Here is a 115343-nt window from a genome sequence, read left to right as displayed (position 1 = left end):
AATAATTTTGCTGTGCCCGGTTTCTTGCCTTGCCAGCGGGGCTACCTCTTCCAATAAATACTTGTCGTACCAGATGTGATTTTTAACCCTGTCGGCAGGATGAATACTTTTGTTGTACCAACTTAACTTGTCGACGCCATCGGGGCAATAGATCTTAATTTTTCCTTCATTGATAAATCCCTCAACAGAATCTATCAGTTTGAAGTCCTTGGTTTCAAAATATCGACCCATGCTTGTCGGGAACAGTAGGATAGGGATGCCACCGTGACCAAAGATGAGCATGTCGATTTCGCCACTTAAATTCTGGCTGTACCATTTCTTATGTTCTTCTTTAACCATAATAAAAATTGAATGATTTAAGGTATAAATTAAAATCTACAAAAAGAATTGTTTAAGCAGCAAAATGAAGCAAATTAAAGACGTATTGTAAAAATTAACCCATGATAATTAATAGTTTATGGAGATTTGTACCTTTGCACCCTAATTCTGAGGCGATAGCCATGTGATAGGGGATTTTTATTATGATGTACACCACAATTTTATCGGTAAAAGTTAATACCAGCAACTTTAAAATACCCTCGGCCTATTTAAAGCATGAGGTAGAAATAGATATTTATACACCTCAAGGTATTTTAGGAAATGAAAAAATAGAGCTTCTTTTATTAAATGATGGGCAGGATGTGGCCAAAATGGATTTTAGCCGGATTTTGGAAGAAGCGCATCATGGCAAAAGAAACCACAGGTTAATTGTTGTGGCCATTAAAGCATCAGAAGACCGACTAATGGAATATGGTGTTGCGGGTGTGCCCGACTTTAAAGGACGCGGAGCGAAAGCCGATTTGTACAGCGATTTCGTGATCAAAGAGCTTTTGCCTTTTGTTAAAAAGAAAATTGCGATGCCGATAACCGGTAAAGTAGGTTTTGCGGGATTTTCTTTGGGCGGTTTGTCTGCTTTTGATATTGCCTGGAATAATCCTTCCGCTTTTGATGTCATTGGTGTTTTTTCTGGAGCATTTTGGTGGAGAAAAAAAGACCTGACAGAAGGGTATACTGATGCAGATCGCATTATACATGCAAAGCTGGAAAATACCTCAACCAGGCCCGATATGAAATTCTGGTTAATGACCGGGACAGAAGATGAGAAGGCTGATCGGAATAAAAATATGATCATCGATTCTATAGATGATACAATTGATGTTGTTAAAATACTCCTAAATAAAGGCTATAAACGACCAGATAATATTTTTTATTACGAAAAAGTTGGTGGCAAACACGATGTTCCAACCTGGGAAAGTGTGATGCCAGCCTTTTTAGATTGGGCATTTGAGGTTTAGCTTATATCTTACCCAAAAGCACATTCATTTTTAGGCTTAATTTCTTTGCGCCAATTTCGTTAAGATGGTCGGCATCGTAAAAATCCTGCGGATGGAATGAGCTATCCTGTAAAAGGTTAAAATACTTGACTGTGCTATGTAAAGTATTCAGTTTCTTGATGGTAGAAAGTGTAGTATTCAACTGGTTTTTGCTTAAATGCGATACATAAGATTTGTAGGCCGGACTGGTAAACAATATAATCTTAATGTGTTTGTGCTCTGCAAAGGCGATAATTTCATCCAATAAATGTAGGTTAGTTAAATATTGCAGATTATCTTTCGCAGTATGCCTTGCAGCGGCAGTAGCACCACTTTTGACTAAATCTTTGTGGTTAATAGCCTTGTAGTTCGATCCCCAGCCCAGGTTACTACAACTAATATCATTTTTGCCTCTAACATAATGGTTTAAAAGCCGGCTTAAATTGATGTCGAGTTTATTGCTTAGCATTTCTGTGCTGTTGAAAATTTTATGATCGGTATTGATATCGTAGTAAATGCGATAATTTTTTGCCCGCCATGCTTCAGGGCTGTTCTCAAGTCGGCCGTAAAACGAAAAGTAATCAACAGGAATAACGATATATTTTAGATGGGTCCATTGGTTACTATATTTTTTTAAAATCTCCAGATCATAATCAAAGGACTGTGAAATGTAACTCGCATTAAAGCTCGATTTAATGTACTTCGGGTTAATACCATAATACACATGAGAGCTTCCGAGAAACAAAATACTTACCTCTTTGGCGTGGTGATCGAGGTAACTTTTTTTATACCCGTAATCGTTTGGAATCCTCCTGATCAAAACCTCGAAAAGAACAGCCAAAAGCATAACTGGCAATATAAAAATGGCGATGTATTTAATGAATTTTTTCATAGTTAAAATTGAAAGTAAATGAATTGCTGTTCCGCCCCTGCGAAAAAGAATATTACTAGAACAAGTCCGTAATAAATGCCCCATCTTACTGGTTTTGGCCACAATAGGGCAAATTTGGCAATGGCATATTGCTCCATCCTGCCATTCCATTCGATTAAAATAAACAAGGTAAGTAATAGAAATAGTTTAACCGGCAGTATTTGGGGAATGCTGAAAAACGATTCGGAACCAATGGTTGATATGATATTGAACGCATGCTGTACCGAATTTGCCCTAAAGAATATCCAGGCGAAAACCGTTAAACCGAAGGTTAAAATCATCGCAGCAAATTCTTTTAAGCTTGGAAATATTCTTCCTTCCGCAACAGTATCCAGGTTCGATCGGTTAGTGTTAAAAACAATCGACGGCATAATGTATAGCGCATTTAACAATCCCCAGATAATGAATGTCCAGTTGGCACCATGCCAAAAACCGCTTACTAAAAAGATGATAAACGTGTTCCGTACTTTTACCCAGGTGCCACCTTTGCTTCCACCCAAAGGAATATAAAGATAATCTCTGAACCACGTAGATAGGGAAATATGCCACCTGCGCCAGAATTCGGCAATATCTCTCGAAAAATAGGGGAAGGAAAAGTTTCTTAACAGCTCTATTCCAAATAAACGTGCTGTACCTAAAGCGATATCAGAATAGCCAGAGAAATCGCCATAAATCTGAAAGGCAAAAAGAATGGCACCAAGCAATAAAGTGCTTCCTGAGTATTCACCAGAATGGTTAAAAATCATGTTTGCATAATTGGCACATTGATCGGCAATGACAATCTTTTTAAACAAACCCCATAAAATCTGTCGTAACCCGTCAATAGCTTTACTATAATCAAAAGACCTCGCCTTCTTGATCTGTGGAAGCAAATGTGTTGCCCGTTCTATCGGCCCGGCAACCAACAATGGGAAAAAACTCACAAATAAAGAATAATCGATAAAGTTTTTTTCTGCCGGTATCCGGTTCTTATAAATATCGATTACGTATGACAGGCCGTGAAAAGTATAAAATGAAATACCAACGGGTAAAATGACTTTTAATGTCCATGGGTTTACCTGAAGGCCAAAAATTGCGATGGCATCGGCAAAAGAATCGGCGAAGAAATTATAGTATTTAAATATGCCTAAAAAACTGAGGTTAATGGAAATGCTCAGCCAGAACCAAAATTTTTTAGCTTCTTTAGTGTTGCTCGCCGTCATTTTTAAACCAGTGAAATAATCCAATAACGTGGAAAAAATGAGCAGGAACATAAACCGCCAATCCCAACAGGCATAAAAGAAATAGCTTGCACCCAGCAATAATATATTTTGAGCTCTTAAACGTTCTTTCCCCAGAACCCAATACAGTATAAAAACTATGGGCAGAAAAGCAGCAAAGCTAAAAGAGTTGAACAGCATAGCGTTAAGGTTAATACTTCATTTAAGAATAAAATTAACGCTTTGTACTGTCTGATTAATGCGGCGAGTAAGTTTGTACGCAGAATTGCTTAAAGTTGTAAAATGCCTGTATAGTTATTTCACGGTATTTTTATTGTCGATATTTTAAAAAAATACCGGTGTCGAAAATGGTCCACAAACAACTTCTTTGCCCGCAAGCCTTTAGTGCTGCATTTGCCCAGGTATTGCAGGTTTTAAAAATGCTGTAACTTCCCTTTGCTTCGTAAAAGGCATCACCAATATCATAATGGATGTTCGATTTAACCTTGATCAAATGTCCGGCTTCATCTTTTTTGAAGCTATTTAAAACATAATCGATCAGTTGGCGGTATTGCGCTTTGCTGATGATGATTTTCTTGCAGCTCGCATCTTCCAGTATGTTTTTGTAATAGGTGGTATGCATGGCAGATGTGCTTAAACCCGAAATGGCCCTTAACCCGTTACTGAGTTTAAGGTCCGAGAATTCTGGCGTTTCGAGGTAGAATTTTTTATCTCCCCAGCCGAAAGCCAGGAATTGATAAGTGCTATCGGCTTCAAGTGTATTTTTGTAGCTGATTTCTTTGGTCCAATTCATTTCTGTGTTAACGGCTGGAACAATGATATCGGTGTGCAGGCCATTCGTCATAATGTATATGGTAACTTCTTTAGCGTTTGATGGATTGACATTTACGGTAATGCGTGAGCAACAAAAGGCGATTAGAAAATAAAGCCCAATCAATGCGATAAAAGCAATGCTGCACCTGCCTGCACATTTTAAAAATCTTTTGTTCATTTCGATCGGGTTATTTATTCTTAATACAGCATTTGAGTTTTTGGTAACCCATTAGGCTCCAGATATCGATTTTATTGATGGCGATATCGAAAAACATGATTTTTTGTGGCTATAACTTATCTCTACTTTCACTATATGATAAAAGGACTGTTTGAAACACATATTTATGTTGAAGATTTAGCAAGATCAATTGATTTTTACAGTAATACCTTGGGCTTAACACAATGCTATTATGAAGAGAAACGTAAAATTGCCTTTTTCTGGATCGGCAAGCCAAAAGAAGCCATGCTCGGTATCTGGGAAAAGCCAAAAAATGAGATTGATATCAGACATTTTGCCTTTCGTTGCGATGTAGATGATGTACTGAATAAATCGGTTAACTTTCTCGAATCTAAAAACCTAAAGCCCTATAATTTTCTAAACGATGGAAATCACAAACCAATGGTTTTCGCCTGGATGCCCGCTTTGGCTATTTACTTTAATGATCCAGACGGACATGCATTGGAGTTTATTGCTATTTTGGAAGGAGAGGCTAAGCCAGAACTGGGTGTGATTTCTTATGAGGATTGGTTAAGCATATAAATTTTATCCTGCTAGTTTTGTTACGGCTTCAGCTGTCGAACCTAAAAAGTTAATGTGTTTGCCCTTATTGCTTTCGTAAATAAAATCTTTAATGCTTTTGCTTTGATATGGGCTAAAATCGCCAATAATTGCAAGGCTTACCCGGTAATTTGAAAACTTTTGAAGGATTTCTCCAGCTATTCCGTTTTTCAGGTCGAAGAAAGCAGGTGTAATGTTCTGTTCGTGTACAATAATTTTATCAAAACCCTGGTAGTATAAGTTTCCCAATAAGTCTAGCCCGTCTTCTGCGTTATTAATAACGATTTCTTCCGAAAGAACTTCGGCAATATTGGTGTCGTTTATGGTATGTGATTCAATTTTCATCTGTTCAATTAAATAGGAGGATAAAGGTAATGATATTCATTTCCTTGCTGCTAATATAAAAAATTATGCTTTTAACAGGAGATCTGGTTTAAACCTGTTCGTCATGTTTTAGAATTTATAGCGATATTAGCATTTAAAGCCAATTAATCTCCTGAATAATGCAAGAAATCGACATTGTTGCTTATGCTTTCTCCCAGTTTGCTAAAATGGATGCTGAAGCGTTCGAGCCTTCAAAACCGCACTGGAAAATAAAACGATATAAAAAAGGCGATTTCTATAATCAACACAGAACGGTCTGTAAATTTTTAGGATTTATCATTGATGGGGTATTCCGCTCTTATGTTGTTGATGAGAAAAGCGGTGAAGAGAAAAATGTCTTTCTTTATTCAGGCAACCAGTTTGTAGTTACCTTTAAAAGTTTTATTAATCAGCAACCATGCGATTACCACACGCAGGCTATGACCAATGCCACGGTGGTTTATATCCATATTGATGATTTGTTGCAGCTGTATCTGCAATCACATCAATGGGAAACCTTTGGCCGTCTTTTGGCACAAGAGGCATTTAACATTGCTATGGATAGGGCCGAGAGTTTTGTTTTTAAAACACCCGAACAGCGTTATCTCGATCTGATCAAATACCATCCACAAATTTTTAATAATATTCCACTTTATCATATTTCTTCCTATTTGGGCATTCAGGGGCCATCATTAAGCCGGATAAGAAAAAGACTTACAGGTAAATAACGATTTTAACTTAGGTTAAAATTATTGATGTTTTTAAGCTGGAGATTTGAGGTGTCAAATTAAAACTAAAAACAACATGAAAACTTTAAAATCAAAAACAATCGTACTGGTACATGGCCTATTTGTAAACAACAAAAGCTGGACAGCATGGAAAACTTTCTTTGAAGCCAAAGGTTACACCGTTTATACACCTGCAAATCCCTCACACGAAGGTGATCCAACAACTTTAAGAACCAACATTGATCCAGATTTAACCAAGGTGAATTTTGTAGATGTGGTTAATAACCTGATAAAATTTATCGATACTTTACCCGAAAAACCGATTCTGATCGGACACTCATTGGGCGGCCTGACTGTTCAAAAATTAATGGATCTTGGTAAAGGCGAAGCAGGGGTGATGATTGATGGTGCGCCTCCAATGGGTGTTATTCCATACGAATGGAGCTTTTGGAAATCTAATTTTACAGTTGTTAATCCGTTTAAAGGCAACTCCGTTTTTATGCCAACCAAATCGTGGTTCCATTACACCTTCGGTAATACTTTGCCCAGAGCCGAATCGGATAAAGTATTTGATGAATTTGTGGTGCCAGAAAGTAGAGCAATTGCCTGGGGAACGTTAAAAAGTTATGCAAAGATTGATTTTAAAAAAGCACATCAACCCTTATTGTTTATTGCCGGAGAAAAAGACCATATCATGCCTGCTACTTTGAATAAAAGAAATTTTAAAGCGTATAAAAATACCGAAAGTGTAACCGATTTTAAAATGTTTAATGGTAGGGGGCATTTCATCGCTGGTGAAAAAAATTGGGAAGAAGTAGCAACTTATATCTACAACTGGATCAAAAACTAAGTTTAGTTTAAGCTTGTCTAAGATTTTCTAACAATCCAACTGAAAGGTGAGTGCATAATAAAGGTGAAAAATATTGCACCCGCTTTTCTGATTATAAATGAGATAATTACAACATTATCATCGTATTAAATAGTAAGAGATATAGTAGAAAATCCATTTCAAAACACTATCTTTGCGCCAAATTTGAGGCGCATTTTATGCAAAAGATTAGAAATATAGCTATTATAGCACACGTTGACCACGGCAAAACTACTTTGGTTGATAAGATTTTACATTCTTGTTCTATTTTTCGTGACAACGAACAAACAGGAGATTTGATATTGGATAACAACGATTTAGAGCGCGAGCGTGGTATCACGATTGTATCTAAAAACGTATCGGTTCAGTACAAAGACGTAAAAATTAACATTATTGACACTCCTGGTCACGCGGATTTCGGCGGTGAGGTAGAGCGTGTTCTGAAAATGGCAGATGGTGTACTTTTACTTTGCGATGCTTTTGAAGGTGCAATGCCTCAAACGCGTTTCGTAACGCAAAAAGCTTTAGCCCTTGGTTTAAAACCGATTGTGGTAGTAAACAAAGTGGATAAAGAAAACTGTCGCCCGGAAGAGGTTTATGAGCAGATTTTCGAATTGTTCTTTAACCTTGAAGCAACTGAAGATCAATTGGATTTCCCTGTAATTTACGGTTCATCTAAACAAGGATGGATGAGTACGGATTGGAAAGTACCAACTACCGATATTTTCGCTTTGTTAGATGCGGTTGTGGCAAACATTCCACCTGCACCAATTAACGACGGTACTTTACAGATGCAGATCACATCGTTAGATTATTCATCTTTCGTAGGTCGTATCGCAATCGGTCGTGTACACCGTGGTACAATTAAAGAAAACCAACCAGTTACTTTAATCAAACGCGATGGTAAAATTGTAAAATCAAGAGTAAAAGAACTTTATACTTTCGAAGGTTTAGGTAAAATCCGTACTACAGAAGTAAGTTCAGGTGATATTTGTGCAGTTGTAGGTATTGATGGCTTTGATATTGGCGATACAATCGCTGATTTTGAAGCACCAGAACAATTACCGGTTATCAGCATTGATGAGCCAACAATGAACATGTTGTTTACCATTAACAACTCTCCATTTTTTGGTAAAGAAGGTAAATTAGTAACCTCTCAGCGTATTAAAGAACGTTTGTACAAAGAGATGGAGAAAAACTTAGCTTTGAAAGTTGTTGAAACAGCTTCTCCAGATGCGTGGTTAGTTTATGGCCGTGGTATTCTCCATTTATCTGTGTTAATCGAAACGATGCGTCGCGAAGGTTATGAGATTCAGGTAGGTCAGCCCCAGGTTATCATTAAAGAAATTGATGGTAAAAAACATGAGCCGATTGAAACTTTAATCGTTGATGTTCCAGGCGAAGTTTCTGGTAAAGTAATCGAATTGGTAACTCAACGTAAAGGCGAGTTGTTAATTATGGAGCCAAAAGGCGATTTACAACACTTGGAATTCGAAATCCCGGCACGTGGTATCATTGGTTTACGTAACAACGTTTTAACTGCTACAGCAGGAGAGGCGATTATGGCGCACCGTTTCAAAGCTTATGAGCCTTGGAAAGGTACAATCCCTGGTCGTTTAAACGGTGTATTGGTTTCAATGGAAAAAGGACAAACTACTGCTTATTCAATCGATAAGTTACAAGATAGAGGCCGTTTCTTCATCGATCCGGGAACTGATGTTTACGAAGGTCAGATTATGGGTGAGCACATCCGTGATAACGATTTAGTAGTAAACGTGGTAAAAGGTAAAGCATTAACCAACATGCGTGCTTCTGGTACTGATGATAATACCCGTATTGCACCGGCAATTAAATTCTCTTTAGAAGAAGCTATGGAATATATCCAGGCTGATGAGTATATCGAGGTTACACCGCAAAGCATGCGTTTACGTAAAATCTTCTTAACAGAACAAGAACGTAAAGTTAAAGGAAAGCAATTCGCTTAAACCCCTAAATCCCCTAAGGAGGGCTTAAAAATATAGATTACTAAAGCCTCGATGTAAATCGGGGCTTTTTTGCGTATAAAATGGTTTATCTGAGTTGACAACTTTAATAATAAATGGACCAGGAAGTTGTCAACTCTAGTAATCAGATTTCTTAAATCGTGATAAAAATAATTATTAAAGCAGTTTCAGAGCATTTTTAATGCTAGTCCTTCTTCCGCTAAATCCCCGATGAAGAATCGGGGGATACCGCTGCAATAAGGTTTAGAACCGTTAGGGCTGTGCTCATCGGTTGGGTTAGCAATACGTCTAATTCACCAGAGTTGCGATTTTAGTGTCAAGTGGAGCGCAAATCAGTAAGTCGTTGCTGGTTAGTTAAATGTTAATCAGATGCGCGATTTTTTGTCAGCATTTATTCATAAAACCTTTGGGAATAAAAAACTAACAATTGGATGGCAATTAATTTTGCATTCAGCTTTAATTTTGTGTTTTTGCAAGCAAACTAATCATCCCACATCATGATTAATAAAGGGTTATCCAAAATGGGTATATTTTTATTAAATATGCTCTCACTGTTGCCGCTATTTATTTTATACAGATTGGCGGATGCTTTTTATGTGTTAATATTTTATGTTTTTGGTTACCGCCGTAAAGTGGTTAAAGAAAATCTGGGTAATGCATTTCCCGAGAAAAATACTGCTGAAATCAATGCCATAGAAAAACGTTTTTATAAATTTTTCTCCTCACTTTTTATCGAAGTAATTAAAATGAAAAGCATTTCCAAAAAGGAATTAAACAAAAGGGTAAAATTTAAAAATACCGACCTGGTAGAAGCTTATCTTAAGAATAATGAAAGTGTGCTTTTCTGCTCATCACATTATGGTAATTATGAATGGGTGTGTATGGCTATTGGTTTAAACTTTTCGGGCGAACATTTTCCAATTTATAAACCGTTGAGCAACGAAGCTTTTGATGATTGGTTTTTGACCATGAGAAGCAAATTTGGTAACCAGATGGTGTCGATGCGTCAAACTTTAAGAGCTATTCAATCGAGCAAAAATAAACCGACAATGTTTACTTTTGGAAGCGATCAGGCACCTTCAAAGGATGAGTCGAATTACTGGACTACCTTTTTAAATCAGGAATCTTCCATCCAGTTAGGGATTGAGAAAATTGCCAGAAAAACAAACCGTCCTGTTTTTTATCTGAAAATTAATTATTTAAAAAGAGGCTATTACGAAGTAGATTGTGTACCGATCTGTTTAAACCCAGCAGAAACTGCTGAGTTCGAAATCACCGAAATGCATACTCACTTTTTGGAAGATATGATTAACGAAGTACCAGCTTACTGGTTGTGGAGCCACCGCAGATGGAAATATAAACCTGAGCAAAAGGTTTCAGAAATCATCAAAAAAGATCAGAACATAATGGATGCCATAGCTTAGGCCGATCCATTTGTCTAAATATGAAATCTAACATTTTCGTGGCATAATTTTTTAAGGTGCTTTTTAAATTAGCACTTTAAAACTTCTGGTATGATTAAAAAGGGGATTTCCCATTTGGGAGTATTTTTTTTAGGCGTATTATCTCTGCTTCCATTATCTGTTTTATACATTTTGGCCGATGGAACTTATTTACTACTGTATTTTGTTTTCGGCTACCGACGTAAGGTTGTTCGGGAAAATTTATTAAATGCGCTTCCTGATAAAACATTAGAAGAGATTTTGGTTATCGAAAAACGCTTTTACCGGTACCTCGCTTCGCTGGTCTTCGAGATTATTAAAATGAGCAATATCTCAAAAAAAGAAATCAAAAGGCGTTTCGTATTTAAAAACAAAGCGCAGGTTCAGGAATATTTAGATCGTGGAGAAAGTGTGTTGATCTGTGCGGCGCACTATGGTAACTGGGAGTGGGGTACTTTGGGTATCGGGCTTAACTTTTCTGCAGATCATTATCCAATTTATAAACCCTTAACCAATCCGATTTTCGATACCTGGTTTAAAAAAGTACGTAGCAAATTCGGTAATAAATTAATTGCTATGCGGCAAACTATGCGAGCTTTGCAGGCAAGTAAGGGTAAACCGAGCATATTTAGTTTTGGCAATGACCAGGCACCCTCAAAAGACGAGTCGCATTATTGGACTAGCTTTATGCATCAGCCCAGCTCTGTTCAGTTAGGGATTGAAAAAATTGCAAAACTTACCAATCAACCTATCTTTTATTTCAAAGTCAATGTGCTTAAACGTGGTTTTTACACGGTAGATTGTGTGCCCCTTTGTTTAAATCCAGCCGGTACCGCTAAGTTCGAAATTACTGAAATGCACACCCGGTTTTTGGAAGAAATTATCAGGGCGAAGCCCGAGTATTGGTTGTGGAGCCATAAAAGGTGGAAATATAAACCTAAACATCAACTTCTTTTTACTGCAAATGAATTGCTAAAGCAGGCATAATTTCCTAAATATTTTATATTTGCTGATATAACGCCTATCCATGAAAACTTTCAAAAAAATACTACTGTTCCTGATCTATGCATTTTTTTTATCGCTGTTCGCACTGTTTCTCTGGAAGCCTTATCTGTTAAATGTATTAAAGTATAGAACACCTGGTGCTGAAACATATAAAATTTTCCCGCAGGAAATTTCGCATAAAAGTGATTCTGCCTTTCATTTTATCCGATCGGCCAGGCAGCGGAACGATTTAGATACACTTCATGTTCTGGATGGAAATAATCAATCTGTTCCATTGAAAGCATATTTAAAAAATGGAGCGGTCAACGCTTTTATCGTGATCAGGAATGACAGTATTTTATACGAAAAGTATGATAAGGGTTATCGTGATAGCACCTTAACCACGATATTTTCTGGTGCCAAAAGCATGATTTCTATTATGATCGGGCAAGTATTAAATGATCATAGCATTAAAAGTTTAAACGAAAAAGTAACCGAATACATTCCCGAGTTAAAATCGAATCCTGCTTTTGAAGAGATTACATTAAAAAATCTTTTAGATATGAAATCAGGCCTGGAGTTTCAGGATGCTGTAGGTGGAATTGTTAAAGCATTTTTTTCTGATGAAGCTAAGTATTATTATACCGAAGATATGAAAGCCCAATTGATGAAGGTTAAACTGGTGAATAAACCCGGTACGGTTTGGAAGTACAAAAGCATCGATCCGATTGTGTTGGGCTGGGTTTTGCAAAAGGCAACTGGTAAATCGGTAGCAGAATATTTTGAAGCGAATGTGTGGAAACAGATCGGTACGCAATATAATGCCACCTGGGGACTAGATCAGGTGAACGGTTTAACAAACACTGCAAGTCGCTTTCAGGTTACGGCTATTGATTTTGCTAAAATTGGGCGTCTATATTTAAATAAAGGTAGTTATCATGGGAAACAGGTGGTTCCCGAGAATTGGGTAAATCAATCCATCAATATTGGTTCAGAACAGCCTGCATCGGCAAAAGGCTGGCAAAAATCAGCCCATCATTACCTTTGGTGGATTCCACAGGAAGGTGATAATGGCGATTATGCTGCAGAAGGTATGCTCGGCCAAAGGCTGTACATAGATCCGGAAACGAATACCATTATTGTTCAGTTTTCCGATCACGGCGCAGGGAATTATCCCTATAGAAAAATCAGCAGGTATCTGAGTGGGTTGCCATTCAGTTATCCGAAGTCTTAACCGCAAAGTTCGCAGAGGAAAAGGAGCGCAAAGAACGCTAAGGGTTTTTTGCCATGCTTTCTTCGCGTAAAACTTAGCGGCCTTTGCAGTTAAATTTTTAAAATAGTACATTGCCTCTGCATGGAAAATCACGATGTAAGAATTTCGAAAAAGAAGCCGATTTTTCCGGTAACGCCTGCTTTGCAGAAATATTTACGTACTTACCAACGGGAAGCGAAATTGCCCATCGGTTATAACGATTTAATGCAGTTTAACGAAGCTTTTCCTTTAATGGATAAGTTTGGGAAGGATTCGCTCTGGGAGGGGCCGATTTATGCACAGGATTTAATTGAAACTTTGCATGATGGTTTAAAGGAAATTTACGCGAACTTAAAAGCGTCTGGCAATTTGCGAATCGTTGAACACAAGTACATCGATAAAATTGAATATTGCACTTTTGGAAATACACATCCCTTCCGTATCCGCATTGTAAACCGTTTAAATGATGTTTACGATTATTTTTATATAAAAAAAGCTGATGCTTCGCGTATCTATGGCTTGGAAATGGAAGAAATCCTTTCGCCTAATCAGGTAAATTATCTTGTTGATGGCGATACTTTGGTAGAAGAGCATATTGCGGGGATTCCGGGCGATGTTTTTACAAAAGGACAATTATATACACCTGAGTTTAATCCGACCAGGATAGCCAAAGAATTTGTAAAGTTTAACGAACGTTGTTTGATTATGCTTTTAGGTGATATGCGGGCTTATAATTTTGTGGTACAGATTACACCCGATTTTGATGATATTCAGTTTCGTATCCGTGCGATAGATTTCGACCAACAGTTTTACGAAGGAAATTTAAAGGTTTATCTGCCACAATTTTTTAAAGAGAATTTACCTTATGTGAAAATGAGCATGGAGCAGCTGACGGAGAAAACCGTATTGCAGTACCAACAGGAAGAACGTTCGTCTATTGTGCACCGTGTAAGGAGCGAACGGCACCGTTTAACCGATCTCCGTGATGTTTCTAATAAAGAAGAATTAACCACACCTGAGAACATCGCGCTGCTAAAACAGAGTATGAGCGATTATTTTAAGGATACAAATTATCTGCGCTGTAAAACCATGACCGATATTATTGAATTGAATATCAAAAATATTATTAGGCAGGTTAAGCTATAAGTAGTGGTGTCAGATATAAGTGATGTCAGATGTTACCATCTGACACGAAAAGCAATCAAAAGAAATCTATCCGTCAGATGGTAACATCTGACGGCACCAAATAAATAAAAACGGCTGACAATTTGCCAACCGTTTTTGAGTGAATCTAGAAAGAGCGTCCAAAGTTTTTAGGCGTGCTGCCCTTCGTGAACACCTTCGGCAAATTCCTCTACAATTTTATCGTTAAAAGCAGGTAAATCTTCTGGTGTACGGCTCGTAACCAAACCTTGGTCTACAACCACTTCCTCGTCTGACCAAAGTGCGCCTGCATTGATCAAATCCTGTGAAATGTTTTTTACTGAAGTCATTTTCCTGCCTTGCACTACATCTGCATTAATTAAGGTTTGAGGTCCGTGACAGATTGCCGCAACTGGTTTCCCATCGGTAAAGAAAGATTTTACAAAGGCTATCGCATCTTCATTAACACGAAGCTGATCAGGATTGATAACACCACCAGGTAAAAGCAAACCGTTATAATCTTCGGCATTTGCTTCCGAAATGATTTTGTCAACATCAACTTCTATCGACCAATGATCATGGTCCCAGGCTTTTATTTTTCCGCTTTTTGAGGAGATAATGTGAACGGTTGCGCCCTCTTCTTTTAACCTTTTAACTGGTTCGGTTAATTCTACTTCTTCAAATCCGCTTTCTGAAAGTACAGCAATAGTGCGGTTACTTAATTGTCCCATAATCTTTAAATTTTTAATAGGTAATGTATTAAAGACAGTTCGGGGAAATTATTGTTTTTAGAAATTTGAGATTAGGCAATGCACTATGACTTAGTTCACTCGTCATGCCGAACTTGTTTTATTAGAGGTTTATTATGTTTTTAATGGCCTAATAGCTACAACGTGGTCAGCATCTTTTAAGGTATCATACTGTCTAGTTAGATAGATTCTGAAACGAGTTCAGAATGACGCCCGAAAGAAAGTATCTAGTCGTTCGTTCTACGGTACTTAACAAAATACAAGGCTAAATTACTTGCAATAATAATATGATTAAAGATATTCGGTACTAAACCATAATATTTGGTAAAGATTTTAAACCGCTCTTTTAAGCTCTCGAGGTGTTTTTTCTTACTCATGCCACCAACCAGATATTTGGCCACATAACGATGAACATTAACAATATTTGAGGCCTTTTTTGCCGCTTTGATGATCCAATCAATATCGGAACTGTATTTATAAGTTAAATCGTAAGGTGTAATAATGCTGCGGCGAATGTAAATGGCCTGGTGGCTGATATTCATGCCATATTTAAAGCTGGTCCAATCGAACTCTTCCGGAGCCTCATGCCTTCTACGACCTAAATTTTCCCAGTTATCATTGTACATTTCCGTTTCCCCGTAATAAATATCGGCACCTGGGGCAGAGGCAAAAATATCTTCTACTGTTTGTTCATCATAAATCTCATCGCCTGAGTTCATAAATAAAACATAATCGCCCGTTGCCAACGCTAAACCTTTGTTCATGGCATCATAAATGCCCTTGTCGGGTTCTGATACAATTTTTGTAATCTGATCTTTATAATGCTCAACAACCTGCAAAGTACCATCAGTTGATGCGCCGTCTATTACAATATATTCGATTTTTTTATAGGTCTGTTTAAGGATAGATTGAATAGTACGTTCGATATCGCGAACATTATTGTATACAATGGTGATGACAGTGAGCTTTGGCATGTTAGTCCATTAATTTTTTAAAGGTTTCTGCATCGGGGATCAAACCTTTAAATGCTTTTGGTAATATTGCACTGGTTTTGTAGGTAGAAACACCCATCGCTTTATTAAAATCGCGGAACGAAAACTCTACAATCTTGTTTTTCTTTTCTTTGCAAAGTATTATGCCTATTGAGGGTTGCTCATGTGGTTGCTTAACGTATTCATCCAATGCCGATAAATAGAAGTTCATTTTGCCTAAATATTCGGGTTTGAATTTCCCGGTTTTTAGTTCAAAAACAACCAAACATTGTAAACGGCGATTAAAAAATAAAAGATCTAAAAAATATTCTTCGTCTTCAACAATCAATTTATACTGGTTGCTGATAAATGCAAAATCGGTTCCTAACGACATTAAGAATTTTTTGATATTCTGTACAATTCCGCTTTCTAAAATACGTTCGTCCTGCTCATCAGCATCTTCTATGTTAATGAAATCCAATAGGTATTCATCTTTGAAAGATTGGAGTGCTTTGTTCCTTATTTCCTCGTTAGAAATCGTTTTTAAAAAATTGTTGGGTAAATTGCCAGAATTTCTAAATGATTTGTTTCTGAGTTGGTGTTTTAGCGTGGCTAAACTCCAGAATTCGGTTGCTGTTTTTTGGATGTAAAATATCCTTTCCTCTACAGATTTGGTATTTTGTAAAATCTCAATATGGTGGGTGAAACTTACATTTGTGAAACTTTTATCTAATTGGACCGTTAGCGATGGGCTAAATTTAATGTCTTGTAAGTCAATCTCTTGTAATTGGACCGTCAGTGACGGACTAATTAAGAAATGCTCTTCCCATGACTCGAAAAATAAGCGCATGCGCTTCATATTAGTAGCCGAAAATCCTCTTAGTCCGGGTAGCTCATTTTGTAAATCATTGGATAAATTTTCCAAAACCTTTGCACCCCATTTTTCTTTCTTAGTCTTTTCTGAAATAAATTTACCTACCGTAAAATATAGTAGCAAAAGTTCTTTATTCACTAAAGTAGCAGCCTTATAGCGACTTAACAAAATAGCCGATTTTAATGCCTTAATACTTTCAGGATAATTTATGATGCTTTCCATTTAACAGTTTCAGTCGGTATAAATTTAATAAAGATTGACCAAATTTTTGTTTGTTGGAAAGAAAATAAGATTTTGCAAACCGAATTGTAAATAGAACTGTAAAATTTCTTAGGAGATTAAGTTTATTTCGGTTGCAGATCAATCAGTGTTTCGTAAAGATGGATATGCTCCGCAGCGATTACTTCTTCCGAAAAATCTGTTAAAATACTTAACCGGGCGGCTTTTTGGATTTCTTCTTTATTTGGACGGTGGTAAAGCCACTCTATACCGTTTGCCAGATCTTCTGCATTCTGATACTCGGCCAGGTAACCGTTCTGCATATGTTTCACCATATCCGGAATCCCTCCCGTGGTAAAGGCAATAACGGGTGTGGCACACGATAAACTCTCCATCACTGTATTTGGCAGGTTGTCCTCTAATGAAGGTGTAATAAAAGCATCAGCAGCAGAATAACATTTTGCTAAATGTTCGTCTTTATTAATAGTACCTAAAAAAGTGGTTTTGAAAGGGAATTCGGGCATTTCTGCATTTTCCTTATTACCGAAAATAACCAATTCAATACTTTCTTTTTGTATACCGGCCCTGCGCGAAAGGATTTCTAAAGCTTCGATTAAATAGGGCGTTCCTTTGTGTTTGTCGTTTTTTGAAGGCATAAATCCGCTCATCAACACAAATTTATCAGGATTGATCTTTAAGATTTTTTTCGCTTCCGATTTAACATAAGGTTTAAAAATTTTTGTTTCAATCGTATTAGGGATAACTGTAGCTTTCCTGGTGCCCAACAAACTGCTGAACTTTACTGATGCAGCCATCCATTTGCTAGGTGCCACAATATGGAAATTCAATTCTGTATAAGCTTTTTGTTTACGCACCCAGGTTTTATGGGAAATATCATTTTTGCCGCTTATTTTTAAAATCGGGCAATTACCACATTGTTGATGAAAGTTTTCGCAACCATACCGTACATGGCAGCCACCTGTAAAAGCGTTGCTATCATGAAAAGTCCATACAATTGGCTTTTCCAGCTCATCAAGCTGGGCTAAGAATTTAGGATTTAGGAAGCCATGGTTTACCCAATGTAAATGGATAATATCGGCATTTTTAACATCTGGGTGATTAATCACCGAACGACCGAGCCATTGCAAACTGAAAGGGGTTTTTACCGACTTACTCAACCATTTGGCAAAATATCTTTCAGATAGGATATTGTAAATGGCTTTCGCTTTTTGAAAAGGAGATTTGCTAAAGGTATTTATCTTCGGGTTTTGACCAAATTTATAATAAACCAATACTTTCGAATCGATTCCACTCGCCTTTAAGGCATCACTTAAGCGCAAACAGGCACGTCCTGCTCCGCCATTTCCATCGTAGGTATTTAGGTGTACTACTTTCAAATCAATCAAAAATACATTTTATTGTTTACGAATATAAAATCTGTTATGTAATTTCATCCTAATATTTTTTATTGCTTTTTAATTGTAGGATGGACCTTTGATGTTTAAAATAATCATATTTGAATTTATTGATTATTTTAAACAAGCCGGGTCAAGGCATCCAAAGCCAAACAAAATAAATCATGATCAAATCCCTGTTAAAATCGCTTGCGGCAATCGCATTTTTGTTGCCCATTCATTCATCGGCGCAAGGTCAAACCTACTTTGCGGCATACCCTGCTTTAACGCCCGATGCGCAGACAATAGTATTCAGTTATGATGGTGATATTTGGAAAGTACCGGTAAAAGGAGGTGTGGCTTCGAGGGTTACAGCCATGCTGGGCGAAGAGATTAATCCGAAAATATCTCCTGATGGAAAATGGATGGCTTTTTCATCGAACCAGTTTGGTAATTATGATGTGTACGTTATGCCTTTAACAGGTGGAGATATTAAACAATTAACTTTTAATGATGCTGCCGATGAAGTAGATAACTGGAGCTGGGATTCGAAAACAATTTATTTCACCTCAGGGCGGTACAATTCTTTTTCAAGCTATAAAGTAAGTGTAAACGGTGGTACGGCTGTTCGTTTATTCGATAATTATTTCAATACCACACACCACATTGCCGAATCGCCAAGTGGTGAACTGTTTTTTAACGATACCTGGGAGAGTTACCGGTTTGCAAACCGCAAACACTACAAAGGAGCCTACAATCCAGATATCCAATCGTACAACCCAAAATCTAAAAGCTATAAACGTTATACCGATTATATCGGAAAAGATTTCTGGACCAGTGTTGATCAAAAAGGGAATGTCTTTTTTGTATCAGATGAAGGCAATGAGGAATACAATCTGTACACTTTTATTGGTGACAAGAAAACAAGCCTGACTAATTTTGATACTTCCATTAAACGTCCCTTTGTTTCGGCCAATGGAACTACGGTTGTTTTTGAAAAAGACTATCAGTTATATACCTACGATGTAGCTTCGAAGAAAACCGAAAAAATCAATATCAGTACTTCACGTAACCAGGTGCTAAGTAAAGAGCAAGAGTACGATGTGCGGGGAAATATCTCAGCATTCGATGTTTCTACCGATGGCAAAAAGATGGCTTTTATTTCTCGCGGTGAAGTATTTGTAAGCGATGCAGACGGAAAATTTATCCGTAAGATTACCAACAGTGGTGAGCGTGCTTTAGAGTGCAAATGGCTGGCCGATAACAAAACGGTTTTGTTCAGCCAAACGGCAAACGGCTATCAGAACTGGTTTACCATTACCGGTGATGGAAAAGGATCGGTAAAACAGCTTACAAAGGATAAAGCAAATGTACGCGATATCACTTTAAACAAAACCAAAACTATGGCCGTGTACCTAAGTGGTAGAAACGAGCTCAAGCTGATGGATCTTAAAACTTTTGATGCTAAAACGTTGGTAACCGACGAGTTTTGGGCCCTACAAAGTGCAGCGCCAAGTTTTTCACCAAATGATGAGTATGTGCTTTTTACGGTGTACCGGAATTTCGAGCAGGATATTATGGTACACAACATTAAAGGCAATAAAACCATTAATTTAACCAATACAGGTGTTACCGAAACAGGGCCTGCGTGGTCGCCCGATGGCAAATATATTTTCTTTACCAGTGCCCGTACCAAGCCGTCTTACCCAACGGGAATGCAGAATGCGCACATTTACCGTATGGCATTGAATAATTATGATGAACCTTACCGTTCTGATAAGTTTGATGACCTGTTTAAAGAAACCAAACCTGCCCCAACTGAAGTTAGACCAGCAGTACCTGATAAGAAAAATGATAAAAAAGCAAAAACAGATACAACTAAAAAGAAGACTGAGGTAAAACCTACGCCAAAACCAGCAAATGTAATTACCATTAATACGCAGGATATTTTAGATCGCATAGAACTGGTTGGCCCCGCATTTGGCGGCCAATTTGGAACGGATGCTTTTGCCAAAGGCGACAAAACCTATGTGTTTTACACGTCTAACCATGAGGGAGGCGCATCAGGTCTTTACCGTACTACTATTGAGCCTTTTGAAGCCAATAAAACTGAAAAAGTTGCCGATGGGGGCGATTACTCGATTGTATCGACTGGTGATAAATTTTTCGTTTTATCAAGAGGAGCGATCAACAAATATACCTTGGAAGGGAACAAGCTTGACCGCGTAGACCATGGTTATAAATTTACCAGAAATCTGAATGCCGAATTTAACCAGATGTTTTACGAAACCTGGGTAGGTTTAGATGAGAATTTTTATGATGAAAAATTTCATGGTGTAGACTGGGATAAAATGAGGACACGTTACGCAGCTTATCTGCCCTATGTGAACAACCGTAGTGACCTGCGGATTTTATTGAACGATATGTTGGGCGAACTGAATTCTTCGCACATGGGCTTTAACAGCGCAGGGGCAGAGGAACGTAAAAACCTTACTTACATTACCAACGAAACAGGAATCATCTTCGATAATGAAAACCCTTTAAAAGTTGAACGTATTGTTGCTAAAAGTAATGCAGCCCGCACCGGAACCAATATTTTGTCAGGAGATATTTTAACAGAAGTGAACGGCGTTAAGGTGGATGAAAAAATAGACCGCGATTATTATTTTAGTAAACCATCACTGGATAGAGAAATTACTTTGACCTTTAAGCGTAACGGAAAAGATGTTTTTGTAAACATACATCCGGAAAGCTCGGGTACTTTGCGCGGAAACCTTTACGATGAATGGATCGCTCAAAACCATAAAAATGTTGATAAATGGAGCAACAACAGGATTGCTTATTCTTACATGAAAAACATGGGTGGTGGAGAATTGGAAACTTTCTTGTTGGATATGGTTGCACAAGAAGAAAATAAGGAAGCCATTATCCTCGATCTGCGCTACAATACCGGAGGGAACGTACATGATGATGTGCTAAAATTCCTTTCTCAGCGCCCTTATTTGCAATGGAAATACCGTGGCGGCAAAATGGCTCCTCAAAGTAATTTTGGTCCGGCAGCGAAGCCAATTGTATTGCTAATTAACGAGCAATCTTTAAGTGATGCAGAAATGACAGCTGCAGGGTTTAAACAATTAAAATTGGGTAAAATTATCGGTACAGAAACCTACCGTTGGATTATTTTTACTTCTGCTAAAGGTTTGGTTGATGGTTCTTCTTACCGTTTACCATCGTGGGGCTGTTATACCATGGATGGCAAAAACATCGAAAAGGAGGGCGTTAAACCTGATATTTTTGTAAAAAATACTTTCACAGACCGCCTGGCAGATAAAGATCCTCAACTTGAAAAAGCAGTGGCTGAGATTTTAAAAGACCTTAAATAGGGTTAATCGGTTAAGTGTTTAAATCGGTTAATTGAGGCGTATAGTCGTTATTGCGAGGTAAGAAGCAATCTTAATGTGGTAGAAGTGTCCACCCATAGTTGTAGGATTGCTTCGTTCCTCGCAATGACGATCATCATTATAAATCCGTCAGAATCAACCTGACATTTTTATAAATAACTTCTCGATTTTTTCCGTTTCTTTGGGGTTGGAATTATTTAAAACATGGCAAATTTATTAACCGACAGGACTTTTTGGGTAAATTATTGGGAAAGTAAAAAAGGACTAGCGGTTCAGTTACCTTCAAATTATTTATTTCATCAGCAACTGGCTGATGTTATTCAGAAAGATAACGTTAAAACCGCTATCGAGTTGGGTGGTTTTCCGGGTTATTATGCCGTATTCCTGAAAAAATATTTCAAACTTGATGTTACACTTTTAGATTATTTTGTCCATCCACCGGTTGTAAACGAGCTTTTAGAAAAGAACGGATTAACCGAAAAGGATATTCATATCATTGAAACCGATCTTTTTAATTTCACGCCAGAAAAACAGTACGATCTGGTATTAAGCTGCGGCTTAATTGAACATTTTAACGATACTGCTGATATTATTAACCGCCATATCGCTTTTGTAAAACCAGGTGGCACTTTGTTTATCACGCTGCCAAATTTTAAGGCGGTTAACGGCTGGTTTCAAAAGAATTTTGATAGAGAAAACTACGATAAACACAATATTGATAGTATGGATCCAGCGTTGTTGAAATCTATCTGCGAACAGGCTGGACTTAAAGAAGTAAAATCGGGTTATTTTGGCCGTTTTAGTGTGTGGCTAGAAAATGAAGGTCAGAAATCGGCAGGCGTTCGCCTATTTAAGAAAGTAGTTTGGTTAACAGGAAAAGTATTTACAAAGATTATTCCATTCGAAAGCAAAAATCTATCACCTTATATTATCTTAGTAGCGAAAAAAATATAACGCGCTATGTCAATCAGTTGGGGGTACTCGCCTAAAATTGAAAAATTTATTCCTTTGGCCGATTTTCCGGCAGATAAATATTTAATTGTTGCTAAGCAGGCCATCGAAAATCTCGGCTGGAGCCTTAGTCATGTGTCTGAAAGCGGATTAATTGCTTATACACCAATATCTTTCCAGTCATATAGCGAAGAAATATCAATCCGTATCCATGGGAATTTCGCAGTGGTAAAGAGTGAGTGCGTAGGAATTCAAATGTTATTTAATGATTATGGCAAGAATGACTTAAACCTCGAAAAATTTTTTCATGAATTTGAATATGTAGAGTTCCACCTGAAAGATGTTTGGGAAGAAAGTTTGTCTAAATTCCACCAATTTATAGCAACGCAGGATGATCATTATTTTGAAAAAGCCCCTTTGGCAACAAAAAATAAGATCAAAAATGTACTGTTCCTGTTCTTCCCCCAAAAGGGTTATACCGCAACGCCGACCGTTGTCCTGATCAATGTTTTTTATTATGTAGCAATTTTCCTTTTTTCGGCCGTGTTAATGATCAATCTATCATTAAAAACCGGGAGTGCTTCTCATGATGATTATATTGAGGAAATAAGAAAGATTTCATTAAATTTTGGGGTTAATCAGCGTAATCTTGTACTGGGCGGCGAATACTGGCGTTTAATTACCTATCAGTTTATTCACGGATCTAAATCCCATCTGTTTTTTAACATGTATGCGCTGGTTTATCTGGGTTTAATGATCGAAAATAAACTAGGCTGGAAAAAATACCTCTTTATTTATTTAATGAGTGGGGTTTGTGGTGGTCTGGTGAGTCTGATCTTTCATCAAGAGGGGGTGATGATGGGTGCTTCAAGGGCTATAATGGGCTTATATGGAGCTTTTATTGCCTTATTAACTACTAAAACTTTTGAACGTAAAGCAACTAAAGCATTATTAGTGAGTACATTGATTGTCTCATTACTGGTACTCGTAAATGGTGCATTTGGTAAAAGGGTAGATAATGCGGCGCATATCGGCGGTTTTGTTTCAGGTTTTATTTTTGCCTATTTGCTTAATTATAAACGGGATGAAAGTTTCGAAATTAAAAGCTGGGCAAGATATGCCGTTTCGGTACTTTTATTTCTGATGTTTTTTAGCGGAGTGCTTCACTTTAGTCCAAAGTACGGAACTGAAGAGTTTCGCAAATTAAGAAATACTTTTAACGGTAATATGGGCTCGCTTAACAGCATTATGAATTTAAAAATCTCTTTGCCCAAAGATGTTAAGCTAGCTTCTATCAAAGAAGATGGTATCATACCGATGGAAAGGAATCTTGTTGTAATTAAACAAATGCAGGCCTTAAATTTAAAGCCTGAAGATGCTAAAGAACGAGAGGAAAAAATAAAACTGAGTAAAGCATCCCATCGTGCCGTAATGCTGATGTACAGAGATATTAAGGCCGATAGCACTTATCGTTATAGCAAACAGACTTCTAATGCATTGGCACAAGTTTTCGAAATCCTTTACAAACCAGATTAATTTAAACTGCTTTTTTGTACAGCCCAATTTCACTTAAAGTAATACAAACAGGCGATTTGGTAATGTTGATTTTTACTTTATTTGTTGTAACAAGACGCTCCAATTTAATCAGACGTTTCGCGCCAATGCTGGTGCCGTCGTAAACTTTTTTCCAGGCATTGTTTTCAAATACCTCGACGGTGTAGCCCTCTATTCGCTGACCCAGGGGAATATACTCTTGTAGGCTAATGATATCAAAGGTTTTAGCTGTTTTTAAATCTAGTTCTAAACTTGCCTGATGAATATCATCATGCGTGGCCCAATAGCTTTCCCTTTTACCATCAAGTAGGGTAGTAACATCATACTTTTTGCCTCTGCTATTGCTCGCTTTAATTTGGGCATTTTTGGCCAGGTTATTCTCGAAAGTATGTTTAACCATGTCGCCAAAAGTTTTTAGTGTAGCAACATCATCGTCGTGAAGTTGCCCACGGGTATCCGGTGCTAAACCCAGATCTAAACCTGCACCACGGCCAACACTTTTTAAATATAAATCGAACAGTGTTTCTGGGGTTTTAGGCTTTTCGTTAGCATGGTAAAACCATCCTTTTCTTAAAGGAACATCGCATTCTGCTGGCATCCAGAATTTACCGTTTCGTATTCCTTCAGGGCTTTGCGGATAATTTGCTTGCCCAGGAACGGCTTCATTTTTTCCATCAGGTGCCATCGGTGTAAAAGTAGCCCAGGAGGTTGGCGCTGCGTGACCATCTTCATTGCCTACCCAGCGGATATCCAAACCGATATCGCTAAAAATATTGGCCATGGGCTGCATTTTACGGGTAATGGCCCAGGTATTTTTCCAATCGTAATAGGTAGTGTTATCTATAGAGCGTTTTTCTTTTGCACCACCATAATAGCCATCACCACCGTTAGCACCATCGTGCCAGCTCATAAAAAGTTCGCCAAAATTGCTGTAAAGTTCTTTTAACTGTGCCTGGTAGATGGCCAGATATTTATCAGTACCATAAAGCGCATTGTTCCTGTCCCATGGTGAACAGTATACCCCAAACTTTAAACCGTTTTTACGTACGGCCTGCTCCACCTCTTTAACTAAATTTCCTTTGCCCGCTCTAAATGGGCTTTTGCTGATGTTGTAATCGGTCGTTTTGGTTGGCCATAAAGCAAAGCCATCATGATGTTTTGCAACTAAGATGATGCCTTTTAATCCACCGGCCTTAGCTGCTTTAATAATTTGATCGGCGTTGAAATCCGTTGGGTTAAATGTTTTTGGGTCGGCATCGCCAAAGCCCCATTCTTTGTTTTCGAATGTAGTTGGTGTAAAATGGATTAGGCCGTAAACTTCAATATCATGCCAGGCCAGTTGCCTTTTTGATGGTAGTGCACCGTAAGGTTTAGGCGGTGTTTGGGCGTAAATTGCTGTTGTTAAGAATAGAAAAAGAATTAATATGGGTTTCATCATCATTATAGCTTAGATATGCCTAAAGTACAAAAAATTACCTGCTGAAGGAAAAGAGTTAATCAATATTTAACCTCTTGAAAATGTAAACATGAAATTATTTTTACATCTTGATCGTTACATGGATTCACCAAACATTTAATTTCAGTTTACGTTAATTAATTATGAGCGCTTTTATCCAGAATCCTCCCGATGGAGGTACAATATATACCGAAACGGATCTTGATCAGTTTTTTCCTGAACCATTTAATACAATAACAAGTTGCTTTTTTTTGGCTATTGCAGTGTATTGGACAGTAAAAATTTGGGGAAATTTTAAACAGCATAGCTTTCTAACCATTGCCCTGGTTTTACTTTATATAGGCGGAATTGGAGGCACCACTTATCACGGGTTAAGGCGTTGGCCGATTTTTATTATGATGGACTGGATGCCTATTATGTTTTTATGCCTCTCGGCCGGGGTTTACTTTCTTTCCAAGTTAACCAAGTGGTATTTTGCTGTTTTAATTGTAGCTATTTATGCTTTCTTTCAGTTTTACGTGCGACGGCTCTTTAGCAATGGCGATTTTCAGATCTTTATCAACATTAATTATGCTTTTATGGCTGCACTGGTTTTATTTCCAGTATTTGGGTACCTGATTAAAACAGAGTGGAAAAACGGTAAATGGGTTGGTTTTTCCTTAATTGCTTTCATATTTGCGCTAACTTTCCGTATTGCCGATAAATGGGATGTATTTACAATTGGTACTCACTTTTTATGGCATACTTTCGGCGCTGTGGCTTCTTTCTGTATGCTGAATTATATTTATTTGGTTAATTTTAATAGGATAAAAAAATAGCCAAAATGAGAAAACTAATGTTTTTTTTGTTCGTTAGCAGTTGTTTTTTTAAATTTTCTAATGCCCAGCAAACTCAGTCTTACGATCGCCGAAATCAAATGAAAATCCCAAAAATGGATACATTACTAGTAGGTAAAATGATGTTTGAAATGGTGAATGAGCTTAAATTAAGTGATATTCAAAAGCCATTTGTCGCGGCAGAAGTGACTAAATATCTCGTGGCAAGAAACACGCTAATCCCTTTTAAAAGAGAAGTGGAAGAATGGAAAAGTAGATCCAATAATAATCTTTTTGACTTTTCACAGAAGTTAGAGAAAATATTAGATGAGGATCAAATAGATTGCTTTTGGGCGATGAAACCATTGTATAAAAACGATAATATATGGTGGAATATATTCGTGATTTATTAATATCAACGATAAAATCTCTACAAAATAAAAGCTGAGCTTGCTGATGACGAATCAACAAGCTCAGTTTATGATTTAAAATTTTGAATGTGCTTTGTTGTAATCTAATTTCTTTTGGCTACCAATTGCGTATTCAATGCCGCCCCATAAATGGTTCTGAAATTTATCATCAGCCCAGCCTTCTTTAGTATGCCCCATGCAGGTATAGAAAGCCCTTCCGCCATCAAAATTGTGGTACCAGCTAAAAGGATGGAAATCTCCATTTTTACCGCCAGTATACGATTTCTCGTCTAAGGTAATCAGCACTTTAATATCTGGATTGATATTCTTAAAGTTATATAGCTCATCTTTTCTCATCCAAACTGAATCGGTAAAGAATTTGGTTGAAGGGTGTTTTTTGTCTTTAATGATAAATTTAGCTTCCTGTACGGCTGGGTGACTGATGAAATAAGCGCCCGCCAATTTACCGTACCAAGGCCAATCGTATTCAGTATCGGTTGCAGCGTGGATGCCTACATAGCCTCCACCTGCCTGGATATATCTTTCGAAGGCTACCTGTTGTTTATTGTCTAAAACATCACCTGTTGTATTTAGAAAAATAACAGCAGCATATTTTTTAAGGTTATCTTCTGTGAAAAGGTCAGCATTTTCGGTGGTATCTACATCAAAATGATGCACAGTGCCTAACTTCTGGATCACTTCTTTTCCGGTTTCGATAGAATTGTGCCTAAAGCCTTTTGTTTTTGAAAAAACTAAAACTTTTGCCGATTTCTTTGCTACGGTATAGCTTTGAAATAAAATTACTGTTGCAACTAATAAACACAGGGACAGGTACTTTTTCATTTTTGTTGACTTGGTTAGTGATGGATAATAAGCTTTAAATTTAAGAAAGTTGTTTGATAATTTCCATACATCTTTCTTCAACCTGTTTGCAAACAGGGCTAAACAGAGCATTATCCCAATATGGGTCTGTAACTTCGTCGTTATCAAGAAAAAGTTTAACCTTTTTTCGCTCCTCATCGGTTTGGGCAAGGTTTCGAACATCGGCTAAATTGTTCCTGTCCATTACCAAAATCAGATCATATCTGGCAAACATGGAGTGGTTAAATTGTTGTGCCCGCTGTTTACTAATATCGTAGCCCAATGCTCTGGCTGCAGAAATACTTCTGTGGTCGGGTGTTTTACCAATATGCCAATTGCCCGTTCCTGCCGAAGCAATTTCCCAGTTTAAGTTATGTTTATCTGCCAGATGGCGCATAATGCCTTCGGCCAGTGGCGAACGGCAGATGTTACCGAGGCAGACCATTAAAATTTTCAATACTATTTGGATTTATATACAAAAACAAAGGTATAAATAATTCCTCCTTCTCCGGGGTTTGAAGTGCTTTGTGTTAATCTATCTCCCTTTAATGTCATTGGTGATTTTGGAGCATAAGATAAAAAAATCTGATCACCATCTCTTCTCCAGGTTTTAATACTTGTATCAGATTTCATATCACAAAGCGCTCCGGTGGAACCTGAAATATAAGTTCCATCTTTAGAAAAAGAGATCATGGAAGTACTTGCACAACTGCTTGGTCCCATCAGCTCCATATAGTTGGTGCTCGTTTTTTGGCCAATGGTCATTGCTGGGCTAACCGTGACCGATTCTATGCGCCAGTCTTTTTTTGTTAATGTTTTGTCGAGATCTTTTTTGCAGCCGAAGGCTAAACAAACAGTTAAAATAAGTATTAATTTTTTCACGGTTTATAATTGGTTTTGGTTTATATCTAATTAAACGCATTTTATAGTTGATATGCTACACAAGCAAAAAAATACCCCAAGCTTGGTAGCATTGGGGTATCTGATATTTTATCAGAAAGGCTTATCCGTAAATATCATTCAACATTTTCGCTAAACGCACACCGCCTTTTAGTAACTGGTTGTTGAGGGTTTCAACCCAATCAAAATTGTAGCGATAGCTTAATTTAGCATCTGGTTTGGTGGTATCGTAAATTTTGTTGCAAATGGTATACGATTCATAAACGCAATCTTTTAAGCTTGTGTTCTGCCAGTTGTAAAGTTGAACAGCCGAAGGATGATTAATTGCTTTCGAATATTCTGTATAACTCAACTGCTGATATTCGATAAGCTGTTCATCCCAAACCCTGTGGATGTTCGATTTTTCATTGAACCATAATACCGAAATGCGGTTGCCACCCAAATCCTCTTTACGGGCAACATGCATAGGTTGACATAAATCGCCCGCCAGGTGTACCAACATGCGTAAAGCCAATTTCTTTTCGGCTGCCGTGCTGCTTGTTTTCTTTAACACAGCAATTAAATCAGGTATTTTATTGTAAAGGTTAGGCGATTTTTCAGTGTCTAAAAAGTTGTAAACGCCATCTTTATTCAGTCCCGCCGGAAGATTAACAAAATGCCAGTTATACATGTAATTGTAGGTAGAATCTGATTTGATAAAATCGCCCCAGTTGGCACTCATGGCCAAAGTTTCGTAACCTAAAATACTCTGAATAGCCTTGCGTGTTTTAGCTTTTAAATAACTATCGGCAATTTCGCCAACTACACGATGGCCAATGGTGCCCCATGCATCTGCCTGAATAGGTAAATACACTAACAAGCCAAGAGTTAAGGCAATGGCTAATTTCTTTTTAATTGATGTTAAAATCATTTTATAATTCTTTTTGAATGCAGGTAATTTTTTCTTTGAGGATTAATTTGATTTCGCGTTGGTCGCTTAAACTTTCTAACAATAATGTATCTGCAGATTTCTTTTTGATCAGGAAGTTCTTGTCGTATCGGCCAATTCGGTAACATCCCGATATTTTTTGTTTATAGTTTGCGTGTGTAAAGGTGGCGCCAACAAATAGGGTGTCGCCTTTAACTACGTAAACACCTTTGGCATATTCTTTCCAAATGCCATTGTTGTAGCAAGAATCTTCGTAAAAATTTACTTTGCCATGGGTAACCAGATCGATATAAACAGAATCGCAGGTAAATTTGAAATGGTGCTGTGTGTAGTTGCTCAGTTTATTGCTAAAAGCGACGGAATCTTCATTCCAAACCCCCTGCATAAAATCTTCACCTTTGCCCTGTATATTGGGCCGCGGACTACAAGCTACATGTAAGATAGATAATGTAAAAAGGATGATGTAGAAACTCTTTAAACCTGGGTGCAGCTTGTTCATTGTATTGTTAATTGTGCTTTTAGGAAACTGATCTTAAATGACCTTATTCTTTTTAACGGTGTTGTAAACCAGGCTTAAAGGGCCTGCTGCGAAACAAAGACTGGCTATAAATTAATGACGTCTATTAAGGTTGACTAATGTAGGGAGTAATGAATTCATTTTGCCCATGTTTTAATTAACCGTATTGATTAGATCTATAATTATTGCAGTTAGCAAAGAGGTTGTAGCAAAAAATACTTTCACTCGGATTTGTCACGTTGAGCCTGTCGAAACGCTTTGCTATAAATTTATAGCAGGTCCTTCGACAAGCTCAGGATGACAAATTTTATATTTTATAACATCTGTGAAAATTAATTATTTCAAACTGCCAACCATGTCTTCTGGGCGTACCCACTCATCAAACTGTTCGTTGGTTAACAAGCCCAATTCTACAGCAGCAGCTTTTAACGTTTTATTTTCTTTATGTGCCTTCTTTGCAATTTTAGCTGCGTTTTCGTAGCCCACATGCGGATTCAAAGCCGTAACCAACATTAAAGAATTTTGTAAATGTTTCTCAATTTCTGGCAAGTTAGCGGTGATTCCTTCAGCACATTTATCGGTGAAAGAAACACAGGCATCGCCAATTAAGCGGGCCGACTGTAATACATTAGCCGCAATAAGCGGTTTAAACACATTAAGCTCGAAATGACCGCTCATCCCGCCCACTGAAACGGCAACATCGTTACCGATTACCTGTGCACAAACCATAGTTAAAGCCTCCGGTTGCGTAGGGTTAACTTTACCTGGCATAATTGAAGATCCCGGTTCATTATCAGGAATTACAATTTCGCCAATGCCACAACGCGGGCCAGAGCTTAACATTCTTACATCGTTTGCTACTTTCATTAAAGCAACCGCAGTACGTTTTAAAGCACCAGAAAGCTCTACCATTGCATCATGCGCTGCTAAAGCCTCAAATTTATTTGGAGCCGTAACAAAAGGTAAACCTGTTAAATCGGCAATTTTTTTAGCCACTAAAAAATCATATCCTTTTGGTGTATTTAAGCCAGTACCAACGGCGGTACCACCTAAAGCCAGCTCGGCAACCATAACCAAAGCATTTTTAATTGCCCTGATGCTGTTATCGATCTGTTGTACATAACCTGAAAATTCCTGCCCTAAGGTAAGTGGAGTAGCATCCATAAAGTGGGTACGCCCGGTTTTAACAATTGTACTGAATTCTGCTACTTTTTTGGCTAAAGTATTTCTTAATTTTTCTAAACCTGGAATGGTGTTTTCTACCGTAAGTTTATAGGCTGCAATGTGCATTGCAGTTGGATAAGTATCGTTTGATGATTGTGATTTATTTACATCATCGTTAGGGTGAAGTACTTTTTTATCGTCAGCTAATGAACCGCCATTAATTACATGAGCACGGTTTGCAATCACCTCATTGCCATTCATGTTACTTTGAGTACCCGAACCCGTTTGCCAGATTACCAATGGGAATTGATCATCCAACTGTCCGGCAATAATTTCATCACAAGCTTTAGCAATCAAATTAGCTTTTTCTGCAGATAATACACCCAGTTCGGTATTGGCAAGCGCAGCGGCTTTTTTCAGGTATCCAAAAGCGTGGATAATTTCTTTTGGCATCGAACCTTCTGGCCCGATTTTGAAGTTATTGCGTGAGCGTTCGGTTTGTGCACCCCAGTATTTGTCGGCAGGTACCTGCACCTCGCCCATGGTATCGTGTTCTATTCTGAAACTCATTATATTTTTGATTTTTGTTGTCGCAAATTTAGGTTTTTTGCCTTTTAAAGCGTTGTATTTATGTAAGATATTTGGTGGATAACAAAGAATTTCGTTAAAAGTCCTTATTCTTTTTGCCTGTACGTAAACTTTTATGCGGCAAGGCCGCTTCTACCAATGAAATCATATTCATACCTTTACCGCAAATATGCAGGGATTAGTTATTAAATCTACAGGGAGTTGGTATAGTGTTTTGGCCGATAATGGTGAACGCTATGATTGCCGGATTGTAGGGAAATTCAGGATTAAAGGACTTAAAACCACTAACCCGATTGCGGTTGGCGATAGGGTGAAATTTGATCTGGAACGGGATAGCAACCAGGGTTTGATACACGAAATGCTGCCACGTAAAAACTACATCATCCGCAAATCGATCAACCTAAGTAAGCAGGCGCAGATATTGGCTGCAAATTTGGATATGGCCATGTTGGTGGTTACGCTGGCTTCGCCCCGTACATCTTTAGGTTTCATAGATCGTTTTCTGGTTACCGCCGAGGCTTACGATGTACCTGCGGTTTTGGTGTTTAATAAACTCGATCTATTTAGTAAAGAGGGTTTAGAAATTCTTCAGGAGTTTAAAGATATATATGAAAATATCGGTTATGCCTGCTACGAAGTTTCGGCTTTAAAAGGCATTAACATTCCTATTATTCAGGAATTGATTACCGATAAAATTACGCTGATATCCGGTCACTCTGGCGTAGGAAAATCGAGTTTGATTAATGCATTATTGCCTGATCGCGATTTAAGAACAGGAGAAGTATCAGACTGGAGCGATAAAGGGCAGCATACCACTACGTTTGCCGAGATGTTCGAACTGCCGCAGGGTGGTTTTATTGTCGATTCTCCCGGAATTAGAGAATTAGGTGTGATCGATATCGAAAAAGAAGAACTTGGACATTTTTTTAGAGAAATCTTTAAAACCTCGCACAATTGTCGTTTTAACAACTGCAGGCATATTAACGAACCTGGCTGTGCTGTTTTAGCCGCGGTAAACGAGGGCGAAATTGCAGTTTCGAGGTATGAAAGTTACCTGAGCATTTACCACGGAAACGATACTCGTCATTAATTGAGTCGGAAGTCCGAAGTATGATGTTTGATAAAATACTTCTTGATTGAACTAACGAATTAGATTGAAAACCTTTACAAAAAATAAGTAATGAAATTTAAACTGGGAGATTTTGTGCGTTTTGTTGATGAAAAACGTGAAGGTTATGTAACTAAAATTATCGATAGCCAAACTTTGGGTGTTACCGATGAAGATGGTTTTGAGATACCTGTTGTGGTGAGTAATTTAACTTCTGTGCATGGTCATGGTGTAGTAGCCGAAGAGTTGGATGCTCCAAAACCCATCCAGGTAAATGTCCCCAGCATTAACAAAATCGAAAACGGTATTTATATAGCTGTTGCAACCGATGATAAGGCCGGTAATGTGGTACATTTCCACTTGCAGAACCATTCTCCAAATATTTTATTGGTAAGCTTAACTACCGAGCATAAAGAGAGGTATGCAGGTGCTTTTCATGGGATAATAGAATCTTACGGCTCTACTTTAGTTTATTCTGCTTCCTTGGCTGATCTTGACCTCTGGCCAGAATTTAATTTTCAGGTTTTAGTATTTAGCAAAGTTGATGTGAAACCTATCGATCCTTTGGTAATCCGTAAGAAATTTAGGGCAAAAGATTTTAGCACCGAACAAAAGGAATTACCTCAATTGAGAAATAAAGGCTGGTTAACCCGTTTGGATGATCTGGTTCCGCTAACCATCGATCCACAGAAATTAAAAGAAAGTTTTTTCAAATCAACTGAAGAGAAAAAAACAGTTGCAGCTCCTCAAAAAGAAATCGATCTGCATATTGAAAAACTGAGAGATGATCATCATTTTCTGGAAGCGGATGAAATGTTGCAGATTCAGATCAATCATTTTCAAACAGCAATGGATGCTGCAGTTGTGCATCATTTTGATAAGATCGTTTTTATCCATGGTTCTGGTAATGGCACTTTGCGAGATAAAATCCATAAACTGATCAGTAAAAACCCACACGTAAAAACATACATGGATGCCAGAAAAGAAAAATTTGGCTATGGTGCTACAGAAGTGGTTTTTAAATAAAATGTCATCCTAAGCCTATCGAAGGATAATCAGGTAATTTATCTTATTTAATCATTTGGGCGTTCCCTCTTCCATGATGAAAATCAGGAAGAGGTCGAGCTTTTCAGGGCTCCGCTTCGCTGCGGTATCGATGAAGACCTGTGAAACAAGCAAGCATACCGTAATTAAATAAAAACAGATGCTTAATCGGTACTGAACCCTTACAATCCCTAACGCAAAACCCAGCATCAATAAAATATTATTGGTGTAAGATATTACTATCTTACCAAATCGATTTTTACTGTGATCTTTTAAGATGTACGAAACGAAGAAAACTTTTCATTCCATCCGTCATTCTGAACTTGTTTCAGAATCTATTAGTAAATTAAGATTCTTCACTGCGTTCAGAATGACAAAAGAACTAAAACCCAAACTCCAAAACCACCACAATAGCATTATTGCTCAACGCTTCCAGCTCTACCTGTTCAATATCCCAGAGCGCTAAACCATCTCTTGCATGCATCAAGCAGCCTTCAATTTCGAAAGCCCATCAATAATAAAAGCATAGAACTGATGGTTTGGACTTTGCATTTTATAAATTGCATCTTCGCGACCAGCAAAAATACCTGCACTTAGCTTAAAAGGTAATTTGGGGCTGGAAATAATTTCGAGCAGCTGGTTCTGGTTTTTCTCAAAATCGAAACCGAAAAGCATTTCGCTTGCCCGCATCAAAAATATATCGGTTTTAATGCCAAACTGGATGTAATTAATCACATCGTTTTGATAAGGATTGCTGATTTCCAATACTTCGCCTTTACCCATATTCAACACCTGTACTTGCCCGGTTTCTAAAGTAAATTCTTTTCCATTGGCAACAATATCAATTCCGCCAATAATGGGCATAAATATCTGTAGCGAATCTTCTTTGCATAGAAAAAACGTAACCTTTTCGCCAGCAACCGATTCATCATTGCATAAAAATAAGTTACCAATGGCTTCTTTGTGCTCACTGTAATATTTCTCGAAATTAAAGGTGCTGTATCTTCTTAGTGCCGAAGTTTCTGTTAACCCCCGCTCATCGGCTAAAAATATTTTTCCAGGTGTGGATTCCATTGTTAATCAGTTTTTTTTCTCGACATGGCATAAAATTAAAAAAGACGCTAAGAAATCCTAACGTCTTTATGAAAATAAAACAATTATAAGGACTATACTATGCTTTTACATTTGATTTAAATGCACGTTCGAGCCCTGTTAAAAACAAAAAAAACGCTGAGAAATTGAGGTACGCTTTTTGCGATGATGTAATTTCTTTTTATAAAAGATTAAAACTAGCTTTGCCCCTATAATGAAACACCTGGTTACCATATCGCTTGTATTTTTTAGCTTAACACATTTGGCAAAAGCCGAACGCGTTGAAGGGCTAAGGATATTAAACGAATATTGTAATGAGCATAACATCAGTGTTAATTCAACGGGTAAAGAGTCGGTTCAACTTAATGAGGACCGTAATCCATACTTGTTATCGTATACCAAGCTAGCTTTAATCGGAACCCAAGCCCCGTTAAAAGTTGCAAAATATGTAAGCGTAAATCAGGTCATTGCTGATTTAACAATCAGAAAAAAACCGAAGAATAACAGCCCCTAGCTTTCTTTTCTATAAGATTTTTTGAGAGGTTTTTCGCCTCACTCATACCAACAACTGCCAAACTGACTTAAGAAAGACAATGGCTTGGTTGTTGTGGCCCACCAGTTTTTAATAGTAAATACGATTTAAAATATTATAATGTTAGGATTTTTAGCGAAGGTTTTCGGAAGTAAATCAGAAAGAGATATAAAGGCTATTCAGCCATTGGTTGTTAAAATTAACGAACACTACAGTAAACTGTCTGCGCTTAGCAACGATGAGTTACGTGGTAAAACCATAGAATTTAAAGAAAAAATTTCGGCCTTTTTAACCGAAATTGATGAGAAAATTTCAGCACTAAAAGCTGATGCAGAGAGCGAAGATTTAGATCTTCACCAAAAAACAGCCATTTATGATCAGGTTGATGCCTTAGGTAAAGAGCGCGATACAGAATTGGAGAAAGTACTTTTGGAAATCCTTCCCGAAGCTTTTGCTGTAATTAAAGAAACTTCTCGTCGTTTAAGCGAAAATGATTATTTAGAGGTTACCGCAACCCAGTTCGATAGAGATTACGCCGCAAGAAAAAACAATGTTAAAATTGTTGGCGATAAAGCACAATGGGCCAATAAATGGGATGCTGCAGGAACTGAAGTTGCCTGGAACATGGTACATTACGATGTACAGTTAATTGGTGGTATTGTATTGCACAGCGGTAAAATTGCTGAAATGGCTACTGGTGAGGGTAAAACCCTGGTAAGTACATTACCAGCTTATTTAAATGCATTAGCTGGTCAAGGTGTACACATTGTAACGGTGAATGATTACTTAGCCCGTCGTGATAGTGAGTGGAATGGCCCGTTATTCGAATTCCATGGTTTAAGTGTAGATTGTATTGATAAACATGAGCCTAACTCTGAAGAAAGAAGAAAAGCTTATGCTGCAGATATTACCTACGGAACCAATAACGAGTTCGGTTTTGATTACCTGCGTGACAATATGTCGCAAACACCTGATCAATTGGTGCAGCGCAAGCAGCATTTTGCAATGGTAGATGAGGTCGATTCAGTTTTGATTGATGATGCCCGTACCCCTTTGATTATTTCAGGTCCGATTCCACGTGGCGATGAACATGAGTTTTATGAATTAAAGCCACGCATCGAACGTTTGGTTAATGCACAAAAAGCTTATGTAACGCAAGCATTAAACGAAGCAAAGAAATTAATCAACGCAGGCAACAGCGGAACTGAAGAGGGGGAAGGTGGTTTAGCCTTATTACGTGCATACCGTGGTTTGCCAAAAAACAAAGCTTTAATTAAGTTTTTAAGTGAAAGCGGTGTTCGTGGTTTGTTGTTGAAAACCGAAAACCATTATATGGCAGATCAATCTAAGAATATGCCTAAGGTAGATTCTGAATTGTATTTCTATATAGATGAGAAAAATAACCAGGTTGAATTAACGGAAAAAGGTATCGAACTGATTACCCAATCAGGTGAAGATCCGAATTTCTTCGTATTGCCTGATGTAGGTACTGCAGTGGCAGATTTAGAGAAATCTGATCTTCCTTTAGAAGAAAAAGTAGTTCAAAAAGATGCCTTAATGCGCGATTATTCTGTTAAAGCAGAACGTATCCACTCGGTTAACCAGTTGTTAAAAGCTTATACCTTATTTGAGATTGATGTAGAATATATCATCGATGAAGGAAAGATTAAAATTGTTGATGAGCAAACAGGCCGTATTATGGATGGCCGTCGTTACTCTGATGGTTTACACCAGGCAATTGAGGCTAAAGAGAATGTAAAAGTTGAGGATGCTACCCAAACATATGCAACCGTAACCTTGCAAAATTATTTCCGTATGTACCATAAACTTTGTGGTATGACGGGTACAGCGACAACAGAAGCTGGTGAGTTTTGGTCGATCTATAAATTAGACGTAGTAGAAATTCCAACTAACAGAAATATTTCTAGAAAAGATGAACAGGATTACGTTTACCGTACTGTTCGCGAGAAATACAACGCCGTTGCTTCAGAAATTCAATTTCTTGTTTTTCCATATTCTCATTACGAAACAGAATACGAAACGGATAAAGAAGGTAACATAAAGCAAAAAGACGGCAAACCAGTAGTTAAATACGATCAAACAGGCAGAGCTGTACCTAAATTGGATGCTAAAGGTGCGTTAATTCCTGCGGTTAACCCTGAAACAGGGCAACTAGAGCCAAAAGCTGGTCGCCCGGTATTGGTGGGTACAACATCGGTAGAGATTTCTGAGTTGTTAAGCCGTATGCTTAAACTCCGCGGAATTAAACACAATGTATTAAATGCAAAAATGCACCAGAAAGAGGCCGATATTGTTGCCGAAGCTGGTCAGGCCGGAACCGTAACCATTGCAACCAACATGGCTGGTCGTGGTACCGATATTAAATTGGGTGCAGGTGTTAAAGAAGCTGGTGGTTTAGCCATTGTAGGTACCGAGCGTCACGAGTCTCGTCGTGTAGATAGACAGTTACGTGGCCGTGCAGGCCGTCAGGGTGATCCGGGCTCATCTCAGTTCTTCGTTTCATTAGAAGATAACTTAATGCGTTTATTTGGTTCAGAGCGTATTTCTGGTATCATGGTACGTATGGGTATCGAAGATGGTGAAGTGATCCAACACTCGATGATTACCAAATCTATCGAACGTGCACAGAAAAAAGTAGAAGAAAATAACTTTGGTATCCGTAAACGTTTATTGGAGTACGATGATGTGATGAACTCGCAACGTACCGTAATTTATGCTAAACGTAAAAATGCTTTATTTGGCGAGCGTTTAGATGTAGATATGAACAATATGGTTTTCGATGTTGCTGAAGATATCGTAAGCGAATATAAACAAGAAGGAAATTACGATGGTTTTAAACTGGAAGTAATCAAAAACTTCTCTTTAGATACGGCCATTACAGAAAAAGAATTTACTTCAACTAACATCCCTCAGTTAACTGAGCGGTTATTCGACGAAGCTGAGGCATTTTACGCACGTAAATCAGAAGCCATTATCCAACAATCATTACCAGTTTTAACCCAGGTTTATCAGGAACGTGGCGAGCACATCGAACAGATTGTGGTTCCGTTTACTGATGGTATCCGTGGTATTCAGGTAGCAGTTGATTTGAAGAAAGCAATCGACAACAAAGGAAAAGAAGTAGTTCGTTCATTCGAAAAAACTATTGTTTTAGCTTTGATCGATGATAGCTGGAAAGAGCATTTACGCGAAATGGACGATTTAAAACAATCTGTACAAAACGCAGTTTACGAACAGAAAGATCCATTGGTGATTTATAAAATGGAAGCTTTCAACCTGTTTAAAAACATGCTTAACGCGGTAAATAAAGAAGTAGTAAGTTTCTTATATAAAGGCGGTATCCCGGTTCAGCAAGAGCCAGATCAGGTTAGAGAAGCACCAGCCCCGGTAAAACAACCGAAGTTGCAAACTACTAAACAAGAATTTGGCAGAGAAGAACCAGGTATCGAGTTTGGCGATACGCGTGAACCCGTTCCACAACAGCCAATCCGTAAGGAAGCAACCGTTGGCAGAAACGAACCTTGCCCATGCGGTAGCGGTAAAAAATTCAAAAATTGCCACGGCGCTAATTTATAATTAGTATATATAATAGCTTATTGAGCCCCGACATTTTTTGTTGGGGCTTTTTTTATAACTAAATTTTTAATTCTCAAAGAAACACCTATATTTAGTGACGGTCAATTTGAAATTGGTAGGCAATTTCTTAATGATCAAAACTTAAAAATGGAGTCCAGAAACCATAAAAAACGGGGCGGAACTGAAAAGCCATAAGAGTAAGAACACAACACACACACAAATGAAAAAAGTTATTAACATTGCCGCTGTTTCAGCGACATTGCTGCTATCGAGCTGCGCCACTATTTTTACGGGAACCACCCAAACTGTTCAAATCAATTCAGATCCACCTGCCGCTACTATCGAAGTAGATGGTGTTAAAACAGGCGTTACACCAATGGCTGTGCCGCTAAAAAAGGGATTTACCGGACAAACCATCAGTTTAAAACTTGATGGTTATGAAACCAAAACATTTCAGCCCCAATCTACATTTAATGCCGTATCTGTGGTAAATTTCTTGTTTATTCCAGGATTTATTGTTGATGCTGCTACAGGAGCGATGATGAAATATGATCCAAAAGTTTATGAATTTACACTTGAAGCTAAGAAGTCGAATTAATTAATCGCTTAATTTTTTTTTCTTAAAGCCGGATTTCGAAAGGAATCTGGCTTTTTTATTAGTGCGATTATCGCGATCAATCGTCATTTCCGCAGTGGAGAAATCTTACACGATTAATCATTTTAAAAGATTTTGCTTCGCAGAGCCTTCGGGTTCTCGACTTCACTGCGTTTCGCTCGAAATGACGAACCGAAAAAACTACTCAAATAATAACTATTTGTTTAACCCATAAAGAATGCCGATTTTTGCAACGATTTCGGCATTCTTGTTGTTAAGAAGAAATGAGATGATATTTTATTCATCTGCTCACTAAATGCCAAGGTCTTTTACACATGAAAACAATATTAACTTTTATAGGCTGTTTGTTCCTTTTTACCACTGCTTTTGCACAAAAAGGAGAGGTTACGGTTATAAAAGATCCCTTAATTGATAGTTTAATTGCCAAACGGTTACAAGTTTATAAGACTTCTGGAGAGGTGAAACCGGGCAAACCCATTGTTTCGGCTTATGGTTACCGCGTACAGATTTTCTATGGGTCAGACCGGCGTGAGGTTTTTAGCGAACAGGCCAGGTTTAAAGGACTTTATCCTAAATATAATACCTACCTCGTTTATAAAGAACCTAACTATTATGTTCGAGTGGGCGATTTTAGAACACGTTTGGAAGCGCAACGCCTTATAAATGAACTCAGACCAAACTTCCCTACACTGTTTATTTTTAGGGAGAAAATTAATGCACCAAGTTTAGATACCACAACAAGTAATGATCAAAAATAAAATCCAAGAACTAGCTGCCAACATTTTTAACGATGTAGTAGGCTATCGTCAACATATCCATGCCAATCCTGAATTATCTTTCAAAGAATTCGAAACCTCATTGTTCATCAAGGATAAATTAAAAAAATGGGGAATTGAATATACCGATTGTGCCAATACAGGTGTGGTAGGTTTAATTAAGGGCAACCAGCCATCTGATAAAGTAATTGCCTTACGTGCCGATATGGATGCTTTACCTATTCACGAAGCAAACGACAAACCTTACCGTTCTAAAAACCATGGTGTAATGCATGCCTGCGGACACGATGTTCACACTTCTTCACTTTTAGGAACAGCTCATATCCTAAACCAAATGAAAGATGAATTCGGTGGAACCATCAAATTGATCTTCCAGCCCGCAGAGGAGTTATTACCAGGTGGAGCGAGTATCATGATTAAAGAAGGTGTGTTGGAAAATCCAAAACCTGATTATATTGTTGGTCAACATGTAATGCCGTTAATTGATGCTGGTAAAGTAGGTTTCCGTTCAGGTATTTACATGGCCTCAACCGATGAATTGTACGTTACTGTAACTGGGAAAGGTGGTCATGGCGCGCAGCCTCACCAAAATATTGATCCGGTTTTAATTGCATCGCATATCATTATTGCTTTGCAACAGATTGTTAGTCGCAATGCCGATCCGCGTACGCCTTCGGTTTTATCTTTTGGTAAGGTAAATGCCAATGGCGCAACCAACATTATTCCAAATGAAGTGAAAATCGAGGGCACATTTAGGACCCTGGATGAAAACTGGAGAGATGAAGCACATAAACGCATGAAAAAAATGGCTGAAGGAATTGCCGAAAGTATGGGGGGAAGCTGCGATTTTGATATTCACAGAGGTTATCCATTTTTAATTAACGAAGAAAAACTAACCGCAAATGCAAAGACCTTTGCCGAAGAATTTTTGGGGAAAGACAATGTGGTTGATTTAGATATCTGGATGGCTGCCGAAGATTTTTCTTTCTACTCGCAGGTAACAGATGCATGTTTTTATCGTTTAGGTACTGGGAACGCCGTAAAAGACACACAATATTCAGTACATACCCCTCGATTTGATATTGATGAAGACGCCTTAAAAATATCAACAGGATTAATGGCTTATATTGCTTTAAAACAATTAGGAAATTAATGATAAGGTGGAGGATGTAAGATGAACGGAATTAATCTTTCTCCCGTTTTACATCTTTTATGATACATTATCCATTTTACCGTTTACATCTACCTTCCATGAAAAAAGTATTTTTGTTTTTATTGTTAACGTCGCTCTTTTACACAGGTTTTGCTCAGGAAATCAACCGTTTTAATCCTGATACAATTAAAACCATTACCCTCGATTCTACAGTAAATATCAAAGCCGAAAAGTTGAATGTAGAGACATTTATCAGAAAGGTAATGTACGATACTTCCTTTTATCAGTCGTTTAGGGATATGAAACGTTATTCTTTCATTGCCGAAAACAGGATTTACAGTTACGATAAAAAGAACAAGGTTGATGGGAAAATTTACCGTAAAATAAGACATAACAATAGCGGGCCTTATAAAATGGAGTATCTGGTAAAACAGGATACCGGCAAAATTTATAAGAAAAACGGCAAATACCAACTTTATACAGTAGAGATGTTCGATTACATTTTTATGAATGCCTACAACACCGATTTTGTACCCAATGCACCCAAACCTGACGGAAAGGGCGGAACAAACGAAAGTTATAAAGACAAGCTCAAAACATTGATCTTTAATCCTGGCCGGCCGGTAAAAGTTCCTTTTATTGGCAGTAAAACTGAAATTTTTTCGGCCAATATGCGCCAGTATTATGATTATGGTTTCACAAGCGGCACTTATCTCGATTCTATTCCTGTGTATCGTTTTAAGGTTTCAGTTAAGCCTGATTTAAGCAGCTGGACAAAAGATGGCATCATGATTAAGGAGCTGGTTACCATTTTTGATAAACGAAATTTCAATATTCTGGGGCGTTATGTAGACATGAAATACAGCAACATGCTTTTCGATTTTGATGTGCAGATGAATATAGAAATGGGCTATTTCGGAGAGGATAAATTACCAACCAAAATTACCTATCAAGGTAACTGGGATTATCCTTTCAAAAAGGAAGAACGGGCTAGTTTTTTAATCGTACACAAAGATTATAAACTCGAAAAGGGCAAATAAGGATTTGACTATCGCATAAAAAGATTTATTATCTTTAAACGATTATTTAAACCGATAAATATGCAATCCCTTTCGCCGTTAAAATTTAAAATATCATTAGCTTTATCACTGTTTTTGAGCCTTCATGTGCATGCACAGGTGCTCACTTCAAAACAGATCGATAGTGTTGTAGAAAAAACACTTACCACCTTTAATGTTCCTGGAATTGCAGTTTCTGTAATCAAAGACGGTAAAATTATCCACTTAAAAGGTTATGGCGTAAGCTCCATTAAAACCAATAAAAAGGTTGATGAGAATACCCTTTTTGGTGTGGCATCAAACACAAAAGCTTTCACCGCTGCCGCTTTGGGTATGCTGGTTGATGAAAAGAAAATTACCTGGGATACAAAAGTGACCGACGTAATTCCGGAGTTTAAAATGTACGATGCCTATGTAACTAGCGAATTTACCATCCGCGATCTGCTTACACACCGTAGTGGTTTGGGTTTAGGCGCTGGCGATTTAATGATCTGGCCAGATTCGTCAATAGTAAATAAAAAACAACTGATCCATAACCTCCGCTATTTAAAACCAGTTTCTTCTTTCCGTACAAAATATGATTACGACAACCTGATGTATATTGTTGCAGGCGATGTGGTAGCAAGGGTTTCTGGAATTACATATGAAGATTTTATTGAGAGCAGGATTATTAAACCATTAGGCATGACTAAAACGGCAGCTTCATGGTACCGCTTAAAAGACAAATCGAATGTAATTGATGGCCATGCCCCTTACGAAGGTAAACTGCTTCCTGTAGGACTAAGTTTTGGAGAGATCGCAAATGCGGCTGGTGGGATTTATTCGAACGTTACCGATATGAGCAAATGGGTAATGGCGATGATCAATGGAGGGAAATACGGTGAGGCATTGGACAAGAAATTATTCAGCCCTGCTGTAGCAAGAGAACTTTGGACCCCACAGACCATTATTGCAGGTGGCAATCCAGCCGCTTTTAGCAGCTATGGCTTAGGTTGGTTTTTGAGTAATGTAAATGGCAATTTTCAGGCAACACATACAGGCGGTCTGTCAGGGATTGTAACACAGGTAACGATTATTCCAGAGATGAAATTGGGCATTATTGTATTAACCAATCAGCAATCTGGTGCTGCTTTTAATTCAATCACCAATTCGATTAAAGATGGTTATCTTGGGATTAAAGGACAGGACAGGATTAAAACCTATAACGATAACAGGCTCAGAAACGAAAAACAGGCTGATGAAATGGTAAGCAAAGTTTGGAACGATATTGCAGCTCAACAAAAACTATCGGCCACAAAGCCAGATGCTAAAAATTATTATGGCACTTTCCACGATGCCTGGTTCGGCGATGTAAACATCAGTGAGGTGAATGGCAAGATGCATTTTCAAGCTAAAAATGCTCTAAAATTGAAAGGTGATATGACTTACTACAAAGGAAATACCTTTATTGTAAAATGGTATGATAGAAGCTTAGATGCTGATGCTTTTGTTAATTTTAGTTTAGATAACAATGCTTTGGCCGATGGTTTTAAAATGGAAGCGATTTCGCCGCTAACCGATTTTAGTTTCGATTTCCAGGACCTGGATTTTAAAAAGGCCGATAAAAAATAACCTAACCAATTATACACAATGAAAACACTATTAAAAACAAGTATTTTACTAAGCTTTTGCTTAATTGCATTAACATCAATGACATTTAAACCAAAAAGGATTATCTTCTTTGGCGATTCGATTACCCAACAGGGTGTTTCAAAAAACGGATATGTAACCCTGATCAAAAAATCGCTCGATTCTACTAAATACGATATAATTGGGGCCGGAATAGGAGGTAACAAAGTTTACGATTTATACCTGCGTTTAGAAGATGATGTGCTGAACAAGAAACCCGATTTAGTGGTCATTTACGTAGGTATTAATGATGTTTGGCATAAACAATCTTCTCATACCGGAACCGATTATGATAAATATTTAAAGTTTTATCAGGCACTGATTAATAAAATTCAAGGTGTGGGTAGCAAAGTGGTATTGGTTACTCCATCAGTTGTTGGTGAGAAAAAGGATGGCACCAATGAGTTAGATGCCGATTTAAATAAATATGCTGAAGGGATTAGAACATTAGCTGCAAAAAACAATCTCCCTATATGCGATTTAAGGAAAATTTTTGCAGAATACGAGGCGAAAAATAATCCAGAAGATAAAGAAAAAGGTATTTTAACCGTTGATAGAGTACATTTAAATGAAACAGGTAATAAATTGGTTGCCGATCAGTTATTGCCTTTGGTAAAATAGTAAGTTTTTAAACCGCAGAGCGCGCAAAGTATTCCGCAAAGAACACAAAGAAATTTTCTCTGTGTTCTTTGTGTTTTTTCTCTGTTATCTTTGTGGTTAAATAAGAAGAGGAAAGAGCTGTGCGTATATGATAAACCGCGAAACGATAGATAAGATAATGGATACCGCCCGAATTGAGGAGGTAGTTGGGGATTTTGTGCACTTAAAAAAACGCGGAACCAGTTTAATTGGTAATTGCCCATTCCACGGCGAAAAAACGCCTTCCTTTCACGTATCGGTAACTAAAGGCATTTATAAATGTTTTGGTTGCGGTAAAGGAGGCGATTCGGTGCGCTTCATTATGGATCATGAAAAATATTCATATCCGGAGGCACTTAAATTTTTAGCCAATAAATACAATATAGAAGTTGAGGAAGCTGAACTAAGCCCTCAGGATGCCGAAGCACAAAGTGCCAAAGAAAGCCTTTACGTAGTTTCGCAGTACGCTGCTGCATTTTTTGTAAAACAGCTTTGGGAAACAGATGAAGGAAAGGGAATAGGCCTGAGCTATTTTAAAGAACGTGGCTTTAGGGAAGACATCCTTAAAAAATTCGAGGTGGGTTATTCTCCCGATGTATGGGATGCAATGACGCAAAGCGCAATCAACTCCGGACATAAATTGGAGTTTTTAGAAGCCACCGGATTATCGATCAAAAATGATAACGGCAAAATTTACGATCGCTTCCGCGGTCGGGTAATGTTTCCAATTCATAACTTTACCGGAAGGATTATTGGTTTTGGTGGTAGAACGCTAAAAACGGATAAAAACGTTCCGAAATATGTAAACTCACCTGAAAGCGAAATTTATCACAAGTCGAATGTGCTTTATGGTTTATTCCACGCCAAAAAAGCCATCCGCGATTTAGATAACTGTTACCTGGCCGAGGGTTATGCCGATGTACTTTCGGTACATCAGGCTGGTATAGAAAATGTAGTCGCCTCATCGGGTACTTCGTTAACTGTAGAACAGATTAAACTGATCGGAAGATTTACCCAAAACATTACCATTTTATTTGATGGCGATGCTGCAGGTATTAAAGCTTCGCTCCGTGGCTTGGATATGATTTTGGAAGAAGGACTGAACGTGAAAATCGTTTCCTTCCCCGATGGTCACGATCCTGATTCTTATATGCACCATGTTGGTGCGGGCGCTTTTAAAACCTATCTTGAGGAGAACAGAAAAGATTTTATTTTATACAAGGCGAATGTGCTGCTTAAAGATGCAGGAAATGATCCAATCAAAAGAGCAGGCATTATCCGCGATATTGTAGAAAGTATTGCCAAAATCCCTGACCCGATTAAAGCATCTGTTTTTATCCGTGAGTGTAGCAGTTTACTTGAAATTGATGAGCATATCTTGCTGAGTGAGTTAAATAAAATGCGCTCGGCTAAGCTTAAGAAAAGTTTCGATAGTAACCAACGGGCAAATCCTTCATCAAGTCCAAAACCATATTCATCAGGTGCACCAGAACCACTTGGCCCTCCCGATGATTTATGGGATGACAGTGTAGGCCCAATGGGTCATGAAGCACCCATAGAAGAAAATGAGCATCAGGAAAAGGAAATTGTACGCTTATTACTGGCTTTCGGGCATGAATTTGTAAACTGGGATAAAATTGATGATATGTACATTGGCTCATTCATCATGCAGAATCTGAGCGATGTAGAATTTGATGATCCACTCTGCAAAAGAATTATCGATTATTATAAATCAGAAATCGATAACGGCCGATTACCTACATCGAACCACTTTGTTAAACATGAGGATAGAGATATTGCCGATTTGGCCATTACACTTTCCACCTCAGAATATGCTTTAAGTGAGAACTGGTTAAATAAACATCTTATCTATGTTAAAGATGAAACGATGAATTTAAAAGCGACTATTTTAGGGGGTATTTTTCACCTTAAAAAGCGTAAAGTCGAAAAAATATTGATGAACCTGTTAAAAGAAATTAAAGAGGAGAAGAACGAGGATAACCAAATGATTTTAATGCAACGTTATGGCGTAATTAAAGGGGTTGAACGAGAAATCTCTAAATTCCTGGGCTCTGTTATTGTTAAGTAAAATACAAATGACAGGAGTTCTGTAGAGATTTCGTCATCTCGACTGCGTTGTACTCCGCTCGAAATGAAGGCTTTTCAATCATGACGATCGTCCTAGATAAAGAAGCTATAAAATTCATTCAAAACTCACTCATTCAATAATTGTTAGGAATGGCATTACACAACGAATTAGGTAAAGAAGGAGAAAGTATTGCCAAACGGTATCTGGAAGATAGCGGATACGAGATTTTAGATGAAAACTGGACGTATGGTAAAGCAGAGGTAGATCTAATCGTTTATAAAAACGGGATCATTTTTTGTAGAAGTTAAATCCCGGAGTTCGGTCGCTTTCGGCGAACCTGAAGAATTTGTACACCAAGCGAAGCAAATTCAGATGGAATTGGCCACTAATGCCTATATTGAATTAATGAACCATCAAAATGATATCCGTTTTGATATTATTGCAATTACATTTACAAAAAACAAAAATTATAATTTAAATCACATTGAAGATGCGTTTTGGCCTGAAGATTAACCCCATTAAAAGTTTCATGTTTATCGGAATTACACTTGCATTTGTAAGTTCATGTAAAGACGATTCTACCACAACCTACCGTAGCTTTATTTCACCAATGACTGGTCTTAATGTGCCGTCAGGGAATGAATTTGAGGTTAAAGTACAGTTTGGCGCAGAACAAAAAGTAGACTCCGTAGTTTACTTGATCGATACCGTTAAAATGATCTCAAAAGCCGATACTTCGGCCATCAAACTTAAAACTGAAGGTTTGAAATTGGGTAACCACTTGGTAACAGCCAAAATATTTGGTGCTGGAAAATCTGAAGATTTAACCTCGAACATTAATGTTTTAGCAGCTCAGGTACCAATGGAATATACCTATAAAGTGATTAAAACCTTGCCTCACGATACCTCTTCTTATGTAGAGGGCTTAGAATATCATGATGGCTTTTTCTACGAAAGTGCTGGCGATTATGGTCATTCCAGTTTGCGTAAAGTGGAACCATCTACGGGCAAAATCCTTCAGAAAGCAGATTTAGATAAACAATATTTCGGAGAAGGCATAACCGTAATCGGAAACAAAATTATTCAGCTAACTTACCGCGAAAAAGTTGGCTTCGTATATGATAAAGCTACCTTTAAAAAACTATCTGAATTTTCGTACACTATTGGCAGAGAAGGATGGGGCCTGGCTTTTGATGGCGAGAAAGTATTGAATACCGATGGTTCGAACACCATCTTTTTCTTAAATAAAGATACTTATCAAAAAATTGGTTCGATTGATGTTTTTGATAACAAAGGCGCAATCCAAAACCTGAATGAACTTGAAATTATTGATGGTAAAATTTATGCAAATGTTTACACTACAAATGAAATCCTCATCATCAATCCGGCAACGGGTGCCGTTGAAAGCAAGATCGATTTATCTGGTTTGTTGCCTGCAGATTATTTTAAAACTGAAGATGAAAAAGCCAATAATGTATTGAACGGTATTGCTTACGACAAGGCAAGCAAAAGGCTTTTTGTAGCCGGTAAAAAGTGGCCACATATTTTTCAGATTGAGTTGATTAAGAAATAAGTAGGGTCGGACTTATAACAGATTGTGAAAGAGTAATCGTCATCTCGACTGAAGCGTAGCGAAACGGAGAGATCTATTATTATAGATTTCTCGACTGCGTTGCACTCCTCCGCTCGAAATGACGATTTATCGAGTCAGATTTTCTACTCTTAATCCTGTTTCTTGGGTTCGTCTAAATAACCGTTAAAAATAATGGGTTGTTTATTCATGCTGCTTGCCGTTAATGAGGCATAGCCACTGGTGGAGATATTGATGGTAAACCGATAGTTTTCTCTTTTTACATCCTTTGTATTAATCTGGATGGTGTACGATCCTTTTTTATTCTTCGATTCTGTGTAGGTAAAATCTTTAGAGGTAAATTTAATACCACCTTGAGTAGGATCCATCGGAGCAGAGAACGATCTGCCATAATAAGGTAAGTAAGCAACAATACTGTCTTTAGTAACCTTAACATCGTATTGCGAACCCGTCAGGTTTATAGAGCCACCACCCTGACTGCCTGGCATCATCGCTAATACTCTGTTAATATCATTATTCGACATCGGCAGGGCGGTATTGGCAACAAAAGTATAATTTTTATCCGCTACAATTTTCAGTGTAGTTTCCTTATTGGTTTGGGCAAATAATTGAACCCCAATCAAAAGAAAGGCAAGGCTCAATATTAAATTTAAACGTTTCATAATGTGTGTTTTAAATGTGTAATAATTTAAAGATGCACAGATTTGAAAGATTCCATAATAGTGCCAAAAAATGGACGGTGGCGCAAATTTAACGATTTTAGTTTTTATATAGTGGATTTACCTTTTCCGAATAACTCGATTTGTATAACGGATTACTTTTCTCAGTTGCAGAAGCTCCCATTGCTGTGAATTTATAGGTGCCTGCAGAAAGGTTGTTGAGTTCAATTTCTCCGTTTTCGTTAGTAATTAAAGTGATTAAATTGCCTCCAGGATTTTTACCACCTTTAACTATTATACCGCCAATAGGTGAGCCCGCTACCCTCGATTTCGGGTTAGTGGAAGGTACAGAAATGATAAATTTATAATTCCCTGCACTAGCATTGTTAAATTCTATTTCGCCATTTTTATTAGTTAGCAGGCTAATTGAATTGCCTCCCGGATTTTTACCTCCTTTAACCACAATACCACCTATAGGTTGTCCGGCCACAAAACTTACTTCGCCACTGGTCATGTCTAGTTTACCTTTGATAGATTTCATGATGCAAGGGAAATGTGATTCAGGATAGTTTAGCTTACAATAATCACAGTAATGCCCCTCGGGAGCCTGAGTTCGTAACTGTTGCGTGTTTGTTTCTTTGGTTTCTATTGATGTTACAGTTCTTTTAACTTGAGCCAGAACAGTAAATGAAATCGATAGCAGAAATACCGCTATAGCAGCTCCTTTTTTCATAAAATTTGATTAGAACAACAAAATTAATCAAAAAATATGGCTCTTGCTAGTTTTTAAGCTGGTGGCTGGTTATTTGACTATTTCTTTTTAGATGCTTTCGCAAAAGGGTTGAAAGCTAAAGCAAGGTTAACCCAGAAATCCAGTTCATCATTCCGGCCTAAAACATCTTCTGATACCGAAACGTAGCCCTTCATTGGTCTACCGCCCATAACCATCTGCTGCCAACCATCTTTATCGGATAAATTTTCTAAAGTATTGGGGTCAAGCCTCACCATCATGCTGTTCTTCGAAACACCAATACACATTTTGCCGTTCACCATAAAAATAAGCCCGCTGAACATCTCTTTTTCCTCTACATCTTGTATATGCATTAAACGTTCGGCCACGCGAAGGGCTAGGGTTTCGTTGTATTTCATGAGCTTAGATCAGTCACGTTATATTATCCTTAAAATTAATGTTTATAAGATGTTGAACAAAATAATTTTCTTACTATCCCTATTTCAGTAAATTTGCAGCATGTTGTTAAACTGTTATCAGGAAGAATTATTAGAGGCCGGATGTGATGAAGCTGGGAGAGGTTGCCTCGCTGGTCCTGTTTTTGCCGCGGCGGTAATATTGCCTAAAGGTTTTGTGTTAGAAGGATTAAATGATTCTAAGCAGTTATCACATGAGCAAAGGGCCTCTCTGAGACCCATAATAGAACAGGAAGCCCTAGCCTGGGCCGTGGCTTCTTGCGATCATGAAGAGATAGACCGGATCAATATTTTAAATGCTTCTTTTTTGGCCATGCACAGGGCGATTGAAAAATTACATACCCAACCACAATACCTGGTAATTGATGGTAACCGTTTCAAAACCTATCCGCAAATTCCACACAGCTGCATTGTAAAGGGCGATGGTAAATATCTAAATATCGCCGCCGCTTCTATATTGGCGAAAACCCACCGCGATGAATACATGACCAATTTACATGTCGATTTTCCGCATTACAATTGGCAGCAGAATAAGGGATACCCAACTATTGCACACCGCAAGGCTGTAATCGAAATCGGGCTATCACCTTTTCACCGTAAAACTTTCAATGTGAGCTATCCTCAGTTAGAACTGTTTTCAAAAAACGCCTAAAATTTCGTATTTTCACAACATTGTGAAAATTCTGTTGATTACTAAGCGGGTTCCCTTTCCGCCAAATAGTGGTTATCCTATCGTGGTTTATAATACCATAAAAGGTTTGCTGCAACTTGGTGCAGATATTACTTTGTTTAGCCTCAACCCTACAAAAGGAAGGATTGATATCGAAGATATTTATGATCCTATTTTTGAACAAATTAAATACCATACCTACGATTTAGACACCGATGTAAATGTTTGGTCGGCATTTTTTAATATTTTCACTAACGAATCTTACAACGTTTCCCGTTATTATAGCGAAGATGCTGCGCGGCAGTTAGAAAATATCTTACGAGAAAATGTGTTCGATATTATTCAATTTGAGGGGCTTTTTGTTGTTCCTTATCTGGATGTGGTTAAGGCAAACAGTAATGCCAAGCTCATCTATCGGGCACACAATATCGAATTTACCCTTTGGGAACGTCTTTCTCATTCAGAAAAGTTTCTCATTCGGCGTAAATATTTAGCTTTTTTAGCCCAGCGACTTAAAGCCTATGAAACCGATCAGATTAACCGTTTTCACCATATTTTTGCCATTAGTGAGCCCGACCGCCAAAGCATATTAATGTTTGGTTGCGAAATTCCAATGTCGGTTTTTCCGGTTGCCATCGATTTAGAAAAATATAAGGTAGATAAAACCAAGACCAGCTTTCCTACACTTTTTCATTTAGGTGCGATGGATTGGCGACCAAATCAGGAAGGACTAGAATGGTTTTTGGATGATATCTGGCCCGATATTGAAAAACTAAATAAAGACCTTCGTTTTTATATCGCAGGGAAAAATATGCAGAAACATTTCTTCGAATATGACTCAGAAAATTTGATTGTGGAGGGTGAGGTTTTTGATGCCGTAGAGTTTATGAATTCTAAAGCGATTATGATTGTTCCCTTAATTTCAGGCACTGGAATGCGGGTAAAAATTATTGAAGGTATGGCCATGAAAAAATGCATAATAGCCACCACTACTGCTGCAGAGGGAATTAATTGTAGACATGGCCATGATATTTTAATTGCCGATTCTGCAGATGAATTTTACCGGTCGATTTTACAATGTATCATTAATCCTAAACGTTGGGTAGAAATAGGAGAGAACGCCCGCAAAACAGTCGAAAACGACCATGGCGTTCATTTAATCTCTAGTAAAATGCTAAAGATTTACGAAGAATTGGTAAGTGCATAACTATATAGGAGTTGACAATTTTTCTATGCACTTAGAGAGAAAAGTTGTCAACTCTGGAAATCTCTTTAATAGATTTTCAAACAAGTTCAGCATGACGGATGAATAGAAAAATCATCTAAAATCTCCTTAAAATTAACACCAAAATTTTGTCTTTTTCTTAGTACTTTTGCACCCCAAGAAGAATAGTGAATAAAGCCGTCATAATTCACAGAATATCAGCTATACTGGCTTCATTATCATAAAAAATAAAATTTACGGATGAAAAACACCGCATTAACAGAAAAACACATCGCTTTAGGCGCTAAAATGGTTCCATTTGCAGGTTACAATATGCCTGTCACTTACGAAGGTATTAATGCCGAACACGCAACTGTTCGTAACGGAGTAGGTGTTTTTGATGTAAGCCACATGGGCGAATTTATTCTTAAAGGTGAAAATGCGTTAGATCTTATTCAACGTGTAACCAGTAACGATGCGTCTAAATTATATGATGGAAAAGTTCAGTACTCTTGTTTGCCAAACCAAGATGGTGGTATTGTAGATGACCTTTTGGTTTACAAAATAGACGATAAAACTTACATGTTAGTGGTTAACGCATCAAACATTGAAAAAGATTGGAACTGGATTCAACAATTCAATTCGAAAGATGTAGAGATGCACAATATTTCGGATAAAACCTCTCTTTTAGCCATTCAAGGGCCAAAAGCAGCAGATGCGTTACAAACATTAACTGATGTTGATTTGGCATCAATGGAATATTACACTTTCGTTAAGGGTACCTTTGCTGGTGTTGATAATGTAGTTATTTCAGCAACAGGTTATACCGGCGCTGGTGGTTTCGAGATTTATTTCGAAAACCAATATGCTGATCAAATTTGGGATGCTATTTTTAAAGCAGGTGCGCCGTACAACATTCAGCCAATTGGTTTAGGTGCCCGGGATACTTTACGTTTAGAAATGGGTTTCTGTTTATACGGAAATGATATCGATGATACTACATCGCCTATTGAGGCAGGTTTAGGTTGGATTACTAAATTTTCTAAATCTTTTACCAATTCGGAGGCGTTATTGGCACAAAAAGAAGCTGGTATTCAAAAGAAATTGGTTGGTTTCGAAATGATCGATCGTGGTATTCCGCGCCATGATTATGAAATTGCTGATGCCGAAGGAAATATTATCGGTAAAGTGACTTCTGGTACCCAGGCACCTTCTTTGCAAAAAGCAATAGGCATGGGCTACATTGCAAAAGATTTTACTAAAGAAGGAACTGAAGTTTTTATTTTAATCCGCAATACGCCAATTAAAGCTAAAGTGGTTAAGTTTCCTTTTTATAAATAAGATTTATAGCTAAGGCAACAATGTTTTTGAAGTGATGGAACTGGAAGGAAATAAATATAGCGAGCTGCTTTACCACATTGGGTCAACTTTACAAACGGCGAAGCAGAATGCAATAAAAGCAATTAATGTTGAACTGATTATTGCCAATTGGAAAATTGGAAGATATATTGTTGATTTTGAACAACACGGCAAACAGAGGGCCGAATATGGTAAGGAATTGCTTGTAACGCTTTCTGCAGATTTGAAGTTAAAATTTGGCAAAGGATTTAGCCGGTCAAGTTTGCAGCTTATGCGTTCGTTTTATATAAATTATCCCAAATTTCAGCCCTTAGCAGACGAAGATTTAATTCGCCAGACAGTGTCTGGCGAATTCTCAAAACGCCAAACACTGTCTGGCGTTTTTCTTAGTTGGAGCCATTACGCAGAACTCTTAACCATTTCTGATCAACTTGCCAGAAGTTTTTATGAAGCACAGGCTATAAAAGAAAATTGGAGTTTTAGAGAAATGAAACGCCAAATTGATTCAGCTCTATTTCAAAGACTAGCGCTAAGCAAAGATAAAGAAGGCGTACTAACTTTAGCTGAAAAAGGCCAAGTAATCAATAGCTCTGATGATCTAATCAGAGATCCTTATGTTTTTGAATTTTTAAACATCCCTACTGGCAGTATCATTAAAGAATCGGGACTAGAGAAAAAACTTATTGATAATCTCCAGAAATTTCTATTGGAGCTTGGTAAGGGCTTTTCATTTGTCGCGAGGCAGTTTAAAATAACTGTCGATAATGAGCATATGTTTGTAGATATCGTATTTTATCACCGTATACTCAGGTGTTTTGTATTGATTGATTTAAAAACAAAAAAGGTAAAACATCAGGATATCGGCCAAATGAATTTTTATCTAAACTATTTCAAAGAGGAAGAAAATGCTGAAGGCGATAATGATCCGATAGGAATTATCATCGCTGCTGATAAAAATGAATTTTTGGTTAAATATGCAACCGGTGGGCTATCCAATAAAATCTTCGTATCTAAGTATCAACTTTATTTGCCTGATCAAAAACTCTTAGAAGAAAAGGTAAAAGAAATTATAAGTGAATAAAATATCGAATATGTCAAAAAAAATAGAAGTTTGTTTAACACCAGCCTTGATTGATTTATATGATATCGAACAAAGTATTGTGGTGGTTATCGATATTTTAAGAGCCACATCATCTATTACTTACGGGATAGATAATGGTGCAGAAGCGATTATTCCAGTAGCTCAGGTAGAAGATTGTTTAAACTATCGCGATAGCGGATTTTTATTGGCAGCAGAACGAAATGGAGAAGTGGTAGCAGGATATGATTTCGGCAACTCGCCATTCTCTTATACCCATGAAAAAGTAAACGGAAAAACAGTCGTTTTAACAACTACCAATGGAACTAAGGCCTTGCATTTGGCACAGAAAAGGGCCTATCAGGTTGTAATTGGGGCTTTCCTGAACTTGGATTCACTTTGCGATTATTTGAAAAGTCAGGACAAAAATGTGCTTTTGCTTTGTGCCGGTTGGAAAGATCAGTTCAATTTAGAGGATACCCTTTTTGCTGGTGCTGTGGTAAATAATCTCCGTCAAAATTTCGAACATTTTGATGATTCTAGTGTGGCTGCAGAAGATTTGTATGCTTTAGCTAAAGCAGATCTAAGGAAATACCTTCATAAATCATCGCATAGCCATCGTTTGGCTCAGTTGAATATAGAAGAAGATGTTGTTTTCTGTTTGCAGTTAAATCTTTGCAAAACAATCCCCGTATTGGAAGGCGAACGTTTGGTGGCCTTAAAGAATTAAAAACTGAAATTTAGCCCCAGCAATACCGCATTTTTTCTGAAACTTGCTCCATTAAATTGAGTTTCCTCTGTTGGTTTATTATTAAAATAAGCTTTATCTACCCCAGAGTAAGTGTTGATGTTATTGATCTTATAGTCAACTTCTACCCGTAAACTTTTGTTCAATGGTACAGCCAGATTGATATCGCCACTTAACGAAAAGGAATTTGCCTTATGTGTAAAGCTTACAGGTTTTGCAAAATCAGGAATTAAATTCCAGTTGGCTTTTGCCGAATAAGTATAAAAACCACCTAAAACTGTAGCACCTATACTGAATTTCTGCATTTTAAGAACAATTTCTGCTCCAAAATCGAATCCTTTATATCTTGTTACATACGTAGAGTTTAAGCCTTTGCTGTCAGGGTTATTTGCACTTTCTAACAAATGAAAATTTTGCTGATTATATGAAAGTCCAACAATTGGATTAATGTTAAAATTACCAAATTTTAGCAGTTGGTAACTAAGCTGTAAATTGGCATCATATAAGTGCCCTTCATTTGCATTAAGCAGATCGAAATAAAAAGCACTTTGTCGGTTATCATCTGCATAATCGGTATCCTCTACTTCTCCCTTGGTTATGTTGCTGTATTGGTTAGTGGCTTTAACACTAAACCGATCGGTAATATTGTATTTGATGTCTAGACCAAAACTAGGCCCTTTAAGATTTTTCCAGATCAGTTCTGATAATATATTCGGACTGGTTCCTGCAGCGTTACCTGCAATAGACCAATCAAATTTAGATTGCTGGAGACCAACATAAGGTTTTATGTTCCATTTGTGGGGACTATCTTGTGCTGATGCGACTTTACAGAATAGAATAAAGATTGAGCAAGCTAAAAATGGTTTGGCAAAGGAAATCCGCAGAGCGATCAACATATCTATTTTTTATCTTTTATAGCAGTAAAATACACATAGTGGCCAATTATACCACCATGTGTAATTATTTATTTTCTAAAATGGATATACTGATGCAATAAATGTTTTATCAGTAGGTGATAATACGGTATTCCATCCCACTTCGTAATCACCAATGGTTAATTCGTTTGGAACCGAATAGTGCATGATTGAATATTTATCATAAGCGCTATAATTCGTCTGGGTAGTACTGTATTTCGCGAATAAATTATTGTCAACATCTGCTTGGGTCCAGTAATTTGGGGCAGCTGCATAATAAGCATAAACAGCTGGTTTATCCCAAGGAATAGCAACCAATGGGTGTTGGTGTTCGTGGATCATACCTAAAGCGTGACCAAATTCATGTATTACCACACGGCTATATTCTGAATTAGAGGTGCTTGAAGTTAACCAACCGAAGTTCATGGTAGCGCCGGTGCTTGGAGTTGATTTTCCAAGGTAAGACCAAGATCCATCTCCGCTTACAAAACTTACCCTGATTCTAGCAGTATTATCGTTGGTTACAAAATTGAATTTGATGTTAGCGTAATTTTCCCATTCTCTGGCATATTGGATCACTTTTGCTCTAATTGCTGCCGTACTTCCGTTTAAACTTACTTTAATTGTGGTTCCTGGAGTCCATTTTACAGACTTTATAACAGCACCTCTTGGAGTAGTGCCATCTAAAGATCTTTCGGTACAGATCTTGATGTCTCCAAGCGGATTAACAGCAGTTGTTTCTGGTTTTTCTAAATCAGCAGTTTCTGTAGGTCTTTCTTTTTTACAGGCGTATAATACTGTAGTTAGCGCAAGGGCCGTTAATAGGGTTTTATTTAATTTTAAGAATTTCATGTTTTAGGTTTTTTTAGGTAAAAATTAATGATCTGTATTTTTGACTTGGAAATCAAGTTAAAAGATCGTAAAAACAGGAATTCTTCTTCTTTGAAAAAGAATAATCAGGTTGAAAAACATAGATAGACATTTAGGTTTAATTTCCTCTGCATTTGCAAAGTATAATCCTAAAGTAAAATAATATTATATCAACACCAAGAGAAATGTAATATTTTTATTGCATAAGTGTATTTTTAACACTTATTTGTTTGGTAAATATAAACTATTTTGTTGTAGTTTAAATATTACATTTGGTGAAAAGTAGATTAACGGAGCAAATTGTTATTTTGTAATTAATTCAGAAATTGTTGGACTATTTTTAATCGTAATCAAGGCTTCTTCATGCGCCAGCCAATAAATATCTTCTGCACGTTTCATATCGAATGTACTAATGGCCCCTAAACCTTTTGGTTCGATTAATACATTACAGAATTTTGCTTTTCTTTCCATATCATGGTTAATAGACATTATGCCGGCACGTCCCATTAAATTGGTAATACCGGTAATTTTATCAACAGGTTTAAGGTGGTTACAAGACGAACCTATAATGAAATCGCAGTCATCCATTAAAGGTTCAACCGGGAAATTGTTTAAAATGCCGCCATCCACATACATCTGGCCATCAATCATAATGGGTTTAAAAATGCCAGGTATGCAGCTAGAAGCATGAATAGCCCTTATAAGCGGTCCTTTTGTAAAATAAACTAATCGGCCTTCGCTAAAGTTTACAGCAGCAATGGTTAAAGGTATTTTTAGCTTCTCAATTGAATCTTCCGGAAAATATTCCTTTAAAATTAAAGCGGTATTTTCAATATTGATTAAGCCTAACGACCCGACTGCCGGGCGTACAAAGCGCCAGAGTTTCGTTTTAAGAAAAATATTCAAACCTTCTTCCGGATCTATACCAGCGGCAAAAAAAGCACCAGCAATAGCTCCCGCACTTGTTCCGCTAATGTGACTAAAAGTAATGCCCAAATTGCTAAAGGCTTTTAAAACGCCTAAATGTGCTATTCCCCTGATACCTCCGCCTGATAATACAATGCCAACTTTCATAGGTTTATTTTAGGATCATTATTAAAGATTGTTTGTTAATTTTTTTTGCCTGCGAACTGTAAAATGATAACTAGAAACTGATAAACTATCTCTGTTGTTTCGGTTTGTACTTCGATTGATTTAAAATTTTCTGTGCATCGTTATCTATCATTAATTGTTGTAAAGTAACATCGGGGTGTTCTTTCATATATTTTCTTACAATTTGCCAACCCATCCATACACCCAATTTTGGTGCCGAATCTCTATTTTCACCTAAACCTGGCGTAAAAGGTCCTTCAGATAAAAACACCTGGATTTTTTGATAGTCGGTTTCATACAGGTAATTGTTCTCCAAAAAATATGCCCAAATATCGCTTTCGAAATTTTGTGCCCAGTCTAACTGCTCTTTAGTATATCCAATTTTGGTAGAATCGCTTAAATTTTCTGGTAAAACCTGATCTAAAAAGTATAAAATCTTTCCCTGGAAGATCATTTTAGACAACAGGGTTCTATTGTCATCAGGCTCTGCAAAGAGTTCTTCGTGGGCGTATGTTTCGGCTACACGGGGCACAATATATTCAGGTGTAAACCTTCTCGATAGGTATAAAGGCACACTTTGCACAATAGCCCTATAAAATTTGCTGTTTTTGCCCAAAAACATATCTAAGCCAATACCCAAATAGTTATCTCCTACGGGCATTTGGTAAGCAAAACCTGAAGCAAAAGAAATAAATTTTGGAATCTTCGCTTTCGGATAGTAGTATTTAATGTATTTAAAAGTTTCGGTCAATCCTTCTTCCTGCATTTTTAAGTTTGGAAAAACACTATCAACTTCTTCGCTTAAATCGGTATAAGCCTGGTCGCGGTACAAATTGGCTAACGATTCGGTATTGGAGTATTTGCTGTCTAAAATCCGGTGGATAAAATCGTCATAAAACACACCATATTTTGAACTAAGCTGTTTATCTACCTCAATAATATTTTTGTTTTTCCCGGCAAATAGCTCGTTATCAAATCTTTCGATTTTAATGTTTACCTGTATATTACTTACATCGGGCCTGTTGCTTTGCCTGCAGGAAATAAATGTGACGGCAAAAAGAAAAATTAGATAAATTTGCCAGTGTTTTACGTTATACATCATGTACAACAAATATATATAAACACCCTATAGCATGAAAAGAATATCGGCCATTTTAATTTTATCTCTTTTAAGTTTTGGCGCATGGGCGCAAAATTCTCCTTTAACCAATTACGGTTTTAGGTTAGGTTTAACCGCTACTCCAACTTTTGGTTGGATTAAGCCTGAACAGGGAAAAACAGATGGAATAGCTTTGGGCTTTTCTTATGGATTAATCGGTGATTTTAATTTTGCCCCGAATTATAGTTTTTCTACTGCGCTAACCATCACTTCTATAAACGGTAAAAGTACAGAGGCGAATGTTCTGCCTTATTATAGCGCCAGTGGTAGCACTGCACCGAAAGCTTACGATTTAAAATATAAGTTGCAATACGTAGACTTGCCTTTAACCATTAAACTAAAAACAGTTAAGGCTGATGGAAAACGTTGGTATGGTCAGTTTGGATTGTCTAATTCAATCAACATCAGTGCTAAACAAGATGCTGTAACAGGTGGAGCGGTTGTAGGCGATAATTTAAATGTATCTGATAACATTAAGCTTTATCGTGCTGGATTAATCATCGGTGGTGGTGGCGAATTTGATATTTCGGGCAATACCAGTATCGTAGCGGGTTTAACTTTTAATAACGGTTTCACTAACATTGTAACGGATAAAGCCAGAGATGTTAGAAATCATTATTTGGCACTTAATTTCGGCGTATTCTTTTAACCGCATAATCGTCTTGATACTCAATTCATAATACTTGATACTACAACTATGAAAATAGCGCTGGCACAACTCAATTACCATATCGGGAACTTTGAGGCAAACACGAAAAAAATAACCGAAAATATTCAATTGGCGAAAGATAAAGGTGCAGATTTGGTTGTTTTTGCCGAACTGGCTATCTGTGGCTATCCACCAAGAGATTTTTTGGAGTTTGATGAGTTTATCGTATTGTGTGAAACTGCCGCTCAGGAAATAGCCAAACATTGTACAGACATTGCTTGTATCATCGGTCTACCGATCAAAAATGAAATATTACAGGGAAAAGATCTGTTTAACGCTGCCTATTTTATCGAAGAAGGGAAAGTTAAAGCCGTGGTTAAAAAAGCACTTTTACCTACCTATGATGTGTTTGATGAATACCGTTATTTCGAACCTGCCACACAATTTAACTGTATCGATTTTAAGGGAAAAAAAATTGCCTTAACCATTTGCGAAGATTTGTGGAATATCAACGATAATCCATTGTATGTGTCAAACCCCATGGATGAGCTGATTAAAGAGCAGCCAGATGTGATGATTAACATTGCAGCATCTCCTTTCTCCTATACCCATGATGACGAACGCATCAAAGTATTGGCCGATAACGCAAAAAAGTATAACCTGCCTGTATTTTATGTAAACCAGGTTGGTGCACAGACTGAGATTATTTTTGATGGTGGTTCTTTGGTTTTCGATGCTGATGGAGCCATGAAAGCAGAGATGAAGTATTTTGAAGAGGATCTTCAGGTTTTTGACCTGGAGGAGGTTGAAAATGTGCGTAATAAATATCCCCAATCGGAAAGATTGACCGATATTGAGCAGATTCACGACGCATTGATTTTAGGCATAAAAGATTATTTTAAAAAATCTGGTTTCAGTAAAGCCGTCTTGGGCTTATCAGGTGGGATCGACTCCGCTGTGGTTTGTGCCTTGGCTTGTAGTGCTTTAGGTTCAGAGAATGTAATGGCCGTTTTAATGCCTTCTAAATTCTCTTCCGACCATTCTGTTCAAGATGCTTTAGATTTGGTTAACAATATTGGTTGCATGCACGAAATTGTGCCAATTAAGGAAGTAGCAGAAGCTTTTGATCATATCTTAGCTCCGGCTTTTAAGGGTTTACCTTTTAACCTTGCAGAGGAAAATATCCAGGCCCGCATCCGTGGGATTATTAATATGGCCATGAGTAATAAATTTGGCTATATTTTATTAAATACATCAAACAAAAGCGAGTGTGCTGTTGGTTATGGTACTTTATACGGTGATATGTGCGGTGCTATTGGGGTAATAGGTGATGTGTATAAAATGCAGGTTTTTGAGCTGGCAAGGTACATTAACAAAGAAAGGGAAATTATTCCGATCAATACTATTGTTAAACCACCATCTGCAGAGTTGAGACCCGATCAAAAAGATTCGGATTCATTGCCTGAATATGAAATACTTGATAAAATATTATATCAGCACATCGAAAAGAAACAGGGTTCGAAAGCCATTATTGCTCAAGGTTTTGATGAGGCATTGGTGCTGCGGATTCTGAAAATGGTTAATGTCGCAGAATTTAAACGCTATCAAACACCACCTATTTTAAGGGTATCGCCAAAAGCATTTGGTATGGGCCGAAGAATGCCGATTGTAGGGAAATATATGGCTTAGTTGTTTTAAGGCTGGAAGACTTGAAGGTTGATCGATTAACTGTTTAAACTGAAAATTTGTAGATCGATCGTCATCCCGACTGGAGCGTAGCGAAATGGAGAGATCTTTAAAAATTTCTCGACTACGTTGCACTCCGCTCGAAATGACGATCTTTCTATTATAATCTGAATGGCACGTACCAAGCACCTGCAAGCTACTAAACAGATATTTCGTGCCCCAGCATGACAAAAATGCTTTATGCTAAAGTAGCATCCACAGTAATCGTTGTGTTTAATAATTTAGAGATCGGGCAGTTTTTTTCTGCATCAGCTACCAATTCATCAAACTTTTCCTGTGTTAAATTAGGTACAGAAGCGGTTAGCGTTAAGTGTGATTCTACAATTTCACCTTTTGATGGATCCAGGTTAATTTCGCATTTAGTTTCCAATTTATCGGCTGTAAATCCTGCTTCAGTTAAGTTAGCTGATAATTTCATTGTAAAACAGCCTGCGTGCGCAGCAGCAATTAATTCCTCCGGATTTGTGCCAACGCCTTCTGCAAAGCGAGAATTAAAAGAATATTGAGTATTATTTAAAGTGGTACTTTGTGTAGTGATGTTACCATTACCTTCTTTAATAGAACCTTGCCATACGGCTGTTGCATTTCTTTTCATGATTGGATTTTATTTTTAGATTGTTTAACACCTAAAGATAAAAATATGTTTGTTTAATGGCGGTAATTCTTTGTTAAGAAATCATCGTGGTAAAATCATTTTCTAAATCCTATTTGAGTAAGCTTTCAAAAAAAAGAAGCTGCTTCAAAAGAAACAGCTCACCTTTTATTACGATCTTTTTAGGTTATTTATCTGATTTTTAATTATAAAGGGTACAATACCGCGGTAGCCTGCTTATCCTTTGCTGACAAAACAGTCGCGCCACTTCCACATTGTCCGCCATTCATTAGCGATTGTGCATCGGTTCCTCCAAACCCAGGTACATTAATAGTTGTAGATTGATTGGTATGCCTAAATGAAATGGTATGCCCAAATTCATGTGTTATGGTTCTTGTACGTTGTGCGAAAGAATTGTTTTGAATCAGATTGCGGTTAATCCAAATGGTATTGCCCGCTTTACCGTTGGAGGTTGATAAATAAGCCTGTCCGCATGTAGAACTTCCAATTGTATTATCTACTTTAATTAGGATATCATAAACCGTACCTGTTGTAATCACAAATTTGAGTTTAGAATTAGGCACCGTATTCCATTGGTTGATTGCAGAATTGATTTCGCTGATCATCCCGTTTATAGAAGGATCGATTTTAACGCGGATATTGCTGCTGTTGGTTACAATATAGCCATTGTAATATTGTTCTGTGATTGGTTTTCCATTATCGGCAGGAACCTCCATATTTTTAGCAAATACGATATCGCCATCAACAACATAATTATCTCCACTTTCTACAATCTGTGCATCTGAAAATCCAAGATTTTTGATGTAAGCAAGAACTTTTTGATTTTGAGTGGTTTCGTTTTCCAGATCAGCTGGTATCTCATTTTTCTTTGAACATGAGATCACGACTACTGATAGCAATGCAATCAGTGCAGTTTTTTTAAATAGGTTTTTCATAGTTTAGGTTTTTGGTTTAGATCGTAATATGCTGTAATTGAGTATTACATCAATAAATATAACACAAAAAATACAAATATGTAATTTTAATACATGGTATATTGTATTTTTAATTAGTGTATTGTAATCTTGTCTTTGGCCCTAATCTATTTGTTGTTTTAGCGTATTACTTCTGAAAGAATGGAAAAGCAATATAACTACCCCTATCATAATCGAAATATCAGCGAAATTGAAAACACCTGTTTGGAAGAGGTAAAAATCCATATGCATAAAATCGGTAACCGATCCATGTACAATCCGATCATATAGGTTGCCAATACCGCCGCCTATCAGAAAACACAAGGCAATTTGCATACTGATTGGTAAATTACGTTTGGCAAACAGGAAATACAACCCATAGCCCAAAAAAAGTAATGGTAAGCCAGTTAAAATAATGAGCCTAAAAATATAGGGCATATTATCGCCAAGACTTAAAAATGCACCGCTATTTTCTACTTTGGTTAAGGTAAAACGGTCTTTTATGATGCTGATATGTTCATAATCGCTAATCTCGGTACGCACAATTTTTTTAGAAATCTGATCGCAGCCAAAATTCAATGTGAGCAGTAATAATAGAACAGACCACCTAAGGTTTTTAAACTGTTGCATGTTTTTATAATTAGAAGTTTACAGATATGTTAATTCCATCTCTGGAATCATTAATTCCTTACTTATCTCCGGTATTAGTTTTTTAAGATATGCTTCTTTTTCCTTATCGGCATTTATGAAATACCAGTTTTTACCGGAGTTGTAAGATATGCAAAGGAGATAATTTATAGCTTTAGCTTTTTTATCTTTAATTTTTACTTCAGAAATCTGCGGTAGTATACATTGAACTATCTGTGGTGACCTAAGTATTTGTTGAGGAGTTCCGGTATTAATATTGATATAAGATACACCTTTATCTGCAACGAAGTTCAAGGCCTTTCTAAGGACTGCTTTTGCAGAGTCAATCCCGCCCATAAGCACAATAACTTTTGGATGTGTATATTTAAATAAAGTTTGATAGTCATTATTTTTATAGGCGACTAACATCTCATTTGATTGTTTATTTAAACTATCTAAATAAAATTGAGCTTTAACTTGAAATCCACTAAATAAGAACAGAAAACAAACGAGTATTTTTATTTCTTTACCCATTTTCTATAAGGAATAATCAAGGCTAAGATAACGGCAAAAACACTCAATGTTTTTGCTATAATATCACCGCTTTTTACATAAAAGGTAATCTCGTCGTTTAGGTTAATGTTGGCCTTTATTGCTGTCCTTGTCCACCATTTGGTGCTTTGCGTGATGTCGCCACGTTGATTAATGAAACAAGATATACCCGTATTTGCAGAACGGGCAACATCACGGTGGGTTTCAATCGCTCTCAGTTTAGCGTACATCATGTGCTGGTCTTTACCAGAGGTATTTCCCCACCAGCCATCATTCGTAATAATAGCAATAAATTGAGCACCGTCTTTAACCTGTTCTCCGATCCAATCCCCCCATAAACTTTCGTAACAAACCACTGGAGCAGCGCCAATGCCACTTTGTGCATAAAGTACACTTGGTTTTTCCTGCCAACCCCAACCACCAACTGTTCCACCCAATTGTGCAAAAACACCATCTAAAAATGAAAATACTTTTGGGAAAGGCATTTTCTCTACCCCTGGTACCAGCTTAGATTTATGGTAAAATTGAACATTGGCAGAATTTTCTACCTGCATGGCTGTATTGAAATTGTCGAAATAAAGGCTTTGCTGATTGTCAAATTTAGCTGTTATCGTTTTTTTGTCAGGATAGATTTTAATACTTTCTATCCCTGTAATTAATGTTCCATTTTTGTACTTCGCCAAAAAGCTTTGTAGGTTGATGAAATCAGGATTGTTCCGGATTCTATCCTCATCTGCATAATTTGGAATGGCGGTTTCTGGCCAGATAAAATATTCTGTATTGGTTTGCCCAACAGAGTCTGATAGATGTGTCAATATCCTGATCTGTTCGGCTGATGGAATATTTTCTAGTTTCTGGTATGGATCGATATTGGGCTGAACCACCACAACATTACTCGGTGTACCTTTCTGTTCTGCCGTAAAGTATTTGGCTAATGAAATGCCGATGGGAATAATTACCACCAAAGCCCAGATTCCTGCAGTTCTAAACCTTAAATAACCTGTTTGTGATTTAAATTTCTTGTAGGCTTCAAAAGCTAGGATATTGCTCACTAAAACCCACAGCGAACCTCCGTAAACACCAGTATAATCATACCATTGCGCCAGCTGATGCATTCCTGCTAAACCATTACCCAGAGTCATCCAAGGGAATGCTAAATCCCAGGTTTGCTGCAAATATTCTAAAGCGATATAAAAGGCAATTAATCCAAGGTACGCGATTTTTTTATTTACGTATTTGCCCAATCGATAGTATAACCAGAAAGCAAAAGTCATTAAAAGTGCACCTAATCCATAAGGGATTAAAGAGACGGGGAGCGCCACCGCTGGGCCGTTGTAAGCACTTATAGCATTGTACACCCAATAAATTGATGCCGTATTCCAAACTAAAAAAGTTAAACCTGCAGTCAAGAAGATTCTTTTTCCCTGCTTTTTTTCCGCATAGCCTGAAATAGAATTGAGTGCAATGAATAAAGGTACCAGGCCGATCAACAACAAAGGTGTGGTAAAAGGGATTGGTGGCCAGGCTAGCCAGAGTAAAAATGCACTTAAGAGGGCGAGGAGGTAAGTTTGTTTAGATTTCATATAAGATTACTTGTCATTCTGACGCAGGAAGAATCTCTATGCGACAGAAAACTGACCTTGTTTTTGTTAACATAAGTGCAGTACGGTTGTGTTAAAGATGCTTCGTGCCTCAGCATGACAGGGGTTTACTTACAAACTATCTAAAATATTTGCTTTTTTAGCTTCGTATTCTTCCTGAGTAATCAGGTGTTTATCATACAAAGTTTTAAGCTTGCGTAATTTTAATGTAGTTTCGTCTTCTGGCTCTTCTACAACTTCAGCGATCTGAATAACGGGTTGTACTGGCTCAGGAGCTGGTTCGTAAGCAGGGATTTCGGCAAGAGGCTGAGCATTTAAATTGATGGGAGAGGCCGTTGCACGGTTTTCTTCCAGTTTTTGCTGACGGAGCATTTCCTTATACTCATCCAGTTGCTGGTTTGCAGCCTGATGCAATTTACGCGCCTGTACTTTCGGAATAAATTCGGTTACGATGTTTTCGCCATGTTGTGGTACACAGATAAATTTAGAACCAAAAAATTCTTCCTTAAACGAAACCTCTTTAATGCTTTTCCAGGAAATATCTTTAAAGTTCATGGTTAAGCCTAAATTACCTGGCTCGCAATAAAAAATACGCTTGTTCGAAATCGCGATGCTATCCGGCAACAAGTTTACCGCTGGTTTTTTCTGTACGGCTAAATATAAAAGTTCTTCGCCTGCTGTTAAAAGGTCGTTTAATTTTCCAATAACTTTTTCAACCGCTTTTGGGTCTTGCTCGTCACTCAGAAATCTATCTATACTAATCATAATATTTTTAAATTGTTGCGTTGGGTACGTTTTTGATGCTACTCTTCAGCATCTTCATATTTGTTTTTGCTTTTAATGTTGGGTTTCCCCGCTATGCAAATTACAAATTCTCCTTTTAAAGTATTGTTTTCAAAATGTGATTTTATTTCCACTAAAGTTCCACGAACCGTTTCTTCGAACATCTTGGTTAGTTCTCTACTTACCGATGCCTGCCTATCGGCACCCAGATACTGTGCAAATTCCTCTAAAGTTTTTAATAAACGGTGTGGACTTTCATAAAGTATAATGGTGCGGTCTTCTTCCGCCAATTTTTTGAACTTTGTTTGTCTGCCTTTTTTAACCGGTAAAAAACCTTCGAAACAGAATGCATCAGCAGGTAAGCCTGAGTTAACCAAAGCAGGCACAAAAGCCGTTGCGCCAGGCAGGCACTCTACTGCAATATCGTTTTTAATGGCTTCGCGTACCAGGAAAAAACCAGGATCGGAAATGGCAGGTGTTCCCGCATCAGAAATTAAGGCAATTTTTTGCCCTTCATTTAAAAACTTGATGATTTCGGAAGTGGCCTTATGCTCATTATGCTGGTGGTGTGAAAAAACCCTTTTATCGATGCCAAAGTGTTTAAGCATCGGGGCACTGGTACGGGTATCTTCCGCGAGGATTAAATCACATTCTTTTAATATACGGATCGCCCTAAAGGTCATATCCTCCAAATTGCCTATGGGCGTTGGTACGAGAAATAGTTTGCCATCCATATTTCGGTTTGCAGTTTACAGTTAACGGTTTACAGTTTTTTCCAAACTCCTTACCCCAAACTCCAAACTCTTGCTATCTTTGCTTAAAAAATTAAATAATGCTGCAAGTTAACTATATCCGCGAAAATAGAGAGAAAGTTTTAGAACGTTTAAGTATCCGTAATTTTAAACAGCCAGAACTGGTAGATGAAATCATTAAAATTGATGAGGACCGCCGTTCTACACAAACTTCCTTGGATAGTATTTCTGCTGAGGCGAATGCAGCTGCCAAACAAATTGGCGATTTAATGCGTACTGGCAAAAAAGAAGAAGCCGAGGAGATTAAAGCACAAACGGCTTCTCATAAGGAAAATATCAAAAACCTGAGCGATAAATTAAATGAGCTGGAAGCAGCTCAACACAATTTAATTGTTCAGTTGCCAAATCTACCTTACCATTTGGTAAAGCAAGGATCTACGGCAGAAGAAAACGAGGTTGTTCTAACGCATGGCGAGCCTGCTAAATTACCTAACAAGGCTTTGCCGCACTGGGAATTGGCTGCGAAATATGATATTATCGATTTCGAACTGGGTGTAAAAATTACCGGTGCTGGTTTTCCGGTATATAAAGGAAAAGGCGCAAAGTTACAACGTGCCTTGATTAATTTCTTTTTAGATCATGCTACTGAAGCAGGTTATAAAGAAATGCAGGTACCTCATTTGGTTAATTCGGCCTCGGGTTTTGGCACCGGACAGTTACCCGATAAAGAAGGACAGATGTATCATTCAACTGTTGATGATTTATATTTAATTCCAACAGCCGAAGTTCCGGTAACCAATTTATACCGTGATGTAATTGTTAAGGAAGAAGATCTTCCGATTAAAAATACCGCTTATACGCCTTGCTTCCGTAGAGAAGCAGGTTCTTACGGAGCGCACGTACGTGGTTTAAACCGTTTACACCAGTTTGATAAGGTTGAAGTAGTGCAGATTACCCATCCTGATAAATCTTACGAAACCTTAGAAGATATGAGCCAATACGTTCAATCTTTATTGAAGGAGCTGGGATTACATTACCGCGTATTGCGTTTATGCGGTGGCGATATGGGCTTTACTTCTGCCATGACTTATGACATGGAGGTGTGGAGTGCTGCGCAAGAGCGTTGGTTAGAAGTTTCTTCTGTTTCAAATTTTGAAACGTATCAGAGTAACCGTTTGAAATTACGCTTTAAAGGAAAAGAAGGTAAGGCACAACTGGCTCACTCATTAAACGGAAGCGCATTGGCATTACCACGTATTGTGGCATCTATTTTGGAAAACTACCAAACTGAAGACGGAATTAAAATTCCGGAGGCTTTAGTGAAGTATACCGGTTTTGATATTATTGATTAAACCTCACCCTATTATAGTAACTGTTAAAAGGGTGAGGGCATAAAAAAAGCTTTGCAGCAATGCAAAGCTTTTTGTTTTTTATATAGATAGATGTAATGCTGTATTGATTATAAAATCAAGATCAACAATAAAATGATGATAATGATTGCACCAACTGAAAGGTAAACACCTCCAGAAACTGCGCGGGCCTGACCTTTTAATTCTCTTAACTCGCTACGTAAAGCTTTACGTTCTGCTCTTGTTAAGTTCGATTTGTCCATGTCTCTGATCTCTTCAACACGGGTTTTAATTCTTTCCAGTTTTACTGCTTGTTCTGCAGTTAATTCTGTTGGGTGTTTCGCAGGTTTATCAGCTGCCTGAGCTGAATTAAAACTAATGCCTAGAGAGAAAACCAAGGCTAACGTGTAGATGAATTTTTTCATAATATCTAATTTTTTAGTGTTCGACCTCTACGTAACAAAAAACCTACCAAAATGTTCTGGTAGGTTTTAAAATGCATTGATTTAACTGTTAAAAATCTTATTTGATCTCGAAAATGGCATTTACTGTGAAATTCAGTTTAATTTTTTTGAAATCGATTTCTGGAGCGCCAGCGGCATCAGCCATTTCTGCTTTTATCGCATAATTTCTGTAAACAGGTTGTATTACATTGTCTCCACCATCTTGTATCTCAATTACACCACCTAATTTATCGCCTAAAGCCTCAACCATGTAAGCTGCTTTCTCTTTTGCTGCCAATAAAGCTTTAATTTTAAGCTCTTTTTTTATGGTTTCAATTTTAGAGTAATCGTAGCTTTCAATATTCGTATTAGCGATTCCTTTGGCATCTATCGACTCTAATATTGCATTAAACTTGTTCAGATCGCTAACTTTTAAGCGGTATTGTTTGCTGGCTAAGAAATCGGGGTTTTTCTTTTTTTCTGTAGCATAGTTCCAGCTACTTAAGTTGTTGATGGTTAAATTTTCTTTTGCAATGCCCGCTTTTTGTACCGCTGCAAATAATTGTTTCTCTAACTCGGTAATGTCTACTTTTTTCTTTCCGTTCAAATATTCTTTAAGCGAAATGCCGATATAAATAATATCTGGTGTTACTTCTGTTTCTGCGGTTCCGCTAACGTTAATTTTTCTACGTAAATCTACTTGTTGAGCCATCGCTGATGATAATCCTAAAAATGCAACCAGTGCAAGTGCTATTAACTTTTTCATAATTTATTTTCTTTGTGTGTACTGTAATGATGTAAACCGTGCACAAATTCCACACCGAGATTATCATTTTTTTTATTTTTTTGGAAATGAGCATCAGTATTTCAGCACTAAACCTGTCCCGCTATACATTTTAGCCCGAAGAAAAATCGGGGGCTACCGTTGTTATCGGGTTTATTAACAAAGGATTATGCTACTATCGAAAAAATCTATCAAACGTTAGCAATTGCGACTGCAATAATTTTTAACCTGAAAAATATTGTTCTTTTATCATGAAATATTCATTCAGGTATTTATCCATTAAAAAAAGCTATTGTTCTAGCCACCTAAACCCGACAAAGCGGATAGCCCGGAATGAAAGTGCAGCGAAATGAGGACTAATAGCGACGGCGGGACCGAATTGGCCAATGTGCATTGAAACCTGATTTTCTAAAATAAATAGAATGAGAGTAAAATTATGCGCAAGGTTTTATGCTTAAATAGACGGAATTATAAATGGTTATAAAACCTAGCGCAGCAGAGTTTTCTGCAGAATTTTAATCATGTTTTGCAATTAGGAATTGCAAAAAGAATTGAATTGTGGTTGTTAAACCTTTGATACTTTAACAGCAGTTGGCCCTTTTTGACCCATTTCTACTTCGAACGTAACTTTATCACCTTCTTTAATCTGGGTGATTAAACCGTTTGCGTGAACAAAAATACTGTCTTGTGTTTCAGTGTTTTTAATAAAACCGTAACCTTTACTGTCGTTAAAGAAAGTAACTGTTCCTTTTTTAACAGGATTTTCATCAATGATGTCCTCTTGTCTTGAAATACCGATCTGAATATCTTCTGTATTAATTACTTTCTTTTTCTTCGGATCTGGTGGAGTAGAAGAGATGTTTCCGTTTTCATCAACATAAGCCATCATATCTTCAAGCGCTAAACCTTTTTTTGCATTAGCCTGACGCTCTTCTTTTTTCTCTTGTTTGTCTTTTTGTTTTTTTAATCGTTTTTTTTCGTTCTCTTTTTTACTGTATGTTGCCTGAGATTTAGCCATATTTTATTTAATTGTTTTTGTTTTGAAAGGTGAGTGGAATGGAGAATTATACAAAGATAACAATACTAAAGCATAAACACGATTTTATTCGGTTATGCTCTTGTCATTTGGATGCGAACCACAGATGATTATAAATGTGTTTGCCATGGAAACACAGATTTACACGGAATTAATTTTTTTCTAATTTAAGTGTCTTTGCCGCCACTAGTTTTTTCTTTTTACCACAGATGAAGTGGATGAGCACAGATCAGGAGGATATAGTATCTGTGTTGATCTGTGAAAATCTGTGGTTAAAACCTGCTATTAATTAGCTGCTTATGCATAACAAATGCAAATCTCGGTCATCCTCGTTACAAACGAGGACGATTGAATGCTTATACCTTTTCCGTGGTTTCGGTGGCAGACTCTTTCTGTAAAAATCAGTGGTTAAAGCTTTAAGATAGTTTATTAACCCACTTATCTTTATCCACCTGATAAACAAAATTCCATTTTAAGGGTTCACCGTAATATGCTACCTCTAATTCAGCGATTTTAACGGCGTCTAATTTTTCTATCGCTTTTTGTGAACGGAAATTAGTAGCACCGATATGTAAGATTACTTTATCTACAAATTGAAAAGCATAATCAAACATTAAAGTTTTTAAAGCCTTATTATGGCCCTTTCCCCAAAACTCGCGGGCAATAAAAGTGTAGCCAACAGCAACAGAATGCTCTGTTTCATCCAATTCGTAGTATCTGGAACTGCCCACTACTTTATTGGTTTCTTTTTCATAAACGATAAAAGCACCCTTCGATTCTATTGCACCTTTAAAGAAATTTTCGAAAACCTCTCTTTTATATCGGTCTTTGTTCGGATGCTGCTCCCAAACCAAAGGATCGGAAGCTACTGCAAAAAGGACTTCAAAATCTTCTTCTTTTAAGGGAACTACTATAATTAAATCGTTTGTTAATGTAGGCTGTAAATCGAAATTCATATGGCTTTGAATGTAAAAACGGCTGGCTAAAGGGCCAGCCGTTTATAATTTATTGTTTGAGACCCCTGGAACAAGTCCAGTGTGACGCATCTGAATAGTTAGTTTACCAAACCTTCAATTTCTACCACTTCCTGGGCATCTTTTTGATAATCAACCTTATCAATTTCGAAACCGAATAAGCTTAAGAAATCAGATCTGTAACCTGGTAAATCACCTATTGCTGGTAAAGTTTCGGTTGTTGCTTCTTTCCAAAGTTCTGCAACTTTAGCCTGGATATCTTCACGCATTTCCCAATCGTCGATTCTGATTCTTCCTTTTTCATCAACAGGAATAGAGTTTCCGGTATATAAGCGTTCTGCATATAAACGTTGGATCTGCTCAATTGTACCCTCATGTACACCTTCAGCTTTCATTACTTTGTACAACAATGAAATATATAACGGGATTACCGGAATAGCAGAACTTGCCTGTGTTACCAATGCTTTATTAACCGATACATAAGCTTTGCCATCAATATCTTTCAATTTATCGCTGATTTTAAACGCAGTTGCTTCTAGATCATCTTTAGCTCTTCCAATAGTTCCTTTGCGGTATACCGGCTCGGTTAATGCTGGGCCGATGTATGAATAAGCTACTGTTGTTGCACCATCGGCAAGCAGGTTTTCCGCTTTAAGAGCATCAATCCACATTGCCCAATCTTCGCCACCCATTACAGCGACGGTATTGGCAATATCTTCTTCGGTAGCGGGCTCGATAGAAATTTCGGTCACATTACCGGTATGGAAATCGACGGTTTTATTGGTATAAGTTCCACCGATGGGTTTTAAGGTAGAGCGGTGAAGCACTTCCGTATCAGGATGTTTTCTCACTGGCGATGCCAGGCTATAAATTATTAAATCAACCTGGCCCAGATCAGCTTTGATCAATTCAATTGTTTTTTCTTTAATTTCTTTAGAAAAAGCATCGCCGTTAATGCTTTTTGCATATAAACCGGCAGCATGGGCTTCTTTCTCAAAAGCTGCACTATTGTACCAGCCTGGTGATGCAGTTTTGCCTTCAGAAGGTGCCTTTTCGAAAAATACGCCAATTGTAGAAGCGTCAGACCCATAAGCAGCAGCAATACGCGAAGCTAAACCGAAACCGGTTGATGCACCAATTACCAATACTTTTTTAGGACCATCTATAGCTCCTTTAGATTTTACATATTCAATTTGATTCTTTACGTTTTGTGCGCAACCATCAGGATGTGCGGTTAAACAGATAAAGCCCCTCATTCTAGGTTCAATAATCATTTTTGTTCTATTTACGTTTTGTAATGTTAAAATAAGTGCAATTTTAAGCATATTGAAAATGCCTTAATGCCCAAATCTTTAACGAAGATAAATTTTTAATTGTTTATGACTAAATGAATTTTAAATAATAAGCTTTTACATTTGTTTAATTCGTTTTAGGTCTAAATTCTATATTTAGAATATTATCTCTCTTCATATCGGTATCCAGGTAAACTGTCCGTGTTTTATCGCCATAGTAAATGCAAAGCACAGCTGTATTTGGTGGAACACTTCCTAAATTATCTGCTCGAAACAATAAAGTGTTTTTGCCTGGTTGCAATGTTAGATAAAACCGTTTGGATGTTTTTTTAACTGCAATTTTTTGATGGACCCATTCGTTATTAAGTTTTAAAGATACACTATCTCCATCTTCTACCTGGCCGTCCCAAATTTCAAGTTCTATCTGCTTGTTTTCAACTTGCATATTTGCAATAACATCGGTGTTTCTGTCGATGGGTTTTTCTGGAGCAATTTTTTTCTTTTGTATTTTTACAGGTTTATTGCCTATGGGTTGATTATCTGATAAGGTAGGTTTTGAATATGTGCTGTAAAACTTAGCCACTAGAAAAGTTGCAAAAGCATTTGAGCGGTTTGAAAAATCAAAACTATACATGTTTTCGCTTGTTTTAACAATCAAATTTCCAGTATTTGGCGGCTTGCGACCATAATTATCCGCAAAAAGTGCAAGCGTATTCATTCCAGTATCTAAATGTAGCTCATGGCTAAATTTTTTCTCATCAATGGCATGTTTGTTTAAAATCATCCTGCCATTTTGAATCAGTGTTATGGTGTCTGCATCTATAAGCTCTTCATCCTGTATGGCCAGGGTAACAACGCTATCTTTTGTGGTAATTGGATCGTAAATGCCGTAATAAATATTATTCTTCTCGGTAGGAGCCACTATCCTGGGAATATGAGGATTTGTCCAGGGCGTTGAATTTGTTTTTATTAAGGTAATCTTTTCGCGATATAAAAGATTCCTCATATTTACTTTTGAGCTTTCGTAAATTTCATCGCCCTCATCTAAACCCCGCATAAAAAGCCCAAAGTTATCGATCCACATCCGTTGCAAACTCAATTGTGCTTGTCTGGTTTTGGATTTACTCAGCGTAAGTACGCCATTTAGATAGGGCATCCACTGTTTAATTTTGAAAGGGGTTTCTATTATCGGGTATTTATTTCGACCAATGCCCAGTTGGGTACTGTTTTTTTTAACAAGCAAGAGCTCATAACTAAATATAAAATCACCATATGTAATTTTTAAGTTGGCTGGATAAAGCATCTTTTCAGTTGCTTTGCCAATATTCAATTGCATATTAATTGGTAAAGCCGTAGGATAAGGACGATACTTAAAATCCCAGGTACCCGTAAAGTTTTGAGCCTTTGCTCCGGTCAAAATCATGAGTAACAAAATTCCCAAAAGAAAACGCATATGATTTTCAATGAATAAAACTTAAAGATAAGTGTATAACATCTTTTTTGAGGATTAATTTAAAGTTAAATTATTTGCTTTGTCCATTTTCTCTTAATTTAGCGCCACACAGATAAAACCGGTTTCCTCTTATGAAAAAAATATTATTATCTGCCGTGGTATTGCTCGTCATGGTATCTGGAAAGCTTTATGCGCAAACCCAACATCAAAATTCGGGTTGGTTTATGTTTTTAAATAACACCAAATTTAATGATAAATGGGGGCTTCAGTTCGATGTTCAGCTACGTTCGGCTGATGATTGGGGTTATTTGAGAAATACTTTAGTGCGCCCGGCTTTACAATATTTTATTAACAACAAACATAATGTAGCCCTAGGGTATTTGTGGCAAACTACGCATACTGAGCTAGAAGGAACCCCTGATTTAACTTTGCACGAACATCGCATATTTGAACAGTACATTTATAGCCACAAAATAAAATCAATTTTTGCCAGCCACCGTTTAAGAGTCGAGCAACGTTTTATCGGCCGTACAGGCGAGGATGTTTTTTCGCAACGTTTCCGTTATTTTTTCAGGTTGATCCAGCCGCTGCAAAAAACTCAACCAACATTTACAAAAGGGCCATTTGTGGCTTTGCAGAACGAAGTGTTTTTAAATCTTCAGAATAAAAATAAAATTAACAACAGTGTTTTCGATCAGAACAGGTTATACCTTGCTGCGGGCTATCGCTTTTCGAAACAGTTTGATCTGGAAGCTGGGTATATGAACCAGGCTACTCATGGTGTTTCAAATAATACGGTAAATAATATTATTCAGCTAGCTGTTTACACCAGGTTTTAATGTTTTAAAGTCATTTTTTGTACATCAACTCCTGCAAAATGTTAAACATGTTGTAAATGATTGGTCTTTTTGCTCAATTTGCCGCGTGAAAAGATTTACCATTCTATTTTTAGCACTCTTGTTTGGCAGGCGGATGCAGGCACAAGAGATTAAAGCCTCTTCAACCAATAATACACCAACTTCAAAAAGTTTATTCAATCCTGAGCATAAAAGGAATTTTTCGCGTAAAGGCGATTTCTTTTTTCACTGGGGATACAACAGCTCTTGGTATGGTAAAAGCGATATCCGTTTTCAGGGGCCAAATTATGATTTTACGTTAAAGGATGTTGTTGCGCATGACAGACAATCTAAATTAAGCTGGGACTATTTAAATCCTAGCCTGATTACGGTACCACAATACAATATCCGTGTGGGTTATTTTATAAAAGATAATTATAGCATTTCTATCGGCTGGGACCACATGAAATATGTGATGGATATTCCACAAACCGTAACGATCACTGGCCATATCGGACCAAATATTTCACCAACCAATACACCTACAGGTAATTTGGCAGGTGATTATAACGGACAAAGCATTAATGTTAAAGAAAGTATGTTAACCTACGAGCATACTGATGGTTTTAATTATGCAAATATCGAAATTGAGCGTTATGATGATATTTGGGTGGCTCCGGGCGGCAATACTTCCTTAACCTTAGAAACTGGTTTAGGTGGTGGTTTAATGGTTCCGCGTTCAGATGTACGTTTGTTCGGACAGGGCAGAAATAACCACTTCAGTATTTCAGGTTATGGTGTTTCTGCTAAAGTTGGACTTAAGTTTTATGTGTGGAAAAACGTTTACCTACAAAATACCACTAAGCTCGGCGCTACCAATTTAACCAATGTGCATACCACTGGCTGGGATGAGTACGACAAGGCTAGCCAGAAGATTAACTACATCGAAAATATGTGGCTGATCGGGGTTCAGTTTTAAAAGATATGGAAGGAGGCTTAAGCCTCCTTTTTTGTTTTAAGTGTAATCAGTTAGCGGTAGTGCACTACAGTTGTCCCGCAGATTAAAAAGATGTACGCAGATTATTGTTTTTTACTTGTTGATTAACAATAGCCACGGAACCACTAAAGACACCGAGAATGTTATATCTAATTTTTATTATGAGTGGCTATCTTTTATTTTGGCTAAATATTGCATTACAGCATCTTCTGCTTTTGGGTTATGCTTGATGTTTGCAGTATAAAGATGACCTCTCAGGTTTTTGTAAAGTGCTATCGCATTTTCTAACGCAGTAATTAAAGATGTTTTATTGTATTCGGCGATGGTACCCTTAAGTAAGTTAAAATCTTCGGAAGGGAGCTGCGATTCTACTTTACGCACACCTCGTGGCAGGTTTTTGTTTTTGATGTGCAATAGAGGACCAAACACTACCATCCTTAAAAAGCCGAAGAAATCTAAGGCTTCCAGATATTCACCTCTCCCAATTTTTAAGAGGGCATAGTGCATCCAGGTCCAAAAACGGTCTTCAATCCATTGATAATCTGGGTAGGGAAATTTAGCTTCAGTTTGATCAAGAATTTGCTGTAATTGATTGTCTCTGTCGATTAATAGCATAGGATTTTCTACTCTAGAAGCAAATTCATCAACGGTTAAAAACTTAATATCAACATGGAGCAATGGCTTGTCGTAAAGGCAAATCAATACGCGCGGCTCGCCAACATGCTCTCCTGTAAATGCAGAAATTAAATCGCCAAGGCGGTTGGCATATTGCAGCATTTTCGATTTATCTGTTGATCGTTTTTCTTTGGTAACCAAAATGAGGTCGAGGTCTGAAAATTCGTCGATTTCGTTGCTGAGCCATGAGCCGCCCACGGCTAAACCAATAACAGATTCATCGCTTTTTAATATTTTGGTTGCGTTTTGGGCAAAGAGTTGTTGTATCATGGGTAATTTAACTACTATTTTAATGCTGTTTTTCACTAAATGTACTTTTAAGCCTAACCATTATATAGGCGCAAATAAAGGCGGATGAAAAATCCAAAAACAGATTGAGCGGTTTAAAACCAAAATTCTGGTAGCAATTATCGCATTTTCCAGAAAAACTATCGTAAAAAGTTAATGGGAATCCATATTGATCAAAACCGTCAGATGCAGCCTCTAGTTTTAATGTTGCTAAAGTAGAAATGATCAATAATAAGACGGTTAGGTATACGATTGCTTTTATGGTTTTCATCTACATATATTCTATTTTGCGAAGCAGACTACTTCTGCTCCCCTCTGATCTGCCTCGCAATTGATGATCTAGCGTAGATCGCTTTACGCCGGACGCTAAACGCTTGGCTTCTATTTACAATGAGGATAAATTATGCATCCAATAACCTTCGGTGGTAATTGATCTGCCCTAAGTGATAGGCTAAATGTGTGGTAAGGTGAACCAGGAAGAATTCGGTTGATGTTTTCTCCTGAAATACTAACATTGGGTATTCACTATTGAGTTGTTCATCGGTTATTTTACCCAGCGTTTCGTTAACTACGGTTATGGTTGCTTCAATCATGTTGATAAGCTCCTGCTTTGGAATATCTTTTAGCGAAAACTCCAATTCGCGTTTTCGGATGTAATTGCTGCCTCCTAGAGTTGCGCCAATGTAGGTATTGAGGTTTCCGATCAGGTGCAGACAAAGATTCCCAGCTGAATTTGCGATCTCTTTATTTATAACCCATAAGTTCGCTTCGTTTTTATACGAGCCAATTTCGGATTTTAGCTTGTTTAAATCACGGTTGAAAAGTGTTTTTAAGGTTTCGGTAAGCATATGAGAATTCTTAAGGGATTATTTGAAATGTTGTTAGGTGAATAAATGTTTAAAGCCGAGAAAGGATTTCTGTTGCTGGAATCGTTAATCTGGTGTTACATTTACCACAATTCTTTCGGGCCCCACAAGTGAAAATTGTTTCTCACATTTCCATTTTGAGCCAGTTTTTAATCCTTCAAGTGTGTTTCCGTCAACTATAATGTCGCCAAATTCATAGGCATAATAAGCGTATGTCCATAACAGATTAGCTATTTCATTTTCATCAGCTGTCGAGAACCTGATTTGAAAATCAGGCAGTCCAATAGAATGAAGACCAACTGTATCCATTAACAATTCTTTGTCATCTATATTATTGCTAATGTTATAAAGCCTTACATTGCAAATTACATATAGCATCTGTATTTTATCCGTTTCCCAAGTGCTTACAATGTTGAGTGGATTTAAAATTTTTTGTGCTGGAGATGAATAAACAGCACTTGGTTGGGTAATATTCACCACCGCGACTAAGAAATCCATAAATACATTTAAGCGTTCTTTATAGGGTAATGTTCTCGACATTAAATCAGTTACCAATATTTCATAAGTGCAGTTTTTAGCAATCTGATTGGCTTCAGGCCAGTGCCAGTTTTGTTGAAAAGCGGCATCTGGAAGTTCTACCTCAGATTTGCCCTGATCAGGTATCATTATGGTGCACTGTACCGGAATTGTTGCATCCGCAAATTGAATGGGATGATCTGGGAATGAAAAAATGAGACTGTTTTCTGAGAAGGAATGCTCGACATTTTCAAAATGTTTTTTTACCTCGGTTAATATCTGATTGCTATTGAGGTTGGGTTTGTCAAGGAATAAAAGCTTAGCGCTAAGCAGTTCCGGGAAATTCTCCAACGGGTCATTTTCTGCTATCTGTTCATTTTCTTCTACAATGTTTTTCTTTTTAAATACGTTGAATAAACCCATTATACATTACGTTTTTGATGGCTAGTATTGTGATTATAGCGTGGTTTAAATATACAAATGAATACTGCCAACACCACATTAAAATTATAATTTCTTTAAGTAACGGTTAGATTTCCTTTGCAGATCTGAGTGCCCAAACCCGATAAAATGGAAAGCCCGGAAGCCCGATCCTTTATCGGGATGAGGACTTGAAATGGTAGCGGGACTAACACTTAATAGTAGCAATTATCTGCTTTTCGAATAAAAATAAAAGGGTGTTAAAGCACATTGTCCGACCGAAGATCTTTTTCAGAAAAGATGCTGAAACAAGTTCAGCATGACGATCGCGTTGGGAAATAGCGCTAGAAATTTAGCCCTTACCAAAAAAACACCTACAATTTCTTGCAGGTGTTTCCCTATTAAAGGGCTTTAATTTATACTTTTCTCACCCCACCTGAGCCAACAACAGTTTTATCGACACTTGGATTGCCAGAGTAATTTACGCTTCCTGATCCGCTGATTACCGCTTTAATGCTTTCGCTTACTGCGATGTTTACGGTTCCTGAACCACTAATGGTACTGGTTAAAGTTTTTGTAGAAAAAGATTTACCGGCAAAGGTACCTGAGCTGCTGATTACCACTTTAGCATGATCTGCACCGCCTGTAATGTTTATTGCACCAGAACCACTAATCACACCACTGTAGTTGTCTACATCGGCGGTTGCTTTAATACTTCCCGAACCGCTTACAGTTGTGGTTAGGCTGCCTGTGCTGATTTTTCCGTTAACGCTTAAGTTGCCATCACCACTTACGGTTAAGCTAGCCAACTCTTTTGCTGTTACATAAGCCGTGATTTTTTTGCCTTCGTATTTTCTAGTCCAGCTGGTAATACTGGTTTGCGGGCGGATAACTAAGACATTGCCTTTTACTTCGGTAACAATTGAGGCCAATGCATCAGCATCGCCTTCTAAACGACAGCTTTCGCTATTGCCCAAAGTTACAATTACGTTTATGGGGCCTGCTGCAGCAACTCCGTTGAAGTTTTTTACGTCTCTGTTGTCGCCGTTATTTTTTGAAGTGTTGATGCTGATCTGATTTTTAGCAATTACATTAATACTAGAGGTTAATGTTAAGGATGCCAATAATATTGCAAATACTTTTTTCATGGTATTAGATTTTATTTTTTAGATGAATAATGAGCTTTTTCTTATAAGACGATGATTTTGTTGAAAAGTTGCATAAGATGAAATTTAATTCTCTTTATGGGGGCTTCGACTATAGTCGGGTTGGCAAATTATAATTAAAACGTTCGTCATTCTCGCGTAGGCGGGAATCTTAAAGCTTATTGCATTAAGATCCCCAATCGGGTTGGGGATGACGGTCGCCAAAATCTGCAGATCACTATTATCCTTTTTTTAGGTTAACATAAAACAATGGATCATGTTTGAAATTATCATTGTTTATGCTGGCATCCACTTTAAGTGTTTTCCAATCGTTTGTAGGTTTGATCAAGGTATAAGCGCCTGTTTTTAATGTTACGCGCACAGGCATATTAAAACCTTTAACATCGGTTACCCAGCGATAAGATAAAGTGCCATTGTTGATTTTATATTCTAAAATAGGAATTTTGGTGAAACGTAAATACTGATCGAAAACTTTATCCAGTTTAAGTCCGCTTTGTTTGGCTATGTAATTTTCGATCTGAGCAGTTGTTACCGTTTGATGGTAAAATGTTTTGCTTAGCCCGCGAAGAACCTGCCTGAACTTTTCATCGTTATTAATCAACTGGCGAATGGTACTAATCAAATTTGCACCTTTTGGATACATATCGCCAGAGCCTTCTTTATTTACACCATAAGGACCGATCACTGGCACATCATTACGGATAATTTTCTGTAATCCGATTACATACTCGTTTGCAGCTGCTTTGTTCTCGGTACATTCGGTAAACAATACCTCCGAATAATTGGTGAAACCTTCGTGAATCCACATATCGGCGATATCTTTTGAAGTGATGTTATTGCCGAACCATTCGTGGCCACTCTCATGGATGGTGATGAAATCCCACTTTAAGCCATGGCCGGTACCGCTTAAATCTTTGCCTAAATAACCTGGTTTAAATTGATTGCCATAAGCGACTGCACTTTGGTGTTCCATGCCTAAATGTGGTGCCTGAACCAGTTTGTAGCCGTCTTTGTACCATGGGTAAGGGCCAAACCAATATTCGAAACATTTTAGCATGGGTTTAACATCGGCATCCCAATGTGGGCGGGCTTTGGCACTATCGGTTTGTAAAGCCCAGTAATCGATGCTGAGCTTTCCATTTTCACCATCATAACTGTCTTGCCAGTGGGCGTATCTGCCAATGTAAAAGGTTACATCGTAATTGTTGATGGGATTTGCGACAAACCAATTGTATTGCTTGTAACCATCGGGTTTATCGACAGTATTTCTCAATCTTCCATTGGATATTTCCTGCAAAGTTTTAGGAACACTAATGCTGATCAACATACTATCTACCTCATCGCTCTGGTGATCTTTATTCGGCCACCATACACTTGCGCCTAAACCCTGGCAGGCCACAGACACAAAAGGATTGCCGGCTTCATCTTTTTTGAAGATAAAACCGCCGTCCCAAGGGGGTGTTTTTGCAACCAAAGGATTTCCTGAATAAAAAACCGTGAATTTATCCTTACTTCCTTTTTTAACTGCTTTAGGGAAGGTTACAAAAACCGCATTATATTCCCGGGTAAAAGGTAAATCGGCACCTTTGTATACTACTTTATCTACTCTTAAGTTATCAAAAAGATCGAACTGCAATTTGGTGAAATCTTGCGTTGCGGTAAAAGCAAATTCATTGCTTCCGCTAACTGATTTTTGATCGATATCTATTTTAACATCTAAGTGGTAATAATTAATATCGTAGCAGGTACGCAAAGGTGTAAGTGTTCCGCGGAGGCTATCGGCCCTAGAGTTTACCTGGTTTTTGCCGAGCATCTGGGCCTGTACAGCCGAAGTGCTGATGGCAAGGATGAATAGTAACTTTTTCATTTGTTCTGTTTTTGTTGATCGTTAAAAACGATTGGTAATTGCACGCTTGTTATAAATGAGCGTAAGCTTATCATTATTTTATCACATCAACTTCGATAAAACTATCGTTAAATACAGTTTGCGTAGCTTTAATATAATCGGCTTCTGTTGCTTTATATGGGTTTTCTACAAATTTTTGTGGATTTCGAGCAAATAAAGGGAATGCTGTGCTCTGCACCTGGATCATAATCCGGTGTCCTTTTTTAAAGGTGTGTAATACATCCTGTAGCTGGAAGTTCACATCCGTTTTCTGGTTGGCTACCAAAGCTTCGGGTTTTTCGAAACTATTGCGAAAGCGTGCAGGCATAACTTCCGAACGCACCATTTGCCAGTAATTGCTCAAAATGATATTTTTGTTTGGCATGTAAGGGTTGTTAGGTTCATCGGCAGGGTAAACGTCAATCAGTTTAACAATAAAATCTGCATCGGTACCCGTGGTTGCAATTTTAAGGTGCGACATAATTTCGCCTCCCAAGGTAATATCGTTATCCAATATATCGGTTTGATATACCAAAACATCTGGTCTCCTACCTGCAAAACGTTGATCTTCACTCATGTAATTATGTGGCGTAAAGCCTAATGTTGTGGTTAAATCTTCGGTATAAGGAACTGGCTTTAATGGATCGCTGATGTAATTTACTGAACCAGCTGTACCAGGTGCAGTCATGCTGAGTTTACCATCGGCACCAAGATAGAATTTTTGTTTAGTTGCCTTTTCTGTCGGCCATTTAGCAAAAGTTTCCCATTGTTTTTTACCCGTATCGAACATGTAGGCTTCAGGCAAGCCAGAGTTTTTATCGCCATTGCCTTTTAGAAAATGGTTAAAAAATTTAGCTTCGATTTCTTTCTGGTAGAACGTAGCAATGCTATCGCCGAAATACACATTGCTATGCATGGTATGACCGGTTTCGCGGCTCCATCTTCCATGCCCAAATGGCCCCATCACAATGGTATTGTAGGCATTAGGGTTTTTCTTTTCGATGGTTTTATAAATGTTTAGCGGGCCAGCCAGATCTTCGGCATCGTACCATCCGCCAACAACCATCACGGCAGGTTTAACGGTATTGTAATGTTTCAACAATCCACGTTTTTGCCAAAATTCATCGTAGTTTGGGTGGTTAACGGTTTCTTGCCAGAAGAAATTATCCTTGTAATATTTGTCTGCATTGCTTAAAGGGCCTAAATCTAAAGCAAACTGATAACCATCTTTTGTTTTTGGAAGGATTAACTGGTTGTTGTACCAGGCTTTAGAGGTAGTATCGGTTTTTTGCACACCAAATACTGGGAAGGTCATGAAATAACTTTGCAAAAATGATCCATTGTGGTGGAAATCATCAAAGAAGAAATCTGAAATCGGCGCTTGTGGTGATGAGGCTTTTAAAGCAGGGTGATTACTTAAAATCCCTGCAGCAGTATAAAAGCCAGGATAAGAAATTCCCCATTGGCCAACTTTGCCATTGTTGTTGGCTACGTTTTTAACCAGCCAATCGATGGTATCGTAAGTATCAGAACCTTCATCAACATCTTTTTTGCTTTTTTTATTATCGATAACTGGGGTCATATTGGTCCATGTGCCTTCACTTTTCCAGCGACCACGCACATCCTGATACACCATGATATACCCCTCTTTCATCATCAATTCTGACGGGCCTAATTTTGCAGGGAATTTATCTTCGCCATATGGGGCAACGCTATAGCAGGTACGTTGCATTATCACTGGGTATTTTTTATCCTTGGCTGCATCTTTAGGTGTGTAGATGGCGGTAAAAAGTTTAGTGCCATCGCGCATCGGGATATAAACTTCTTTTTTAGTGTAATTGGCTTTTGGATATCCTGCATCACTTTGTGCAAAGGTAGAAGATGCTGAAAGCAGGATAATCATTAGTTTTAAGTATTTCATTTTATTAGAATAAGTTAGTTGTTTATGTGTTTGGTTCGTGATGACGAACCAAGGCCCTAGTTATTTGCTATTTATTTTAAACTCAGGCGTCATTCCCGCGCAGGCGGGAATCTTAAAGCATTACGATTCCCAATCAAGTTGGGAAGGACGAACCGCGGGATTAAAAATCCAATTTTTACTTCAACACCGAAACAGTAATAAACGAACAGTTGTGCACATCGTGATAAATTTTGTGTGTAGCTTTTTGGAAATCCTGCGGCTCTGCCTGATAGATATCCATAAATTTCTGTGGATTGCGATCAGCTAAAGGGAACCATGAGTTTTGAATCTGGATCATAATTTTATGGCCTTTTTTAAAAGTATGCGCCACATCGGGCAAAGGGTAATTTACTTTTGTGATGGCACCCGGAACAAAAGGTTCAGGTTTTTCGAAACTGTTGCGGTATTTTCCACGCATAATTTCTCCGCGCACCAGCATTTCGTAACCACCCATAATCAGGTTTTTAGGATTAGGCTCTGGATTTGGCGCATCCTCGGGATAAACATCAATCAATTTAACTACATAATCGGCATCTGTTCCTGTAGTAGAAACCACTAAGTTGGCTAAAACAGGGCCGGTTAAGGTAATATCTTCTGTTAAAGCATCAGTCTGGTAAGTTTTTACATCCGGACGGCGGGCAGCAAAACGCTGGTCATCGATCATGTACTCGCGGGTACGTTTGGCCTGAATGCCATCCTGGTAAGGCACAGGGTTATTCGGATCACTCACATATTCATCCCAGCTATCGGTTCTGCCCACTTTTTCGAAACTGAGCTTACCATTAGGTTGTAAATACAGGTTTTTGCTTTCTACTTCTTGCGGAGGCCATGTTTTGAACTTTTTCCATTCGTTACTTCCTGTTACAAAAATATTCGCTTCTGCTGCATTAAAATCGCCTTCGCCCTTTAAATAATGTTTAAAGAAAGGCAGTTCGTATTGTTGTTGGTAATCGATACTGGTGGTTTTGCCGAATGGGATATCGCCAAAGTAAGAACCATCACTGCGTACCCAGCCTCCATGGAACCAAGGCCCTGCAACCAGGATATTATTGGCGCCAGGATTCTGTTTCTCAATAGCTTTGTAAGTATCAAAAGTTCCATAAGCATCTTCTGCATCGAAAAAGCCACCCACCACCATCACTGCAGGTTTTACATTGGTTAAATGAGGGGTAATTAAACGTGCATTCCAGAAGGTGTCCAGGTTCGGGTGTTTAAACAAATCATTCCAGAATTTAATACTATCTGCAAAATATTTGTCTTTTAGGTTCTTAACTGATCCGGCTTCCAAATAAAAACGATAATTGTCTTGAATGGGGAACTGAAAACCTTTAGGTCCTTTATCTGGTGTAATCGGTTTAGGTCTCGGCACGCCAAAACTGCCCATAAAGCTAAAAGCATCCATTAGAAATAATGTACCACGGTGGTGGAAATCATCACCCATAAACCAATCGGTAACTGGCGCCTGGGGCGAAACCGCCTTTAGCGCAGGGTGTGCATTTGGCAATGAAGTGGTAGAATAAAAACCAGGGTACGAAATGCCATAAATACCTGCATTTCCATTGTTGCCTTTCACGTTTTTAACCAACCAGTCGATGGTGTCGTAAGTATCCGTACTTTCATCAATAGCTGTTTTAGATTTTTTTCCAACCAATTGAGGGCGGATATCGGCAAAAGTGCCCTCACTCATCCACCGGCCCCTAACATCCTGGTATACAAAAATAAATCCTTCACGCATCATAGCCGGAAAATTACCCAAACTCAGCTTATATTTATCTTCACCATAAGGCGCAACGGTATAGGGCGTACGGTTAATTAAAAACGGATATTTTTTGGTTTGATTTTTGGGTATATAAATGGAAGTGAAGAGTTTAACACCGTCGCGCATGGGGATCTGGCGTTCTATTTTGGTGTAGTTTTCTCTAACATATGCCGAATCGGTTTGCTGGGCTATTAATTCATTAGAAATAAACAGACAAAATAGAAGACTGAAAATTCTGGTAAGGTTCATTTAAGCTAGTTTTTAGGAATAAAATTTAAATATAGGTGATTCGTGGTTGATTAGAAAAAATAACCCGTAAAAGGTTTGTTAGCAAAGATGAAATTATATAAAATGGAAAATTTGTGAGGTATTTTGCTGTTAAACCCTGCCTTCGTCATCACTTTATCAAAATTTAGTTAAATAATGTTAAGGGGTAATCTTTTAAGAATTTTCACCGTCATATACATAATCGAAATAAACACAAAAAAATGAATAGGTTATTAAATAAAGGATTGGTTGTTTTCGCTGCAGCAGCGATGATTGCAACCTTAAGTATCGAAAGCGTTTCTGCGCAGCGGCCAAGTAGGAGTGGAGGTTCTTCCGGAGGCGGAAGATCTGGTTCGATAAGCCCATCCAGAGGCGGTGGTTCTATTTCCAGACAACCATCTATGCATGCGCCAAGTAGAGGTAGTTATGTGCCGAGCAATGGTGGCCGCCCGCCAAGACCTAATTACAGTTATAACAGACCGGGTTATCGTCCAGGTGTAGGTTATGGTAGGCCAGGTTATGGTTATCGCCCAGGTTATGGAAGACCTTATTACAGACCGTATTATAGCTATTATAATTTTTACAGACCCTTTTTAGGTTTCAGGATTGGCGTATTGCCCTATGGCTACTATCCGTTTTATTATGGCGCTAACCAGTTCTATTATTCTGGCGGATTGTTTTATCAACAAAACAATAGTCAATACGAAGTGGTAACCCCACCAGTTGGTGCCGAGGTTCCGAATTTACCATCGGATGCAAATCAGGTAACCATTAATGGGGTTGATTATTACGAATACAAAGGCGTTTATTATACTCAAAAAGAAAATGCTGATGGTAAAACCGTATATGTAGTGGCTGGGAAAGACGGTATTTTAAACACAACTGACGGTCCGGTTGATACGCATAATATAGGCGATATAATTAATCAACTGCCAGAAGGCTGCAGAGAGGTAACCATTAAAAACGAAAAGTATTTTGTTTCGCCCGATGATGTTTATTATGAAGAAATAGTAGATGGAACAAATATTACTTACCGCGTAATTGGTAAGTTGTTTTAATCTTAATTTATCGGTGGCAGATGGTAACATCTTACACCACTCATAATTTCAGTAAATGTGCAGTTGGATGTTACCATCCAACTGTTTTTGTTTTACATCCGTAAGAAATTGAATAGATAGTGTCAGATGGCAACATCTGACACCACTGAAATATTTTCCGTGTCCCTATGTTCCGTAGTAAAACCATAAGCTATTTGCCGCCAAAATTCCATATTTTTACGCTCTAAACATTTCGATTTGAAACCTGTATCGCAGCTCCTCTTTGTTTATTCAGCTCTTGCCATTGTCCTTTCATCTTGTTCTGCAACTAAGTATGCTGCGGTTAAGCAAAATGAAACCAGTATTTCGTCTGTAAAGTTTCTGGATGAATACATTATGCCCTTAAATCCAATTTTCCAAAATACGGTTGTTGGTGGTTTGTCGGGGATTGATTACGATGTAAAGCAAAACCAGTATTACATGATCAGTGATGATCCATCACAGCGGAGTCCGGCCAGGATTTATACCGCACAGATTGATATCAAAGAAAATAAGATCGATACCGTTAGGGTAACTGGTGTTACTTATATCTTACAGGAAAACGGAAAACCATACCCTAAATATGGAACTGATAAAACTGTAAAACCTGATGGCGAATCGGTTCGTTATAACCCCTTAACCAAACAATTACTTTGGAGCAGCGAGGGAGAAAGGTTGTTTAAGGATGGGGATACTACGATAGTTCAGCCGAGCTTAACCTTTATTTCTATAGATGGAAAGTTTCTGGATACCATTCCAATGCCTAAAGGCTTTCATTTTACAAAAGCCGAAAGCGGTCCGCGCAAAAACGCTTTATTTGAAGGTTTAACTTATGCCGATCAGTACAAAACATTGTATGCCAGTTTAGAAGAACCACTTTATCAAGATGGGCCTCAGGCTGCTTTTGAATATGATAAAGCCTTAACACGGATTTTAAAGTTTGATGTAGCTACCAAAAAAAATATTGCCCAATATCCTTATAATCTGGATGCAATGCCTGTTAAACCTACTGTTGAAAACGATTGGAATGTAAATGGAATTTCTGAAATATTAGCCATTAACAATCATACCCTTTTGGTAATGGAAAGGGCCTGGGCAAAAGGACACGATGATCATACCTTTTTAAAACTTTATCTGGTTGATTTGCACGGTGCTGAAAATGAAATCGATAATGGCTCTTTTATGCAAAACCCTCCAAAGCCATTAACCAAAAAATTGCTTTTCGATTTTGATTCCTTAAACCGGCATATCGATAATTTTGAAGGTGTAACCTTTGGACCAAAATTGCCAAATGGGCACCTTTCGTTAATTTTTTGTGTCGATAATAATTTCGGGAAATCGCAGGTACAACAATTTTTCTTATTTGAGATCATTCCATAAAGATCATTCCTGTTAAAAATTTATAATGAATAAAATAAAAGCAATACTGTTTGATTTAGATGGTACATTAATTGATTCTGAGAAGTTTCATTTCGATTGTTGGAATAAGTTTTTGTGTGAATACGAAGTTAGGTTGGATTTTAAGGATTGGTTAACAAATTACGCTGGAATCCCCTTGCCCAAAAATGCAAAGACTATAATAGACAGATATAAAATTGAAGAAGACTTAGAATGTTTTATCAACAGAAGAGAGAAGGTAACTTTTGATGGTTTTAGAACAACTGATATTCAGTTAATGCCCTTTGCATTAGAGTTTATCAAGTTTGCTTACGAAAAGGGGCTTACCCTGGCTGTAGTTACGGCTAGCCCTAAAATTGATGTTGAAGCCGTTTTTGAGCGGAATGGTTTAGCTAAGTATTTCAGTTTGTTTATTACCAGAACAGATGTAAGTAAATCTAAGCCTGATCCCGAAAGTTACAATCTTTGCGTAGTCCGATTGGGTTTTGAAAAAGATGAGTGCCTTGTTTTTGAAGATACTTTAAATGGGGTTAAATCTGCTCTGGCTGCAGGCATAACCTGTTATGCCATTCAGAGCAATGTAAGGGTGCATCAAAAACTAAAAATAGCTGACGAATTGTTTCTCAGCTTTGCGAATGCTAAAGAATTTATGCTGCAAAAGGAATTGATTTAGTTGCTTATAGATTAAAGTAAATCTGCCAAATAATTTAGTAATGTCAACCCAAGAAATTTTAAACCGTGTTGGGCAGTTTTCATCTCACGATCTGCTTCTTTTTGAAGAACATTCTGTCAGAAGGTTGTTCCGTAAAAACGACGTGCTCTTGCATCTTGGCGAAATCTGTCAATCCGTTTATTTCATTTTATCGGGATCTTTTTTTCAATTTCAGTCTAACGATATCACAGAAACAATTATCGATCTGCATTTACCAAAAGAGTGGATGTACAATCACCCAAGCCTGATTGAGCAAAAAGTTTCAGATACAACAATCAAGGCCTTTGAACAATCTGAAGTGCTGGAGCTTAGTTTAACTAATTTACATAGTTTAATTGTCAAATCACAGTCCTTTTTGAGCCTGGGTAGAATCTTTGACCAGCCCAATAACAGAACATATTTATTTGATCGTTCGCTAAGCCCAGTTGAAAAATATAATTATATTAAAAATGCCAAACCGCTCATTGTAAAGGTTTTTCCGGTTAAAATGATCGCTTCATACCTTAAGATTGCCCCTGAAACATTGAGCAGGGTAAGGGCAAATCATTAAATTTCCTGATTTGGATCAAGTGCAGCTTTTCGGAAAAATACCGATTTTTGAAATAAAAAAATATGCTAACAGATATTAACCCAAAGCTTCCCATGCGGAATAAAGCAATCACCAGAGATTTTTATGTGAATAAATTAGGCTTTAAAGACATTGGAAGTGCCGATTTTAAAGATTACCTGATGGTACAAAAGGATCAGGTTCAGATTCACTTTTTTTTGTTCGAAACGCTAAATCCGAAAGAAAACTATGGTCAGGTTTATATCCGTACAAACGATATTGATGGGCTATACAAATTTATGCTCGAAACTAAACAAGGCATTCATCCGAATGGAAGCTTGCAAACAAAACCATGGGGGCAGAAAGAATTCGCGATGCTTGATCCCGACAGTAATTTACTCACTTTTGGGCAAGAGATTTAAGAGGGGGTCATTAGTCAATGGTTGATAGTTTATGGCTCATTGCGAAGCGTTGATTGTTTAATAGCGTAAGCTGCTCCAAACGCCAAACTCTAAACTAAATTAGCAACTGTTCGGTAGCGATATTGATCAATTCGATAGAATTTTTAACATCTAGTTTCTGCATCATATTACGGCGATGCGTTTCTACTGTTAGCGGACTTAGAAAAAGCTCATCAGCTATGCTAGCGGTCGTTTTTCCCTGTGCGATTAATTGAAGGATCTGTTTTTCGCGTTTGGTGAATTTTGGCCGCCCTTTTAAATCATTTACAGAGGGTTTGGCAATAATTTCTATAACTTCTCTGCTAAAGGCCAGCTCCCCTCTAAGCGCAGTTTCAATGCCGTTTTTTAGTTCCTCTACCGAGGCATTTTTTAAAATGTAACCACTTGCCCCATTTTGCAAAATCTGCATGATTATACTTCTTTCAGTATGGTTGCTAATGGCAATAACGATCGTTTTTGGTGATAACTTTTTAACCTGTGCGCATAGTTCAATACCATTACCATCAGGTAGCATAATATCGAGCAGTACAATATCTATTTCGTGGTTATTTAAAAAGGAAATTAATGCGCTGCCTGACTGAAAACTTCCTACTACCTGCATGTTTTCGAGGTTATTGATTAAGGAAACGATTCCTTGTATAACAATCGGATGGTCATCAACAACAGCTAGTTTAATCATATTATTCATAACTGATTGGGATTTCGATATTTATAGTTGTACCATTGCCTGGGTATGAATCTATTTCGAAAGTGCCCTTAAGATAAGCTACCCTATTTTTAATGTTTTCTATTCCTAATCCCTTTTTATAGGTTAAGGTATCAAAACCAATTCCATTATCCTCAACTGTGATATAAAACCGGTTTTTGTTTTCGCTGCACTGTAAAACTACTTCAGATGCCTGAGCATGTTTTAGTGTGTTGGTGAGTATTTCCTGTACGATCCTGTAAATAATTATCTGTTCTTCAAGTGCAATATTTTTAGAGATATTGAGTGCTTGAAAATCGATATGTATATGCTTGCTCATCGCCGATTCTGCCAGGTCTTTTAATGCCGTTTCCAATCCGAATTTTAATAACGTTTGTGGCATCATATTCCGGGCAATGTGCCTTAATTCGGTAACTGAATTATCCAGCTGATTAACAATTCTTTGGAGCTCTGCATCATGCAATTGCATTTCCCTGTGTTTTGCCCAATTGGACAAGTTAATTTTTAAACCCGATAACATTCCGCCAAGTCCATCATGTAAATCCTGGGCTACCCTGTTTCTTTCTTTTTCTTCGGCATTGAGCATAGCCCTGCTAATTTCCAATTGCTGTTTTTGTTGTAACTCAGCCACTTTTTGTTTATAATTTATTGTTCTTTGCTCCGCAAGCTTTTTATAGCCCCTAAAGTAAAAATACAGAAGGATAACGATGATCAGCAGAAAGAAGGATGCTGCAATTAATAGAAAGGTTGTTGTTTTATTGTTCTTTATAATTAATGCATTTTGTTTCTTTTCTGCATTTAAACTGGCTATTTTTTTCTGGTTCTCCGCATTTTTATATTTAATTTCTAATGCAATAATATCTTCTTTTAGTTTACTCTCATTTAGGCTGTCGTTTAATAATTTGCTCTTTTTTATCCAGTTATAAGCTTCTTTAATATTGCCACTGGCGTAATTTACCTCTGCTAGCGCTTCTGCTAATTTGAGCTTATTTGTTGCCAGTGTATTTATTTCTGGCTGATCGATAATTTGCAGCAGTGTTTTTTTAGCCAGAACAAAATTTTTCTGCTTAAAAAGGATTCTGTATTTCTCAAATATTACTTCCTGTAAAGAATAATTGTCGGTTAGCTTTTCGGCCAGTTTAATGGCTTTATCTGCATCTAACAAAGCCAGGGAGTATTGTTTGGTGTTAACTAAATAGCGTGTGGTGCTTTTGTAGTAGTCGAGCCAAAATATTGCCATCGGGTAGCCTGTAGTTACATGGTCTGATTTATCCAGTGTTGTTTTGGCCAGATCAAGGTGTTTTTTGGTGAGACTATAGTTTTTTAGGTGATAGTAGTTTCCTGCAGTAGTTAGGTACGCATTAATAAGTAGATAATATTTATCAGGAGAAGTATCTTTTAAGGCATTTAAACCTTGCTGCAAGTAAGGTGCCGCTTTTTCGTATTGGCCAAGGTTTGTAAATATCGTTCCAATAGAGACGTATTCTGTGCCTAAGAAGTTTTTGTCGCCAGCCTTTTTAGAAAGTGGTAAAACGCGGTTGATCAGTATATCGAGTGTTGTTTTAAGATCGTCTTTATGCTGTTGTATCAAACCATAGTTGTGCCAAACCATTGATCGCAACCGATAAATACCTTTTGTATTAAACTTGCTTAATAACGAATCAGCATGGAGGAGTAACTTTTCGGCTTTTGCATAATTCCGGTTTTGGTAAATTAAAGATTCATACCAATAAGATCTCGCTAGAAGTAACGGATCCTTTTTGCTCCGGGTTCTTGCCTTGTTCAAATATAATACTGCTTTGGAACTATCATGATCTACCCAGAAATCGGTTAGTTTAAAACCAGCCTCGGCTTTAAGGCTATCACGGAGATTTCCTCTTACGATGCGGCTTAGGCTGTCGGCATATTGCTGGTCGGCTGGTTGCAGCTGGGCTTGGCTATTCAGCGAATAGAAAATAAGGAATGCCAGAAAGATGATATAATTTCTCATTAAACTAAAAATGCACGCTTTATTTCTCAATCAGAAATTAAAGCCAGAATATACCTGAAATCAGGTAGAAAAAAATGGTGTTATCTGGTTATTGTAAAGCAAAGTGCTCATTTGTTTATTTGTAGTTCTATTTTTTTAAATATAATTATGAAAAACATCAAAATTAAAACATTTGTACTTTCTTTTTTTGCCTTAGTGTTGTTTACAGGTTTAATGTCGTGTAAAAAAGATGAGGGCGAGTCGCCGTCAAAATCTTCACACAAGGTGGTTTTTAAACTCGAAGCATCGTCAGGTAGCAACATTAGCACTGTTGTTTATGGCTACGATTCGCAGATTACCACCGCAACGAGCCTAAGTGGAACCACCTGGACAAGTCAGGAAATTACAGTGCCGGCAGGAACCATTTCTATAAACATTGCTGCAAATGCTATAGGCGCCAACGCAAATTCTACGCTAAAAGCACAGATTTATGTAGATGGAGAATTAAAAAGAGAAGGCACATCCAGCGGAGCAATCTTAAGCGCATCTGCATCGTTAAGTTTGTAGGTTGGTTCATTGGTTCACTGGTCATTTGTTTACTGATAATGGCCTTTGGGGTTCATTAGTCCATTAGGTTTGTTTGAGTTAGATCAAAACATTTTATAGTCTTAAAGTAAAATGTTTTCATACGCTCATCAACCTATGGACTTTTGAACTTTTATTGCATTATCCTATTGAGCCTCAATATTTGAACCATCAGCTGGTGCTATAAGCTAACAATTGATAAACCAATGACTAAGAAACCGATTTCTATTGCCTAATCAACTTTCAGCATTCCGCCTTTTTTCCCTACATTTGGCTAATCAAAATTCTCAAAAAATTATGCAATACGATGTCGTTGTTATCGGTTCAGGGCCGGGCGGTTATGTAGGCGCAATCCGTTGTGCTCAGTTAGGTTTAAAAACTGCAGTAGTAGAAAAATATAAAACTTTTGGCGGTACCTGCTTAAATGTTGGCTGTATCCCATCTAAGGCTTTATTAGATTCTTCAGAGCATTTTCATAACGCTGCTCATACGTTCACTACCCATGGTATCAACTTAAAAGATTTAAAGGTTGATATGAAACAAATGATCGCCCGTAAAGACGATGTTGTTGCCCAAAATACAGCCGGTATCACTTATTTGTTCAAGAAAAATAAAATCGATTCTTTCGAAGGTGTTGGCTCTTTTGTAGATAAAAATACCATCCTGGTAACTAAAGCCGATGGCTCTACAGAAACGTTATCAGCTAAAAACGTAATTATTGCTACAGGTTCTAAACCAACAGCTTTACCATTTTTACCAATTGATAAAAAACGCATTATTACCTCAACTGAGGCTTTAAATATTAAAGAGGTGCCAAAAACAATGGTGGTAATCGGCGGTGGTGTAATTGGTTTAGAGTTAGGTTCGGTATACGCCCGTTTAGGTACAAAAGTATCTGTTGTTGAGTTTTTACCATCTATCATCGGTACCATGGATGCTGGTTTGGGTAAAGAACTTCAACGTGTGTTAAAGAAAACTTTGGGCATGGAGTTTTACATGGGCCACAAAGTTACTGGTGCTACCACAAAAGGTAAAACCGTAACTGTTACGGCTGATACCCCTAAGGGCGAATCCATTTCTTTAGAAGCCGATTATTGTATCGTTGCGGTTGGTCGTACGGCTTATAGCGAAGGTTTAGGTTTAGATAAAATCGGGATTACTGTTGAAGAAAGAGGTAAAAAAATTCCGGTTAACGAGCATTTAGAAACTTCGGTTAAAGGTGTTTATGCTATTGGTGATGTAATTACCGGTGCGATGTTGGCGCACAAAGCAGAAGATGAAGGTACCTTTGTTGCTGAAACAATTGCAGGTCAGAAACCACATATCAATTATAACTTAATCCCTGGTGTGGTTTATACCTGGCCTGAGGTTGCTTCTGTAGGTTTAACAGAAGAGCAATTAAAAGAAAAAGGTGTTAAATATAAAGCAGGTTCATTCCCTTTCAAAGCCAGCGGACGTGCAAAAGCGAGTATGGATACCGATGGTTTCATTAAAGTTTTGGCCGATGCCGCTACTGATGAAGTTTTAGGTGTACACATGATTGGCCCACGTGCTGCAGATATGATTGCAGAAGCCGTTATCGCAATGGAATTCCGTGCATCTGCCGAAGATATTGCACGTACCTGCCACGCACACCCAACCTATACCGAAGCCTTAAAAGAAGCTGCACTTGCCGCAACTGATAATAGAGCGATACATATTTAATTGATTAGCCGGTGTTACGGTCGATTAATTAAAGTTAAATATTTGGACATGCCCAAGCTGCGCAAGGGTCGGGCTATACGTTTCAATCTTTGTTGTGCTTTCGACTACGCTCAAGCTGACAACAAAAGGATTTACACTCCTATCCCTCATGCAAAAACCCAAAGCCGATAAGAAATTGTCGGCTTTTTTAGTTTAGAGTTGTCAACTTTCTAGCAAACGGGTTATTAAAGTTGACAACTCTTCACTAATGCTACTTTTTCCTGAGCGCTCTGGTTGGGCGAAGACCTGCGTTATTTGATCACAAGACTTTATTTTAATCCTTTTATGTTTTCTTAATAAAATGATAACAAACAACGCCTAAAAAATAGCGTTATGCGCTTCTATTTTTGCGGTTCAGATATTAAAAAACCATGAACTGTAAAAAACTATTTGGTACAATCCTTATTGCCTCTTTGGCATTTACTGCATGCAAAAAAGATCAAACTGATGATCCGATTATAGATCCGCCAACCGAAGCCATTATACCTGAAAAAATCGACAGCTTTAAAGAAACCGCTTCTATTGATTTAGGTGGTGAATTTGCTTCAGAAATTTCTGCTTACGATCCCTTAACAAAAAGATTGTTTGTAGTAAGCAATGATGGAGGAGCCAAAGTTGATATTGTTGATATGAGCAAATATCCAACTGTTGCCAAATTGCAGACTTTAACCTTTGCAAGTAATGCGGGTATTAACAGCGTTGCAGTTAGTAACGGCTTATTGGCAATCGCACTGGATGGTGCAGATAAGCAGGGAAATGGCGATGTAGTGGTATTAAAAACATCAACTTTAGAAGAAGTTAAAAAAATAACTGTGGGTGCCATGCCTGATATGGTAACTTTTAGTCCTGATGGAAACTACATTTTATCAGCTAATGAAGGGGAACCGAATGATGCTTATACTGTTGATCCAAAAGGAACCATTTCAATCATCAACATAAAAGACAACTATTCGGTTAAAACATTAGATTTTTCTGCTTTCGAATCGCAAAAAGCAGCATTGCTTGCAGGCGGTTTCAGAATATATGGCTTAAATGCAAGTTTTACTCAAGATATCGAACCTGAATATATTACAGTAAGTACTGATTCCAAAAAAGCCTACGTTACGCTGCAGGAGAACAATGGCGTCGCCGAGGTAGATATTGTTGCAGGAACGATTACTAAAATTAATCCGTTAGGCACCAGAGACATCAGCCTGGCCGATAATGCTTTTGATGTAAGTGATAAAGACAATAAAAAAGTTTTGGGTACCTGGCCAATCAAAGCCTTCTATCTGCCAGATGCGATTTCATATTTCGTCACAGGTAGTAATGCTTATTTGGCCCTGGCGAATGAAGGGGATACCAGAGCCTGGAAAGGTTATGACGAAGAAGTTCGTGTAAAAAGCTTAACGCTCGATGCTGCTAAATTCCCGAATGCGGCTACACTCAAATTAGACGAAAACCTTGGAAGGTTAACCGTAAGCAAAGCCTTTGGCGACATAGATGGCGACGGCGATTATGATGAGCTATATACAACAGGCGGGAGAAGTTTAAGCATCATTAATGCTAACACTGGTGCCTTGGTGGCCAATATTGGTAAAGATTTAGAGCAAAGGGTAATTGATGCTGGTAAATATGACGACGATCGTTCGGATAATAAAGGCGTAGAAGTAGAAGGTGTTACCGTTGCACAGGTTAACGGGCAAACCTTAGCATTTATTGGGATGGAACGCGTAGATATGATTGCTGTTTATGATGTATCTACACCAGCGGCGCCCAAATTTGTTCAACTTTTCTCAACAGGTGACGCTCCTGAAGGTTTACTGTTTGTTAAATCAAAAGATAGCCCGAATGGAAGAAGTTTGTTAATTGTGTCAAACGAGGCAGATGGTACCGTCCGGTTCTATCAGCCCGATAAAATATAGTCTCTCTATCCCTTTATTAATTATTATGTTTTAGCCCCGATTTTATGTCGGGGTTTTTTGCTTTTTGAGTTGTCAACTTTAATAGGCTTTCGCTATTAAGTTGACAACTCTTCCTATATAATTCCATTATATAAACGAAGAATAAAAAAAGCCCTATATTGCAAACAAAATAAAACTTTAGGGGTGCCTTCAAATAAGTTGGCTGAGAACATACCCATTTTATAGGTGAAAGGCAAAAGGTAAAAGGCGGAAGGTGAAAAACCCTATGCCCTAAACCTTACACCCTATGCCCTATAAATGAACCTGATCCGGATAATGCCGGCGTAGGAAATTAGTTTGTCTGCAAAAATTGCGTAAAAATGCATACTGCATTTGAAGACTCCTGAAGTTGTACAACAAAATAAAGTCTTTAGCAATGAATTATATTAACGTATTAACGATAGCTGGCTCCGATAGTGGGGGTGGCGCAGGCATCCAGGCCGATCTAAAAACCTTTTCTGCTTTGGGTTGTTTCGGTACCTCGGTAATTACGGCAGTAACAGCACAAAATACAATGGGCGTGCGGTCGGTGCATGGCATTCCAGCCGAAATGATTAAAGATCAGTTACAGGCGGTATTAGATGATATAGCACCAGTGGCCATTAAAATCGGAATGATTAATCGTGCCGAAGTGGTGCAGGTAATCGAAAAGGAATTAAAAACCTATAATCAATATGTTCCCGTTATTTTAGATCCTGTTATGGTAGCCACCAGCGGCGATCGGTTAATCGAGCCTGATACCGTAATCGAGTTAGTTGGAAAACTATTTCCCTTGGTAACATTGGTTACCCCAAATATAGACGAGGCCATTATCCTTTCAGGGCAGGAGATCCATAACCTCGCTGATATGATTACTGCGGGTAGGAAAATTATCGGAAAAGGTGCAAAAGCCGTTTTAATAAAAGGCGGACATTTAATAGGCCCAATCATTTACGATGTTTTTATTTCTGGAAACGATGCGCCTGTTGTATTGGAAAGTGCCTTTATTACCTCTAAAAATCTACATGGAACAGGTTGTACACTTTCATCGGCCATCGCTGCCGAAATGGCCAAGGGCAACGCTTTACTGGTTGCAATTAAAAATGCAAAAGATTACATCAGCCAGGCTTTACAAGCTGGTTGCGAGGTGAAAACCGGCAAGGGCAATGGGCCATTAAATCACTTCTTCGAACCTTTAAAATTAATAATCCAATGAAATGGAGCGAACAGGCATGGGACAGGGTGAAACCCATTTATGCCGAAATTTTAGCAATGCCTTTTAATACCGAATTAAGTAATGGCACTTTACCTGCAGAAAAGTTTATCTTTTATTTGGCTCAAGATGCCTACTATCTTTTGGAGTTTGGCAGAACTTTAAGTACGATTAGTAGCCGTATGCGAGATGCGGATTTGGTGATGGCTTTTGCCGGATTTTCTACAGGAGCAATTTTTGCCGAGCGTAGTTTGCACGAAAGTTATTTTGTAGAATTTGGTTTAGCTAACGAACTGCAGCCCACTCCATCTACACTTTTGTATACCAATTATATCCTCAGTCAAGCTGCATATGCCAATGTAGAAATTGCAGTAGCAGCTGTTTTGCCATGCTTCTGGATCTATAAGGCAGTTGGCGATCATATTTTTGCACAGCAAAATGGCGACCAGAATCCTTACAAAAGGTGGATCGATATGTATGCTGGCGTTGAGTTTGCTGCTGCGGTAGAAAAAGCGATTGATATTACCGATCAACTGGCAGCAAAGGCTAATGCAGAAACGCAACAAAAAATGCTAGCTGCTTTCGAAATGGCAACCCGTTTAGAATGGATGTTCTGGGATAGTGCTTATGAATTGGAAAAATGGAAAATTTAAGATTTTAATCCATGAGGTGTAAATATTTTGATAAAATGTTAAAAACTTGTCGGTATTTCCGATAGATTTAAAGAACTTTGTAGATCATTCTATAATTTAATACATCATTTTGGAAGAAAGCACGCAAGAACAGGGAATATTAAGTAAACAAGAAGATAAACCTGTATTAGCGCAAAGCTCTCCAAAACAAGTGCGTTTTGCCATATCTGCCTTTTACTTTATGCAAGGGGTCTGTTTTGCAAGTTGGGCCAGTAGGATACCCACTTTTAAAGCTTCAATGGGTTTAAATGATGCAGAATTAGGCTCTATTCTTTTTGCATTACCAGCGGGGCAGATTATAACGATGTTTTTTTCGGCGAAATTGACCACTCATTTTGGCAGTAAAAAAATGCTAAGGGCAACTGCGCCACTTTATGCAATTGCTTTAACTTTTTTGGCCTTGGCAAGTACGGGTTGGCAACTGGCTGCTTTTTTGGTGCTGTTTGGTATAACCGGGAACCTTTGTAACATCGCCTTAAATACACAGGGGGTCGCAGGTGAAAATTATTACGGCAAACCCATTATGAGTTCTTTCCACGGGGCCTGGAGCATTGGGAACTTAACCGGGGCATTAATTGCACTGGGCCTGGTAAATTTAAAATTGGGCATGTATACCCATTTTTGGATCATCGCTTTAATATCCTTAACCAATGTGGTGTTTAGCTCAAAAAAATTATTGAACTATAATAAACCAGATGCCATTGTGGAGAAAACAAAGTTCTTTACCATGCCGCAGGGTATTTTAGTATTATTGGGCGTTATCGCATTCTGTAGTATGGCCACCGAAGGAACAATGTTCGATTGGAGTGCTATTTATTTTGAAGATGTTGTGAAATTGCCTCATAATAAGGCGATTATTGGTTATGCATCGTTTATGTTTATGATGGCAAGCGGAAGGTTTTTAGGGGTGTATCTAATCGGTAAATTTGGGCGGAAAAACCTCCTTCAGATCAGCGGTGCCATTATATCAATAGGTATGGCGCTTGCCGTAATATTTCCGAATCTAATTGTCGCTATTTTTGGCTTTATGCTTATTGGCCTGGGTGTTTCGAGTATTGTACCCATGGTGTATAGCATAGCTGGTAACAATAAAAAAGTGCCTGCTGGAAAAGCGATAACCATGGTTTCGAGCATCGGTTATTTCGCATTTCTGTTTGGCCCGCCATTAATAGGCTATGTTTCGCAACTATCAAGCCTGCGTTATTCTTTCGGGATAATTTCTGTTTTTGGTTTACTGATTACTTTCCTGATTACAAAAATAAAAGCGATAAATTAGACTGTGATCGGCTTAACGATTTGAATTGATTAACAGAGAGGCATAGCAATGCTTTCATTTTTAATAAATGTATTCATTATTTGGAGCGCAGCGCCTGTACATAACAGAAAGCCCCTTTCCGTTTTACGCTTATACGCTTCGCTTCCTCGTACCTCGTTGCTGAAGGGTAACGCTACAACCGGGGCTAGATGGCTACAACAGCATTTCATGTGATGGGTTGCAGGGGGCACCAACCTTTGTCCCTAAACCCGACAGCAGCGCCAGCCTCCGATTAAGCACCGAATTATGTTATATTTTGGTGTGCTTGCTTGTTTCACAGGTCTTCTATCGGAGCTACAGCGAATGGCGGGACTGAACCGCCAAGAACCACAGGCCGATCATTTCCTAATTTTAAAACAATCATTTCATTTGAAGCGCGCTACCTGCACATAAATATCAAAATTTAGTAAGGATAGCTATGAAAATGCTTAGTAATCTATTCTTTCTTCACCAATCCATGTTCCTTTAGGGCTGCGATGGCCAGTTCGATTAACCTTAAATTTTCATCTTGATGCCCATGCTGTACTTCTACATTAATATAAGGAATGTTATTCTGCATGGCATAAACAGAAAGTGAGCCATCATTAGAAACAAATTTAGATTGAAGGATTACATTAACATTCGCCTTTTTTAAACTGCTGAACAACCTTGGCTCCGTTACATAAACAAGATCATCACCATCCATTTGGAAGTTGATATAAACCGAATCGGCGGTGCTGGCTAAATCGTAACCTGGTAAATAAGAAGAAATACCAAAACCACCATCGGCATTGTTATGCAGCGTTAAAAAATAACCTGTAGCTTTTGGATCATAAAAATCGACAATTTGTTTGCCTGCATTAAGTATTGTTTTTTCAACTTCATTAGAGCTGAAAAAGTCTTTTTTTAACCTTGTATTTACACCTACTTCGGTATAAATGGCGTTGGGGTCTATACGATATTGATCATCCATATAGGTGAAATAATAATCTCTTACACCGCCATATTGACTGTCGATGAGTTCGCCACCACTCCAACGGATATAATCAAAACCAGCTTTTACACCAGTATCTTCATTATCATGTACAACTAAAAATTTAATGCCATTTGGTTTGTAGCTGTACTTTACCAAGTTGATATCTAAGTTATAAACCTTAACAAAGCTCGAATCAGTGGTCATCGCCGGAAAAACAGGAGGGTGTTGAGCTTTAACTAACAGGATAGTGCAGATCAGAAATAAACTAAAAATGAATTTGAACATAATCCCTAATATACAATGTTGTTACATAATTTGTTTGAAGACAACATTGTATAATTATCTGGGCATCAAAATTTCTAAGTGCGGCAAGTGAAAAATGAAATGGTTCGTGGGGACACGAACCATGGCGGCGGATTGGGATACCCGTTTGCAAATAATTTTTCTGTGTTTTCTGTGCTTCCGTGGCTAAAAACAAAATCCACAAAAAAGCCCCGATTTGGGGTCGGGGCTAAATTGATTGTTAATCTGGATGTTTATTAATGTCCGTGATCTAAATCGTATTCATTTACATCTTTATGATCGTAAGGTTCAACCATTAAATCATCGATTGTTTTTCCTTTTTTGTTGAAGCCTAAACGTTCTAACATTCTATCAAATATTAAGTATACCACTGGTACTACAATTAAAGTTAGGAATAACGAACTGGTTAATCCACCAACGATAACCCATGCCAAACCATTTTTCCATTCGGCACCTGCACCGCTTGCCAATGCAATCGGAAGCATACCGAATACCATGGCGATGGTTGTCATTAGAATCGGGCGTAAACGTGCGTGGTTGGCCAGTACAAGCGCTTCTTTGGTTTCTTTACCTTCAGCCTTTAAGTGGTTGGTAAAATCGACCAGGATAATCGCATTTTTCGCTACCAACCCCATTAGCATAATTAAACCTAAAATGGTAAAGATACCGATTGAGTTGTTGGTTAAAGCCAGTGCTAACAATGCCCCGATTACAGCTAGCGGAAGTGAGAACATCACTACCAACGGATAAATAAAACTATCGTAAAGGGCCACCATGATTAAGTAAACCAAAATAATTGAGGCCAATAAAGCGATGCCCAAAGTACCAAAACCTTCGGCCTGATTTTCCTCGTCACCCGCCCAGCTATAACTTACGCCTATTGGAGCTTTAAGCTTGCCATTTTTTTGTAGTTCTTCTAATTTCGCCCTGAACTCTGCAACCACGGTTCCTGTTGGCCTACCAATTGATTGTGCCTGAACAGATACTGAAGTAGATTTATTTAAACGCTCTAACTGACTCGGGCCTGAACCTTCTGTAATGGTTGCAAACTGTGATAACTTAATCTGTTTACCATCGTTATTTACAAAAATCAGGTTACGTACGTCATCAATATTCTGACGGTTGAAGTTTTGATACTGGATATTAATATCGTACTCGTACTCACCTTTACGGTATTTACCATCTGTATTCCCTGCAAAAGCAGTTTGCATGGTAGAACCTACGGTTGACAGGGTTAAGCCAACTGCCGACATCTTATCGCGGTCTACCTGAACATTAATCTCAGGTGTTCCTTTTTCTACTGATAATTTAATCTCTGTAGCTCCAGGGATAGATGCGAGTACTTTTTGAGCACCTTCTGCATATTTTAACGCACTATCTAAATCAGAACCCATTACTACAAGGCTAATTGGCGCGTTTTCTGCAATACCCAAAATACTGATTGGAACGGTTTTTACTTTTGCCCCGATTAATTCTTTAGCTAAGGCACGGCTCATTTTCGTTGCGAAAATGTCTGAAGAAACACCTTCACGCTGATCGCGCTCAACAAGCTTCACATTAATCTCCGATTTATAAGCTGTAGCCTGTGTACCACCAAAGTCACCGGTCGATTGTCCAACTGTAGTAATTAACTGCGTAATTTCTGGTTGTTTATCTAAGAAAGCTTCAGCTTTTTGTGTTAAAAAGTTGGTTTGCTCTAAGGAAGCATCTTTTGGTAACTCTAACTGCACCAGGAACTCACCTTTATCTGATTTAGGGAAGAACTCCGATCCGATAAAACCGCCTACTAGTAAACCGCATGAACTTAAGAACATCACCACAACCATAACTAATGTTAAGGCTTTGTGGTTTAACGACCATGTTAAAATGCTGGTAATCCAAAGGGTAAATTTCTTTAATTGTTTTTCGAACCAAAGAATGAAACGGCCAAACAGGTTTTTGCCTTCAATACGTTCTAACTTCCCGAAACGAGAGAAGATAAGTGGTACAATGGTAAATGAAGCTACTAATGAAAGTAATGTTGCAATAATTACCACAATACAGAACTGACGTAAGATGTTCGATACCAGACCTGTACTTACCGCAATCGGGAAGAACACCACCACAATTACGAAAGTAATAGATACTACGGTAAAACCAATTTCTCTTGTTGCATCAGATGCTGCTCTTACCTTGTTTTTACCCATTTCCATGTGTCGCTGGATATTTTCCAGTACCACAATCGCATCATCCACCAGGATACCTACCACGAGTGATAGTCCCAATAACGACATTAAGTTTAAGGTAAAGCCAAACAAGCTGATCCCGATAAAAGTAGCGATTAATGAAACCGGAATAGATACCATTACAATTAACGCGTTACGTAAACTGTGCAAGAAGAAAAGCATTACGAAAGCCACCAAAATAACCGCCAGGATTAAATCGTGAATTACCGCATCGGCTGATTCTAAAGTAAAGATCGAACTATCGTTAACAATTCTGATGTCTAATTTATTTGCTGCGTATTCAGTTTTTAATTTGGCAATAATGGCATGTACACCTTTACTCACTTCTACAGCATTCGCATCACTTTGTTTAATGATCTGGATCGCGATAGATGCTTTACGATCGATACGTGCCAGTTTTTCGGTTTCTTTTTGCGAATCCTGAACGTCGGCAACGTCACCTAAACGGATCTGCGCACCATCTTTGGTAGTGGTTAAAACCAGGTTTCTCAACTCTTCCATGCTTCTGTATTTACCCGATAAACGGATCAATACATCCTGGTTTTGGGTTTTAACACTTCCGGTAGGGAAATCTAAGTTAGAACTTAAAATTAATTGCTGCACCTGCGGAACTGAAAGGTTATAACCTTGTAATTTATCAGCATCCAACGCAACCTGAATTTCGCGTTCCGAACCACCAACTAAGTTAACCTGTGCAATGCCGCTTACCCTCGAAATTACAGGGGCAATACGTTTGTCGATCAGATCGTAAAAGGTAATATCATCCATATTTGCTGATGCAGACATGGTAATTACCGGTAAATCATCTAAAGAGAATTTACTTAACGACGGTGTTTTTACATCCTCAGGCAGATCAGAAAGAATGGCGTTTACCTTTCTTTGTGCATCATTTAAGGAAATATCGATGTTTGCCGCATCAGTTAAGGTGATGGTAACTGTAGATAAACTCTCAAACGAAACAGAGTTGATCTTTTTAATGTTTTCCATCGATGATACCGCATCCTCAATCTTTTTGGTTACGGTATTTTCAACCTCATTTGGTGAAGCACCAGGGTAGATGGTCGAAATAGATACTACGTTGTTAGAGAATTTTGGAAGTAATTCATAACCCAACGAAAAGTAACTTAACAGCCCAAGCAAGGTAAGTGCGGTAAACACCACAATAACCAGCGAAGGCCTTTTTATAGATATGTCTGTTATCTTCATTTTAATTAGTATTGCGTTTTTTGCGTAAATATTGACCCTACACTTCGCTTATTACAAGCGGGCTCAGGGTGACAAACTGTAAACTGAAAACAGCCAATTAGACTATTTTACGATACTAACGGCAGTACCTTCAGTTAAGTTAATCTGTCCGCTGGTGATTACAGTTTCACCTTCTTTTAAGCCATCAAGAATTTCAACATTGTCTCCTAAAATACGGCCGGCTACTACATTACGGATTTTAGAAGTATTGTTAGATTTATCCAACACAAAAACCTGGTTACTGCTTACACTACCTACAAACGATGTACGTGGAATGAGGATGCTTGGTGCTTGTTTAGGGAACTTGAATATCGCAGTTCCGTACATACCGGCTTTTAACGTGTTTTTGTGGCTGTTCTCTACTTCAATTTCGATCGGGAAGTTTAAAGTTGCATCGGCTTTAGCAGCAATGAAAGTTACCTTACCAGAGAAATTATCAGTTGGGAAAACCGAAGATTTAATGTCGATCTGATCGCCGATTTTAAGGTTGGCCACCTGCGATTCGTTAACATTTACTTTCAGTTTCAATTTAGAAACATCAACAAGTTCGAACAATTGAGTTCCCTGGGTATTTACAAAAGCACCAACTTCGATGTATCTTTTGTTTATAATACCGTTAATAGGTGATTTAATGTTGGCATCACTTAATCTTCTTTGCGAAGCCTGTAAACGAAGTTTTGCATTTCTTGTAGCCAATTTAGCCTGATCTAACTGTTGTTGCGTAACACCGCCAGTTTGGAATGAGCTTTGGTATCTGGCCTCATCTCTTACCGCATTTTGGTAAGTTGCTTCAGCGGTCTCTCTATCTGTATTGATGATTTCAGCATCAACACGGGCTAAAACCTGACCTTTGCTTACGCGGTCACCTTCATCAACATAAATAGCCGTAACACGACCTGCATTTTCTGATAAGAAGTTAAGCTCTTGTTTAGGAATAAAGTTTCCGTTTGCACTGAAATCTAAATTCACAGCTTTTCTCTCTACTTTGGCAACCCGAACGGCAACAGCACCACCACCTTTAGCAATGAAAGCAGTTTTTTCTTCGTTTTTCTTTTTATTGTTGCTTAAAACATAAGCTATTGCACCGAGTGCAACAACAATTACGATAATTATGGTAATTACTCTTTTCATTTCTATTGTACTAGTGATTTAATATTTCCGTTTGATTTGATTAATTGTATTTCGGCTATTTTATAATTCAATAAAGCCTGTGTATAACTGTTCTGTGCCTCAGTAAGTGCATTTTCTGTATCCAGAAGATCGGTTAAAGAAGCTAAGCCATTGTTATAGTTGTTTTGTGTGCTTTTGTAAATTTCCTGCGCCAAATCAGCGTTTTTACGCTGCGATTTAATGGTGTTAATGTTGTTGCGCAATTGGATTTTTGCGTTCTCATAAGCCAGGTTTAACGAGTTTACAGATTCTTTTCTGCTCTCTCTTGCTTTCTTAATATCTACATCTGCCTGGCGGATTTTTGAACGTGTTAAAAAACCGTTGAAAATTGGCACTTTTAAGGTTAGGCCAACTGCCGATGCGCCATATCCGATTGCCGCGGCATTAGACTTTAGAAAATCGAAACCATCACTTTGGCTAGAGTAGGTGTAATTACCCGTTAAAGCCAATGATGGATAATATTCGGCAACGTATGCCTTTCTTTGCAGTGATAAAAGTTTATCCTGATTATCCAAAAGTTTAACCTCTGTTCTGTTTGCCAGATCGATAGAGTCTGTAAATACAGGTAAAGTAGTTACCTCTGTTAATTCGGTAAATGGTAAGCTGATCGGCGTAGAAACCGGCATACCCATCGAGAATTTTAACTGATTCTCCAATTGGGTAATGGCATTAATCACCTGCTCACGCTGTGTATTCAGATTAGTTAGGTTTACATTGATCCTGTCAACATCAATTTTTCTTGCTAAACCATTTTTAAACTGGTTCGAAACAATTTTTTCTACAATCTTCACATTTTTAATGTTGGTGTCGATTACGTTTAACTGTTGTCTGTTTACCAGAACCTGGTAGTAATTGTTGGCCACCAGCTCGATAATCTGCTCTTCTGTTAATTTTGAAGTAAGGTTATAATATTCCTCGCTCGATCTCGCAGCCTGTAAACCAGTAAAAACTTGTTGGTTGAATAATTGTTGCGAAAGCTGAACACCTGCAGTCGAATTCCAGTTCTGGCCTAATTTGATTGCCTGTGTCTGTCCGCCGAAATTAGCAACCAACTGACCGATAATAGGATTATAAGTTAAGCCAACATTTCCTGTAATTTGAGGCAAGGCCTGTGCCCTAACTTCCTCTACCTTGTATCTTCCGCCTTCAATATCCAATTTCGAGTTTCGAATCTTGGTGTTGTTTTGGAGCGCATAGGTTAGCGCATCTTTTAAGGTAACTTGCTGCTGTGCAAGCACCAGCTGCGGTAAAACCGAGCCGATTAGCAGTATGAGCATTAACCTTACCATTTTTACTCTAAGCATAATGTATTGTTTTTTTGTTTTTGGGTTCTTATCTATTCAAAATTTGTGGCTTGTTTACAATCGGTTTATCATTGTTGCTGCCGCCGTATTTTAGTCTGAACATCGTAAACCTCTCACAAATATGGTGGTGAGGTTTTTTTGCTTCAGTGTCATTTTGTTTAATGCTTTTTTATCGGGGAAAAGATCTTTTCCGGTTTCCATAATACACATGGTGCAAAGGCCCATCAAACTTTCCAGGTAAAGTTCTGCAACATGTGCAGTATCATCGTGTTCAATTTCTCCCTTTCCTTTTGCCTGACTAAAAATTTCTGCGAAGAAATCTTTTTCAGAGCTTTTAAGCGTTTGTAACTTTCCTTTGATCACATCGTCGTTCAATAAATCAGGAATGCCTTCCGTAATCCTTAGCATGTAATATTTTTGGAAGAAAGTGTTCCTCACTTCTATGGTGCTAAAAAGGATATCTTCCAAAGGCTGATCTGGATTGTATTTCTTTTTGATCAACTCAAAGAAGTCGTTAAATACCCTTTCTATTACTCCAATAATTAAATGCTTCTTATCCGGGAAATAATAATAAAGCGATGGTTTGGAAACGGAAAGATCTTCTGCTATATCGTTCATAGTGGTTTTACCAATACCAAAATGGATAAAGCGTTTTATAGCGCCATCAATAATTTGCTCTCTCTTTTTATCGGCTACAATCATTTTACTTTTCTACTTTCTGACTTTTTTAATATTTTAGTCAAAAATAGTGCTAAAAAATGATTTGTCATGAAAGGTTTGTTGAAATTGTATTAAGCTTACAATTTTATGACACGATTTTGGTTCTCGCGCTGTTTATATATCTTTACAAACCAATCATTTAGAAAACTTGTCAGTATTAATCAACATCTTTATTGTATTGTTTACCCTCATGGCAATGGAGTGCTTGTCTTGGTTTATACACAAGTATTTATTCCATGGACCACTATGGTTTATGCATAAAAGCCACCACCAAAAAGCAAAATCATTCTTCGAATGGAACGATCTGTTTGCTGCACTATTTGCTGTAGTATCCTTGTTTTTAATGTATACCGATCGGGATAATTTAGGTTACCGGTTTTTTATTGGTTTAGGGATTACTTTATATGGCCTGATTTATTTTGTGGTACACGATTGGTTTGTGCACAGGCGGTTTAAAACTTTTAAAAGCAACAATACTTATTTGCAGGCTGTGCGGAAAGCACATAAGGTTCATCATAAGAATAGGGGCAAAGAAAAAGGTAAGGCTTTTGGACTATTATTTGTAAGAAAGAACTTAATAAAAAAGGACTAAAATATTTTTAACTAATTAATTAGTTTTATATTTAAGGTTATAAATATAAAGCTGATGAAAAAACTAACTATTTGCATCGCTTTGCTTTTTGTGGGCTCACTGCATGCGCAAACTATCAAATTTACCATCGAAGGGGTGGTTCAAAATCCTAAAAATGCAAAATTTGCTTACCTGGTAAGTGATGCGCCAGTAGCAGGAAAACCAGATCTGTTTTTGGTGAGGCCAATGGATGGCGATCATTTTCGGCTATCGGCCACATCTGATCTGGCGGGAAAACTTTTGAGAGAAGGTTTCATTTTTATTGATGAAGGTGGGTATATTACTTTAGCCGAAGTAAAATCGAAGATAAAACAGAAAGTTTGATTTGTGGGTGGTAGTGCTAATCTTAAAAAGATTTTTCTCGAAGATGTTAAATTGGATATTGAAAACCCTTACAATTTAGAACCTTCAAAGGTAATTGGTGGAGGGGTTTATCTCCAGCAATTAAAAGATGCATTAGTGGCCTTAAGAAATCGAAAAATGTTGGATTTTGTTAAACAAAATGCCGATTCTCCAGTAGCACTTATTGAAGTAGGAAATGCTATAAAATTTCTCTCTTTATCAAATCTTAACTTGGGACTTGATTTTGGTACTCCCACAGAGCTATATGGGGCACTTTCGACCCGTTTGAAGCAAAGTAAGGAGGGATTGGGCATTAAAGAGACAATAGATAACCAGGGAAAAAAATAAAGTTCTCCGGGTTTGGTTTATATGCTCATCATTTCTTGGCAGGATGCTTGCTCTTTTTTATTAAACCTATGCCATGAGAAAAATTTACTATGCCTTTGCAATTTTATCACTCGTTGTCATTATTTCCTGCGGCAAAAAGACTGATCAAGACCGTGCTATTGCACTTGTAGAGGCTAAATACGCAAGCAGTAATCAGGAATTGAATTTTGATAGGTCGAAATTGGATAGCCTTTACAATATTTCACCAAAAGCTTATGCCGATAGCATCAAAAAGGGAAATGAGTTAGATGATACTTTAGCTGCGCTTGAGAGTCAAATCGAACACTTGAGTCAGGTAGAATCGGATAGCCTAGGGTTGATCAGTGCAAAACTCACCAAAGAAAGATACCGTTTATTGGACGTTGCCAAAACCAAACCAGCTCTTGTTGGTTGGAAACTTTCGGGAGTAGTAGTTGAAAGAGAAAAAGCGGACACTTTAAGCTTTAATTTCGATAAGGGGATAACCAAAATCGTTCCTTAACTATTTTTTATTTTACTTTTGCAGCATAATACAAAATCAATATGCTTCAAATCCAGGAAAATGTTTCGTTAAAACCATACAATTCGTTTGGTATCGATGTTAAGGCAAGTTACTTTGCCGAGATATTTTCTGAAGCAGATTTAGCCAGGCTGTTTAAAAACGAGATCGTAAAATCTCAAAAGCTCTTGGTTATTGGTGGAGGAAGTAATGTGTTATTTACTCAGGATTATAACGGATTAGTTGTTAAAATCAGCATCAAAGGCATTCAGTCCGAAATGATTGATGATAAAGTGTTGGTAACAGCGGGTGCTGGTGAAGTATGGAACGATTTTGTAAATTACTGTGTTGAGCATCATTTTGCAGGTGTAGAAAATTTAAGCCTAATCCCTGGTACTGTAGGTGCATCGCCAATACAGAATATTGGTGCTTATGGGGTAGAGCTTAAAGATGTTTTCGAAAGCTGTAACGCTTTTGAGATCAAAACCGGAAAAATCAAAACCTTTACTTATGATGATTGCCATTTCGGTTACCGTGAAAGTATTTTCAAAGGTGAGTTGAAGGGCCAGTATATTATTACATCCGTTACTTTCCGTTTATCGGCGGAAGCGAAAATTAATACCTCCTATGGTGCCATTGAAACCGAGCTGCTGAACAGGGGCATCGAAAGGCCAAATATTGCCGATGTTTCATCTGCTGTATCGCATATCCGCGTAAGCAAACTGCCCGATCCGTCTACTATTGGTAACGCAGGTAGCTTCTTTAAAAATCCGGTGATCGAAAAATATGAATTTGCCGATATTGTGGCAAAACACCCCGATGTGGTACATTATCCTACAGCCGATGATAAAATTAAATTGGCGGCTGGCTGGTTAATTGAGCAGTGTGGCTGGAAGGGTAAAGTGGTTGGTCAAACAGGTACCTGGAAAAACCAGGCTTTAGTTTTAGTTAACCATGGATATGCGACTGGCACAGAAGTGTATAATTTTTCTGAACACATTATAGACAGTGTAAAGTCTACTTTTGGAGTCACTTTAGAAAGAGAAGTAAATATTCTGTGACGAAAGCTTGCCCTTAGGCAGTTGTACGCTTTTAGCACCATGCCAGAAAATTTTGGTACTAAGTTTGTTTAGGTTTAAGCGAACGAACAATAATTCATTTGTTTTTTTTATCTACCTAAAGCTAAATATCATGACAAAATTTGAATTCAATCATCTGGTTAATCATCACTCGGTATCGCTTAGATCTTATGCTTTAAATTTTACTAAAGACGCAGAAGACGCAAATGATTTGGTTCAGGATACCATGCTGAAAGCGATCACTTATTACAATAAGTTTAAAGAGGGTACGAATTTAAAAGGTTGGTTATTTACCATCATGAAAAATACTTTCATTAACAACTATCGCCGATTGGTGAAAACAAATACTTTAATTACGCAGAGCGAAGATATATCTTCCGCAAATCTTTCATATAGTGCAACTAAAAACCAGGCAGAGAGTAAATTTGTGCTAGGCGATATTGATAAAGCCCTTTCGCAATTACCTGAGGAGTATTATGTGCCTTTTATCCGTTATTTTGAAGGATATAAGTATCACGAAATTGCAGATATGTTGGCTATTCCGATTGGAACAGTAAAAACGCGTATCCACGTAGCAAGAGGTATTCTTAAAAAATATTTAAAAACCTATTCTAAAGAAATCGCAGCATCAGAAGTGATGTAAGTGTTAATCAGATTATTCTCAATTCCCGTTGAAGAACATTTTAACCAAAGCTCTGGTATATTTACCGGGGCTTTTTTTTTATTTATACTAGCCGAAATTAATAAAGTTGAAGTACATGGGAGTAACGAATGAGATCGGGTTTTCTACTTTTGAGGCAATTGAAAGCCAGAAGTACTGTAAAAAGCAAAAGGCCCGAAAATTCAGGCCTTTTTGCTTATCATATATTTGGTTAGTTGATTCTTATTTTTTCTTTCAACAATTCGCCTTCTCTCTTATTTCGAAACAAATGCAAACCCCGAACGATTATGTGTTTTGAAGCTTTATTGCAGTATTTTTGTTTTGTGGTTATAAAGATAAGGGAAATTTTAAATTTGTCAAGCTTTTTTTAACTTTTTTTTTATTTCTTTTGCTACCACTTGCCCAGAGATGATTGCAGGTGGTACACCAGGCCCCGGAACGGTTAATTGTCCGGTGTATAAAAAATTTGTTACCTTACTTTTCATCTTGGGTTTTAAAAAAGCCGTCTGTTTCAAAGTGTTTGCTAATCCATACGCATTTCCTTTAAAGGCATGGTAATCTTCCACAAAATCGTTCATGGCGTAACTGCGCTTAAACAAAATGTTACCGCCAATATCGTTTCCTGTTAAATTTTTAAAGCGTTCGATCAGTAAATTAAAGTATTCTTCCCTTTTATTTTCGCTATCTGCTAAATCAGGTGCTACCGGAATTAAAAAGAAAAGGTTCTCGCAGCCCTCCGGTGCAACGCTTTTATCAGTTACGGAAGGACAGCATGCGTAAAATAGGGGTTTTGATGGCCATTGTGGATTGGTATAGATTTCTTCGGCATGTTGATCGAAATCCTCATCAAAAAATAAGTTATGGTGTAATATATTGTCTAGTTTTTTATTTAATCCGATATAAAACAAAAGGCAGGAGGGAGCCATTGTTCTTTCATTCCAATATTTTTCACTGTAATTACGGTAAGGTTTTTCAAAAAGATGTTGATCGATATGGTGATAATCGGCATTGCCCACTACAAAATCGCTTTTAAAACTGCCTTTATTGGTAATTACAGCCTCTGCAATATTGTTTTTAACTTCTATTTTGGTTACTTCGGTATCGAAAATAAATTTTACGCCCTCACTTTCGGCTATTTGTTGCATAGCTGTCACAATTTTGTGCATGCCGCCCATGGGATACCAGGTACCTAAAACGAGATCTGCGTAGTTCATCAAGCTGTATAAAGCAGGTGTGTTTTGTGGCGTGGCACCTAAAAACAAAACCGGAAATTCTAAAAGTTTCCTCAAACGCTCATTCTTGAATAACCGGTAAACATGTTTACGCATATTGCCCAAAAGCTGCAATTTGATTCCGCTAACCGCCAATCTGGGATCGAAATATTCCATCACACTGTGCGAAGGTTTAAAAACATACTCATTCATGCCTACATCGTATTTGTATTTCGCCTGATCGAGAAAATGTTTTAGGTTCTTGCTGCTCCCTGGTTCAAGCTTTTCAAATAAAGCATATAAATCAGCTAATGTTTCGGGAACATCAATAGTATCCCGTTTATCAAAATAAATACGATAAGAAGGATTTAATCTTTTTAGTGTATAAAAATCAGCGGCAGTTTTTCCGAATAGGTTATAGTAGTTTTCGAAAACATCAGGCATCCAGTACCAACTGGGGCCCATATCGAAAAGAAATCCGTCTTTTTGCCAGGTTCTGGCCCTGCCACCGGCCATTTCGTTTTTTTCGATCACTGTAACATCACAACCATCTTTAGCCAGTAAAGCTGCAGCAGCCAAACCTGCAAAGCCAGCACCAATAACGGTAACCATAGGTTTTTTATCCATGGTGTAAATAAAGGAATTTTATTGCGTTTTGTTTTTGTTAACATCAAATATTGTTTTTTCGTCATTGCGAGGAGGAACGACGAAGCAATCTTACAACGATCGCTACTAGCGTGTGCATTAAGATTGCTTCGTGCCTCGCAATGATGATATTTCACTTTTGAATAATATACAAAGCATCTACAATTAGCTTTTCTTACCTTTGCCCAAACTCATGATTAAACTACCCATTATATTTTTTCTGCTATTTGCAGCAAACCATATTACTTACGCCCAGTTATCTGCCCAAGAAATTGCGATATTAAAAACGAATATGGTTAAAGCGGTAGAAAGCCCGAAGCTAACCGACTCATTGTTTACCAAACTGAACAAGCTCCCCAATAAAACCGCCTTAATTACGGGTTACACCGGAACGTTGGAGGCGCTTAAGGCCAAGCACTCCTGGAATCCATATAACAAGATCAAGTATGTAAGCCGATCGCTCAAAACCATGCAAAAAGCAATTGATATGGATAAGGAAAATATGGAGATCCGTTTTATGCGGTTTTCGATTGAATTTTATACACCTTCCTTTCTCGGTTTCAGTAAAGATTTAGCCAAGGATAAAAAAGAGATCGTTAAACATTACCAAAATGAAAATTTTGGGCTTGCCGATCGCGAACTGATTAAAAACGTAGCTAAATTTATGATCGACAGTAAAAAATGTAGCCCTGCTGAAGTTAAAATTTTGACAAAACACCTTTAGAATGAATTATACCTATCTACTTATCAACCTTGCTGTAATCTTCTTTCCCCTGGTTTTATCATTCGATAAAAAGGTTCATTTTTTTAGCAAATGGAAGTTTGTATTGCCTTCGATATTAATTACAGGTGTGG

110 protein-coding genes (2 of these 110 running past the window's edge) are annotated in these 115343 nt (G+C 37.8%); 57 read left to right on the top strand and 53 right to left on the bottom strand.

Annotation, left to right across the window (positions count from 1 at the left end; genetic code table 11):
• Positions 1-339, bottom strand: the beginning of a protein-coding gene (locus tag EYS08_RS01275; RefSeq protein WP_131028057.1) for an esterase family protein. Its footprint begins 369 nt before the window's first position; the window shows 339 of its 708 coding nt (coding positions 1-339); the start codon lies at positions 337-339; its stop codon lies beyond the left edge, outside the window.
• Positions 340-521: 182 nt separating this feature from the next.
• Between EYS08_RS01275 and EYS08_RS01270 the strand changes: the two genes are divergently transcribed.
• Positions 522-1334, top strand: coding sequence for an alpha/beta hydrolase (locus EYS08_RS01270; protein ID WP_131028056.1), 813 nt, complete (start codon positions 522-524; stop codon positions 1332-1334).
• A 1-nt stretch (position 1335) separates the two neighbouring features.
• On the opposite strand, the gene EYS08_RS01265 is transcribed toward EYS08_RS01270, so the two are convergent.
• The 3 genes from EYS08_RS01265 to EYS08_RS01255 form a co-directional block, all read right to left on the bottom strand.
• Positions 1336-2244, bottom strand: a complete 909-nt coding sequence (locus EYS08_RS01265) for a hypothetical protein (protein ID WP_131028055.1) — start codon at positions 2242-2244, stop codon at positions 1336-1338.
• A gap of 2 nt (positions 2245-2246) precedes the next feature.
• Positions 2247-3683, bottom strand: a complete 1437-nt coding sequence (locus EYS08_RS01260; protein ID WP_131028054.1) for an MBOAT family O-acyltransferase — start codon at positions 3681-3683, stop codon at positions 2247-2249.
• 130 nt (positions 3684-3813) lie between these two features.
• Positions 3814-4494 (bottom strand): TIGR02117 family protein, encoded by a 681-nt coding sequence (locus tag EYS08_RS01255; protein ID WP_131028053.1) that lies wholly within the window; start codon positions 4492-4494, stop codon positions 3814-3816.
• 135 nt (positions 4495-4629) lie between these two features.
• Here EYS08_RS01255 and EYS08_RS01250 point away from each other — a divergent pair, with 135 nt between their 5' ends.
• Positions 4630-5076, top strand: coding sequence for a VOC family protein (locus tag EYS08_RS01250; protein ID WP_131028052.1), 447 nt, complete (start codon positions 4630-4632; stop codon positions 5074-5076).
• Positions 5077-5079: 3 nt separating this feature from the next.
• On the opposite strand, the gene EYS08_RS01245 is transcribed toward EYS08_RS01250, so the two are convergent.
• Positions 5080-5439 carry a DUF4180 domain-containing protein gene (locus tag EYS08_RS01245; RefSeq protein ID WP_131028051.1) on the bottom strand — a complete coding sequence of 120 codons (360 nt, stop codon included), beginning with the start codon at positions 5437-5439 and terminating at the stop codon, positions 5080-5082.
• A gap of 158 nt (positions 5440-5597) precedes the next feature.
• Between EYS08_RS01245 and EYS08_RS01240 the strand changes: the two genes are divergently transcribed.
• The 7 genes from EYS08_RS01240 to EYS08_RS01210 all read left to right on the top strand — a co-directional run bounded on the left by EYS08_RS01240 (position 5598) and on the right by EYS08_RS01210 (position 13880).
• Entirely contained in the window at positions 5598-6185 is a 588-nt protein-coding gene (locus EYS08_RS01240) for a Crp/Fnr family transcriptional regulator (RefSeq protein ID WP_131028050.1), read from the top strand.
• A 76-nt stretch (positions 6186-6261) separates the two neighbouring features.
• On the top strand, positions 6262-7035 hold the full coding sequence (locus EYS08_RS01235; RefSeq protein ID WP_131028049.1) for an alpha/beta hydrolase: 774 nt from the start codon (positions 6262-6264) through the stop codon (positions 7033-7035).
• A gap of 197 nt (positions 7036-7232) precedes the next feature.
• Positions 7233-9038 (top strand): translational GTPase TypA, encoded by a 1806-nt coding sequence (gene typA, locus EYS08_RS01230; RefSeq protein ID WP_057931394.1) that lies wholly within the window; start codon positions 7233-7235, stop codon positions 9036-9038.
• Positions 9039-9553: 515 nt separating this feature from the next.
• On the top strand, positions 9554-10480 hold the full coding sequence (locus EYS08_RS01225; RefSeq protein ID WP_131028048.1) for a lysophospholipid acyltransferase family protein: 927 nt from the start codon (positions 9554-9556) through the stop codon (positions 10478-10480).
• A 90-nt stretch (positions 10481-10570) separates the two neighbouring features.
• Positions 10571-11485, top strand: a complete 915-nt coding sequence (locus tag EYS08_RS01220) for a lysophospholipid acyltransferase family protein (RefSeq protein ID WP_131028047.1) — start codon at positions 10571-10573, stop codon at positions 11483-11485.
• 40 nt (positions 11486-11525) lie between these two features.
• The gene (locus EYS08_RS01215; RefSeq protein ID WP_131028046.1) at positions 11526-12716 is read left to right on the top strand and encodes a serine hydrolase domain-containing protein; all 1191 of its coding nucleotides are present in this window, start codon (positions 11526-11528) and stop codon (positions 12714-12716) included.
• A gap of 120 nt (positions 12717-12836) precedes the next feature.
• A complete protein-coding gene (locus EYS08_RS01210; RefSeq protein ID WP_131028045.1) occupies positions 12837-13880 on the top strand; it encodes a hypothetical protein in 1044 nt (347 codons plus the stop codon).
• A 167-nt stretch (positions 13881-14047) separates the two neighbouring features.
• On the opposite strand, the gene EYS08_RS01205 is transcribed toward EYS08_RS01210, so the two are convergent.
• From EYS08_RS01205 to EYS08_RS01190, 4 genes are all read right to left on the bottom strand, one after another.
• Positions 14048-14608, bottom strand: a complete 561-nt coding sequence (locus EYS08_RS01205) for a type 1 glutamine amidotransferase domain-containing protein (protein ID WP_131028044.1) — start codon at positions 14606-14608, stop codon at positions 14048-14050.
• Positions 14609-14853: 245 nt separating this feature from the next.
• Positions 14854-15600, bottom strand: coding sequence for a glycosyltransferase family 2 protein (locus EYS08_RS01200; RefSeq protein ID WP_131028043.1), 747 nt, complete (start codon positions 15598-15600; stop codon positions 14854-14856).
• 1 nt (position 15601) lies between these two features.
• Complete coding sequence (locus tag EYS08_RS01195) at positions 15602-16693, bottom strand: PDDEXK nuclease domain-containing protein (protein ID WP_131028042.1); 1092 nt, start codon at positions 16691-16693, stop codon at positions 15602-15604.
• A gap of 122 nt (positions 16694-16815) precedes the next feature.
• Positions 16816-18087 (bottom strand): glycosyltransferase family 4 protein, encoded by a 1272-nt coding sequence (locus tag EYS08_RS01190; RefSeq protein WP_244215827.1) that lies wholly within the window; start codon positions 18085-18087, stop codon positions 16816-16818.
• A 182-nt stretch (positions 18088-18269) separates the two neighbouring features.
• Here EYS08_RS01190 and EYS08_RS01185 point away from each other — a divergent pair, with 182 nt between their 5' ends.
• From EYS08_RS01185 to EYS08_RS01175, 3 genes are all read left to right on the top strand, one after another.
• Entirely contained in the window at positions 18270-21467 is a 3198-nt protein-coding gene (locus EYS08_RS01185; RefSeq protein WP_131028040.1) for a S41 family peptidase, read from the top strand.
• 222 nt (positions 21468-21689) lie between these two features.
• A complete protein-coding gene (locus EYS08_RS01180) occupies positions 21690-22439 on the top strand; it encodes a class I SAM-dependent methyltransferase (RefSeq protein WP_131028039.1) in 750 nt (249 codons plus the stop codon).
• Positions 22440-22445: 6 nt separating this feature from the next.
• Positions 22446-23972, top strand: coding sequence for a rhomboid family intramembrane serine protease (locus EYS08_RS01175; protein ID WP_131028038.1), 1527 nt, complete (start codon positions 22446-22448; stop codon positions 23970-23972).
• 1 nt (position 23973) lies between these two features.
• On the opposite strand, the gene EYS08_RS01170 is transcribed toward EYS08_RS01175, so the two are convergent.
• Positions 23974-25425 carry an alpha-L-fucosidase gene (locus EYS08_RS01170; RefSeq protein WP_131028037.1) on the bottom strand — a complete coding sequence of 484 codons (1452 nt, stop codon included), beginning with the start codon at positions 25423-25425 and terminating at the stop codon, positions 23974-23976.
• Positions 25426-25589: 164 nt separating this feature from the next.
• Here EYS08_RS01170 and EYS08_RS01165 point away from each other — a divergent pair, with 164 nt between their 5' ends.
• Both EYS08_RS01165 and EYS08_RS01160 read left to right on the top strand, forming a co-directional pair.
• On the top strand, positions 25590-26264 hold the full coding sequence (locus EYS08_RS01165) for a hypothetical protein (RefSeq protein WP_131028036.1): 675 nt from the start codon (positions 25590-25592) through the stop codon (positions 26262-26264).
• Between the two features lie 113 nt (positions 26265-26377).
• Entirely contained in the window at positions 26378-26674 is a 297-nt protein-coding gene (locus EYS08_RS01160) for a hypothetical protein (RefSeq protein ID WP_131028035.1), read from the top strand.
• A gap of 72 nt (positions 26675-26746) precedes the next feature.
• Here the strand turns inward: EYS08_RS01160 and EYS08_RS01155 are convergent, their stop codons facing one another.
• From EYS08_RS01155 to fumC, 6 genes are all read right to left on the bottom strand, one after another.
• Positions 26747-27514, bottom strand: coding sequence for a ThuA domain-containing protein (locus EYS08_RS01155; RefSeq protein ID WP_131028034.1), 768 nt, complete (start codon positions 27512-27514; stop codon positions 26747-26749).
• Positions 27515-27554: 40 nt separating this feature from the next.
• Positions 27555-27989, bottom strand: a complete 435-nt coding sequence (locus EYS08_RS01150; protein ID WP_131028033.1) for a low molecular weight protein-tyrosine-phosphatase — start codon at positions 27987-27989, stop codon at positions 27555-27557.
• Positions 27990-27991: 2 nt separating this feature from the next.
• Positions 27992-28414 carry a hypothetical protein gene (locus EYS08_RS01145; RefSeq protein ID WP_131028032.1) on the bottom strand — a complete coding sequence of 141 codons (423 nt, stop codon included), beginning with the start codon at positions 28412-28414 and terminating at the stop codon, positions 27992-27994.
• Positions 28415-28535: 121 nt separating this feature from the next.
• Positions 28536-29342, bottom strand: a complete 807-nt coding sequence (locus tag EYS08_RS01140; RefSeq protein WP_131028031.1) for a S1/P1 nuclease — start codon at positions 29340-29342, stop codon at positions 28536-28538.
• Between the two features lies 1 nt (position 29343).
• Positions 29344-29859 (bottom strand): fumarate hydratase, encoded by a 516-nt coding sequence (locus tag EYS08_RS01135; RefSeq protein WP_131028030.1) that lies wholly within the window; start codon positions 29857-29859, stop codon positions 29344-29346.
• 354 nt (positions 29860-30213) lie between these two features.
• Positions 30214-31611, bottom strand: coding sequence for a class II fumarate hydratase (gene fumC / locus EYS08_RS01130; RefSeq protein WP_131028029.1), 1398 nt, complete (start codon positions 31609-31611; stop codon positions 30214-30216).
• A 187-nt stretch (positions 31612-31798) separates the two neighbouring features.
• Between fumC and rsgA the strand changes: the two genes are divergently transcribed.
• A complete protein-coding gene (gene rsgA, locus EYS08_RS01125; protein WP_131028028.1) occupies positions 31799-32719 on the top strand; it encodes a ribosome small subunit-dependent GTPase A in 921 nt (306 codons plus the stop codon).
• Between the two features lie 90 nt (positions 32720-32809).
• Positions 32810-33763 carry a Smr/MutS family protein gene (locus EYS08_RS01120; RefSeq protein ID WP_131028027.1) on the top strand — a complete coding sequence of 318 codons (954 nt, stop codon included), beginning with the start codon at positions 32810-32812 and terminating at the stop codon, positions 33761-33763.
• Positions 33764-34264: 501 nt separating this feature from the next.
• Here EYS08_RS01120 and EYS08_RS01115 read toward each other — a convergent pair.
• Complete coding sequence (locus EYS08_RS01115; protein WP_131028026.1) at positions 34265-34855, bottom strand: hypothetical protein; 591 nt, start codon at positions 34853-34855, stop codon at positions 34265-34267.
• A gap of 232 nt (positions 34856-35087) precedes the next feature.
• Between EYS08_RS01115 and EYS08_RS01110 the strand changes: the two genes are divergently transcribed.
• The 12 genes from EYS08_RS01110 (at position 35088) to EYS08_RS01060 (ending at position 48574) form a co-directional block, all read left to right on the top strand.
• Positions 35088-35387, top strand: coding sequence for a hypothetical protein (locus EYS08_RS01110; protein WP_131028025.1), 300 nt, complete (start codon positions 35088-35090; stop codon positions 35385-35387).
• 138 nt (positions 35388-35525) lie between these two features.
• Positions 35526-39002 (top strand): preprotein translocase subunit SecA, encoded by a 3477-nt coding sequence (locus tag EYS08_RS01105; RefSeq protein ID WP_131028024.1) that lies wholly within the window; start codon positions 35526-35528, stop codon positions 39000-39002.
• A 220-nt stretch (positions 39003-39222) separates the two neighbouring features.
• A complete protein-coding gene (locus tag EYS08_RS01100; protein WP_131028023.1) occupies positions 39223-39600 on the top strand; it encodes a PEGA domain-containing protein in 378 nt (125 codons plus the stop codon).
• Between the two features lie 332 nt (positions 39601-39932).
• On the top strand, positions 39933-40376 hold the full coding sequence (locus EYS08_RS01095) for an SPOR domain-containing protein (protein ID WP_131028022.1): 444 nt from the start codon (positions 39933-39935) through the stop codon (positions 40374-40376).
• Positions 40363-41547, top strand: a complete 1185-nt coding sequence (locus tag EYS08_RS01090; RefSeq protein ID WP_131028021.1) for a M20 metallopeptidase family protein — start codon at positions 40363-40365, stop codon at positions 41545-41547. Before EYS08_RS01095 ends, EYS08_RS01090 begins: the two co-directional genes overlap by 14 nt.
• Positions 41548-41645: 98 nt before the next feature.
• A complete protein-coding gene (locus EYS08_RS01085) occupies positions 41646-42587 on the top strand; it encodes a hypothetical protein (RefSeq protein ID WP_131028020.1) in 942 nt (313 codons plus the stop codon).
• A 60-nt stretch (positions 42588-42647) separates the two neighbouring features.
• Positions 42648-44216, top strand: coding sequence for a serine hydrolase (locus tag EYS08_RS01080; RefSeq protein WP_131028019.1), 1569 nt, complete (start codon positions 42648-42650; stop codon positions 44214-44216).
• A gap of 18 nt (positions 44217-44234) precedes the next feature.
• On the top strand, positions 44235-44894 hold the full coding sequence (locus EYS08_RS01075) for an SGNH/GDSL hydrolase family protein (RefSeq protein ID WP_131028018.1): 660 nt from the start codon (positions 44235-44237) through the stop codon (positions 44892-44894).
• A 127-nt stretch (positions 44895-45021) separates the two neighbouring features.
• Complete coding sequence (gene dnaG, locus EYS08_RS01070; protein ID WP_131028017.1) at positions 45022-47001, top strand: DNA primase; 1980 nt, start codon at positions 45022-45024, stop codon at positions 46999-47001.
• A gap of 149 nt (positions 47002-47150) precedes the next feature.
• Positions 47151-47309, top strand: coding sequence for a YraN family protein (locus EYS08_RS26510; protein ID WP_317130066.1), 159 nt, complete (start codon positions 47151-47153; stop codon positions 47307-47309).
• A gap of 64 nt (positions 47310-47373) precedes the next feature.
• Positions 47374-47514, top strand: coding sequence for a PDDEXK family nuclease (locus EYS08_RS26560; protein ID WP_394343098.1), 141 nt, complete (start codon positions 47374-47376; stop codon positions 47512-47514).
• A 16-nt stretch (positions 47515-47530) separates the two neighbouring features.
• Positions 47531-48574 carry a glutaminyl-peptide cyclotransferase gene (locus EYS08_RS01060; RefSeq protein ID WP_244215826.1) on the top strand — a complete coding sequence of 348 codons (1044 nt, stop codon included), beginning with the start codon at positions 47531-47533 and terminating at the stop codon, positions 48572-48574.
• A 149-nt stretch (positions 48575-48723) separates the two neighbouring features.
• On the opposite strand, the gene EYS08_RS01055 is transcribed toward EYS08_RS01060, so the two are convergent.
• The 3 genes from EYS08_RS01055 to EYS08_RS01045 all read right to left on the bottom strand — a co-directional run bounded on the left by EYS08_RS01055 (position 48724) and on the right by EYS08_RS01045 (position 50400).
• Positions 48724-49254, bottom strand: a complete 531-nt coding sequence (locus EYS08_RS01055; protein WP_131028015.1) for a DUF4251 domain-containing protein — start codon at positions 49252-49254, stop codon at positions 48724-48726.
• 97 nt (positions 49255-49351) lie between these two features.
• On the bottom strand, positions 49352-49984 hold the full coding sequence (locus tag EYS08_RS01050; RefSeq protein ID WP_131028014.1) for a prealbumin-like fold domain-containing protein: 633 nt from the start codon (positions 49982-49984) through the stop codon (positions 49352-49354).
• A gap of 77 nt (positions 49985-50061) precedes the next feature.
• On the bottom strand, positions 50062-50400 hold the full coding sequence (locus tag EYS08_RS01045; protein WP_131028013.1) for a TfoX/Sxy family protein: 339 nt from the start codon (positions 50398-50400) through the stop codon (positions 50062-50064).
• A gap of 100 nt (positions 50401-50500) precedes the next feature.
• On the opposite strand from EYS08_RS01045, the gene EYS08_RS01040 reads away from it, so the two are divergent.
• From EYS08_RS01040 to EYS08_RS01020, 5 genes are all read left to right on the top strand, one after another.
• Complete coding sequence (locus EYS08_RS01040) at positions 50501-51109, top strand: ribonuclease HII (RefSeq protein ID WP_131028012.1); 609 nt, start codon at positions 50501-50503, stop codon at positions 51107-51109.
• Positions 51110-51131: 22 nt separating this feature from the next.
• Positions 51132-52334: a glycosyltransferase family 4 protein gene (locus EYS08_RS01035; protein ID WP_131028011.1), complete on the top strand. Its 1203-nt coding sequence runs from the start codon at positions 51132-51134 to the stop codon at positions 52332-52334.
• Positions 52335-52592: 258 nt separating this feature from the next.
• Entirely contained in the window at positions 52593-53672 is a 1080-nt protein-coding gene (gcvT, locus tag EYS08_RS01030; protein ID WP_131028010.1) for a glycine cleavage system aminomethyltransferase GcvT, read from the top strand.
• 34 nt (positions 53673-53706) lie between these two features.
• A complete protein-coding gene (locus EYS08_RS01025) occupies positions 53707-54771 on the top strand; it encodes a PDDEXK nuclease domain-containing protein (RefSeq protein WP_131028009.1) in 1065 nt (354 codons plus the stop codon).
• 10 nt (positions 54772-54781) lie between these two features.
• Positions 54782-55498, top strand: a complete 717-nt coding sequence (locus EYS08_RS01020; RefSeq protein ID WP_131028008.1) for a 2-phosphosulfolactate phosphatase — start codon at positions 54782-54784, stop codon at positions 55496-55498.
• On the opposite strand, the gene EYS08_RS01015 is transcribed toward EYS08_RS01020, so the two are convergent.
• The 4 genes from EYS08_RS01015 to gldB form a co-directional block, all read right to left on the bottom strand.
• Complete coding sequence (locus EYS08_RS01015) at positions 55495-56412, bottom strand: omptin family outer membrane protease (protein WP_131028007.1); 918 nt, start codon at positions 56410-56412, stop codon at positions 55495-55497. The two genes, EYS08_RS01020 and EYS08_RS01015, sit on opposite strands and share 4 nt — an antisense overlap.
• Before the next feature lie 75 nt (positions 56413-56487).
• Complete coding sequence (locus tag EYS08_RS01010) at positions 56488-57282, bottom strand: M12 family metallopeptidase (RefSeq protein WP_131028006.1); 795 nt, start codon at positions 57280-57282, stop codon at positions 56488-56490.
• 321 nt (positions 57283-57603) lie between these two features.
• Positions 57604-58374 carry a patatin-like phospholipase family protein gene (locus EYS08_RS01005; protein ID WP_131028005.1) on the bottom strand — a complete coding sequence of 257 codons (771 nt, stop codon included), beginning with the start codon at positions 58372-58374 and terminating at the stop codon, positions 57604-57606.
• Positions 58375-58459: 85 nt separating this feature from the next.
• Positions 58460-59494, bottom strand: coding sequence for a gliding motility lipoprotein GldB (gene gldB / locus EYS08_RS01000; RefSeq protein ID WP_131028004.1), 1035 nt, complete (start codon positions 59492-59494; stop codon positions 58460-58462).
• Positions 59495-59525: 31 nt separating this feature from the next.
• Here gldB and EYS08_RS00995 point away from each other — a divergent pair, with 31 nt between their 5' ends.
• Both EYS08_RS00995 and EYS08_RS00990 read left to right on the top strand, forming a co-directional pair.
• A complete protein-coding gene (locus tag EYS08_RS00995) occupies positions 59526-60200 on the top strand; it encodes a porin family protein (RefSeq protein WP_131028003.1) in 675 nt (224 codons plus the stop codon).
• Positions 60201-60248: 48 nt separating this feature from the next.
• Positions 60249-61889 carry an NAD+ synthase gene (locus EYS08_RS00990; protein WP_131028002.1) on the top strand — a complete coding sequence of 547 codons (1641 nt, stop codon included), beginning with the start codon at positions 60249-60251 and terminating at the stop codon, positions 61887-61889.
• A gap of 235 nt (positions 61890-62124) precedes the next feature.
• Here EYS08_RS00990 and EYS08_RS00985 read toward each other — a convergent pair whose 3' ends face one another.
• The 7 genes from EYS08_RS00985 to rsmI all read right to left on the bottom strand — a co-directional run bounded on the left by EYS08_RS00985 (position 62125) and on the right by rsmI (position 67809).
• Positions 62125-62541 carry an OsmC family protein gene (locus EYS08_RS00985; protein ID WP_086548955.1) on the bottom strand — a complete coding sequence of 139 codons (417 nt, stop codon included), beginning with the start codon at positions 62539-62541 and terminating at the stop codon, positions 62125-62127.
• A 203-nt stretch (positions 62542-62744) separates the two neighbouring features.
• A complete protein-coding gene (locus EYS08_RS00980) occupies positions 62745-63494 on the bottom strand; it encodes a M57 family metalloprotease (RefSeq protein ID WP_131028001.1) in 750 nt (249 codons plus the stop codon).
• A 141-nt stretch (positions 63495-63635) separates the two neighbouring features.
• Entirely contained in the window at positions 63636-64142 is a 507-nt protein-coding gene (gene lspA / locus EYS08_RS00975; protein ID WP_131028000.1) for a signal peptidase II, read from the bottom strand.
• 18 nt (positions 64143-64160) lie between these two features.
• Positions 64161-64673 (bottom strand): hypothetical protein, encoded by a 513-nt coding sequence (locus EYS08_RS00970; protein ID WP_131027999.1) that lies wholly within the window; start codon positions 64671-64673, stop codon positions 64161-64163.
• Entirely contained in the window at positions 64658-66274 is a 1617-nt protein-coding gene (gene lnt / locus EYS08_RS00965; protein WP_131027998.1) for an apolipoprotein N-acyltransferase, read from the bottom strand. Before lnt ends, EYS08_RS00970 begins: the two co-directional genes overlap by 16 nt.
• A gap of 129 nt (positions 66275-66403) precedes the next feature.
• The gene (locus EYS08_RS00960; protein ID WP_131027997.1) at positions 66404-67057 is read right to left on the bottom strand and encodes a PH domain-containing protein; all 654 of its coding nucleotides are present in this window, start codon (positions 67055-67057) and stop codon (positions 66404-66406) included.
• Between the two features lie 38 nt (positions 67058-67095).
• Entirely contained in the window at positions 67096-67809 is a 714-nt protein-coding gene (gene rsmI, locus EYS08_RS00955; protein WP_029277358.1) for a 16S rRNA (cytidine(1402)-2'-O)-methyltransferase, read from the bottom strand.
• Between the two features lie 98 nt (positions 67810-67907).
• On the opposite strand from rsmI, the gene serS reads away from it, so the two are divergent.
• Complete coding sequence (serS, locus tag EYS08_RS00950; RefSeq protein WP_131027996.1) at positions 67908-69179, top strand: serine--tRNA ligase; 1272 nt, start codon at positions 67908-67910, stop codon at positions 69177-69179.
• Positions 69180-69286: 107 nt separating this feature from the next.
• On the opposite strand, the gene EYS08_RS00945 is transcribed toward serS, so the two are convergent.
• The 6 genes from EYS08_RS00945 to EYS08_RS00920 form a co-directional block, all read right to left on the bottom strand.
• Positions 69287-69601 carry a hypothetical protein gene (locus EYS08_RS00945; protein ID WP_131027995.1) on the bottom strand — a complete coding sequence of 105 codons (315 nt, stop codon included), beginning with the start codon at positions 69599-69601 and terminating at the stop codon, positions 69287-69289.
• A gap of 97 nt (positions 69602-69698) precedes the next feature.
• The gene (locus EYS08_RS00940; protein ID WP_131027994.1) at positions 69699-70385 is read right to left on the bottom strand and encodes an SIMPL domain-containing protein; all 687 of its coding nucleotides are present in this window, start codon (positions 70383-70385) and stop codon (positions 69699-69701) included.
• Positions 70386-70968: 583 nt separating this feature from the next.
• Positions 70969-71421, bottom strand: a complete 453-nt coding sequence (locus EYS08_RS00935; RefSeq protein ID WP_029277369.1) for a cold-shock protein — start codon at positions 71419-71421, stop codon at positions 70969-70971.
• A gap of 434 nt (positions 71422-71855) precedes the next feature.
• On the bottom strand, positions 71856-72395 hold the full coding sequence (locus EYS08_RS00930) for a GNAT family N-acetyltransferase (RefSeq protein ID WP_131027993.1): 540 nt from the start codon (positions 72393-72395) through the stop codon (positions 71856-71858).
• A 98-nt stretch (positions 72396-72493) separates the two neighbouring features.
• Entirely contained in the window at positions 72494-73687 is a 1194-nt protein-coding gene (gene fabV / locus EYS08_RS00925) for an enoyl-ACP reductase FabV (protein WP_131028309.1), read from the bottom strand.
• A gap of 145 nt (positions 73688-73832) precedes the next feature.
• A complete protein-coding gene (locus EYS08_RS00920; protein ID WP_131027992.1) occupies positions 73833-75158 on the bottom strand; it encodes a hypothetical protein in 1326 nt (441 codons plus the stop codon).
• A 131-nt stretch (positions 75159-75289) separates the two neighbouring features.
• Here EYS08_RS00920 and EYS08_RS00915 point away from each other — a divergent pair, with 131 nt between their 5' ends.
• Positions 75290-75997, top strand: coding sequence for a DUF2490 domain-containing protein (locus EYS08_RS00915; RefSeq protein ID WP_131027991.1), 708 nt, complete (start codon positions 75290-75292; stop codon positions 75995-75997).
• An 85-nt stretch (positions 75998-76082) separates the two neighbouring features.
• Complete coding sequence (locus EYS08_RS00910) at positions 76083-76973, top strand: hypothetical protein (protein ID WP_244215825.1); 891 nt, start codon at positions 76083-76085, stop codon at positions 76971-76973.
• A gap of 177 nt (positions 76974-77150) precedes the next feature.
• Here EYS08_RS00910 and EYS08_RS00905 read toward each other — a convergent pair whose 3' ends face one another.
• The 8 genes from EYS08_RS00905 to EYS08_RS00870 all read right to left on the bottom strand — a co-directional run bounded on the left by EYS08_RS00905 (position 77151) and on the right by EYS08_RS00870 (position 86775).
• Positions 77151-77936: an aminoglycoside 6-adenylyltransferase gene (locus EYS08_RS00905; RefSeq protein ID WP_131027990.1), complete on the bottom strand. Its 786-nt coding sequence runs from the start codon at positions 77934-77936 to the stop codon at positions 77151-77153.
• 19 nt (positions 77937-77955) lie between these two features.
• A complete protein-coding gene (locus EYS08_RS00900) occupies positions 77956-78225 on the bottom strand; it encodes a hypothetical protein (protein ID WP_131027989.1) in 270 nt (89 codons plus the stop codon).
• Positions 78226-78355: 130 nt separating this feature from the next.
• Positions 78356-78802, bottom strand: coding sequence for a DinB family protein (locus tag EYS08_RS00895; protein ID WP_131027988.1), 447 nt, complete (start codon positions 78800-78802; stop codon positions 78356-78358).
• An 84-nt stretch (positions 78803-78886) separates the two neighbouring features.
• Positions 78887-79759, bottom strand: a complete 873-nt coding sequence (locus EYS08_RS00890; RefSeq protein WP_131027987.1) for a DUF4261 domain-containing protein — start codon at positions 79757-79759, stop codon at positions 78887-78889.
• A gap of 413 nt (positions 79760-80172) precedes the next feature.
• The gene (locus tag EYS08_RS00885; RefSeq protein ID WP_131027986.1) at positions 80173-80904 is read right to left on the bottom strand and encodes a head GIN domain-containing protein; all 732 of its coding nucleotides are present in this window, start codon (positions 80902-80904) and stop codon (positions 80173-80175) included.
• 238 nt (positions 80905-81142) lie between these two features.
• A complete protein-coding gene (locus tag EYS08_RS00880) occupies positions 81143-82789 on the bottom strand; it encodes a M1 family metallopeptidase (protein ID WP_131027985.1) in 1647 nt (548 codons plus the stop codon).
• 73 nt (positions 82790-82862) lie between these two features.
• The gene (locus EYS08_RS00875; protein ID WP_131027984.1) at positions 82863-84728 is read right to left on the bottom strand and encodes a CocE/NonD family hydrolase; all 1866 of its coding nucleotides are present in this window, start codon (positions 84726-84728) and stop codon (positions 82863-82865) included.
• A 175-nt stretch (positions 84729-84903) separates the two neighbouring features.
• The gene (locus tag EYS08_RS00870; RefSeq protein ID WP_131027983.1) at positions 84904-86775 is read right to left on the bottom strand and encodes a CocE/NonD family hydrolase; all 1872 of its coding nucleotides are present in this window, start codon (positions 86773-86775) and stop codon (positions 84904-84906) included.
• A 239-nt stretch (positions 86776-87014) separates the two neighbouring features.
• Between EYS08_RS00870 and EYS08_RS00865 the strand changes: the two genes are divergently transcribed.
• The 5 genes from EYS08_RS00865 (at position 87015) to EYS08_RS00845 (ending at position 90948) form a co-directional block, all read left to right on the top strand.
• Positions 87015-87851: a DUF6515 family protein gene (locus EYS08_RS00865; protein WP_131027982.1), complete on the top strand. Its 837-nt coding sequence runs from the start codon at positions 87015-87017 to the stop codon at positions 87849-87851.
• A gap of 237 nt (positions 87852-88088) precedes the next feature.
• The gene (locus EYS08_RS00860; protein ID WP_131027981.1) at positions 88089-89249 is read left to right on the top strand and encodes an esterase-like activity of phytase family protein; all 1161 of its coding nucleotides are present in this window, start codon (positions 88089-88091) and stop codon (positions 89247-89249) included.
• A 25-nt stretch (positions 89250-89274) separates the two neighbouring features.
• Positions 89275-89940: an HAD family hydrolase gene (locus tag EYS08_RS00855; RefSeq protein ID WP_131027980.1), complete on the top strand. Its 666-nt coding sequence runs from the start codon at positions 89275-89277 to the stop codon at positions 89938-89940.
• Between the two features lie 40 nt (positions 89941-89980).
• Positions 89981-90529 carry a Crp/Fnr family transcriptional regulator gene (locus EYS08_RS00850; RefSeq protein ID WP_131027979.1) on the top strand — a complete coding sequence of 183 codons (549 nt, stop codon included), beginning with the start codon at positions 89981-89983 and terminating at the stop codon, positions 90527-90529.
• Positions 90530-90591: 62 nt separating this feature from the next.
• A complete protein-coding gene (locus EYS08_RS00845; protein ID WP_131027978.1) occupies positions 90592-90948 on the top strand; it encodes a bleomycin resistance protein in 357 nt (118 codons plus the stop codon).
• A 94-nt stretch (positions 90949-91042) separates the two neighbouring features.
• Here the strand turns inward: EYS08_RS00845 and EYS08_RS00840 are convergent, their stop codons facing one another.
• Positions 91043-91666 carry a response regulator gene (locus EYS08_RS00840; protein WP_244215824.1) on the bottom strand — a complete coding sequence of 208 codons (624 nt, stop codon included), beginning with the start codon at positions 91664-91666 and terminating at the stop codon, positions 91043-91045.
• 1 nt (position 91667) lies between these two features.
• Complete coding sequence (locus tag EYS08_RS00835) at positions 91668-93683, bottom strand: sensor histidine kinase (protein WP_131027976.1); 2016 nt, start codon at positions 93681-93683, stop codon at positions 91668-91670.
• Positions 93684-93830: 147 nt separating this feature from the next.
• On the opposite strand from EYS08_RS00835, the gene EYS08_RS00830 reads away from it, so the two are divergent.
• From EYS08_RS00830 to EYS08_RS00805, 6 genes are all read left to right on the top strand, one after another.
• Positions 93831-94229, top strand: coding sequence for a hypothetical protein (locus EYS08_RS00830; protein ID WP_131027975.1), 399 nt, complete (start codon positions 93831-93833; stop codon positions 94227-94229).
• A gap of 315 nt (positions 94230-94544) precedes the next feature.
• Positions 94545-95951 (top strand): dihydrolipoyl dehydrogenase, encoded by a 1407-nt coding sequence (gene lpdA / locus EYS08_RS00825; RefSeq protein ID WP_131027974.1) that lies wholly within the window; start codon positions 94545-94547, stop codon positions 95949-95951.
• A 410-nt stretch (positions 95952-96361) separates the two neighbouring features.
• Positions 96362-97894, top strand: a complete 1533-nt coding sequence (locus EYS08_RS00820; RefSeq protein WP_131027973.1) for a choice-of-anchor I family protein — start codon at positions 96362-96364, stop codon at positions 97892-97894.
• A gap of 415 nt (positions 97895-98309) precedes the next feature.
• Complete coding sequence (thiD, locus tag EYS08_RS00815; RefSeq protein WP_131027972.1) at positions 98310-99128, top strand: bifunctional hydroxymethylpyrimidine kinase/phosphomethylpyrimidine kinase; 819 nt, start codon at positions 98310-98312, stop codon at positions 99126-99128.
• A complete protein-coding gene (locus tag EYS08_RS00810) occupies positions 99125-99778 on the top strand; it encodes a TenA family protein (protein ID WP_131027971.1) in 654 nt (217 codons plus the stop codon). Before thiD ends, EYS08_RS00810 begins: the two co-directional genes overlap by 4 nt.
• Before the next feature lie 109 nt (positions 99779-99887).
• A complete protein-coding gene (locus EYS08_RS00805; RefSeq protein ID WP_244215823.1) occupies positions 99888-101093 on the top strand; it encodes an MFS transporter in 1206 nt (401 codons plus the stop codon).
• Positions 101094-101568: 475 nt separating this feature from the next.
• Here the strand turns inward: EYS08_RS00805 and EYS08_RS00800 are convergent, their stop codons facing one another.
• The 5 genes from EYS08_RS00800 to EYS08_RS00780 all read right to left on the bottom strand — a co-directional run bounded on the left by EYS08_RS00800 (position 101569) and on the right by EYS08_RS00780 (position 109036).
• Positions 101569-102372 (bottom strand): hypothetical protein, encoded by an 804-nt coding sequence (locus EYS08_RS00800; RefSeq protein ID WP_131027970.1) that lies wholly within the window; start codon positions 102370-102372, stop codon positions 101569-101571.
• A gap of 254 nt (positions 102373-102626) precedes the next feature.
• A complete protein-coding gene (locus EYS08_RS00795) occupies positions 102627-105821 on the bottom strand; it encodes an efflux RND transporter permease subunit (RefSeq protein WP_131027969.1) in 3195 nt (1064 codons plus the stop codon).
• Between the two features lie 102 nt (positions 105822-105923).
• On the bottom strand, positions 105924-106991 hold the full coding sequence (locus EYS08_RS00790; protein WP_131027968.1) for an efflux RND transporter periplasmic adaptor subunit: 1068 nt from the start codon (positions 106989-106991) through the stop codon (positions 105924-105926).
• A 2-nt stretch (positions 106992-106993) separates the two neighbouring features.
• Positions 106994-108334 (bottom strand): TolC family protein, encoded by a 1341-nt coding sequence (locus EYS08_RS00785; protein ID WP_057931302.1) that lies wholly within the window; start codon positions 108332-108334, stop codon positions 106994-106996.
• Positions 108335-108424: 90 nt separating this feature from the next.
• Positions 108425-109036 carry a TetR/AcrR family transcriptional regulator gene (locus EYS08_RS00780; protein WP_029279769.1) on the bottom strand — a complete coding sequence of 204 codons (612 nt, stop codon included), beginning with the start codon at positions 109034-109036 and terminating at the stop codon, positions 108425-108427.
• 208 nt (positions 109037-109244) lie between these two features.
• Here EYS08_RS00780 and EYS08_RS00775 point away from each other — a divergent pair, with 208 nt between their 5' ends.
• The 6 genes from EYS08_RS00775 to EYS08_RS00750 all read left to right on the top strand — a co-directional run bounded on the left by EYS08_RS00775 (position 109245) and on the right by EYS08_RS00750 (position 112614).
• Positions 109245-109646 (top strand): sterol desaturase family protein, encoded by a 402-nt coding sequence (locus EYS08_RS00775; RefSeq protein WP_131027967.1) that lies wholly within the window; start codon positions 109245-109247, stop codon positions 109644-109646.
• 54 nt (positions 109647-109700) lie between these two features.
• Positions 109701-110009 (top strand): hypothetical protein, encoded by a 309-nt coding sequence (locus EYS08_RS00770; RefSeq protein ID WP_131027966.1) that lies wholly within the window; start codon positions 109701-109703, stop codon positions 110007-110009.
• Positions 110010-110012: 3 nt separating this feature from the next.
• Positions 110013-110375, top strand: a complete 363-nt coding sequence (locus tag EYS08_RS00765; protein ID WP_131027965.1) for a hypothetical protein — start codon at positions 110013-110015, stop codon at positions 110373-110375.
• A 73-nt stretch (positions 110376-110448) separates the two neighbouring features.
• Positions 110449-110895 carry a hypothetical protein gene (locus tag EYS08_RS00760; protein WP_131027964.1) on the top strand — a complete coding sequence of 149 codons (447 nt, stop codon included), beginning with the start codon at positions 110449-110451 and terminating at the stop codon, positions 110893-110895.
• 41 nt (positions 110896-110936) lie between these two features.
• Positions 110937-111953 (top strand): UDP-N-acetylmuramate dehydrogenase, encoded by a 1017-nt coding sequence (gene murB, locus EYS08_RS00755; RefSeq protein ID WP_131027963.1) that lies wholly within the window; start codon positions 110937-110939, stop codon positions 111951-111953.
• A 130-nt stretch (positions 111954-112083) separates the two neighbouring features.
• A complete protein-coding gene (locus EYS08_RS00750) occupies positions 112084-112614 on the top strand; it encodes an RNA polymerase sigma factor (protein WP_131027962.1) in 531 nt (176 codons plus the stop codon).
• 374 nt (positions 112615-112988) lie between these two features.
• On the opposite strand, the gene EYS08_RS00745 is transcribed toward EYS08_RS00750, so the two are convergent.
• Complete coding sequence (locus EYS08_RS00745; protein WP_131027961.1) at positions 112989-114470, bottom strand: phytoene desaturase family protein; 1482 nt, start codon at positions 114468-114470, stop codon at positions 112989-112991.
• Between the two features lie 211 nt (positions 114471-114681).
• Here EYS08_RS00745 and EYS08_RS00740 point away from each other — a divergent pair, with 211 nt between their 5' ends.
• On the top strand, positions 114682-115212 hold the full coding sequence (locus tag EYS08_RS00740) for a hypothetical protein (protein WP_131027960.1): 531 nt from the start codon (positions 114682-114684) through the stop codon (positions 115210-115212).
• 1 nt (position 115213) lies between these two features.
• Positions 115214-115343 carry the start of a lycopene cyclase domain-containing protein gene (locus tag EYS08_RS00735; protein WP_131027959.1) on the top strand. 560 nt of this gene lie beyond the right edge of the window, so the window shows 130 of its 690 coding nt (coding positions 1-130); the start codon lies at positions 115214-115216; its stop codon lies off the right edge, out of view.

The organism is Pedobacter kyonggii, from assembly GCF_004310665.1.
Taxonomy (GTDB): Bacteria; Bacteroidota; Bacteroidia; order Sphingobacteriales; family Sphingobacteriaceae; genus Pedobacter; species Pedobacter kyonggii.
The sequence above is the reverse complement of the archived record's forward strand: the minus strand, read 5'-3'. Positions and strand labels throughout refer to the sequence as shown.

Coding starts and splice junctions, on each gene's coding strand:
- EYS08_RS00795 (WP_131027969.1), bottom strand. CDS start 105,821: ATGAAGATAACAGACATATCTATAAAAAGGCCTTCGCTGGTTATTGTG.
- EYS08_RS00865 (WP_131027982.1), top strand. CDS start 87,015: ATGAATAGGTTATTAAATAAAGGATTGGTTGTTTTCGCTGCAGCAGCG.
- EYS08_RS01140 (WP_131028031.1), bottom strand. CDS start 29,342: ATGATTTTAACATCAATTAAAAAGAAATTAGCCATTGCCTTAACTCTT.
- EYS08_RS00985 (WP_086548955.1), bottom strand. CDS start 62,541: ATGAAAAGAAATGCAACAGCCGTATGGCAAGGTTCTATTAAAGAAGGT.
- EYS08_RS01080 (WP_131028019.1), top strand. CDS start 42,648: ATGCAATCCCTTTCGCCGTTAAAATTTAAAATATCATTAGCTTTATCA.
- EYS08_RS01205 (WP_131028044.1), bottom strand. CDS start 14,608: ATGGGACAATTAAGTAACCGCACTATTGCTGTACTTTCAGAAAGCGGA.
- EYS08_RS01225 (WP_131028048.1), top strand. CDS start 9,554: ATGATTAATAAAGGGTTATCCAAAATGGGTATATTTTTATTAAATATG.
- EYS08_RS01055 (WP_131028015.1), bottom strand. CDS start 49,254: ATGAAACGTTTAAATTTAATATTGAGCCTTGCCTTTCTTTTGATTGGG.
- rsgA (WP_131028028.1), top strand. CDS start 31,799: ATGCAGGGATTAGTTATTAAATCTACAGGGAGTTGGTATAGTGTTTTG.
- EYS08_RS00775 (WP_131027967.1), top strand. CDS start 109,245: ATGGCAATGGAGTGCTTGTCTTGGTTTATACACAAGTATTTATTCCAT.
- EYS08_RS00770 (WP_131027966.1), top strand. CDS start 109,701: ATGAAAAAACTAACTATTTGCATCGCTTTGCTTTTTGTGGGCTCACTG.
- EYS08_RS01085 (WP_131028020.1), top strand. CDS start 41,646: ATGAAAAAAGTATTTTTGTTTTTATTGTTAACGTCGCTCTTTTACACA.
- EYS08_RS00995 (WP_131028003.1), top strand. CDS start 59,526: ATGAAAAGAATATCGGCCATTTTAATTTTATCTCTTTTAAGTTTTGGC.
- EYS08_RS01170 (WP_131028037.1), bottom strand. CDS start 25,425: ATGAAACCCATATTAATTCTTTTTCTATTCTTAACAACAGCAATTTAC.
- EYS08_RS01100 (WP_131028023.1), top strand. CDS start 39,223: ATGAAAAAAGTTATTAACATTGCCGCTGTTTCAGCGACATTGCTGCTA.
- gldB (WP_131028004.1), bottom strand. CDS start 59,494: ATGATGTATAACGTAAAACACTGGCAAATTTATCTAATTTTTCTTTTT.
- EYS08_RS00940 (WP_131027994.1), bottom strand. CDS start 70,385: ATGAAAAAGTTAATAGCACTTGCACTGGTTGCATTTTTAGGATTATCA.
- EYS08_RS00740 (WP_131027960.1), top strand. CDS start 114,682: ATGATTAAACTACCCATTATATTTTTTCTGCTATTTGCAGCAAACCAT.
- EYS08_RS01050 (WP_131028014.1), bottom strand. CDS start 49,984: ATGAAAAAAGGAGCTGCTATAGCGGTATTTCTGCTATCGATTTCATTT.
- EYS08_RS01115 (WP_131028026.1), bottom strand. CDS start 34,855: ATGGAATCCACACCTGGAAAAATATTTTTAGCCGATGAGCGGGGGTTA.
- EYS08_RS01175 (WP_131028038.1), top strand. CDS start 22,446: ATGTCAATCAGTTGGGGGTACTCGCCTAAAATTGAAAAATTTATTCCT.
- EYS08_RS00880 (WP_131027985.1), bottom strand. CDS start 82,789: ATGAAAAAGTTACTATTCATCCTTGCCATCAGCACTTCGGCTGTACAG.
- EYS08_RS01095 (WP_131028022.1), top strand. CDS start 39,933: ATGAAAACAATATTAACTTTTATAGGCTGTTTGTTCCTTTTTACCACT.
- EYS08_RS01235 (WP_131028049.1), top strand. CDS start 6,262: ATGAAAACTTTAAAATCAAAAACAATCGTACTGGTACATGGCCTATTT.
- EYS08_RS00875 (WP_131027984.1), bottom strand. CDS start 84,728: ATGAAATACTTAAAACTAATGATTATCCTGCTTTCAGCATCTTCTACC.
- EYS08_RS00830 (WP_131027975.1), top strand. CDS start 93,831: ATGAAAAACATCAAAATTAAAACATTTGTACTTTCTTTTTTTGCCTTA.
- EYS08_RS01040 (WP_131028012.1), top strand. CDS start 50,501: ATGTTGTTAAACTGTTATCAGGAAGAATTATTAGAGGCCGGATGTGAT.
- EYS08_RS01120 (WP_131028027.1), top strand. CDS start 32,810: ATGAAATTTAAACTGGGAGATTTTGTGCGTTTTGTTGATGAAAAACGT.
- EYS08_RS01135 (WP_131028030.1), bottom strand. CDS start 29,859: ATGAACAAGCTGCACCCAGGTTTAAAGAGTTTCTACATCATCCTTTTT.
- EYS08_RS26510 (WP_317130066.1), top strand. CDS start 47,151: ATGGCATTACACAACGAATTAGGTAAAGAAGGAGAAAGTATTGCCAAA.
- EYS08_RS01075 (WP_131028018.1), top strand. CDS start 44,235: ATGAAAACACTATTAAAAACAAGTATTTTACTAAGCTTTTGCTTAATT.
- EYS08_RS00820 (WP_131027973.1), top strand. CDS start 96,362: ATGAACTGTAAAAAACTATTTGGTACAATCCTTATTGCCTCTTTGGCA.
- EYS08_RS00890 (WP_131027987.1), bottom strand. CDS start 79,759: ATGGGTTTATTCAACGTATTTAAAAAGAAAAACATTGTAGAAGAAAAT.
- EYS08_RS00920 (WP_131027992.1), bottom strand. CDS start 75,158: ATGCGTTTTCTTTTGGGAATTTTGTTACTCATGATTTTGACCGGAGCA.
- EYS08_RS01015 (WP_131028007.1), bottom strand. CDS start 56,412: ATGTTGATCGCTCTGCGGATTTCCTTTGCCAAACCATTTTTAGCTTGC.
- EYS08_RS01060 (WP_244215826.1), top strand. CDS start 47,531: ATGTTTATCGGAATTACACTTGCATTTGTAAGTTCATGTAAAGACGAT.
- EYS08_RS01110 (WP_131028025.1), top strand. CDS start 35,088: ATGAAACACCTGGTTACCATATCGCTTGTATTTTTTAGCTTAACACAT.
- thiD (WP_131027972.1), top strand. CDS start 98,310: ATGAATTATATTAACGTATTAACGATAGCTGGCTCCGATAGTGGGGGT.
- fumC (WP_131028029.1), bottom strand. CDS start 31,611: ATGAGTTTCAGAATAGAACACGATACCATGGGCGAGGTGCAGGTACCT.
- EYS08_RS01255 (WP_131028053.1), bottom strand. CDS start 4,494: ATGAACAAAAGATTTTTAAAATGTGCAGGCAGGTGCAGCATTGCTTTT.
- EYS08_RS26560 (WP_394343098.1), top strand. CDS start 47,374: ATGGAATTGGCCACTAATGCCTATATTGAATTAATGAACCATCAAAAT.
- EYS08_RS00780 (WP_029279769.1), bottom strand. CDS start 109,036: ATGATTGTAGCCGATAAAAAGAGAGAGCAAATTATTGATGGCGCTATA.
- EYS08_RS01105 (WP_131028024.1), top strand. CDS start 35,526: ATGTTAGGATTTTTAGCGAAGGTTTTCGGAAGTAAATCAGAAAGAGAT.
- typA (WP_057931394.1), top strand. CDS start 7,233: ATGCAAAAGATTAGAAATATAGCTATTATAGCACACGTTGACCACGGC.
- EYS08_RS00915 (WP_131027991.1), top strand. CDS start 75,290: ATGAAAAAAATATTATTATCTGCCGTGGTATTGCTCGTCATGGTATCT.
- dnaG (WP_131028017.1), top strand. CDS start 45,022: ATGATAAACCGCGAAACGATAGATAAGATAATGGATACCGCCCGAATT.
- EYS08_RS00930 (WP_131027993.1), bottom strand. CDS start 72,395: ATGAATTTCGATTTACAGCCTACATTAACAAACGATTTAATTATAGTA.
- EYS08_RS01240 (WP_131028050.1), top strand. CDS start 5,598: ATGCAAGAAATCGACATTGTTGCTTATGCTTTCTCCCAGTTTGCTAAA.
- EYS08_RS01195 (WP_131028042.1), bottom strand. CDS start 16,693: ATGGAAAGCATCATAAATTATCCTGAAAGTATTAAGGCATTAAAATCG.
- lspA (WP_131028000.1), bottom strand. CDS start 64,142: ATGCAACAGTTTAAAAACCTTAGGTGGTCTGTTCTATTATTACTGCTC.
- EYS08_RS01165 (WP_131028036.1), top strand. CDS start 25,590: ATGAGCGCTTTTATCCAGAATCCTCCCGATGGAGGTACAATATATACC.
- EYS08_RS01250 (WP_131028052.1), top strand. CDS start 4,630: ATGATAAAAGGACTGTTTGAAACACATATTTATGTTGAAGATTTAGCA.
- EYS08_RS01210 (WP_131028045.1), top strand. CDS start 12,837: ATGGAAAATCACGATGTAAGAATTTCGAAAAAGAAGCCGATTTTTCCG.
- EYS08_RS00855 (WP_131027980.1), top strand. CDS start 89,275: ATGAATAAAATAAAAGCAATACTGTTTGATTTAGATGGTACATTAATT.
- EYS08_RS00980 (WP_131028001.1), bottom strand. CDS start 63,494: ATGAAAAACCTATTTAAAAAAACTGCACTGATTGCATTGCTATCAGTA.
- EYS08_RS00845 (WP_131027978.1), top strand. CDS start 90,592: ATGCTAACAGATATTAACCCAAAGCTTCCCATGCGGAATAAAGCAATC.
- EYS08_RS00785 (WP_057931302.1), bottom strand. CDS start 108,334: ATGCTTAGAGTAAAAATGGTAAGGTTAATGCTCATACTGCTAATCGGC.
- EYS08_RS00970 (WP_131027999.1), bottom strand. CDS start 64,673: ATGGGTAAAGAAATAAAAATACTCGTTTGTTTTCTGTTCTTATTTAGT.
- lpdA (WP_131027974.1), top strand. CDS start 94,545: ATGCAATACGATGTCGTTGTTATCGGTTCAGGGCCGGGCGGTTATGTA.
- EYS08_RS00900 (WP_131027989.1), bottom strand. CDS start 78,225: ATGAAAACCATAAAAGCAATCGTATACCTAACCGTCTTATTATTGATC.
- EYS08_RS01260 (WP_131028054.1), bottom strand. CDS start 3,683: ATGCTGTTCAACTCTTTTAGCTTTGCTGCTTTTCTGCCCATAGTTTTT.
- EYS08_RS00790 (WP_131027968.1), bottom strand. CDS start 106,991: ATGAAAAGAGTAATTACCATAATTATCGTAATTGTTGTTGCACTCGGT.
- EYS08_RS00990 (WP_131028002.1), top strand. CDS start 60,249: ATGAAAATAGCGCTGGCACAACTCAATTACCATATCGGGAACTTTGAG.
- EYS08_RS00800 (WP_131027970.1), bottom strand. CDS start 102,372: ATGTTCAAATTCATTTTTAGTTTATTTCTGATCTGCACTATCCTGTTA.
- EYS08_RS00745 (WP_131027961.1), bottom strand. CDS start 114,470: ATGGATAAAAAACCTATGGTTACCGTTATTGGTGCTGGCTTTGCAGGT.
- EYS08_RS00945 (WP_131027995.1), bottom strand. CDS start 69,601: ATGAAAAAATTCATCTACACGTTAGCCTTGGTTTTCTCTCTAGGCATT.
- EYS08_RS01270 (WP_131028056.1), top strand. CDS start 522: ATGATGTACACCACAATTTTATCGGTAAAAGTTAATACCAGCAACTTT.
- EYS08_RS00870 (WP_131027983.1), bottom strand. CDS start 86,775: ATGAACCTTACCAGAATTTTCAGTCTTCTATTTTGTCTGTTTATTTCT.
- EYS08_RS01155 (WP_131028034.1), bottom strand. CDS start 27,514: ATGAAAAAGTACCTGTCCCTGTGTTTATTAGTTGCAACAGTAATTTTA.
- fabV (WP_131028309.1), bottom strand. CDS start 73,687: ATGATTATTGAACCTAGAATGAGGGGCTTTATCTGTTTAACCGCACAT.
- EYS08_RS00905 (WP_131027990.1), bottom strand. CDS start 77,936: ATGATACAACAACTCTTTGCCCAAAACGCAACCAAAATATTAAAAAGC.
- rsmI (WP_029277358.1), bottom strand. CDS start 67,809: ATGGATGGCAAACTATTTCTCGTACCAACGCCCATAGGCAATTTGGAG.
- EYS08_RS00750 (WP_131027962.1), top strand. CDS start 112,084: ATGACAAAATTTGAATTCAATCATCTGGTTAATCATCACTCGGTATCG.
- EYS08_RS00760 (WP_131027964.1), top strand. CDS start 110,449: ATGAGAAAAATTTACTATGCCTTTGCAATTTTATCACTCGTTGTCATT.
- EYS08_RS01010 (WP_131028006.1), bottom strand. CDS start 57,282: ATGAAATTCTTAAAATTAAATAAAACCCTATTAACGGCCCTTGCGCTA.
- EYS08_RS01005 (WP_131028005.1), bottom strand. CDS start 58,374: ATGAAAGTTGGCATTGTATTATCAGGCGGAGGTATCAGGGGAATAGCA.
- gcvT (WP_131028010.1), top strand. CDS start 52,593: ATGAAAAACACCGCATTAACAGAAAAACACATCGCTTTAGGCGCTAAA.
- EYS08_RS01090 (WP_131028021.1), top strand. CDS start 40,363: ATGATCAAAAATAAAATCCAAGAACTAGCTGCCAACATTTTTAACGAT.
- EYS08_RS00895 (WP_131027988.1), bottom strand. CDS start 78,802: ATGCTTACCGAAACCTTAAAAACACTTTTCAACCGTGATTTAAACAAG.
- EYS08_RS00835 (WP_131027976.1), bottom strand. CDS start 93,683: ATGAGAAATTATATCATCTTTCTGGCATTCCTTATTTTCTATTCGCTG.
- murB (WP_131027963.1), top strand. CDS start 110,937: ATGCTTCAAATCCAGGAAAATGTTTCGTTAAAACCATACAATTCGTTT.
- EYS08_RS00850 (WP_131027979.1), top strand. CDS start 89,981: ATGTCAACCCAAGAAATTTTAAACCGTGTTGGGCAGTTTTCATCTCAC.
- EYS08_RS01045 (WP_131028013.1), bottom strand. CDS start 50,400: ATGAAATACAACGAAACCCTAGCCCTTCGCGTGGCCGAACGTTTAATG.
- serS (WP_131027996.1), top strand. CDS start 67,908: ATGCTGCAAGTTAACTATATCCGCGAAAATAGAGAGAAAGTTTTAGAA.
- EYS08_RS00885 (WP_131027986.1), bottom strand. CDS start 80,904: ATGAAAAAAGTATTTGCAATATTATTGGCATCCTTAACATTAACCTCT.
- EYS08_RS01200 (WP_131028043.1), bottom strand. CDS start 15,600: ATGCCAAAGCTCACTGTCATCACCATTGTATACAATAATGTTCGCGAT.
- EYS08_RS00810 (WP_131027971.1), top strand. CDS start 99,125: ATGAAATGGAGCGAACAGGCATGGGACAGGGTGAAACCCATTTATGCC.
- EYS08_RS01245 (WP_131028051.1), bottom strand. CDS start 5,439: ATGAAAATTGAATCACATACCATAAACGACACCAATATTGCCGAAGTT.
- EYS08_RS00960 (WP_131027997.1), bottom strand. CDS start 67,057: ATGATTAGTATAGATAGATTTCTGAGTGACGAGCAAGACCCAAAAGCG.
- EYS08_RS01160 (WP_131028035.1), top strand. CDS start 26,378: ATGGATACATTACTAGTAGGTAAAATGATGTTTGAAATGGTGAATGAG.
- EYS08_RS01265 (WP_131028055.1), bottom strand. CDS start 2,244: ATGAAAAAATTCATTAAATACATCGCCATTTTTATATTGCCAGTTATG.
- lnt (WP_131027998.1), bottom strand. CDS start 66,274: ATGAAATCTAAACAAACTTACCTCCTCGCCCTCTTAAGTGCATTTTTA.
- EYS08_RS01025 (WP_131028009.1), top strand. CDS start 53,707: ATGGAACTGGAAGGAAATAAATATAGCGAGCTGCTTTACCACATTGGG.
- EYS08_RS01180 (WP_131028039.1), top strand. CDS start 21,690: ATGGCAAATTTATTAACCGACAGGACTTTTTGGGTAAATTATTGGGAA.
- EYS08_RS01185 (WP_131028040.1), top strand. CDS start 18,270: ATGATCAAATCCCTGTTAAAATCGCTTGCGGCAATCGCATTTTTGTTG.
- EYS08_RS01220 (WP_131028047.1), top strand. CDS start 10,571: ATGATTAAAAAGGGGATTTCCCATTTGGGAGTATTTTTTTTAGGCGTA.
- EYS08_RS00935 (WP_029277369.1), bottom strand. CDS start 71,421: ATGGCTAAATCTCAGGCAACATACAGTAAAAAAGAGAACGAAAAAAAA.
- EYS08_RS00840 (WP_244215824.1), bottom strand. CDS start 91,666: ATGATTAAACTAGCTGTTGTTGATGACCATCCGATTGTTATACAAGGA.
- EYS08_RS01215 (WP_131028046.1), top strand. CDS start 11,526: ATGAAAACTTTCAAAAAAATACTACTGTTCCTGATCTATGCATTTTTT.
- EYS08_RS01020 (WP_131028008.1), top strand. CDS start 54,782: ATGTCAAAAAAAATAGAAGTTTGTTTAACACCAGCCTTGATTGATTTA.